This window comes from Brevibacillus daliensis, from assembly GCF_021245735.1.
In the GTDB taxonomy this organism is placed as follows: domain Bacteria; phylum Bacillota; class Bacilli; order Brevibacillales; family Brevibacillaceae; genus Brevibacillus_B; species Brevibacillus_B daliensis.
Window position 1 is genome coordinate 1 of the sequence record NZ_JAJISB010000018.1, and the last position, 115,343, is coordinate 115,343.

A 115,343-nucleotide genomic window follows, 5' to 3' on the forward strand; every position below is an offset into this window, starting at 1 on the left:
TCAGAGGGTCGAAGGTTCGAGTCCTTCATGGCTCACCATTTCTTTTCTTAGCATTAATTTTATGCTATAATATAACCAATGCGGACGTAGCTCAATTGGTAGAGCGTCGCCTTGCCAAGGCGAAGGTCGAGGGTTCGAGACCCTTCGTCCGCTCCATATGTGCCCTTAGCTCAGCTGGATAGAGCGTTTGACTACGAATCAAAAGGCCGGGAGTTCGAATCTCTCAGGGCACGCCATTTTTCTTTTTTATAAAGAAGATGAAAACGCTGTCTGTTAAGGCGATAAGCAGTACGGACAAATGTAAATCGGGAAGTAGCTCAGCTTGGTAGAGTACTTGGTTTGGGACCAAGGTGTCGCAGGTTCGAATCCTGTCTTCCCGACCATTTTTTCATCGCCGGGGTGGCGGAATAGGCAGACGCAACAGACTTAAAATCTGTCGGGGTTTACCCCGTACCGGTTCAAGTCCGGTCCTCGGCACCATCATTTGCGGGTGTAGTTCAATGGTAGAACTCCAGCCTTCCAAGCTGGTCGCGTGGGTTCGATTCCCATCACCCGCTCCATAATGTATACAGGGATGCTATGTAGCATTCTTTTTTTATTTGTCCATGTTAAAGGTAATGGTAATTAAATGGTAAAGAAAAAGACCTTTAAAATGGAAGGTCTTATCTCATATCATTCTGTTAATACCAAATGAGCTAATTCAGCTCTTTCAAGCTCTTTATGACTGAGTGAACAGTCATTCTATGAAATGTGATCAATTGCCCTTTATAAACGGCACTAAAAATACCATAAGGAGTTGGTGAGAGTCTCATCAATTCCTCTCTTCCTTTCATATCAATAATATCTACGTTGATCCCCAGTTTTGTAGCACCCTCAACGATATTTTCTGTTGCAATCTGTACATAAGGGCATTGAAAAGTCCGTATTATAGTTAAGTTGTTATAATGAGCTAAACGTTCTTCCCAATCAATAGGAAAGTAAGGGTCAGGTTTATCGTCGAATTTATATACAAGTAATTCAAAACCATAAGGTGCTTTGTCTACAACAGAAAAGTTTCTTTTCAAAAAGATTTCTTTGCTTGCAGCCCAAGAAGTATCTGAATTAGAGACGACTACAACACCATGTTTATTAAGCCTTTTAGCATCTTCAAGACATTTCGTAATGAGCTTTGTTCCATATCCTTTACCTGTTGAACTAACCCATAAGCAATGTATAACCAGATAGTTGTTAGCATGTACTACTCTGGAGGAAAACTCTGCTTCTATGTATTCAATGAAACCCACTGTTTTCTTGTTCTCAAGCAATTTTACATACGTTAGCCCTTCTTCAAAACTATTATGTAACCATTTATTTTTATTGATATATCCTTTCGATGTTTGTTTACTTCTGAGGCAAAAGCTACCCATTCCTTCCAAAAGCTCATGGTTTACTTCAACTAATTGTATCGTTTCCATAAATTACCTCCTGTTTCCTAATTCCTTTTTCGACTTATTTATAGACTCCACCTTTTTGAAAAGGTTTGTTCTACTTTACAAAATGAATAATAAGTACAAGCCTTCTCGAAAAAATCGAAAAGGCTTGTCTAATAATGAAATGTCCATGTACTACCTTCATAGTGCTTCTTCCCTATACAATTGCAATGATCGGTTAGGGAAGGAGGGGAGCTTATTTGCAAGGAGGACGAATGATCTAAGTTTCTTCTTATTGAGTAATCGGATGGTTATAGGGCAATTGAATAATAAACCGAGTACGCTCACGATTCGATTCACAAATAATTTGACCATTATGTTTATCGATCAAGTTTTTACAAATGGAGAGACCAATACCTACGCCTTCATTTTTTGTAGAGAAAAAAGGCTGAAACATGATATCCACCAGATCCTCAGGTATTTCTTCCCCGTTATTTTCAACAATTATCGTGAGGGAGTCTAAATGATTATAGCTAGAGATTTGAACAAATTTGTGTGTATTGGTGCTGACAGCATCGATTGCATTATTTAATAGGTGAATAATAACTTGAAGTAAACCTTCTTTATAACAGTAGAAATAACAGGGCTCCATTCGAATGCTTAACGTCACGTTCTCAGCATGAAGTCTGGGGATCACTAAAAGTTCCACTTCTTGAAGTAAGTCAACCATAGATATTTCTTTGTATACTTCATCAAGTATTGGTTTTTTGCAAAAGCTGAGAAAGCCAGTGATGAGTCGGTGGAATCCGTCAAATTCATGAAACACAACATTTACATAACCCTCAAGCTCTGAATTTCCAGAAGCATTTTCTCTAATCAGTTTAAGGAATCCTTCAATCGCACATAACGGGTTTCGTAGTTCATGCGCCATGTTTGCAGCAATCTTGTCAAGAACATCTAATTTGTCATGATGTAGAAACGAGATAGCTTCTTCTTTTTTGTTAAGTTCAAGCTGTACTAAATCTTCGTATTTTTGTACTGCTTGATAGAGAGTATTATCTATCACTTCTTTAAATTTCTTTGAAACATCCGAAAAATTTTCTGGTGATAAATATACATTCTTTAGCTGGGTATCAAAAACATCTGAATAGACTTGATCAAGTGTATGATAGGTTTTTAATAACAAAGACAGTGGAAGTTTCTGGGACCAGAACCAAATCCCCATTTCATGAGAGGATTGAGAAACTTGACATTTATAATCATCATGTAGCAAGAAAAATGATAACAGATAACAGGTAGTATCAGATATTTCCTGAGGGAGTCTCTCTGGGTAGGAATAGTAGAGGCTGTCGAGCTCCTGTAACCATTTATCCTTAATCGTTGGTACCAACGTAGCGATAATATTTGTGAGTTGCTCATAGGTTAGTAAAGGCATGTGAACCATTTTTAACTATCACCCTCCTCGTCCTAATCAAGATTACTACGATTTTCCAACAAAAAACACCCTTTTTGTTGGAAAATCGTAAGTCAAATTCCGACAAAAATAACGAAGAAAGGCTTACACTTTATTCCAATTAAGTGACACTTCATTCACAATAAAAAGATTTAAAAGTGGTAGAATTTATTTTGAGATAAAATGTAATGAATTAAGTGGAGGAGCCTGAAGTACAAATGGAAACAGAAATAGTAATCGCTTTATTAAACATCTTGGTGATCGACCTAGTATTAAGTGGTGATAATGCTGTAGTAATCGGGATGGCATGTCAAGGCTTAGCACCAGCTGATAGGAAAAAGGCCATTATGTTTGGTACATTAGGGGCAGTCGTATTACGCGTATTACTGACTCTAGTTGCTGCATTTTTATTAACTATCCTTATGGTTAAAGCTGTTGGTGGTATCATGTTGGTCGGTATTGCTCTGAAGCTTCTGAGTGATAAGAGTGATGGCGGAGAAGAGATTGGTCAACAAAAAAGTATGAGCACTGCGATAAAAACGATTATCATGGCAGACTTGGTGATGAGTCTGGATAATGTATTAGCAGTCGGTGGGGCTGCTCATGGTAACTTTTTACTTGTATTGTTTGGACTAGCTGTAAGTATACCATTACTCATGGTTGGTAGTAATATGATTGCAACCTTGTTAAATAAATACCCATCTCTTATGTACGTGGGTGTAGTAATCCTGGCACATACTGCTATCACCATGTTTTTATCTGATCCGATTGTTGATCGATTCATGCCAGGTTTGATTATGAACAATGTTCAACTGACCTCAATAATTCTGTCAGGACTTATTCTTGCCTACGGAATCTGGAGAAAAAAAGCTGCGACTACAAAAGAATGGTCCGGGCAAACTGCTAAACAGGAAACAAAAATGGAAAGAATTTAGTTATGAATATAGAAAAGTAACCGAATAGAATAACCTATTCAAGTAAAATGGATCGTATAATTTTTCCCCTTGTTACTCAAGTATTGTAAGAGGGAAACTTACATCGATCCATTTTTTTACTGTTAGAGATTGTATTAACCTCATATAGCTCTTCGATTTGACTTCGATAGAAGCTTTTCTTACTTTTCCTCTGGCCACTCTACTACATGTACTACAATATGATCCAAAAGGACATCCTCAACATAGAAATCGAGTCTCCACAATCCGGCATGTGGGATGGAGAGATTAGATATTGTCTCATAGAAGTGGGGAGTATTGACATTAGGAGAAAGCTGCAAAATCCCCGTTACTGCCTCTACTTCAATTCCGGAGTGAGAGGGACCACTCGTTGCCTTGACTGTGAAAGGAACCTGATGCTTCCCTTCTTTATTAACCCAAACAATCCATTTGAGTTTGTTCCTTGAATCGGTATAGATTTTACCAGAGAGTAGCCCCAGACTATTCTTCTTGCCGATAAAATCTTGTGATCCGTATTCGAAGTATGTGCTGGTAATCCAAGAGTGATTTACTGAGGATGATGAGGAAGCTGGCTGGCTTGTCGTTGCTGATGTGGACTGACTAAGAGTGCTTTCTATTACCTCTGGCTTCGTAATGCGTTCCTTTAGACATCCTGATAACAACAAGCTGCATATGACAAGAGATATCCAAATACGATTCATAGGAAGTCCTCCTTTGTAGTTCCTTTATAACGACACCACAGCACTGTCAAAATATACGTCATTTACATATACATCCAGTCGCCACAAGCCTTTATCAGGAAAGGAAATACTGCCAACGGAATAACCAGGCTTGGCATAGACGTTAATCGGGAATCCAAGATGTTCAAAATCATCATCGAAACGTATGGTAACGGGATTTGTAGAGGAGGAGCCCTTTTCAGGTACGGCAACTATTTTTATTTTTGATTGCTTATTTTGAAAGGGCTTGGTCCAGAGAAATAAAGTAAAGCGATGATACCCCATTGATGCTTGTAGGGGATACCAAAAGTGAAATCCCATTCTTCCCTCGGTTCCGTGAAGTTTATCGGAGCCATAAACAAAGGTATTGCTTACTTTCCACATAACTTGTTCAGGAGATAACTCTGAAGCATTCTCAGAGACTTTTCCCTCGTTCCACGCATCTTTTACCTCTACGACGATACTCGCATAGTACTTGTTATCCAGATAAGTATCTAGTCTCCAAAGCCCGGCATAGGGAAGCGAGATCAGGGACGGAGAATGGGCATCTGCGTCTGCAAGAGGTCCTCCTAGTTCAATTTCCCAGATCTTACTTCGTGAATTGTTACTATCAACTCTGTCTAACGCAGGAAATTGCTCTCCTGTCTCCTTATGAATGGCAACTACTTTTAATTTTGCGCCCAGAAGGTGATCCCGGTCTCCCCAGACATGCCACATCATTTTATTACTGCGGCCAGAGAAAAAAAAAGGAGTATCCATGATTGCGATTTTGCCAGGGACTCCCCTCATTTGATAGGTTCCTGATGTAAATACCTGACTCAGTTCCCAAGGATAGTCCTCAGCTGGTGAAGGAGTAATTTCATCAGTCTGTAAGGAAGGTGAGGGAAGTTTTGGTCCAAATACAGGTAAAGCTTCTGGGGTAGAATAATTTGGAGGTGCAGAGGCATTTTCGCTCGTCAGACAACCTGATAAAAGTAGACTTGCAATAATTGTAAGCATTAATACTTGTTTCATCCTTTTTCACATCCTTATTCATTGATTACAAAATGGATATGTCTATTCAGCAATTAGACGAAAATAACAGTAGTTGCTTACAGTAATTTGGAAAAATCAAAAAAAACATCTGACATAGAAGCTAATTACGATGAACAGAATAACTAGGTCATATGATTTTTACATAGGAGCAAAAGGGGAGAACGCGAGTGAAAGGACTCATACTAGTACTGTGGGGAATATGGGATGTTTGCTATCACTACTGCAGACGGTTGAGATACATACAGAAAGAGAAAAATATTTTCCGATATCTAATCGTGAAATATAACGGGGAGACATTACGTTCAAATAATGGAGCTATGATCAAGCAAGGAGATTTAATTGTTCAACTCCATATTCATAATTACATTTTGGCTAAACGTTGTCGTTATATGAATAGTGAAATACAAATGGGTCTAGTCTTGAGAAACGAAATTAAGCGATCACTGCCTATGCTGGCAGAGGTGCTTTCCAATCATGCAAAAGAGAAGCAGATAGCTGGAATTGTGGGGACAACACTTTTAAATAAAGGGGGTACCCAGCTTGGTTTCTCGTTAGCGCCAGTTCCAAAAACGGCATGGTTTCGCTTTAAAAGCATGTATCTGCGTTGGCTAAAATACCTCATGCAGCCTTCAAGCATGCGTGTGAGGAAATCAGTTAACCGATCAACTAAATGGAAAGTTTTTTCAAAAAACGGTGACCAGAAGAAAAGTGGGTCACTTCAACGGGTATTTATGACGAAACAGGAGCTATACAACATGTTTTTGCTAAGGGGAAACAACACAACCAGCTAATTATTCCCATGCATGACTCCGTTGGATTCTACACATAGTATAGCTACATTCAAAGGACAACTAGTTTACCGGCAAATAAATATACATAGCACCTTGTTGACAGCAATGAGGACGTGAGGGAACGTAGAACGTAAACCTAACATTCTGATTGCTGTCAACAAAATAATTGACAGCAAAAACACTACGACTGGAGTGAACAGGTTATGGCAAACAACGGTTCTAGCAACAACCTAGTGGTTCCTCAAGCAAACCAAGCTTTGGATCAATTGAAATATGAGATTGCTACCGAATTCGGAGTACATCTTGGACCAGACACAACTTCTCGCCAAAACGGATCTGTTGGTGGAGAAATCACTAAGCGTTTGGTAAGCTTCGCAGAACAACAATTGTCTGGTCGCTAATTGAATATGTGGATGAGAAAAGGTGCCCTCTAAGGCACCTTTTTCTTTTGTTATCCGAATTTGGAAATATTTATACATTGAGCTATTCTGAAAGCTTGTTAAAATGGAACATAGACCTTATCAGCATAAGGAACGAAAACATCTAGGAGGTTGATGTATGAGACGAAAGATGCTGATTACTGTGCTGACATGTCTATTTAGCATGCAGCTCACAGTTACACAAGCAAGTGATATAAAAGCAGAACCGCTTACTGACGTCCAGGGTCATTGGGCGGAACAGAAAATTAATGCATTACAAAAGGCTGGAGTGATCTCTGGCAACGAAGGCAACTTTATGCCAAATAAGTCAATCACCATGTCTGAACTCGTCGTTATGATCTTGAAGGCTTCTGACATTGAACCAACAAAAGCTGCGAAGTCGAGTTTTGCTGATGTATCCCTAGACAGTTGGATGTCTCCCTATATGGAAACGGCATACCGATTAGGCATTATTCATGGCTCAGTAGAAAACGGGAGAAGAACCCTGGATGCTACATCACCAATCAAACGCCAAGAACTGATTGCGATAATGAATCGGGCCAAAGGAGATAGTGGGAAAGTAAACAATGTAAAATGGTCAGATACCTACAATACATTGAAAAATTATCCCGATCATCAGCAAGTCCCAACCTGGAGCCAACGAGAGTACGTGTACGCTATCAAAAACTGGGATTTAGGGGAAATCATAGCAGGTACAGGTGACCAGCTAGACCCAACAAAAAGCGTAACTCGAGCTGAGGCCGCCAACTTTGTGTATAATTTGTTATACCAACCTGCAACGGAAGAACAGAAACAAATGAAGACAGGGTCAGTTAGCTTTCCCTACACAAAAAAGATAAATGTAAAAACAACTGCTTATGATTTTACCAATGGACCAACAAAGGGATATTTAGGATGGGATTTGCGAGAGGGTATTGTTGCCGTAGATCCTGCAATCATTCCTCTTGGTACTCATCTTTATATTGAGGGCTACGGATATGCGGTAGCAGGAGATATAGGCTCTGCTGTTAAGAAGAACCACATTGACTTGTTTATGAAGTCTAACAAGCAGTCTGAGGCTCATGGTATTAAGCAAGCTAACGTATATATTTTAGATTAACAGTTGGACATATTTGGCTCTCTTTTCGCTCATAATACTGGGTGAAAGGGGGCTTTTTTTTGTATGTTCTCGTCAGTATCGGCATAATTTTGGCTGTGCTAATCCTTTTACTAATGATTACTCCAGTTACTATTGAATTGTCATACAGTCGTCAAAGTGAGGACGACGAATTACAAATACATATCCGTATCTGGCATGGTCTTATTCGTTTTCGTTATGAGTTACCTTTTATTGATTTTGAACGCGATGGAGATGGATTTAAAATCTCAGCAGAAGTGAAGCGAGATGGCAATAAACTTCCCTATGAAGAGTTTAAAAAGGCTCTTCATAAAAGACAAATCGCCAATTATTTCCACAGGGTTCAGAGAATTATTGAACATGTTCAGGATTTTTATCCAATTATCCGTGGTGTATTGCAACATATTTCTTGTCAAAAACTAGAATGGATAACGGCAATAGGTGTAGGGGATGCTGCAGCTACAGGGACATTGATTGGCCTAGTTACCGGAGTAAAAAATATGCTGGTCGGAATGCTTTCCTATTACATTTCTTTGCAGGAGATGCCGAGTATTAGGGTGGAACCAATGTGGAATGATAACATCATCCGAACCCAGTTCCATTGTGTTCTTTTCTTTCGGGTAGGACACGCTATTGTTGCGGCAGTTCGAATCGTAATCAAATTAAGGAAAGGAAGTGCGAGTAGATGGCAGAGCACCCCATCCAAGGCTTAATGAAAACAACCATGGAAAATCTAAAGCACATGGTGGATGTAAATACGATAATTGGTGACCCGGTGGAGACACCGGATGGAAGTGTTATTTTACCTATATCAAAAGTTGGATTTGGTTTCGCTTCAGGGGGGAGTGAATTCAAAATATCTGGCGATCTCCATCCAGACCATACCCATCCATTTGGAGGAGGTAGCGGTGGAGGTGTTTCTATTACTCCTGTAGCTTTTTTAGTGGTAGGGAAACAGGGAGTGCGTTCAGTTCCACTTGAAAATCAAACCCATCTGTATGATCGTATCCTTGATTCAGTACCGGTGATTGTAGATAAATTTCAGAGCATGATGACGGAGAAAAAAGACCAGCAACAGCAACAACAGCACAATCCTCAAGGTAACGAATGCTGTGATCATACACACGTGTATACGGACCCAGTATATAAGCCGTCAAGCCGTGATGAGTTGGATGATTTGCTGGAAGACTAAAAGCTTAGCAAAACAAAAATAAAAAGCTGTTGAGGAAAAAATCACCTCAACAGCTTTTTTAACATTCCAGGAGTATTAACTCCTATTCCAGTTCAATTAACAAATCGCCAACTTCTACACTTTCGCCTTCCTTCACATAAATGGCTTTAATTGTACCATCTGTAGGAGCTTGAATAGTGGTTTCCATCTTCATCGCTTCGCTGACAATCAAATGTTGACCACGGAAAATGGTATCGTCTGGGTTAACCAATACCTTTAATACTTTTCCAGGCATAGATGCCCCAATGTGGTTTGGATTCTTATGATCAGCTTTCTGACGAACAGCAGCCGTTATTTGAGCGGAAAGGTCACGAACCGTGATGTAACGAGTTTGTCCATTTAGATCAAAGCTTACTTTTCGTGTACCATCTGGCAAAATGCTACCCACACTGTTCAGCTTGATAATTAGGGTTTTACCTTGTTCGATTGTTACCGACACTTCTTCACCAGGACGCAATCCATAGAAGAAGGCAGCGGTGCACAAATTGGATAGATCACCATACAATTTGACTGTTTGATCGTATTGAAGGAATACTTGTGGATACATGATATAAGAAAGGACTTCCAAATCGGATACTTCCCGTTCCACTTTTTCTTCCAATTCTTCTTTTAGGGTCTCAAAGTTAATCTGTGAAAGCAACTCGCCAGGACGGCATGTAAAAGCTTTCTTTCCTTTAAGAATAATTTGTTGCAATTTTTCTGGGAAACCACCAGGCGGTTGCCCTAAATATCCTTGGAAGAACTGAATAACGCTATCAGGGAAATCAATGCGTTCACCCTTCTCATAAATGTTCTCTTCCGTCAGGTCGTTCTGAACCATGAATAAAGCCATGTCGCCTACGACCTTAGAAGAAGGCGTTACTTTTACGATATCACCAAACATCTGGTTAACGGATGCATACATCTTCTTAACTTCTTCCCAGCGTCCTTCAAGACCAACTGCTTTGGCCTGTTGTTCCAGATTGGAGTATTGACCTCCTGGCATTTCGTGCATATATACTTCCGCACTGGTTGATGTCATATCACTCGCGAAACCTTGGTACATGGGGCGAACATCTTCCCAGTAGTCGGACAGCTTGTTGAATTGGTCCAGATCTAATTGAGTAGAACGATCACTTCCGTTCAGAGCAGCAATCAATCCATTTAGACTTGGTTGAGAGGTGAGTCCAGACATAGAACTGATGCTTGCATCAACAATATCTACCCCAGCTTCAATTGCTTTTAGTAACGTTGCACCGCCATTTCCTGACGAATCGTGAGTATGCAAGTGAATAGGGATACCAATCTCTTGTTTCAAGGCATGGACAAGCTGGTATGCCGCATATGGTTTTAATAAGCCAGCCATATCTTTGATGGCCAAAATGTTTGCTCCTGCTTTCTCTAGATCTTTCGCAAGAGAAATGTAGTAATTCAGGTTATATTTATCCCGGTTTGGATTGAGAATGTCACCTGTGTAGCAAATCGAAGCTTCCGCGATCTTACCAGACTCACGTACAGAATTAATGGCTACTTCCATACCTGGCAACCAGTTCAAACTATCGAAAATACGGAATACATCAATACCATTTTCAGCAGATGCCTTGATGAATGCCTGTACAGCATTATCTGGATAGTTGGCGTATCCAACTGCATTAGCTCCACGTAATAGCATTTGGAACAACACATTCGGGATTTTTTCGCGTAACAGCTGCAGGCGTTCCCAAGGAGATTCACTTAAGAATCGCATGCTCGTATCGAATGTAGCGCCGCCCCACATTTCTAGAGAGAATAAATCTCCTCCAATTTTTCCAGTTGCCTCGGCAATTGCCAACATGTCATAGGTACGAACACGAGTGGCAAACAAGGATTGGTGGGCATCACGGAAAGTTGTATCCGTTACCAAGACTTTATTCTGATTTTGAATCCACTTAATCAGTCCATCTACACCTTCTAGTTCCAGAATTTGCTTGGTTCCAGCAGGATAAGGCTGATCAAATGGTGTTTTTGGGATACGTGGCGTTACGAATAGTGGTTTTGGCTCATCCTTAGGAAGGCCAGGATAACCGTTCACCGCAATATTACCAATGTAGTTTAACAATCGAGTACCACGGTCCTGTATGCCTGGGAACTTAAATAGCTCCGGTTTGGTATCAATGAACGATGTATTGTACTGGCCTGACAAGAAATCAGGATGGGTTACTACATTTTTCAAAAACGGCAGATTTGTCTTTACGCCACGAATTCGGAATTCGCGAAGACTACGTAGCATTTTGCGAGATGCTTGCTCAAAAGTATTGGCAAAGGTACAAATTTTGACAAGCAAGGAATCATAATAAGGGGTGATAACAGCACCAGGATAACCATTATTACCATCTAAACGTACTCCAAAACCTTCACCCGAGCGGAAAGCAAGCAACTTACCTGCGTCTGGGATAAAACCATTTTCCGGGTCCTCAGTAGTTACACGACACTGGATGGCGAATCCGCTCATTTTGATTTCCTCTTGTGAAGAAATGCCAATTTGCGGGTCGCTTAAATGGTATCCTTCTGCCACACGAATTTGGGCTTGAACGATATCAATTCCTGTAATCAGTTCTGTAATCGTATGCTCTACCTGAATACGAGGGTTTACTTCTATGAAATAAAACTTATTGTCAGGTGTTAACAAGAATTCAACAGTACCCGCATTCGAGTATCCTGCGGCTTTCATCAGTTGAAGAGCAGATCCACAAATTTCCTGACGCAATTCTTCTGTCAGAGTGGTACTAGGTGCAACCTCTACCACTTTTTGATGGCGACGCTGGATGGAACAATCCCGTTCAAATAAATGAACGATGTTTCCATAGTTGTCACCCACAATTTGTACTTCGATATGCTTCGGCTCCTCCAGGTAGCGCTCCAGATATACTTCAGCGTTACCAAAAGAAGACTTCGCTTCCGAACGTGCACGATCAAGCGCTTCCTGAAGCTCTTCAGGTCCTCGGACAATTCGCATACCGCGTCCGCCGCCACCTGAAACACCTTTGATAATAATCGGATAACCGTTTACTCTGGCAAACTGCATCGCTTCATCCAATGAATCGATTGGATGTTCTGTTCCGGGTATTACCGGAATACCTGCGGAGATAGCCAGTTTACGGGCTTCAACCTTATCACCGAATTTTTGAATTAACTCTGAGGATGGACCAATAAAAATAATTCCTTCTTCGGCACAACGAGTTGCAAATTCAGTGTTTTCAGCAAGAAAACCATATCCGGGATGAATTGCATCGATGTTGTGTCGCTTGGCAATCTCAATGATTCCCTCTACATCGAGATATGCTTCAATAGGTCCTTTTCCTTCGCCTATCAGATAGGACTCATCCGCTTTAAAGCGATGAAGAGAAATATTGTCCTGTTCCGAATAAATAGCGACAGTACGAATGGACAACTCTGTAGCTGCACGGAAGATACGGATAGCGATCTCACCACGATTGGCTACAAGCAGTCTTTTAATTTTTTTCAGCTCCATGACTCTCTCCCCTGTTCGAAATATAAGTGAGTTGACTCCTATCAAGTAGTTTCTTTTACTATACAGAAAAGAAGAACTGATTACATCCCTTTTTTGGTGAAAAAATTAACACAATAGTATTACTATTACCCAAAATTATCTTTGTTGATCAAGGAAAATAATAGAATTATTCTTTTGCAGGCCTTATATTTGAAGTTTTACCTAATGTTGATCATTCATATACCTATGAAGAAAGGCTAGATGAAAATTGGGTGCTACCTCTTTCGTTCCTGAAAGAATGAAACCTTGTTTTTCATAGAGGCGAATGGCAGGAATGTTTTTGGCACCAGTATGGACTTTTATTTCATGATAGGCGGAGAAATGGTCCAGGATATAGTGAAGTAGAGTATGAGCTACACCCTTCCGAAAATGATCAGGATGAACAACCATACGGCAGATGGTCATCATGTTCTTCTCGGCGGTTGATTCACTCTCACTTTTTTCTACAGAACATACAGCGATAAGTTCATTCTCTTCATAACATCCATAAAAAATCTCGGTTGATTGTTGAATGGATGATGCGGTATCAAGTAATGCTGGGATGCCTGAAAATTCAATAATAGAAGCTTCAATTTGATAGGCTGGCAGTTGAATATGCAGGATTTGTTCGGCAATTTCCTGCTTATGATGTGACAGTTGTTTAACCAGAAAAGACATGACTACCCCCCTTAATACGGAATGTTGCTTTCCTTCCGCTACAATAAAGTATAAAATGGGTTATCGTTAAATGGGAAGAAAAAGAGATTATGATATGGAAGATAACAGGTTTATATATGAATAGGGGAGTACATAATCGTCAACAACTCATGACTAAAGTCACGAGCTTGTAACTACCCAATAGTCAGAACGTCTTTCGACTCCTATCTTTTATCGCTTTTGCAAGCGTGGTGTTACATCATGGCAGGCTGACAGCTACCCAACAAAAGAAGCTATGCTCCAGTTGTTACTTCAACGACGTACTCAATTCCTTTTCGTTGAAGGTTCATTGCGCCAATGCGATCATCGTTTGATGTGTACTGACATGTTTTACAGCAGAATACATGTATTTTCTTGTTTCGATTAGATTTTTCCGTGTGACCGCACTTTGGACAGGTTTGGGATGTGTATCGTGGATCAACTGCGATTACTTTAGATTGTTGCAAAGTAGCTTTGTATTCCAGCATGTGACGTAATTGGTAGAATGCCCAAGAAACTGTCTCATATCGATCTTTAACACGCACACGTTCAGTGGCTTGGCGAACACCTGCCAAGTCTTCAACAACGAAGAGTGTATTTGCTCCATACCGATCTACGAGTGCCTTACTAACAGTGTGGTTAACATCTGTCATCCAACGGTTTTCTCGTTGACCGATTTTCTTTAAACGTCTACGTGAAGAAGCAGTTTGCTTCATTTGCAGTTGTTTACGTAAATATTTATACTTCGCTCGCTTATGCTTAACATGTTTTCCGTTAAAGAAGGTTGTTTTTTCTTTTGAATCATAGGCTGCAGCAATAAAGTTAATACCCATATCAATCCCAACCACTTGCTTTATGTTGTGGGAATCTGGTTCAGAAACTTCCTTTGTCATTGGAATATGCAGAGAAAACTTTCCATATTTATGGACGATCTTGGCTGTACCAAAAGACCAAGAGCCATCAAAGTATTGTTCCATCGCTTTTGACTCGTAAGGCACTTTAATTCTACCTTGTAGAGTATTCACTGAAAATAATCCTTGGACGAGCGAATAGTCACGATTCCATACAAGATCATATTCTGCTTTCTTGAACACAATCTTCGGCCATGCATGTTTGTTACTTTTTGTAGATTTGTAACGTGCAATTACCGTCTTCATAACCGACTGTGCCATTTGTGAACGTAGTAGGTATTCCGTTCGCAGTGCATCGTAAGTCATTTTATGTAGCTTGAGTTGTGACAATTGTTTGGTTTCAAAGATTACAGAAGAAACATAGTTACAGCCAGAACGATAGGCACGTAATGTTTGCTTCAATAATGCTACTTGCTCTATAGTAGGCTTTATTTTGATTTTAGCTGTGAGTGTTATTTGCATACTGATTCACCTCACTTTCACTAATAAAAGTTTATTGTCGGCAATAGTGAAAGTAAATAGGTAATTGAAAGGAGGTTCAGTGGAGTGTTTCGTTTCATTTAACGTGGCTATAAGCCACGCCTGAAACGACTCAGTTTCCTCACACGACTAAAGTTGCGTGTCTCCACTGAGATATCATGAAATTAATCATCGTGGTGATTGTTACCATGTTGATTAGCTGCGTAGAGACCGTCTCCTATGCAGCGCGTTTATCCGGGGCGCGCACGGGTAAGATTGGAGCATCTACCTCGCTTTTCAACATTCTGGTTTTGTTTGCTCGATTTGCGGTTATGAGTCAATCGGTTCTGCTAGCATCAATGCTGGAAGCTGTTACACAATATAACGGAAAAATACCTGAGATGAGCTATCAGGAGCTCATGGATGGATTATTATTAAATTTTCGAGTGGTTTTATTAGCGATGAGTGCCGGAATTGTGCTGGGCATGTTTTTATTGCCGACAGTGGCACGTATTTTGGCTATCGGTACAAAGAAGCTGGATGAGCATGGAAGTGTACCTAAAATAATTATGAGTGAAGGTATTTTACGTATTCTTTGGCGTGTACCTTCCCAATTTTGGATACCTTCCTTTCGAAATAACCTACGCGAATTACGCTCAACGAAGATCGGTGCTACTTTTTTCTGGATGAACGCAGTCATTTTTTCTTTTTACTCGATTGCTATACTTTCCTCGCTTTTTGCAGGGGTTATCGTCCCTGATAATCGAACGGTAGCTAACCAGATGGCAACGGTAATCAATGGAATAGGAACCATCCTGTTAGTAATTTTCGTCGATCCAGTCTCATCTAAAATGCTGGATGATGTTGTATGCGACAAGAGACAAGAGCGTGATTTAAAAGTGATGGTAACTCACTTGGGAGCAGGTCGACTCTTAGGAACATTTGCCGCCCAACTCTTGTTATACCCTTTCGCATATCTCATTTCACTAATCGCCCCTTATATCTAGTAGATAATAAGGGTGAGACAGTAGAATAGACACCTTGATCCCTCCCTCTGCCAGTAAGCTAGCAGAGAGGCAATCAAGGTGTTTTTTTGTAGTTAATCATTAAAATACCCCAGAGCTGATCCTAACAATTATTTACCCAAAACTCGTTCCGAAGAAGAAGCAGCTGTTTCGTCAAGCGCCTTTATCATCCTACCAAGCGTAGCAGTGAACAGCGGGGATCAAAAAGTGCAACCTATGAATCACTACCGTGTATCTGCTACTTTTTGCACTTTCCCCGCTGTACACTGCGAAGCGAACACTACTGCTTCTTAGCTGGATGATAACCAGCGCACGGACGAAACAGCTGCTTCTTCTTCGACCACATTTCGTCGATGATAAAATAAAAGCAAGATTGCTTACAACTAAATATTTCTGACGAGAATAAAGGGAGGAGGAGATACTATGGACCTGACAAGTAAAGAACCTGCTGATATCTGGCGCTTACTTATACCCCGAAAACAATGGCTTTTTTCAGAGGACGTTGATCCAAGAGAACTAATTTTTAGCTATCGAGATAAGGTTTTTGTAGTGAGTGAAGACGGTTCTGTAGTCTCACTCCCTAAGCCACAACACCTAAAAAAAATGAATGTCATACAATTGCTTGATTTGCTTGCTGATGAATGGGGTACATTTGATTATGATGACCATGGCATCTTTGATGTAGGTGGAGTATTAAAAGAAATGGGCTATATTGCGCCGACTGGCAGAAATAAAGAAGATTACAGGATTGAGATCAGTAACACGCTCGACCCGGGGATGATGATAACTACCTATGAATTAAAAGGGGTAAGCTTTCGCTTTGCTCTATATCATGGGGTTCTTTTTTGCCATGAATTGAATCAGAAAAGCGATGGCTTGTATGAGTATGAGGTAAAGCAAATCATCAAGCTTGGGGAAGAGCAGGTCGAAACTTTTCAATACCTACATTAAGTGCATTTTGATAGTGATAAGTTTAAAAATATCATGTATGATAGTCCTGATAGGTGTGCTACATAGTTATATATTATGAGGAGGGTTACCCATGTCCGCAATTGAACGCCAAGGTATTGTAACTTTTAAAAACAATCCAGTAACGCTACAGGGCCCAGAAATTAAAGTAGGAGATACTGCTCCTGATTTTAAAGTACTAGCTAATGACCTTAGCGAGGTTACGCTTGCTGATTCTAAAGGAACGGTAAGAATCATTTCCGTAGTTCCTTCTCTAGATACAGGTGTATGCGATCAACAAACTCGCCGTTTCAATGAAGAAGCTGCAAGTCTTGACGGAGTAACAATCCTAACAGTTTCCGTAGACTTGCCTTTCGCACAAAGCCGTTGGTGCGGAGCTGCTGGAATCGATAAAGTAAAAACTGTTTCTGACCACCGTGACCTTTCTTTTGGACTAGCTTATGGTGTAGCAATTAAGGAGCTTCGTTTATTGTCCCGTGCAGTATTCGTAGTTGATTCTAACGATAAGGTTGTGCATGCTGAATATGTTCCTGCTGTAGGTCAACACCCTAATTATGAAGCAGCAATTGAAGCGGCAAGTGCAGCGAAGTAAATAACTAATAGTTTAAATGTAAATCACTAATGGCAGCCTTTTCTTAGGAAAGGGCTGTTTTTTTGATATAAGGATGCAGAAATCTGGAAAAGAGAAGTGTTGTTTTCTGGTAGACATAACGGTTTTTTTGCTGTATTTAATGGAGAATCTTCTACATAAAATGATACTAAATGAAGCGAATTCGTACTCATATCCTCGTTAAACATTTAATAAATCTCTATTATTATCAATAATATCACTAGAAACAATTGGCAAAAATGTTGACTTTAGGTATTAAAGCATACATAATATGTATAATTGTATTTTTTGAAAATTAAATTTATTGCGCAATTTTCTTTTCTATTTTATTTTTCCAGTAAAGCAGGTGAAGCATGCACACACAAAAGAAAGAAGCTTTATTAGAGATTTCTGAACTAGAAGCTGGATTTATGATCAACAAGCAGTTTTACAATGCGGTTGATAAAGTCTCGTTCAAGGTTAACCCGGGAAAAGTGATTTGCGTCGTAGGTGAATCGGGTTGCGGTAAAAGCGTAATGTCTCTGTCAATTATGGGCCTTCTACCGAAACAGGTAGGCAAGGTAGCTAGAGGTACGATTCGCTTCCAAGGCAGAAATCTTACTGAGATTACCAATGATGAGTACAACAAAATCAGAGGTAAAGAAATTGGTATGATCTTTCAGGAGCCTATGACTGCACTTAATCCTGTATTTACGATTGGATACCAGCTAGAAGAAGTATTGTTTAATCATCTGAAAATTTCAAAAAAAGAAGCAAGGCAACGTTCTATTGAATTACTCTCCCACGTAGGCATTCCCAGACCGGAAAAAATCGTAGATCAATTCCCTCACCAATTATCCGGTGGAATGAGACAACGCGTTATGATTGCCATGGCAATTTCCTGCCAACCTAAACTGCTTATAGCAGACGAACCCACCACTGCATTAGATGTTACCATCCAGGCACAAATCCTGGAATTGCTCCGTGATATTCAAGAGAAGAGCGGCATGGCAGTTATGCTCATCACCCACGATCTTGGTGTCGTTGCAGAAATGGCTGATGAAGTAATGGTCATGTATGCCGGAAAAATTGTTGAGCAAGGAACTGCAGATCAAATATTTAACGACCCCAAACATCCCTACTTACAACTACTACTTGAAGCCATTCCTAGATTAGACGAAGAAAAAGATCGACTTTATTCCATAAAAGGGATTGTACCATCTATTGTGAATATGCCAAAAACGGGGTGCCGTTTCGTTTCCCGATGTCCTAAAGCGATGCCTGATTGCTCCGAGGTCAGTCCGGATATGGGAGATGTCGGTTTCGAGCACAAAGTTCGCTGCCTGCTCTATCCGGAAAGCTATCCCAAGGAAGTAACGGAGGCGTCGCGATGAACCAATCAAACACACTACGTATAAACACTTCTACCCTTACAAAATCAACTGAAACGAACTTGTTGGAAGTAAAAAATTTAAAGAAATATTATCCAATAACCAGTGGCTTATTGCGAAAGGAAATTGGCCAAGTAAAAGCGGTCGATGATATCTCATTTACCCTAAAGGATGGAGAAACACTTGGTCTAGTTGGTGAGTCTGGCTGTGGGAAATCAACAGCTGGTCGAACCATTCTAAGGTTGATGGACCCTACATCTGGATCTATCCACTTTCAAGGCAAAGATATTACAAAAATATCGGGAGGAACCCTTCGTAAAGTAAGACAAGATATGCAGATGGTATTTCAGGACCCCTATGCTTCTCTTAACCCGAAAATGATGGTGGGACATCTGGTTTCTGAACCTATTCGTAACTATTACCCAAATCGTAAGGAAAATGAAACGCGGTCTGAGGTAATGGAATTGTTAAATCGAGTAGGTCTGTCTGAAGAGGCCTATTACAAATATCCGCACGAGTTTTCAGGAGGACAGCGACAACGTATCGGTATTGCCCGTGCCTTGGCATTGCGTCCCAAATTGATTCTTGCTGATGAGCCTGTTTCTGCACTTGATGTATCCGTACAGTCACAGGTGCTTAATCTCATGCAGGATTTGCAACAAGAGTTTAAATTATCCTATCTCTTTATCGCCCACAATCTGAGTGTTGTTAAGCATATCAGCGATCGGATTGGTGTCATGTATCTAGGCAGATTGGTAGAGATTACTGACAAAAAAAGTTTGTACAGAGAACCTCTACATCCATATACACAAGCATTATTGTCTACGATTCCGGTTCCAGACCCACAAGCTCGCTTCAAAAAGGAAAGGATTATTCTGCAGGGGGATGTACCATCACCAGAGAATCCACCGCTTGGATGCGCTTTTCACCTGCGCTGTCCCTATGTAAAGCCAGTATGTGAACAAATCAAACCTCCATTGAAGGAGGTGAGTTCCGGACACCAGGTAGCGTGCCATTTATATGGGTAGATTACATGAATCAGAAATGGAAGAAGATAACAGGGGGAGTTTATGATGAAGAAAAATAGTGGAATCGTAATGTCAGCTTTCATGGCTTTGTCTATGGCGGTTGTAGGTTGCAGCCAGCCTAGCGCATCGCCAACACCAGCACCAGCTCCAGCGCCAACTACACCGGAAGTACAGCCGGACAACAACACACCAAAACCAGGTGGAACAGTAACATTTGCTTATCGTTCTCCGTTTAAAGGACTTCTTGAGCGTGCCTATTATGAGGGGGATGACGACGATCGTATCTTACGTTTTACGACTGAAGCTTTAATAGGTACAGGCGATGATTTAAAACCATTTCCATACATGGTAGATTGGACTGTATCAGATGACAAGAAAACCTTTACTTTTACGATGAAAAATAAAGATATTAAATGGCATAATGGCGATCCATTAACAATGGAAGACTGGAAATATGCATTAGAAATCATTGCTCATAAAGATTATGAGGGATCTCGTTATTCGAACGTAGAGATGATTGTAGGGGCAGATGAGTATCAAAAAGGAACAGCTAAAGAAATCAGCGGTATCAAAATTACTGATCCGTATACGATGAGCATTACTATTAAACAACCGACAGCTAACTTCATAGCAAACGTTTGGTCTTATCCAGCACCGAAGAAATATTATGAGGGAATTGCAATAAAGGATCTGGTAAACCACCCGAAAGTACGTCAAAATCCAATTGGTACCGGACCTTTTAAAGTTAAGAAAATTCAGCCAGGTGAGTTTGTCGAAATGGAGCGTTTTGATGATTACTGGCAAGGCAAACCACTTCTTGATGGCGTTGTATATAAAGTAATTGACGGGAAAATGGCAGCAAGTCTGTTAAAAAATGGCGAGATTGATATGTATACCATCCAAAACTCACTATATGATGACGTTGCAAAGATCGATAATATCGATTTGATTGAAGTGGATGAGCTGGCATACACCTATATTGGCTTTAAAATGGGCCACTGGGATGCAGAGAAAAAGTTGAACATTATGGACCGACCAAAATATAGTGACAAACGTCTCCGCCAAGCAATGGCATATGCGATTGATCGTAAAGCCCTGGCAAAAGCATTTGAAAAGAACAAGGCTGAACCAATTCATGCGCCAATGCCTCCTGTGAGCTGGGCAAAAGCACCTGATAGTGAACTGAATACGTATGATTATAATCCTGAGAAAGCAAAACAACTGCTTGATGAAGCAGGATTTAAGGATGTCACAGGTGATGGATTGCGTGAAGATCCGCAAGGTAAAAAATTCACCATTAACTATGATGCTATGTCCGGTACAGAAGTAGCTGAACCGCGTGCTCAAGCTATTCTGCAATTCTGGAAAGAAGTAGGTCTTGACGCCAAATTAAATGGTGGGGCGTTGAAAGAATTTAATGCCTTCTATGACATGGTAGAAAAAGATGAGCCATCTGTTGAGGTATTCTCAGCAGCATGGGGATTGTCAGCTGATCCAGATCCAGCTGGTCTATTCAAGGCAACTGACTTGTGGAACTATTCTCGTTGGGTAAGTGAAGAGTCAGATAAACTGATTGCTGAGGGTGTCAGTGAAAAAGCAATGGATGAGGCTGTTCGTAAGGATATATATGTGAAATGGCAAAAACTAGTGAATGAAGAATTACCATCTATCTTTTTGCACTCCCGCAAAGAGATTACTGCCAAGAACAAACGTGTGCAAGGAACGCATGTCAACTCTGCATCACCAATCAATGATACTCACAAATGGTGGGTAACGAAATAACTCAACATCAGTGATCAGAGAGGAGCGTCTGCATGGTTTCCTTTGCAATACGTAGATTTCTTGCGATGATTCCTATTTTGATCTTACTTTCCGTAACGGTGTTTTCCCTGGCGAAATTAATGCCAGGGGACGCCCTTACCGGGAAAATTGATCCGAATAATGCCAATCCGGAATACATTGCAAAGATGCGGGAACAGTTGGGATATAATGACCCAGTTCCTGTTCAGTATGTGAAGTGGGTGACTGGTTTCTTTCAAGGAGACATGGGTGATTCATTCGTTCACAAGATGCCTGTTACCCAGTTAATCGGAGAAAGAATTGAAAATACGGTGATGCTAGCATTAGCCTCCCTGTTAATTACGTATGTGGTAGCCTTCATTCTTGGGATGATCGCTGGCAGATGGCCATATCGCTGGTCCGATCATTTGATTCTGACCTTTAACTATATTGGATATGCTGTACCTTCATTTTTTGCTGCTATTGTTTGTATCTATATTTTTTCAATCCAACTGGGGTGGTTCCCTGCAAGTGGTTCTATCAGTGTAGGAGCACAAGAGGGCACGCTGTATTATTATTTGGAAAGAATTAAACATACGATTCTACCTGCTATTGTACTAGGTCTATTTAATACAGCTGCTTATACACAATTTTTGCGTAATGACGTTATTGAAAATGCTAGTAAAGATTATGTTCGTACAGCAATGGCAAAAGGAACAAAAACTTCTGCCATTTACAACAAACATATTTTACGCAATTCATTGATTCCGATGGTAACCTTTATTGGATTAGATATCGGTACCCTGTTAAGTGGAGCCGTCATTACGGAGACAATTTTTACGTACCCTGGATTGGGACAACTCTTTATCGACTCTGTCAGTAGCCGTGATTACTCTGTCGTAATGGCTATTTCCATGCTTTTAGCCATTATGTCGCTGGTTGGTAACCTGATTGCCGACTTGCTTTACAGTGTAGTAGATCCACGGATACGTTTGAGATAGGAGGAGAAGGAATGTCACAAACCACAACTCCACAACTGCCGCCAACGGTTTCTGAATCAAAGGTAAAGGGTACATCGCCGTGGGCAATTGGGATGCGTAAATTCTTTAAAAACAAATTAGCCGTTACGAGCTTGCTATTTTTGATCATTATGTTTGCTGTTAGTTTCAGTGCTGATTTGCTTGATACACACGATCCAACAAAGGTTGACATCATGTCAATTAATGAGGCGCCTTCTAAAGACCATTATCTGGGAACAGATGAAGGGGGACGGGATGTATATACACGACTCCTACATGGTGGACAAGTGTCGTTAACCATCGGTTTATCCATCACGGTTCTGGTTATCATAACCGGAACGATTTTTGGTTCAATCGCCGGTTATTTTGGAGGCTGGGTTGATAGCTTGGTAATGCGCTTTACTGATTATGTACTTACTCTGCCTTTCCTTGTATTTGTAATCGTGGTGAAAGCAATTTTTGTAGATACAGGGGTTCTCACCCTCATTTTTGTTGTAAGTCTCCTTAGTTGGGGGGGAACAGCAAGGATGGTCCGTGGAAAAATCCTGTCTGAGAAAGAAAATGAGTACGTATTAAGTGCGATCTCCATCGGATGTAAACCGAGTAAGGTCATTTTTAAACACCTGCTTCCCAATGTTATTTCAACAATTATTGTTCAGTCCGTCTATCTGTTAGCAGCCATGATTGTAATAGAGACTGCTCTAAGCTTCCTGGGCTTTGGGGTTCCTGCTAATATCCCATCATGGGGAAATATCATGTCAACTGCTTCTACACCAGAAGTAATTGAACAACAATGGTGGATTTGGGTACCAGCAGGGTTGTGCATTACATCAACCATTTTAGCTATCAACTTTGTAGGTGAAGGGCTAAAGGATGCATTTAATCCAAAATCTTTACGGTAATGAACGTAAATCTCTCGTTTCATCGTTTCTTGATTAGAGAACGAAAGAACGAGGGGTTTTTCTACTTTTTGTGCTATACTACCTCTAGCATTCTTCTTACTACATAGCGAAAGAGGATAAACGGATGAAAGATGTTTTGTTACGTTTTACGATTAAGAAAGAGCAGGCTGGTCGTAAACTACGTGATGTACTACAACAAGACTTTGAAATCTCCCGGAAACTGTTGATTCGAGCCAAATATAAAGGAGAGATTCTGGTAAACGGTGAGTATAGCTATGTTTCCCGAGAAATGATCGAAGGAGATCAAATCCAAATATTGTTAGATGAGGAAGAATCAGAGAATTTGATTCCTCAACCGATGGATTTGGATATTCGCTTAGAAGATGAGGACATCATGATTATCGCAAAGAAAGCGGGAATCGTCGTTCATCCTTCAGGTATGCATGTAGATGGTACGCTAGCGAACGGGGTTGTACATTACTGGCAGCAAAAAGGAGAGCAACGTAAGTTCCGTCCAGTTAGTCGTCTGGATAAAGATACATCTGGTTTAATTATCGTAGCTAAGAATCAATGGGCACATGAGCGTTTTTCCCGTATGCAAAAGGATAAGACACTTAAACGACGGTATGTAGCTATTGTTCATGGAAGATTGGCTTATGATGAGGGAGTAATCGAATCACCCATTGGAAGAAAAGAAGGCTCAATCATTGAACGTGAAGTGAGGGCGGATGGGCAACAAGCTATTACTAGATACCAGGTTGTAGCCCGATCAGATGATATGTCCTTGGTCAAATTGGAATTACAGACAGGAAGAACACATCAAATCCGCGTGCATATGAGCTATTCTGGTCATCCTCTTATAGGGGATGAATTATACGGAGGAAGTAGAGAGTTATTGGACAGACAAGCTCTCCATGCATATGAATTACAATTTATTCATCCAAGATCCAAAGAAGAGATACGCATAGAGCAATCCATTCCTGATGATATGCAAAAAATAATTGAAATGTATAAATTATCTGAATGACACTGTTCAAATAAAGGCGTTTGCATTATGATGGATAAGGGGGAAGAATTTATGGAAAATCAAACTCCTGCACCTCGTTATGCAGCAGATAAGTATGTTCTTGCCACTGGTTTTGCCCAGTTGCCAAAAGGAACACCCTTAACTGATACACAGAAAATGTTTGCCTGTTCCCTCGTCATAGATAGTACCACTGATGGGGTAGTGGATGCTTCGTTCAGTTTTATCATGGGATTAAATGAAGAGTTTTTACGTGGTCTGGTTATTGGGACAACGTTACCCCGAGACTTTGACCTGTTGCAAAAACGTGTCAAAGAACGGGCGCTCGTTCCGACACAAGGAACTATTTTACAAGCATTGCGTTCTACTTTGGATCGCTATTTAGAAAGAACAACGAAACAATAATAATGGAACTGGTTGTCTATGGGGGAGAAGTCCTTCAAAAAGATTTTTTCTCAGACGAGTAGACAAAGCCCAGTTGTTCATATGGCTATACGAAAAAATGGAGGCTTTCCTTGTCTTCCTATTTTCTTTCGTGTGGTGCTATGGACAACTGGGCTTTTTATATCTAAAAAATATTGCTAGCCATAGCCAAGAGGTGACCTAAGTGAGACTGATTAGTTACAAGCATAAGAACAATGATCATGAGTGGCGCACGGGGATTGTGCAGCACGATCAGATTGTTGATCTGGCTTCTGCCGTACAAGACGCACCAAGTGACATGCAGCAGTTATTACATGACTGGGCAGCTTGGTATCCACGATTGCAACAAGAAATAGAAAAAGCGAATACCTTACAAAGAATAGAGTTTCATGATGTAGTAATCGGACCGCCAATACCAAGACCAGCCAGCTTCCGTGATTTTTATGCCTTTGAAGAGCATGTAAAAACAGCACGTGGTAGACGAGGGCTTGAAATGATTCCAGAGTGGTATGCATTCCCTGTCTTTTATTTTTCCAACGCTGCTGCCTTTTTAGGGGATCAAATGCCGCTTATTCATCCAAAGACGACGCAAAGATTGGACTTTGAATTGGAGATTGCTTGTGTGATTGGAAAAGCTGGGATGGATATTCCAGTTGAAGAAGCTGACTCATATATTGCAGGCTTTGCGATCTTAAATGACTGGAGTGCCCGTGATTTGCAGATGGAGGAAGTAAAAGTAGGACTTGGACCAGCAAAAGGAAAAGATTTCGCAACATCTATGGGTCCGTGGCTAGTAACACCAGATGAACTGGAAGAACGAAGAACCGTAACTGAACAAGGATACCGCTATGATCTAGGGATGGTTGCCCGGGTTAATGGCGAAGAATATTCCCGAGGTAACGTAAGAGATATCTACTATACATTCGCGCAAATGATTGCAAGGGCTTCGCAGGATTGTAAGCTGTATCCGGGAGATGTAATTGGCTCAGGAACAGTGGGAACAGGTTGTATTTTGGAATTAGGCAGTGAGAATCGTCCGTGGCTTACAGCAGGAGATAAGGTTGAATTAGAAGTTGAGAAGTTAGGTGTATTACGTACAACCATTTTGGAAAATAAGTAGGAGGTTGAGATTATGCCATTTTATGTTCGAATGGGAGAAATTCCGCACAAACGGCACACGACGTTTTATAAGGAAGATGGTACATTATTTCGTGAGCAGGTAATGGGAACAAAAGGTTTTTCGGGGATTCAGTCCATCTTGTATCACCATAATCCACCCACCCAAGTAAGCGAAGTAAAAAAATTCGCTAGCCTGGATTTGGAATATGTGGAACGAGAAGAGTTGCGTCATCAGCATTTTTACTCATTTGACTTGCCAGAAGGTGGAGACCCGATTCTGGGGCGAAAATTTCTCTTAGGCAATGACGATGTGATAATGGGCGTTTGCACACCAACGGAAGAAATGAATTATTTTTACCGTAACTCAGAAGGTGACGAAGTACTGTTTGTTCACGAAGGGGATGGGGAACTACAGACGATCTTTGGTACTTTAACGTATCGTCAAGGTGATTATCTCGTTATTCCAATTGGTACTACGTATCGCATCCAACCTAGCTGCAAGTCGAAGTTTCTCGTAATTGAATCACAAAATGAAATTGTTTCGCCAAAAAGGTATCGCAATGCACAAGGTCAACTGTTGGAACATTCCCCGTATTGCGAACGTGATATTAGGCTGCCTGAGCGTCTCGATACGCATGATCAGGCAGGGAAATATGAGGTACGGGTAAAACAAAACAATAGCTTGTACAGCTATACCTTTGATTTTCATCCATTTGATGTAGTGGGATGGGATGGTTATCTGTTCCCATATGCCCTCAGTATTCATGATTTCGAGCCAATTACCGGACGTGTCCATCAGCCGCCGCCTGTTCATCAGACATTTGCAGGGCAAAACTTTGTGATTTGTTCTTTTGTGCCGAGAATGTATGATTATCATCCTCAGGCTATTCCTGCGCCTTACTATCACAGTAATGTAGAGAGCGATGAGGTGCTCTACTATGTCGATGGCAATTTTATGAGTAGAAAAGGGGTGAAGGAAGGCTCCATTACGCTGCATCCAATGGGGATTCCACACGGACCACACCCTGGGAAGATAGAAGCAAGTATTGGCAAAACTGAAACAAAAGAGCTTGCTGTCATGCTGGATACCTTCCGACCTTTAAAAGCTACGAAGCATGCGCTGAGTGTGGAGGATAAACATTATATGTTCAGCTGGCTCCCAAGCAAAGAATAAGAATAGAAAATAGGAGGCGATTCAGGTGGAAATTACAACTAGTGAACTTGAACGACAGCAAAAATATAAATTATTGATTGGAGGGATTGTGCCCCGTCCAATCGCCTGGGTAACCTCAGTAAATCAAGATGGTGTTGTAAATGTTGCTCCATTTAGTTATTTTAACGTGGCATGCATCGATCCCATGATGATCTCTATTGCAGTGGCGAGAAAACCGGGGCAAGTGATGAAGGATACGGCTCATAATATACAATTTGCCAAAGAATTCGTGGTTAATATGGTTGATGTAAATAATGTAGTGGAGGTAAATGAATCCTCTGCGGATTTTCCATCGGATGTGAGTGAGGTAGAGGCATTACAATTGGAGCTCCAACCAGCAAAAATTGTGAAGACTCCTCGACTTGCCTGCTCTCGTGTACATTTTGAATGTAAATTGAATCAAATCATCACGCTGGGAGATCCGGCTGCATCTGATTTGATCATTGGAGAAGTGGTTCATGTACATGTAGATGATAAGTTATATTTCGATGGGAAAATTAATGCAAAAGAATGGCAACCTGTTAGTCGATTGGCAGGTCATACATATGCGAAGCTAGGGGAAATGTTTGATCATCCTCGACCTGTATATGACCCTGCGAAATACCCTGGGAATAAATCATAAACAAAAGGCATGCTCCTATAGGGGCATGCCTTTTGTGCGCTATGACTATAGCTCAATACCTTCTAACCACTTGTTTACCTTGTCTTCATTTTCTTTAATCCACTGCACTGCAGCATCATCAGGTGAAACACCATTCTGGATATTTACCATGACGCTTTCCATATCGGCAGGTGTCCAATGGAACTGATCAAGCATTTGATAGGCATCAGGCATATCTTCTTTTAATCCCTTACGAGCAATCGTATGAATTTGTTCGTCTTTTCCAAAAGAACCTTTACTATCTTCCAGGTATTTCAGTTTCATATTGGCGAACATCCAATGAGGAGTCCAGCCAGTGACCAGAATTGGCTCTTTTGCATCGTAAGCCTTCTGTAATGTAGTTGTCATTGCAGCTGAAGAACTTTCAATCAATTTGTACTTGGATAATCCGTAATCTTTGATTGCCTGATCCGTAGCGATCATCAGACCTGCACCTGGTTCAATACCTACGATTTGATTTTTTAGCTGTGCTGCTACTTGTGGATTTTTTAAATCCTCGATTTTGGAAATATTCATGTACGCAGGAACAACTAACCCAAGTTTTGTACCTTCCAAATTCGGACCTAGATCCTCTACAGCATTTTTATGTTTTTCATAGTAGCTCGCATGCGTTCGCGGTAACCATGTCGCTACCATCGCATCTGTAGAACCATCTGCGACACCTGACCACATCGGACCTGCATCTACTTGTAACATGTTTACATGGTAGCCTAATTTTTCTTGCAGCACATGTTTTACGACATGCGTACTGGCAATTTCTGAATCCCAAGCTACATAAGAAAGAGTGATTTGTTTTTGGTTTTCTCCTGTACCCATCATTCCGTTTACTACGCTTACGATAAGAAGAATCGCTGCAGCTCCCAATATTAACGGTTTTTTATAACGGGATGTAGCAACAGGCTGTCTCGTTTGTCTGCTGTTAATAAGCGATTGAGTAAAGCGATCGAGAAGGATAGCCAGAATAACAACAGCAATTCCCGCTTCGAAACCTACGCCTGTTTTGGTTTGCGTAACGGCACGATACACGTCTGCCCCAAGACCTTGTGCTCCAATCATGGACGAAATAACAACCATGGAGAGGGAGAGCATAATGGTCTGATTAATCCCCGCCATAATAGATGGAATGGCTAAAGGAAGTTGAAGTTTAAACAATTTCTGTGTGGAGGTAGAACCAAAGGCATCTGCAGCTTCCACTAGATCGGCTGGAACCTGACGAATCCCCAGGTTAGTTAGACGAATGGTAGGAGGGATTGCAAATATTACGGAAGCAATAACCCCAGGAACAACTCCTAGTGAAAAGAATGAAACGGCTGGTAAGAGATACACAAAGGCAGGCATTGTCTGCATGAAATCAAGGATAGGCGTGAGTATGTTTTTAGCCGTATTGCTTCCCGCACTCCAAATTCCTAGAGGAACACCAAGAATAATTGAGATCATCGCAGCAGTAACCACCTGAGCGAGAGTCATCATGGTTTGCGGCCAATATCCGAGATTCACAATCAATAGGAGACCAAGTAAAGCAAACAAGGCCATTTTCCAACGTGCAACTAAATAGATAATAAACGAGAAAAGAACGATAAAGAGCAAGGCAGGGATATTCATAAAGAGCCACTCAAAACCGCTTACTAACCCACCAATAATTGCACTTACAATTGCAAAGAACGGTGCGAATGAGGATTCCAGCCATGCTTCGCCAGCTTCCACCCATTCAGCCAAAGGTATTTTCATCATATCCATTAGTTCGTGTCACCGCCTTCGTCACCAGTGTTACCAGATAGCGCAGCAAGTACAGAACCGCGGATAATAATGCCTTGCAGACGATTCTGATCATCTACAACTGCCACTGGAACACGTGTTGAGCTAACTATATCAAAAAGTTCATTTAGTACAGTATCTGGCGAAACGGTAGGCACTTCATCCGTAATCAGGATATCAGCTAATTTTTTACCAGTACGCACTGCTTGAACCGCATCATCAGCTGTAATAGCACCTAGAAGATGTTTAGCGGTGTCTACAACATATAAGGTAGAGACTCCGCGTTCTTGCATAAATTGAAGGGCAACACGAGGTCCACGCTCCAATGTAATGGTTTCAGGTCGCTTCATAACATGGGTAGCTGTGAGAACTTTAGATAAATCAACATCTTCGACAAAACGTTCTACATATTTATTAGCCGGATTGGTCAAGATTTCTTCTGGTGTACCAATCTGGACGATATTTCCATCTTTCATTAAGGCAATACGATCACCAATCCGCAAAGCCTCATCCAAGTCATGTGTAATAAAGATAATTGTTTTTTTCATTTTGGACTGTAGTTCCAGTAATTCATCCTGCATTTCCTTACGAATCAAGGGATCTAGAGCACTGAAAGCTTCGTCCATTAACAGCACATCGGGATCGTTCGCCAGTCCGCGTGCCAATCCAACACGTTGCTGCATACCACCGCTCAACTGATCTGGTTTTGAGTTTTCCCATCCTTTTAATCCAACGAGTTCTAGGCTGACCATCGCTTTATTACGACGCTCCTCCTTGGCAATTCCTTGTACTTCCAAACCATATTCAACATTTTCTAAGACAGTACGATGCGGAAAAAGTGCGAATTTCTGAAAGACCATCGTGATATTTTTGCGACGAACATCGCGAAGTTGCTCCTGATTTAGCGAAACGATGTCCTTTCCATTAATGAAAACATGTCCGGCAGTAGGTTCAATCAAGCGATTTAATAAACGAACAAGTGTAGACTTACCGCTTCCCGATAAACCCATAATCACGAATATTTCACTAGGTTCGATGGAAAATGATGCTTGATTAACCCCAACAGTCATTTTTGTTTCTTTAAAAATCTTTTCTTTCGTCCAGCCTTCTTTCAGTAAGGGAATTACTTTTTTGGGGTCCTTACCGAATACTTTTGTTAAGTTTTTTACCTCGATAATTGGCATGAAGGCACTCCTTTCATCTGGTTTTCTATGCTTTTTAAAAGTTTGTGTGACAACTCATAAAAAACAAGTAAGGCGAACAGGAAGAAGAATGTGTTCATACTTGTTCAACCATACTTTTTTTGTGTAAAGAATGAACATGAAATAAAGAACATACAGAAAAAACTTTACACTCAATTAATACATTATACCTTTTTTATCCGAAAAGGTCACCTTATCCCATTTCTTTACTGTGAATAAAACGGATTGGGAGCTTGTTTCCGCGTATAAACACGCTATAATGATATCTGTAAATTAGGATAGCTGAGTCGATACGAGGAGGTAAAAACGTATGGACCAATTTGAAAAACTCCCCGAAGAGATTCAGATTGCCATTCAAAAGGCGCGTCATCGCATGATAGAAACGATGGGAAATAATATGGACCTTTATGGTATCACGCAATCAATCGGTCATTTATATGGCATGATGTATTTCTCTTACGCTCCTGTCACTCTAGATGAGATGGGCGAAAAAATGGGAATGAGCAAAACCAGCATGAGCACTGGGATGCGTACCTTGATTGATTTGAAAATGGTGAATAAGGTATGGAACAAAGGGTCTCGCAAAGATTTATATACAACCGAACCCGATTGGTACCAAAATCTAAGTGATTATTTTTCCCTACGCTGGCGCAAATCTATGGAAAGCAATGTTTCCCAGATCCATAAAGCTGTTAGCGAACTGACCCATATTATGGAGCAGTATAAAGATGATCAGGATGCTGTAGCAATTATTGAAGCTGATTTGAAAAAAATGAAGCATGCCTTGTCCTATTACAAGTGGCTCGATACTTTCATTCGGTCATTTGAGACAGATGAGATCTTTAAATATTTCCCGAAAGATGACGAAACCAATTAAATACCTACATTCACTAAACATTTAGGAGAAAGGTATTACATGTACAAATGTATGTATAACTTCTATATCCTCATATGAAAGAGGTAACATACATGTAACCCAATTGTTAAATAACGTTTTGATGATAATGTTACTTAAAAGAGTGAGACAATTAACATGTAGTATGCTTTAGCGATATATATCGTAGTCGGATATGCTATCTGGTCTGATATATTGCCCATACGCAGAGCCACTTCCCATATTTACAGGTGTTCCATATGGTGTGTAGTTCTGTTCATCCGTTGCTGTTTGTGGATCACTTTGTAAAAAGTACAACTGACGGTTCGTTTGCTTCGATTGACTAATATTGGTTGTAGCACAGCCAGTAGTGAATAGTAGAGCAAGAGCAATAGCTGGAAGTAATTTTGTCGCATGCTGGATCAACATCTTTTTCACCTCATTTGTAGAGTGAACAACCGTTGCTTTTTTATTCAGACCCTCCTCAGTCTTTAGACGGAGAAAAAATCCCACTGTAGCCAGTTTTGGACGAGACTAATATGAGGTATCCTAAAACTACCAAGAATGATAGTACAGGAAAGGGGTACAAAAAATGAAAAAATTATACCGTTCCCGTTCGGATAAAATGCTCTTCGGTGTATGTGGAGGGGTCTCGCAGTATTTAGGTGTTGATTCTACTCTGATACGTCTGATTGTGGGTCTATCCTTCATAGCCGGAGCTCCAATCTTAATTTATATTTTGGCAGCAATTGTCATACCAAAAGAACCATACTGGGATACACACACTCCTTATGGACGTCGTCCCCATGATGAATTTGAGGGTAATGGGTTTCATAACTATTCTGGAATGAATGATAACCGTCGTAATGCATACGATACTCAGCTAGATGAAGAGATGGATCAACTGGAAAAAGATGCCATGCGTGATGAAATCAGACGTTTACGTGATGAATTGTCAAAACGTGATTCAAAAATGTAAAAAAAATCAGGAAACAAAATCGTTCCTTTGCATATCATGTAAGGTGGTTCAAGGATCTCTTTACATAAGGAGGGAACAGCAGTGTATCTAGGTGTGTTTGATATGAAAGACCGTTTGGAGCAGACTCGAAAAGTTTTGCGGGAGAAACAGCATCTCTTAAAGCTACTTGAGGATGACGTCAGAGAGCTTGAAGATGATGTGCAAGCATTAGAAGGCATGTTAATGGCTACTCCTACAAAAATGAATGCATAATAGATGAGTAGAAGAGGCGTTTACAACGTCTCTTTCTACTCATCTATGCGCCAAGGTTGATTCCTTGACAGTTTTGATAGATAATAGAGGGTATACTGTATGATGAGGTGGAAGTAATGTCTACGACTGAACTAATGTTAAAGACGAATTTTGAAGGACGCGTACTGCGTACAATCCAGTCATATTTTCGCCGCAATAATGATGTTCTCTTGAAAGAGAGTCTACTTGCAACCAGTCTGGAAAAAGAAGACGTTGACCATATCATGGACATGATTTACAAAAAGCACACTGCCAGTGAAATCATGGATTTCCTACGTAAAAAAGACGTTTTTGCTATTGATCAGAAGGCAGAATAGTAATGATGAAAAACCGACACTCTTTTGATGGGTGTCGGTTTTTTGCTGTCTCCAGAGCATTACAGTGTACCAAAAGTGTGGATAAAAAGTTCTATCGTGCAACCATTGATACCTATGGACGTATTACTTGTAGGCAAGTTTATATTGAATAGATAAGCGTATATGCGCGGAGCACGGTAGAAAAGGGTGATTTGGCTTTTATGGAAGATTTTGTCGTTCAATTCGGCAGTTATGTTTCTACCTATGGTTATGCTGCCTTGTTTGGTTTATTTTTGTTCGGTTTAATGGGGTTGTTGCCTGTTCCAGAGGAAACTCTTCTTGTATTCGCAGGGTTCTTGGTTTCAACTGGGGAGCTTACATATCTATCAACATTGCTTGTATGTTATTTCGGATCGATTGCTGGTATGACAGCTGCTTATTGGATTGGCTACAAGCTAGGGCATCCATTTATTGAAAAACGGCTGAAACGTTTCGAAAAAGGGTATCGGGTGTATAAAAAGACAGAGGAATGGTTTCAACGATTCGGAAAATGGGCCATCCCGATTGGTTATTTTATTCCCGGTGTCAGACAGTATACGGCATACTTTGCAGGGATAACGGAGCTTCCATTTCGAATCTATGCAATATTGGCTTATCTTGGCGGACTTTTTTGGACAACCCTATTCGTCACACTAGGAATGGTACTTGGCGATAATTGGGCAAAATTATTTGAAATGGCAATAAAGAAGATTACAGTTGTTATTATAATAGTGTTCGTCGTAGGAGTATCTATTGCTTATCTAGTACATCGTTTTCGGAAACGAAAGGCAGGAGAAAATATAAATCATGGATAAACATGTAGATAGATCATTTACTCAAACGGAACAAGAATCATCTCAGGAAATTATGGAGTTATCGAAGAGCCATCAACGATATTATGATAAGCTTAGAGAAAGAGTGGAATCTTTTATCAAGGAAAAGGGAATTTCAGATCAAATCGCTCATTATGTATTGCTTGCTCCTGATCTGTTTGTATTACTTGCCCGCTTACTAGTAGACAAGCGGGTTTCGACTAGTTCCAAAGCTACGGCGGCCTTTGCGGTAGCCTATTTTATCTCTCCGGTTGACTTGATTCCTGAAGTAATAACGGGTCCAATAGGATATTTGGATGATATCGTGCTTGCTGTCTATGCGCTACGCAAAATTTTAATTGATACGGATCAGGTTATTGTGCTGGAACATTGGAATGGAAAAGATGACCTGTTACAGGTAATTACGAATACGATTCAGAAGGCTGATGATCTAGTTGGTTCCAATATCTTGAAAAAAATTGAGTCTCTCTTATTCAACAAAACAAAGGGGAAATAAAGCATGAAGGGTTTGGCAGATTATGTGGAGGGAGACCGCGTAATTGCTTTTTGTCTCGTCAAACAAAGAGAAACTGGGGTTGCCAGCAACCAGAGTGAGTATATGAATCTGGAAGTGGGAGACCGAACCGGAACGCTGTCAGCTAAGATCTGGGATGTTAATGATGAGCTTAAAGAGATAATTCAGGTAAAAGCAGTGATTAAAGTAGATGCACAGGTTCAGGTGTACCGCGGGAAAAAACAGTTGGTTATTCAACGTGTCCGCTTGGCTACACCTGCTGATGAAGTGCAGATGGAATCACTCGTTCCTACCTCCAAATATACGCAAGAAGAAATGTGGGCGAAGCTGGAGGAATATCTGACGGAGATAAAAAGTCCTGTGTTGCAAAACATTCTTACGTATATCCTGAAAAACGATGAGGTCCGAGAGCGTATGGTAGCTTATCCGGCTGGGGTAAGAATGCACCATCATTATTATTCAGGTTTGTTGGAGCATGTCGTATCTTTGCTTAGTTTGGGAAAACATCTATTACCGCTATACCCTCATGTGGATCGTGATGTGTTATTTGCCACCTGCATATTGCATGACATTGGTAAACTGTATGAGCTATCCGATCCGATTGCTCCTGATTACACAACACCAGGTCAATTGATTGGACATTTGGTAATGGGAACAGAAATGGTAACGGATGCATGTATCAAGCAGAACATTTCACCAACTGACAGTGAAGTACTGCATCTCAAGCACTGTATTTTAAGCCACCACGGTGATCTGGAAATGGGCTGGGGAAGTGCAGTCTCTGGTAAAACGCCGACCGCTGTTCTCTTTCATTACTTAGACCAGATTGATAGTAAAATGAATGCCTTAGGCAACACATTGGCAGAGATGCCAGAAGAAGAAGAGTGGCATTATGCCCCTGTACTTCGACGGAAAATTTGGCGCGGATATTAAAACTTGATTATGATAGTAATAAGAAAGACTAGAGAATCCTGAATTTACAAAGGATTCTCTGGTCCTTTTTTCATAACAAAAGGTAAATCAAAAAATCAAAGAAATAGTAACATTTTTTATTTAACATAATTTTTAAAATATTTAAAAATAATCATTTACGACATATTTTTTGTATGTTATTATTTTCTTAATCAGCAAATGGAAATATTAATATTTATTTACAAAAAATAACAAAACAAAAGTAAACAGTATGATATAAAAGCAATTTGTTTTTCTTCTCAAATTTTCCTTCCCTCGAACTATAGCTGCTACTCCCTTCAAAAAAACTAAAAGACTCAGTGGTTCAGATTCTAGTCAGCATGAAAGTCATGACGGCTCAGATTTGGTACTGGGAATGATAGATTCTCCGAAAATAGTATCATCAACGTTGATTAACCCAATTTATCATTACTTTGGAATTCCCTATATACAAGCACGTTTTTTCCCCCATTCCTTCAAAAAGTGTAAAAAGCTAGATAATGAACCTGTTGCGATAGAAGAATTGGTCGCTATTTTCAAACGAAAGCAATGAATGAGCTCATTACCTGTTCAGTAATTGATTGTGGTCAGTATATGGAAAGGAGGTGAGACCTATGAAAATTAAAATCCGTAAAACTGAAGTTCTAACTCCAACACAAATCGGACCAAGTGTGTAAGTAAGGTGAATGTAAATTTATGAGGAGGTGAAACGTATGAAAATCAAAGTTTCTAAAGTTGAAAAAGTAGCTGTAACAGCTCAGGCTGGTGGCACAGCATAAGATTTCACCTACCAAAACTATAAATTAATCACTGTGAGGAGGTAAGACGTATGAAAATCAAAATCTCTAAAGTTGAGCAATTAAATCCAACAATTTTATCTGATCTAATAACAGGTACAATATAAGTCGGTTGTCTGTAAGAAATTGATTTCGTTACAGTACATAGCATGTACTCCTCTCGGGATTCTGTAACGAAAGGAACAGGTGCAAATGTAACATGTATACAAGTTTAGACAGCATCGATCAGAACAGGTGTCATATGAAAAGACCGTGTACGAATAAAAGTACTAGCCTAATATTCGACACGGTCTTTTCATTAAATTACAAAGCATGAGTAAGGTATGTTTTATATTTCTACTATACCAGCGTAGGAAGGTGAAGATGTATGAGACCCAAAATAAAAGAGTCTATCTTGCCTTATGTAGTACACGATGGAAAGATCCATATTGGTTTTAATGATCAATCAATAACTATAGAGGATGAGGATGGTAAGATCGATCTGTTTTTAAAGCAAATGAATGGAGCCTATACGTTAGAAGAATTGGCTTCTATAACCAATACTTCCATTGATGATGCGGTTGATGCGTTAGATATGTTAAATGAATATGGATTGGTTGAAGATAACGATAGTTTGAATTTGTTGAATGAAGAAGAAACAGCCCGATATAAAAGTAATCTTAATTTTTTTACCAATTTTTCTTCTTTGGAGGAAAGTAAATATTCATTCCAGCAAAAATTGAAAGATTCAAAAGTGGTTCTCTTAGGGATAGGTGGTTCTAATTTAGTAGCGAGCTGTCTAGCAGGCATGGGGATTGGTCACTTGGTTGTTCTAGATTTTGATACGGTGGAAACAAGTAATCTAACCAGACAGTTTCTATTTACTGAAGATGATGTGGGAAGATATAAGACTGAGGTTGCTCGGGAGCGATTACTAAAAATAAATGGTAACATGAAAATAGATATCTACAATAGAGAAGTCACAGGAATTGATTCGCTGATAGATATCCTTCAGGGTGCTGATTTAGTCATTGCAATGATTGACTCTCCTACCATATTGACGTCCAGATGGGTAAATTCTGTTTGCTATCATTATGGTATCCCGTTTGTACAAGGACGTTTAGGACCGATGAGGATGTTTTTGCAAAAATTCCACCCTGGGAATGGAGCATGCTTCGATTGCTCGATTATAGAGTCTTTGCGAATTGACCCGATGTATGAGGAACGACTTCGCATGTGGTATAACAGAGAATTCCGTCCGAATAATCCTTCCTTTGCTCCCAACGTTTCGGTTCTATGTGGAATGATTGCTTCAGAGGTTGCGAATACACTATTAGGAGTAATGAAACCATTAGAGCAAGGGACAACGGTTACTTTTTTCCCAGGCAACTACGAGAGCTTCCAAATGCATGCGTGGCAAAGAGTAAAAGAGTGCCCGACATGTGGAGGGCGTTCTGATAAGAATCGATTGGAAGAACCGGTAGATATTGAAGAAATCATTACTATCGCTAAACAAGGAATGACCGTCTTATGAGTGAAAACCTACAACAACAGGCAGTCCAGATACATATGCAATCAAGAGTAGATATGTCTCACTTGTCTATTCAGCCGGATGGTGACGAATATACAGTTGGCGATCCCAATCTAAGGGAATTTATCCGTGTACCTGAAGAGGCGGTCATGGTCATCCGACTCATGGATGGATCGAAAACGGTTGAAGAAGTGCAAGCAAAGCTGCTTACGGAGCATGGTGTAGAAGTGGATGTGCTTGACTTTGCTGAGGCACTTTTGGAGATGAACCTGATCCGAAGCGTAGATGATCAGATTCTGATCGAGCATACACAGATAGAGGCGAAGGAATGGATGAGAAAGCTGGGACAATTTTTTTACGGAAAGGTTGGTGTCACACTTTATAGCATCTGTGCTGCTGCCGTGGTTGCCATTTACTTAGTAAGAACTGATCTTTTTCCTACTTTTCAAGATGCCTTCGTTCTATCTTCCATTGGTTTAAATACCTTGTTAATTTTCGTAGTTTCATGGTTTTTACTACTGATTCATGAAATAGGCCATCTCTTGGCAGCAGCCAGATTAGGAATATCTGCTCGTTTACGGCTTAGCTTGCGTTTATATTGGCTCGTCGTAGAAACCGATATGACCGGGATGTGGTCACAGCCAAAACAACAGCGATATGTGCCTTATTTAGCCGGAATGCTGTGGGATAGTGTATTACTGTTAGGTGCGCTATTCGTTCAGCTCATGCTTTCGACAGAATCATTCTGGTTTGGCTTTTCAAAAATGGTAGCGCTCGTTCTTTTATTCCGTCTCACATGGCAATTCCTCGTCTTTATACGTACGGATATGTATTTCGTAATGATTAACAGTACAAACACCTCCAATTTAATGATGAATACCCAGACCTTCTTGAAATCTCTAGTCAGAATAAAGCTGAAGGAAGAGGAAGCGCGTGAGTGGGACAACCTTTCCGCTCAGGAGAAAACCGTATCGAAAAGATATTCCTTGTTTTATGTTCTTGGATGTGGAATTGCCCTCTGGTTGCTAGTGGCTCTTCAAATTCCAATCGTTTACCAAACATTAATGATTGCAGGGCAAAATATGCTACAAAATCCTCTAACTACAATTCAATTCTGGGATGGCTCCATAGTGGCAATCCTGTTCGTGCTGGAAGTTGTATTGTGGTTAATTGGAGCAAGTAATGCCTATAAGACACGTAGAAATAATAGAGTTCAGGCGACTGCGTAAGTTAGCATAGCGGGGTAATATAAAACAGCAAAGTAGATGAGGCGAGAAGATAATCCTATCGCTCATCAACTTTGCTGTTTTTAGTTATGTACGATTTGTCCTTGTTCCAGTCGAATAATAGTACTGCCTAATTTACGAGCTTCTTCCTCATCATGCGTAACCATGATGAAGGGAATATGCCATAATTGATGTAATCGCAGTAATTCATCTTGGCATTGAGCACGAGTGGTTGAATCGAGAGCCGATAATGGTTCATCTAAAAGAAGTAAGTTTGGCTTGGTAGCGAGAGCCCGTGCCAGAGAGACCCTTTGTTTTTCTCCACCGGAAATTTGCCAAGGATAGGAGCCCCATAAATGACGGATGCCAAGCGTCTCACTTACCTGATCAAGAAATAGCTGATCTGGTTCCTGTTTTTGAGATCTGATTCCATATAAGATGTTTTTTTCAACTGTCATATGTGGAAAAAGGGTATCGTCTTGAAATACATAGCCAATCTTACGTTGTTGAACAGACAAAATGAAAGTAGCATCTGAACTGTACATGGTCTGATCGTTGAGCCGTATGAGCCCACTGTCGGGGATGACAAGCCCGGCAATACACTCCAGAATCGTGGTTTTTCCAGAACCAGATGGACCAAGAAGCATGAGTATTTCGTTATCTGCCGTAAAATCAGCTTGCAAGGTAAAGTGTGCTCGTTTTTTCGTAATATGTACATGTAGCATGAAGCAGCTCCTTTACTCTTTTTGTTGCGCGAAACGACGCATAGTATGCTTGCTCCACCAATTGAGCCAGAGTATGGTGCTAAAACTGATAGCAACAATAATAATTACCCAAAAAGCAGCTAGATCCATTTTTCCGGCTTCTACAGCAAAATAGATAGCAATGGGAAGGGTCTCTGTTTTCCCAGGAATATTACCTGCTAACATTAGGGTAGCCCCAAACTCACCAAGAGCTCTGGCAAACGAGAGGACTAACCCGGCAAGTAAGCCTGGCCAGCAAAGTGGAAGGATAACCGTCCAAAACACTCTCCAGGATGAGGCTCCCAGTGTAATGGCAGCCTGTTCATATCGTTTGTTTACTTGTTGAAACGCAGCTGAGGCAGCCTGGTACATCAAGGGAAAGGAAACCACTGCGGAAGCAATAACAGCACCTATCCAGGTAAAGACGATCTGAATGTTAAATGATTCTTGCAAAAATTGACCAAGCCATCCATTTTTCCCGAACAGAAGCAATAGACCAAATCCAACTACAGTTGGCGGTAGTACAAGAGGAAGAAGAAAAAGTGCTTCCAGAATACTTTTACCAAAAAAATCACGGCGGGATAGCCAGTAAGCAAGCGTAAGACCACTTATAAAGACAACCAATGTAGATATCCCAGCGATTTTTAGAGAGAGTAGAAGCGGTGAATAAGACACATCCGGCACAGTACTAGTAACCTCCTATTTATTTCTGGATGACGAGTAGTTCAAGCTATTAGTGAGAGTTAACAGGTAAGAAACCATGTTCTAGAAAAATTGCTTTTGCTTTATCTGTAGACAAGAACGTGAGGAATTCCTTAGCCGCAGTTTGATTCTTGCTACTAGTAACAACAGCAGCAGGGTAGTTGATTGGCGAATACCATTCTTGTTTTGCAGTAGCCAATATTTTTACTTTTGACGAGGTTAGTGCGTCGCTTTTGTAAACTACTCCTAATTCTGCATTTGATGATTCCACATAAGTAAGAACCTGACGTACGTCTTTAGCATAAACCATAGCTTGTTTCATGTTCTCCCACAAGCCAAGAGTACTAAGTGTCTCCTCAGTATATCGTCCGACTGGAACGGAAGAGGGTTCTCCGATAGCAAACTGCTTGACTAACTCTGGTGATAGTGATTCAAACGAGTTAATAGAAATGGTACTATCCAAAGGAGCGATCAGAACAAGTTCATTGCTTGCGATATCTGTAATGGTATCAGGTAGGACATGTTTATTATCTTGTAATCGTTTCATATCTTTTGAACTAGCAGATAAAAAAAGATCAGCAGGAGCACCTTGTTCAATCTGTTGAGCTAATTTACCTGAACCGCCAAACTGGAAGGTTAGTGAAATGTCGGAATGTTCTTGTTCGAATTCTTTTTTCACTTTCTCTAAAACATCTGTCAGACTTGCTGCAGCCGATATAAGCAGTTCTGCTTTTATCTCCTGATTGCCAGATGAGGAAGGAGTGGGAGCTGCTGTAGTCGAACAGCCAGTAATAGCTACTAATAGCAGGGAAATAAGGAATGGTAGTGCAAAGAGTTTTTTCATTGTGTTCTCCTTTTCTTGGTATAATTAAATATAACTACTTATAACTACTTATAATTAAATTTATTCTATTATAACTTGATAAAGAGAGTAAGTCATTCGAAATATTGTTACTATTATCAACAAGGAGGATACCGGAATGGAGCAACAACCCTCTTATACAATAGAAGAGATTGCAGGTAAACTGCGTGTATCTAAATTAACTGTGTATGATCTGATTAAAAAGGGAGAATTGTCTGCCTATCGAGTAGGAAGACAAATGAGGGTAGATGCTGATGATTTGAATCGTTATAAAAAGCGGACTAAGGTAGAACAAATTTCTAAGGAAAATGATTATGAAAAGCGCGGGGAAACAACAACAGTAGAGTTGAAGAATCATGAAGAAAAAAACGTAATGCCAACGAATGACATGCTAGAAAGTAAGAGTGATCAAGCTGGTATGTCTTATTATGCCGGGAAGCAGCAGTTCATCGTTAGTGGACAAGATATCGTGCTTGATCTGCTTGCTACTAGAGTAGAAAAAGAAATACCTGGTGTTCGTACTCTCCGTTCTCATCAAGGAAGTTTGAATGGGCTTGTTTCCCTGTATCGAGGCGAAGTAGATTTGGCAAGCACACACTTATTTGATGGCGATAGTGGGACGTATAATTTGCCATATATTAAGAAATTATTGACAGGACGCCCCTTTCTGGTGGTACATGTGATGAAGCGACAGGCAGGTTTTTATGTGGCAAAGGGGAACCCTTATCATATACAAAAATGGTCTGATTTGATACAGCCTGCTCTTCGGTTCGTGAATCGGGAGGCGGGATCTGGAATAAGGGTTCTGGTGGACGAGCAGATGCGTCTTGCTACTATCTCACCATCCATGTTGCAAGGCTACCATACTTGTGTTGAAAACAGTCATGTTGCTGTAGCCACTGCTATAGCTGCTGGCAAGGCAGATGTAGGAGTGGGGATTGAGAAGGCAGCGAAACTCTTGGAAGTTGAGTTTATTCCACTTATGACGGAACAGTATGATCTTGTAATGATGGATACACATGAAAATCGTCAATTGATTGAAACGATCCTGACATTGCTGCAAGGTGAAGAGTTCAGGAGAGAAATATCTTCCATTGGTGGCTATGATGTGAGTATGTGTGGGGAAGTGCTGGACCGAGGATTTTGGTAGGGTGAAGTGTTTTCTGGTAAGAGGAATGTGACACACTAATAGAAGAGTGCAGAACAGCTCGTCAATAGGGACGGGCTGTTTTTGTTTTATCAGTATGTATATCGGAAAATGTTAGCCTATCTAGCTACCCTAATGATTGTCCCAGTATTATTTGGATACCCTAGCACTATCAGTTTTGAAAGAGAGGCATTCATGTGGATAATCAAGCATTAGTGGCGATTGCAATCTTTCTGGTTACCTATGCGTTCATCATTACGGAGAAAATTCAGCGCACTATCGTTGCGATGGCCGGCGGTTTGCTTATGATCCTGACAGGGATTATTACACAGGAGGAAGGGATTCATCATATTGATTTTAATACCTTGGGCCTGTTGATTGGGATGATGATCATAGTCAGCATCACAGCTCAGACCGGTATTTTTACTTTTGTTGCAATGAGAGCGGCGAAACGAGTAAAAGCAGACCCGATTAAAATTCTGATCGTCCTTAGCATGATTACAGCTGTGGGGTCTGCGATGCTAGATAATGTAACAACCGTACTGTTGATGGTCCCAATTACATTCAGCATTACTAGACAGCTCGATATTAATCCGGTACCTTATCTCATTTGTGAAATCATCTGTTCCAATGTAGGGGGAGCAGCCACGTTAATTGGTGATCCGCCTAATATCATGATAGGGAGTGCCGTACCAGAGCTTACGTTTATATCATTTTTAGTAAATATGGCTCCAGCAATTGCTGTTATGCTTGTTGTAACGATTTTATATTTGCTTTTGGTGTATCGCAACTCGCTTAAAACAACGTCACAAGCAAAGGAAAAATTAATGAAGGTGAATGAGAAGGCTGAGTTAACCAACCCCGTGCTTCTGAAAAAATCATTATTTGTATTAGCTGCTACTATCATCGGCTTTGGTTTTCATGGGGTACTTCATCTAGAGTCTGCAACGGTTGCTCTTACAGGTGCATTTGTTCTTCTCTTGGTAACAGGGGAACACTATCTAGAAGAAGCTTTGGATAAAGTGGAATGGAACACGATATTCTTCTTCGTAGGATTGTTTGTTCTTGTAGCTGGTTTGGTTCATACAGGTGTAATTGGTGCTCTAGCAGAAAAAGCAATAGAGTACACACAAGGTGATCCACTAAACACCTCCTTGATCATTCTTTGGTTAAGTGGCTTGGCTTCTGCTTTTGTGGATAATATTCCTTTTGTAGCTACGATGATTCCGATGATAAAAGAGATGGGGGCACTTGGAATTACCGATTTGGAACCGCTTTGGTGGAGTCTGGCATTCGGGGCATGCTTGGGTGGTAATGGAACGATTATTGGCGCCAGTGCCAACGTGATTGTTGTTGGGATGGCTGCAAGATCACAACATCCAATTAATTTTATGACCTATTTTAAAGTTGCTTTTCCTCTGACGATTATTACGCTATTTATGTCGCATGTATATATCTATTTGCGTTATTTTGTCTGGGGATAGGATGGAGTTTGTCTTAGAGCTAGATGTGATACGACAGTCCTGATTTTTTGGTTGTCCTACAATTCGGTAAACCGACGCCAATACAGGCGTCGGCACATGGTGGCACATATTAAAAAATCTTTTTTGTGTTTCTATCTTCCTTAAGTATCTCCACTGCTTCCTGAAAGCGCAAGGAATGTACAATCTCTCGCTCCCGAAGAAATTTGAGGCTATCTTGTAGATCTACGTCATCTGTCATGTCAATTAGCCATTGATACGTTGCCCGAGCCTTTTCCTCTGCGGCGATATCTTCATATAAATCAGCAATGGGATCTCCCTTAGCCTGTATGTAGGCGGCGGTCCATGGCACTCCAGCCGCATTGCTATAGAACAAGGCTTTGTCGTGTGATACATAATGAGCGTCAAGCCCGGCATCCTGCAACTGCTCTACCGTCGCATCCTTTGTCAGTTTGTAGATCATTGTGGCAATCATCTCAAGGTGGGCAAATTCTTCCGTGCCGATATCAGTTAATAAACCAATTACTTTATCTGGAATGGTATACCGTTGATTCAAGTAGCGAAGAGCTGCCGCTAGTTCTCCATCTGCACCGCCATATTGTTCCAGTAGCAACTTTGCCATATGTGGATCGCACTTGCTTACTCTGACAGGGTACTGTAGCTTCTTTTCATACACCCACAATGAAAATCCACCTCTTTTCCTCAGATACCAACTAAATGAAACTCACTTTCAAAGCTTATTCCGATTCAAGAGTTATACCTGCCAAGGCCATGGTGTTTCTACCCAAGTAAAAGGTACCCCTGAGAAGGAGTGCCCGTAATTAAGCAGCGGACCGTACTTTTCCTGGAACTGATTAGCAAATTTCATGCGTTCATATGCAAAATGATTAAACTGATTAATCGCCTGGGTATCGCCTGGGTGGGTATCCAGATACAAATTCAGCTCTAGACAGACAAAATCAAGCTCCTGTAACTGTCTAAGCATGTGATGGTATTCGGGAGTTTGGAAGGGATGGACTTGGTTCATGACATTTCCCCCTTTTGCCCCCATCTGGAATGATACGGACTGTACAGGAGAGGCCACAGGGTTCCTATACAGAGTGCTTGAGAGGGTGAGAATTGAGGCAAATTGGGAGGCTGAAACCTAATATACTGATTCGGCGGTACAACATATGACCTTACGGGACGAGGTGGGCACGGATCGCATAGACCAGTGAATGTGACATAAAAACGCTCTTGAGATGGGGGCATGTAAATAGGACAAGTATCAGGAGCCATGGGGCCAGCGTTATGTCCTGCATACATATCCATTTCATCAGACTCATTTGCATTACAATGCGAACCCTCTTGATCAATCATCGGTATTCCTCCTAGTTGAAGAGTCAAGAGTAAGTCGTGTTTCTGTATATTCGTATGACTTGTCGAGAATGTCCTATTCCTCATTGCACTGGCTGTAAAAAAGTAAAAGGTTGACCCAAAGTCATTTTGACCTTTGAAACAACCCTTTCAGATGCTAGGAAATAGATGGACTTTGATCTTATAAACCAGTGTAACGCACTTCGACCTCTAGCATATGGTGCCAGGGTATCAAACTTTTCTTTTGCGACCGCTGCGTGGTGGTTGTTTTTTCAATAGGTTACTTGCCATCGTTTCATAAAGAGTAATCCCTTCATCGATCAGATAGTTGCCTTGTTTCCATGATGGAAGGAATCTGTTAACGAGCCAAGCAACACCAGCACCTAGTAGCATACCGACAATAACATCTGTGAGATAATGGACACCAACAAAAACACGAGAAATGGCAACTGCTATTGCTAATGCTATCCAGAATTTTTTTGCTTGTGCCTTTAGACAGAACCAATAAGTCGTGGCAATCGCTAATGCTGCTGTTGCGTGATCGCTTGGAAAAGAGGCATCTGCATCATGCTCTACTAAAGGAACGAAGCTTCCCCCTACAAAAGGGCGATCTCGATAAAAAAATTGACCACAAATCCAACTAATCAGCATGGCTATAGTGACAACAATCGTGGTTTGAATAATCATTCGTTTATTTTTGCGATTTCCAATAAACCAATATAGCGGAATACTTAAGTAAAACAGAAATTCTGCATAGCTTGCGAAAAAAATCATGATCCATCCTAATGGAGCAAAGGAATTAGCCATATAGTGTGCGGCATGTACAATCATCGTATCCAGCGTTTATTCCTCCCAAATTCTACTTGTAAGCAACATATCCCAGAGTAATGTCTAATTCCCTAGTTGCGCTTACTATCATATCAGAATGTATAATCAATAGAGCGTAGCCTTAGTAAACTGATTGGGTAAAAACAATTCTAACGAGCAACGTGTTTGAAGGGACTTCCATGAAAATAGGTTGCTGACAGGTTGTCCAAGTTTTTCTTCACATAGAGAATTACGTCAAAGGTGGCAAGACTGTTACATTTTCCACAGTTAATCTTGAAAAAAGCTATACAATTGTAGGATTTATTCGTTTGATGTAGAATAATTACTTATTCCGTCTTTTGGAAAGTCTTTGCAAAATATAAGGAGAATGTTCATGAAGAGGCCTACATATACCATCGGTAGTTGCATCAAGAAGGTTTTTCGGCCAGGGGAGCGTTCACTTCCAAGAACTGAAATCATCATGCGGCTGGAGCAGTTGTCCAGCTATCTTCCTGCCTCTAAGAGTGCGGAAGAATCCCTGAACGAAGCCTTACAGTTACCTGATTCCCCTGTTCAAGCAGGTAGATCAGAAGCGATTGTTGAGCTAACCTATCAACCGCATCAATTGGTTGATAAAGCATTTCAGTTTGTGAGAAGAGCTCATTCTCCTAAAAACATGGATCAGATTATGCGCGAACTGCGTAAACATACCAATTTTTCCTGGAATCAGATCACAAGACTGCTTACCTTAGACAAGGATCCACGTTTTGTTCAATACGAAGGGGATGAACGCTGGTACTTGGCTGAATGGAATTTAGCTAATGACAAGATTTTTGAGTATCTAGTAAAGAATGGAAAAGACAAACTCTCCATTCGTTCTCTGTTCCACTTAGTAGAACAAGAAATTAAACTCTCCGAAAAAGAGAGCATCTTTGCCCCAGAATTGGATGATCGCTTCATTGTTCAAGGTGAAAATATCTACGTAAATGTAGCCAGCAATAAGCATTCGGAACAACCTGAGAAAGAAATCAGCACGGCTATAGCGGAAGTCGCCAGCACAGAAGCTGTTGTTGAAGCGAAGCAAGAAGTAAAAGAACATCAAACAGAACAGTTTATACATGTCCAGGAGGAAAAAATAATGAATTCAACAGTATCAGTAAATAAACCTGTATTAAAAGAAGTGGAACAACTATTAGGACAAGCGGTGTCTCTATTAGATCAACGCAACGAACATATGTCTGGGGAAGTAATTTCTCATTTCCAAGAAAGCAATATGGATGCAATTGAAACCTTAATGAACGAGAAGCACAAGAACGAACAACTTGTTGAGGCTATCAAGAACATCGTTTCTTCTGTAGATGCAGAATAATGAATAGAGAAGAGCCCATTTGCATTGAAATGAGATTTGACTTGATCCGTAAGATCATTTCTGATTATCAGGCTCTTTTAAAGCATATGGAAACGGAGGTGGTGGAATTATTCGCCACCAACCAACTGGAAGCTATTTCAATTTGTCTAGAAGAGAAAAAGCGCGTAGAGGTGGTAATTATTAAACTTCAGCACTTTGTAGACAAGTGGGAAGCACGCTCCGAAATGGGAATTGATTACTAGACATTCGGGCAGAATACTTGAAATAGATTCGGGAAATGCGATATAACTAGAAGGATTGTGGCAATTCCCAGCCGATACGTTCGCTGGGACGAAAGGAGAAACTACCCCCTATGTCAGTCGGTAGAAATCAGCTTTGTCCATGTGGAAGTGGCAAAAAATATAAAAAATGCTGTGGCGTTGTTACCAATATTGCAGACGTTCGTATTGCAAAGGAACAAAAACTGCGCAAGGATTTTGCAGCTTGGACGGAACGCTTGACGAAATTTGTGATCCAGCAGGTGAACGATGAAGAAATTAGCCGTGCTCGTGATCGTTTCGCAACGCAAACAGGCCTTCCTTTGCAAGAATTATTTCAGCCACTGTGGACAGATCATTTTATGAATTGGTACGTTCTCGATGTGAAGCACGAGGGTGTTACCATTTTAGAGAAATTTATTGGCCAGTACGGAAGAAGAATGGAACAGGAAATCAAGGATGGAATGTCCCATTTACAATTCCGACTATATGAGATTACTTTCGTTAAAGAAGATACAACAACTGTTATCGATGTACTAACAGGGGAAGAACACCAGGTTACGACTGCTCAAGCCGTAACATTTACACCAGGGCAACTCTTCTTAGGACGTTTGCTGTCACTCGGTTATCGTTCCTCTATCTTTTCAGGCAGTCTGATGATTGGGGCTTCTCTAAAAGAGAGCATTACCCGGATTATGCAGGCTTTTGATAAAGAACAGGAAGAAGAATTGATTCTTGCTGTTTATCGCCGCCTGAATGAACAAGGTATTGGATATGAAGAGGAAACAGATGAAGAACAAGAGAACTTAATGCGTTATGTATATCGTAACTTCGATGCGAAGGCATTGGAACATGCATTAAAGTCTAATGTATGTTTCGAATCTAAAAAGCAGGATGCAACTACTGAAGTTTGGGTATATGCAGCGCACAAGGAAGAGTTTTTAATTCGATCCCTTGATAATACCTTATTAGAACTTCATAATGTGGCAGCTGAGATTATTGTGAACAAGGATTTATTGTTCATAGAGGGGCTACTTCCAAGCATTGAAAAGGTAGTAGAGATTCTTCAGTTGGGAGAACCTACAGAGGAAAACAGCATCCAAGCGCTTACTTCTACAGGAACGAAGCTAGCAGAAGGGACATTATTTATCACGAGTGCTCCGATGCTACCTCCACGTATTTTACAGTGGGCGATTCAGAGTTATTTTACGGAGCAGTGGTTGCAAAACCCGCAACAGGAGTTACACGACTTGCCTCCATTGTTGATTGCAGCTTCCGATAAAGCTGAGTTGAAAGCAGAATTAGCTCAGACATTGGACAAGCTGGATAAAGAAATGCAAATGGGACAAGGTGTGGCTCGCTTCCTGCATGTGGAGGAGATGAAGGCACAGCTTTGTTATCCAAACAAGAGCTTACACATCTCTAACCTGTTGCAACGTCCTCTGATAGAAGGATTACCTGAGAGCATTTTTACCGTTGGTCGAGAAGTGTTGGAAGACATTGCAATATTCGTGAATGAAATGACGACAGGTAAGTCGGAGTTAACTGTTAAAAAGTATGATGAATCAATGAATTTATTGCGTACATTCGTACGAAATTCGTTTGGACCATCTTTTACTTGGAGTGATTTGAAGAAGGAGTATGTTGCCTACTTCCTTGCTCACGACATTCTGAAAAGAGTGGACAGTCCATCTAAAACGTTGGCGACTAATATTCTTTCTGTTTTGTCCGCTTTCTTCAAATGGCTGGATAAAAAGTACGATACAGGCTTGGTCGCAGAAATACAGCCGCTACTTGGTGAACTAAAAGAAAGTCTGCCAGAAGCATACCGGATGCGCATGGTCTTGCAGAAGGAAGCTTATAGCAATCTGCAACTATCTTCTATTCAACCACGAGATGTAGTAGAAGAAGTATTACTGGTTGTTGGTAAAGATGGGCAAGGTTATCAGGTACAACGTAGAAATGGCGATACCCTTACTTTTATCACCGAGCAAGAATTGGTACTGGATGCTAACTGGAGCTTGCGAGCAATTTTGGGTGAAGCAAGTGAAGGAACATGGCGTCTCTACAACTCCCCAGAATGTTATCCACCTGCTGTAACTCAATTATTATCCGAGACCGAATTGGTTGAGGCGTAAAATAAAAGAATAGTACAAGAATCACTTTCGCACCCGGTCTTGATTGACTGGGAGGAGAGTGATTTTTTTATTTGTATCAAAATCCAGTCTATTCCATAGTTTAATAGGGATAGATCGATTTTAATTTTATGGATTCCCAGAATACATTCCAACGTTTGTACGACATATTACTACAAAATTCCACTACTGTGTGATAAGATAGTATGTAGTTTTTGGCAGTACGAAGATTTTACTTGCATTTGTCTAAACTATAAAAAATGACAAAATCTGAGAAATCTTTGAGATGAGTAGAAACCTTTTGACTGTTCACTCTGTCTTATTAGTACATGAGAAGGAAATAAAATATCCTAGAGTTAACGACAACTGCATACGAGAATAAGTTATATTCTTTGGAAGACGTAAGATAAATGAGACAAGTTACTTGTCCAACGAGGAGAATGATTACATATGAATGAAACGGTGGCGACAAATCGAAAACAGCGCACCGCTCCCAAAGGAAAGAAAACTAAGAAAAAAAATAAAAAACTACGAATTATTTTACTTACATTCTTTGCTCTTTTATTAATGGGTGGAGGAACCTATGCGTACTACGTGGTCCAAAGTATTAATGGCGCATTAGAAAAAGCAACAAAGAATCCGTATCAGGATGTTAAAGGTCCAGCTGTAGCCGATGAAGGATACAGTAGTGACAAGCCAATTTCAGTTGTCCTACTTGGGCGAGATTCACGTGTTGAGACAGGGTCTCTAAACACAGATGTTATGATTGTAGGAGTAATTGATCCAGCAACGAAAAAAATTACAACGATGTCAATTCCACGTGATACGCGCGTGAAAATCCCAGGCTATAAAGGATATAATAAAATTAATGCAGTTTTTGCCAATGGTGAGATAGAGCGAAGACAGGCACAGAAAAAAGGGGAAACACCAACTGAAAATGGTGTTACGTTAACAAAGAAGACGTTAGAAGAAGTGCTGGGTATCCCAATCAATCATTATGTTGAGTTAGACTTTAACGGATTTAAAGCAATTGTGGATGCAATTGGTGGTGTTGAGGTCAATGTAGACAGAAGACTAGTCTATGATGACCCAACCGATAATACACATATTAATCTTCAACCAGGAATCCAGACATTAAATGGTGAAAAAGCATTAGGATATGTACGTCATCGTCATGATAATCGTGGTACCCAGTACTACTCCAGCGATTTCGATCGAAACAAACGACAGCAAGAAGTTATTAAGTCTATCCTTAACAAAATGTTAACGATTGAAGGTATTGCAAAACTACCTGATGTCATTAAGACTGCAGGAGAGCATGTAAACAGTGATTTCTCTAAACAGCAAATACTAGGTCTGGCTAATGATTTCAAAAATTATAGCAATGCCGATTTTATTGTGCTAGAAACAGAAGCTTACTGGAATTCAAGCACATTTTATACAATGCTTCCAACCGATAAACGTGATGAAATACGTACAGCACTACAGACTGCGATGAAGATGGACTCCAGCGAAATTGCTGCGATTGATCTAAATGACTCTCCGTTTGATGGTTCTGCTGAGTATGTGAATAACTCTAAACCTAAGAAGAAATCGACTACTAACGAAAAAACGGTTTCACCTAAAAAGGAAACGGAGAGGGAATCTGCTTCAGAATCAAAGGAAAACTCCGAACAGAATTCACAACCGCCTGTAACTGAAACGAATCCAGGAACGGATAACAGTGGTGGTAATACGCAGCCAGGTCACGACCCTAACCAACCGCCTGCGGATGTAATTGGTGCTCCTAATTTCCAAGAGAATCAGCCAGTATCAGAGCAAAATCTGGTACCGATTCCAGAATCGACACCACCACCTGTGAGCATTATGCCGCCTCCTGTAAATAATGTACCATTACAGCCTGCTTCCTAAAAAAGAGAAAAATTAAAGTGAAATTCTACCATAAGCACCCCCCTTTGGACATAGTTATCTATGGTAAAGGGGGGTATTTTCATATAGATGAAATTAATCATACTTTCACAACATTATCAGAAAATTAACGCCATTATCATTTTCTATTAACAATTGGCAAGTAAACTATAAATAACAAGTAGATAGCAAGAAGGTTGGAGCCTTGGAGAAACCTTTGTATAGCATATCCATAAACATTTATTTAGTTATGTTTATCGATTCTGTCTATAAAAGGTTTTTTGTCTTTTTAGGGAGGGAGCACATGAAAAGATCTGAGTTTTATCAAAGACTAAAAACGCATCAAATCATTGCATCCGTGAAAGAGCCTAAGTCACTTGAACGGGCACTTCATGCTCCTATTAGTGCAGTCGTGCTGTCGATTGGCAATCTGGGGACGATGAAGAGATATGTGGATTTGTTCGTTTCTCACCAGATTCCTGTCTTTCTACATCTGGAGAGAATGGGTGGCATCAGTTTTGACAGAGAAGGTATGGCTTATATCGGTAATATTGTGAAGCCTACCGGAATTGTGACCACTCGTAATTCTTTGATTAAGCTGGCGAAAAAGCATGATTTATTAACGATTCAACGACTGTTTCTGGTAGATAGTGATTCCGTAAGTATGGGGCTTCAATCTGTCAAAGAAACGCTGCCTGATGCCTTAGAAATTATGCCTGCACTTCTCCCCGAGCAGATAAAGGAATACAGTGATGCGTTGTCCATACCGATTATCGCTGGAGGTCTAATCAGAAACATCCAGCAAATCGAAACAGCACTCTCACATAACGCCATAGCTGTATCAACAGGGACATCTGAGTTATGGCATGCCTATTCTGTCTCTAAGACAGAAAGAAAAGAAGAAGCCTACACGTACGTAACAAGGGGGTAGAAAGATGGCTCAAGTTGTACTGAAATCCTTGGTTAAGGATTATAACAAACAGAATGTTGTAAAAGGTATTGATATTGTAATTCCCGACGGTTCTTTTAGCGTACTTGTAGGACCATCAGGTTGCGGTAAATCCACGACCTTACGAATGATTGCGGGATTAGAGAAAGTTACAAAAGGAGAAATATGGATCGGCAATCAGCTTGTAAATGATCTTGCACCTGGGAAAAGAGATTTGGCGATGGTGTTTCAAAATTATGCCCTGTATCCTACGATGAATGTTTTTGACAATATTGCCTTTGGCCTTCGTAATAGAGGGGTTTCTAAGAAAGAATGTAAGGTGCTTGTTGAGGAGATTTCGGAGATTGTTGGGTTGACGGAGTATTTGACTCGTATGCCTTCACAGTTATCAGGAGGTCAACGTCAGCGGGTTGCATTAGCACGTGCCATGGTAAAAAAACCGAAAGTATTTCTAATGGATGAACCGCTATCCAATCTGGATGCTAAATTGCGCAATCAAATGAGGGTTGAGTTAACCGGTTTGCACAAACGTCTTGGAACCACCTTTATCTATGTAACGCATGATCAGGTAGAAGCTATGACAATGGGAGATCAAATCATCGTGATGGATCAGGGAACAGTCCAACAGGCTGCCAGTCCCATTCAATTATATAAGGAACCGGATAATCAGTTTGTGGCACAGTTTATTGGTTCACCAGCTATGAATATTCTATCGGGTTTTCAACAAAGATTACTAGTCGGCTTTAGACCAGAGTCTGCAAAAATCGCTGGAGTAAACCAGGAAGCTCCTCTAAGTGATAGAGCCCAATTCATGAAAAGAGGAAACATACTATCTCGAGAAATTCTCGGTTCAGATGTCCTTTATTATGTAGAGTCTGGCCAGGAAAAGCTCGTGGTTAAAGATGACCTTCGTTACCTCTTGCAGGAGGGACAAGAGGTGATCGTGTCCGTGAACGAGGAGGACTTGTACCTGTTTGATCAGGAATCTGGCATCCGATTACGTCAGGGAATTAACCTGAAGGAGAAGCAAAAACTAGCAGGGGGGATGACCTGATGCAACCAACAATGGGCACACAGCAGTCTTCCCTGGTGAAAGAGAAAGTGACGATGAAAAAAAGGTCCTTATCTCGGTGGACTGAAACGGTGAGACCGTATGCCTATATTATGCCAGCATTACTTTTCTTTTGTTTATTTTTTTTCTTTCCCATTGGCTACATGATTTACCTTAGCTTTCATGATTGGTCGCTCCTTGATCTAAGTGCAATGGAGTGGGTAGGATTAGCTAATTTTCAAGAGATTATGCTAGATAGTGACTTTCATCTTGTGGTGATAAACACGATCATTTATACCTTTGGAACGGTTGCAATCAGTTTAGTTCTCTCGTTCTTCCTGGCATTATGGTTGAACAGACAGGCGAAAATTTATGGGATTATGCAAGCGGCTGTTTTTAGTCCTCATATTATCTCACTCGTATCCGTATCGATGTTGTGGATGTGGCTTATGGACCCACAATATGGGCTCTTAAATGCGATTCTAGAGTTTTTCGGATTTCCTGCTTACACCTGGCTAGCTGATACGAGTAGCGCATTGCTATCGCTAATTCTGGTCAGTGTGTGGAAAGGCGTAGGCTATAACACGATTGTTTTTATCGCTGGGTTACAAAGCATTCCCAAAGATATCTATGAAGCGGCATCGCTTGATCGAGCTGGTAAATTGCGCACCTTGGCAAAAATTACCCTTCCTATGTTATCACCCACTCTTTTCTTTTTAACGATAATTAATCTGATTTCATCCTTTCAGGTGTTTGACACCATCTATATCATGACACAGGGTGGTCCTGTTAACAGTACGAATATGCTCGTTTTTTATATCTATGAACAAGGTATGGACTTTTACAATGGAGGGATTGCTTCGGCTGCCTCTGTAGTACTGCTAGGTCTGATTGGTGTGATGACCTTCCTTCACTTCTGGTTTGCAGAGAGACGGGTTCATTATCGCTAGAATGACTAGAAAGGAGTGAGCAATGTGAAAATCATGGGACGTATAGCTCTAAAAACAGGAGAAGCAGTTATGCTGATTGCTGTTTCACTTATCTTCGTCTTTCCGTTTATTTGGATGGCTTTGACTGCGTTTAAAACGTTACCAGAAGTATACCAGTTCCCGCCAACCTTGTTACCTGAATCATGGCAGATTCAAAACATTGTAAAGGCATGGGAATCTGGACCATTTCCCACTTATTTATTAAACAGTACTCTGGTAGCATTTGGCGTATTATTCTTACAGATTTTGACTGGTGTGCCAGCCGCTTATGCTTTTGCAAGGTATAAGTTCCGCGGTAGAAATTTGCTGTTTGCATTAACGTTGATTGCTTTAATGATCCCTCCACAAGTCATTTTCTTACCGATTTACGTGGAGATGAGTAACTGGGGGTTGGTAGATACGCTATGGTCGCTAATCCTTCCCTATGGGGCAAGTGCATTCGGAATATTTTTGCTAAGACAGGTGTTTATGCAGGTTCCTGATGAAGTAATTGAAGCAGCCAGACTGGATCAGGCATCCGAGTGGAAAATTATGTGGCGCATCATGGCCCCAATGGCAAAGCATGTTCTTGTAACGTTTGGACTGTTCAGTTTTATCTATCATTGGAATGATTATTTCTGGCCACTTATTATGACCAATAGCAATGAGGTGCGTACCTTACCGATTGGCATCTCCATGCTAAAAGCGTCTGATGGTGGAAGTGAATGGAACATTGCAATGGCAGGTAACATGATTCTGGTTGTGCCTATCCTTTTGATCTTTTTCTTTGCCCAGCGTCATATTATTCAGGCTTTCACCTATCAATCCAAATAAAAAATGCTTACTAATATAAGGGAGGATTTTAACATGCGTAAACAAAAACTTGGAGTTTTTCTAGGAACAATTGGACTTGCTGCTGTAACAGGTATTACAGGGTGTGCATCTTCCAATCAAGCAGCACCTTCTGAACCAGCTACAACAGATGCAGGTGCAAGTGCAGAAGTAAAACAATCGTCCAATGCACCAGTTCAAATTGATTTCTGGTACTCAGTGGGCGGTGCCAATGGTGAAATGATCGAAAAGCTGGTCAAGGAATATAATGAATCCCAGAAAAATATTGTGGTTAAGCCTGCTTATCAAGGAAATTATTATGAGAACCATACCAAAGTTCTTTCTTCCGTTACAGCAGGAAATCAGCCTGATGTTACGATGGTAGAAATCGCATCAGTCGGTGCTTTTGCTGATGCGAAGGTATTGGAAGACTTAGGTTCATATGCCGCCGGGAGTGAAAAGAAATACATAGAAGGTCTGATGGGGAACTCCTACTGGGAAGACAAACTGTATGCAATTCCGTTTAATCGCTCCACTCCACTTTTATATATAAACCGCGATATGTTAAAAGCGGCAGGCTTAGATCCAAACGGTCCAAAAACCTGGGATGAGATGCGCAGCTTTGCTGAGAAGATGACCAAGAAAGATGGGGGGAAAACATCTGTTTTCGGTTATTCCTCTCCGATTGATATCTGGTTTTATGAGGCAATGGTGTTTCAAAGCGGTGGCGAAATTTTAAGTGATGATGGCAAAAAGCTAATGATTAACAGTGAGGCGGGTAAAGCTCCACTACAATACTGGACGGACATGATGAAAGAAGGAACAATGAAAGCACCTCCAGGTGAAAAGTACAATGCGTGGGATGTAGCGAGTCAAGATTTTCTTAACCAACAGGTAGCTATGATCTTTACAACGACTGGTGAATTGAAAAATATGCGTGAAAAAGCGAAGTTTGATGTAGGAACCGCATTCCTACCAGCTAATAAAAGCTATGGTACTCCTACAGGGGGAGCAAATTTGGTTGTGTTGAAAAAATCTCCTGAAGAAGAGAAAAAAGCAGCCTTCGATTTCATCTCATGGATGACAGATACTGCCCAAACCACCAGATGGTCAGCAGCAACCGGATATATGCCAGTAACCAATGATGCCCTCGAAGCAGCAGAGATGAAAGCAGTATTTGATAAAGATCCTAATTTCAAAGTGGCAGTCGATCAATTGCAATATGGTAAGCCGCGTCCAATGGTTCCTGGTTACAAGGAGCTTCAAGAGGTAATCATGACGGAGATTCAAAAGGTTGTCTTGGGTCAAAGTACGATAGATGATGCTTTGAAACAGGCAGAAACAAAATCGGAGAAACTTTTGAAAAAGTAGGAGAACTCTGGCGAAAAACGGAGAATGAACCGGTTAAGTAAGAGTTACGTGGATAATCACTGATAAAAATCGGTTTTTAATGGATGGAGGAGAGTAACATGGGCGATTGCATGGCACACCGTGGATGGTCTGGAAAAGCACCCGAAAACACCGTAGCTGCCTTTCAACTGGTTTGGGATTCACCTGAGATTGTATCGTTCGAATTGGATGTACAACTTAGTAAAGACGGCATCCCCGTGGTCATTCACGATTTCACCTTGGAGAGAACCACAAACGGTAGTGGTTGGGTGAAGGATTATACCTTTGAAGAACTTCAGCAACTAGATGCAGGAAAATGGTTCGATGAATCATTTGCAAACGAACGTATTCCTTCACTCGATCAGATTCTAAAGCTGAACCCGGCAGGTTGTAAGATCAATATTGAGTTGAAAACAGCTGGGAACATGTATAAAGGCTTAGCGGAAAAAGTAGTAGGATTAGTGAAGGGATATGGGATGGAGAGAGATGTATACATTACCTCTTTTGACCATGAAGTAATCAGAGAGGTAAATACTCTGGATTCGTCTTTAGAAACAGGGCTCATCCTGATAGGAAAACCAACACTACTCAAAGAGCAATTAGAAGAGACAGGAGCAATCATCTTGTCTATGTCATACCCATATCTGACAAAGGTGTTTGTCGATGAGATGTATGCAAAGGGCTACAAAGTGATTGCATGGACAGTAGATGAAAAAAATGCGATTAAAGAGATGATGAAATGGCACCCAGAATTGACGATCTGCACGAATCATCCTGATCTCATGATTCAGGAAATTTCTCATCACATATAAAAATCGGAATAAAATAAGGGCTCCCATAGCAGTAGAAATGCTGTCTAGGGGGCCCTTATCATGTAAGTGGAAAAGGGGATCACATGTATTAGCGGAATGTACCATATTCCATAATGGTAACTTTAATCTTACAATCAAAGACCACCTTTGGATATTCTTCACGCCAATTCATTTTTTTCCATTGACTGTAGCTCATGCTGTTTCTTACATGTTTACCAATGCCAAGACTATCTGCCTTATACTTTTGCATATGTGCTACCATTCGTTTGGCTTCAGCTCTTACGTGATCACCAATTTTTTTCTCCAGTTCATGTCGCTCAGCATCAATTGATAGATTCAAAGGGCCCGTGTAATCCACGACTGTGCCCTTAAGTGTTAAATCATATAAAATATGTGGAGTACCCGTTTGATCGTGAGTAACTTGTACTTTTTTGGTGCTGTTAAGATAATTTAGTACGACAAGCTCTTTCTTCTTCAACTTTTCACTTAGATACATGTTCCAGTTACCTTTCCGAAAGGTTCCGGTAAGAAAGGCGAACAGGATCGTATCTTTTGGGGGAAGTTTGGTCACATATTTGTCATCCTGAAATAATGCTAATCCAAAGGTTTCAAGAGTATCTCCATTATCCTTTATAGTAGGTGCAATGGGATCAATTCCATCATCATAATAATCTCGACTAAAGCTAAAGAGTGTAATACGATACGACGCAAAATTCTTCGCTTGTTTATCAAGTAGTAGATCAATATATTTACCTGGTTTGGGATGTTCCTTATAATCCTTCTTTAGAATATCACCAGCGTTCCCGGATGCTATTGTTATCTTAGCTAGTGGGGATACAACCGGATCCCGATTTAGAGCATTCAGATGGTTCCATAATCCTTGTTTGGCTAGTGCGGTACCAAATAAGACATTACGCATTTGGCCATTTACCAAGTTAAAGTGAGTTTGTCTGCCCATTATGATAGTGGCATCCTTATAACTGTCTGATACTGCTGTCAAGGTTTCTTGATGCGCTTCTGAATTTTTATCGGCCTTGGGTAGGGTTAGGGTAAAAGCGGTTTTCCCATTTGGTAACAAATCGTAGGCTACTGTGTGTGTAAATCCCAATTTTTCCATTATGCGTTGATCGCGACAACCAGAAGTCAGTGTAGCGAGCAGAAACAGAAGAATAATGATGAAGGATTTATTTGTCAATAATCCCACCTCTTTTTCTTTGGAGAAGTAAGATCATAATGAGAATGAGTGGTAATCCGACAGCAACTCCTATTTCTAGATACCCTAAGTAACGCAACCAAGTCTCGACGTCGTTTAACACCTGTGCACAAAAAGAAATGAGATAGGTTATGGCAATGATCATGATACCCAGAGTGTTTTGTTTAACTTTAGGAAATACTCGACTTAATGCTTCTTTAGCAGACCAAAAATAAAACACTAGTGTAATAATCGTTGTACATAGGAAAAAACCGTAAATGATATTCTCCATACGTTCTATAAACGGTAATTGAATACAGGCGAATAACTCAATCATTGGAAACTGTAATTCTTTTAGCAAGTGATAACCAAAAAAACCAAATGAGAAAATGCTAATGATAAGATAGACGATTGTAAGAAGGAGATTGCCTAGAAATGTGGATTTTATCAATTTGCTTTTTTTATTAACATAGGGAAATAGTAACAGACTAAATTCAAATCCCAAAAAGGCAGGATAGACATAGAAGAAGCCTTCCAGATAATCTTTATGCTCTCGGAAAATAAATGGGGTAAGTCGTACAAATTCAAATTCTTTCATTAAAAAGAGAAATAGAATAGCAGTCCAAATGACTAGCCAAAAAAATATAGAGGAAGCTTTGCTGATGGTATATATTCCTTTTGACACCAAATAGAATCCTAAAAGATCTATTAGAAGTTTGATTAACATGGTACTTGAGGTTGGGAAAGCGATCATTTGAAAGATAAGTACATACTGTTTCCCTAACAAACTGCCTAAAAGCCCCCAAAGACTAGTCAGAAAAATATATAGGGGGATCCGAATAATACTAGGCAAAGCTTCCTCAAATATTTCAAAGATCGACCTGCCATTCCCCAAACGATAAACAATACCAATTAGTAATATATTTAGTGTGACAATTGCAAAGACAACGAATAGAATAAGCCAACCATTCATTCCAAAATAATAGGCTTCAATTTGAGACAGATTGAACAGAACTACCCCAAACTGAATCATAAAGATAAGTATAGTAACATGAAATGCGGATAGGTTTTCTCTCAATATCGTTCGTCACCTTTTCATTTTGTTACTTACGTTGTTGGTAGATTTTGATTGTGAAGGTCGTGTCCTCAACATGGAAAATGGGGCGCGAATAAAAATATCCTTCCAGTCTTTTGGCTTGAGAGGAGCAATACCTGTAAGGTAAGATGAACGTAAACTGGTTAAGCCACACATGTGAATGACTACTGCAACCAACCCCAAAGCGAGTCCAAGGTTTCCATAAATTGCGGCGATTAAAATAAAGCCAAAACGTAATACACGTAAAGACGCACTCATCTCATAACTTGGAATTACAAAGGAAGCAATGGCTGATGAGGCTACGGCAATAATTAAAATCTTACTAGTCAGGCCAGCTTGTACAGCCGCTTGGCCTATTACTATACCGCCTACAATCCCGATAGTCTGACCTATCTTTGTGGGTAATTGAGCTCCAGCTTCTCTTAATAACTCGATTGTCGCTTCCATCAATAATGCTTCGATTAAGGGAGGAAAGGGCACTCTGCTTCTTGATTCTGAAAGGGTTAGTAGTAAACTCTCAGGAATCATTTCATAGTGAAAAGTTGTAATCGAAACATACAATGCAGTGAAAGAAATGGTAATAATTAGTGCGATAAAACGAAGCAATCTGGTTGAAGTTCCAATCAACCATCTCTGATAATAGTCATCGGAGGATGTGAAAAATTCAAAGAAAGTGGAGGGAGCGCAAAAAGCAGTTGGGCTTCCGGCCATTAAAACAATAACTTTTCCAGCAACCAGTTTTGATGCAATGGCATCTGGGCGTTCTGTCGTTAGATATTGCGGAAAAATCGAGGCGACATCATCTTCAACTAATTGGAGCAACATATTTGTATCAAAAACGGCATCCATTTCAATATCCATAATTCTTTGCTTCATATCTTCAACGAATTCCATTCTCACGATATCCTTGATATAGAGAACATAAACATCGTTTTTGGTAATCTCACCAACATGTAATTTAATTACTTTTAAATGGGAGCTTTGCAATCGTTTGCGGATGAGCGATAAGTTCGTACTAGCTTCCTCTGTAAATCCCTCGTGAGGTCCTGTAATAACTGGATCTGCCTGAGAAGGTGTAATAGCTCGTGAAGGTGGAGCAGCTATCTCGATCATATAAGCCTGTTCTTCGTAAAAGACAGCAGCGCCTCCAGCTAATATGCCATGGATACATTCCTTCGAATCAACTACTTTTATAAATTGGGACTGGGAGAGCGCAGTTTGAGTATCCATATTTGTATAAATAACCGCTTGAAATACGTCTCGTTCTAATTGATCCTTATCTACCAGATTTCCAAAATAAAGGATGTCGACCTTTTTTTGGGGAAATGAACGATGTGTCAGATCAGAACAATCTTCAAATTCTTGCAGGGTGTATGAAAGTGTTGGGGGAAGTTGCCCCTCTTGAATTTTTTCTTTTTGGATTAGCTCAGAAATACTTTGGGGCTGATTGTTTTTTTTTAACATCCATAGAAGCCTTTTTTTGAAAATGCTCACGTTTATCACCAGAATTTCGCTGTTTTCGTTTGATATGTATAATTTAACCAGTTTTCAAGAAAGTATGTATTCGTTTATGACATCAGGAAATTGGTCTGATTTTAGTGAAATTAGTTACACTTTTGTTGATAAAAAATCACATTATTGGGTCTCATAAGTAGTTACCAAGTGGAAAAAACATGGTAAAATAAATAAAAGACAGATACTTCTGACTTATTGTCAAAGAATCTTCTTTTGATGCTGTAGGCAAAGGAAGGGGAGGATCTCATGACATTATTATTGGTAAACACGGGACTTGTTCTTTTATTCTTGTATTTTATCAGTCGTCAGAATGAAGAAGAAATGGTTTATGACGAAGATTATTTCCTCGCTCACCCTTCTGCATTAGAGGAATACCAGCAGATGCCACTTGAGTTCCAAAACGCATTCTTTCGTAAACATAAAGAGGTGCTAAAGGAAAAGTACATGCATGGCGATAGCTATTTGCTAGGTTATTGTCCAAATAAAGATGTTAGACGTCTCTGGTTATCTGAATTTCTCGAAAGAAAGAATCTAGAGGCATAACAGTTATCTCATACACGTATTATGAGCTTACAACCGCCTTCATATTTGAAAGCGGTTTCTTTTTGCGGATAGGGACACTCTTCTTTACGCTGTCAACTCCTTTCAGTATGATAGGAGGAGTGAGCAACAGGAGGGTAATAACATGTTAGATCATTTAGTATCAAAAATTGATGAAGTACTTACACCTGTGGGTATCATTACAGATGTAATTCTGCGGACAGATCGCTCTATACTGGAAGGAGAAGAGAGCCATGAAATTGAGATTGGCTTGATCCAGGATGAAACGATAGGACAAACAACGTTTGCTACTATTCATTTATATCCATTAGAAGAGACGAATCAGTGTGAAGTGGAGGTAGAGGTAACCTATCCAGTTGGAAATCGGAGTATGACTTCCTTCATGAGTCTTGTAGAAGAGATTGTTCCAGTGAGTGCCGTTACAGAAAAAATACGCAGGCTAACAGGGAAACCTGAAGCTATGGAAACGTATTGGATCGTAGATTTCAATTTTATTGTGAATGCAGATCAGATAGAAACAATAGAAGATAATTTGTTTGCTGATATGGCAGACAAAATTAATCGATTAATTCGATTGTAGGATAAGAAACAGGCAGTGGAAGAGGCGAAACGTATGAGGTTTCGAAGAGTCCACTGCCTGTATTTTTTTGTTTTCTAAGCTGGACACGTACCATTCCAATGTTTTAGTCCTCAAAATCAATATATTTTTGTGCCTGTAAAATTCCAAAGGCATTTGCATTTCGCTCAAATTCTAATTCGGAAATTGATTTTGCAATATCTGAACGCAGAGGAATTAATGCAGATAAGCTTACTTTTGCCATCGAATCATTCTTTTCTATTTTTTGCCGGAGACGATAATGTTGTTTTTCTCTTCATACAATTTAAACAAAGCAGCAATATCTTCAGTTGGATATTTTTCATTAGCCTGTTGATACATTTGCTCGGCGAGGCTGTTAACAGGCATTTCGACATCATAAGCTTTGGCGAGTTCTCCAGCAATTCGCATATCCTTGTACAGCAACTTGTTGCTAAAACGAGCATCGAAATCACGTTCGTGAACGAGCGGTACAATTCGATGCAACATTTTACTATCACCCGTGCTTGCTTCCAGAACTTTATAAAGCTCTGCTGTATCGACACCGGCTTTGGTTGCCAGGACAAATGTTTCCGCTAATGCGGCTGTATGTACACCAATAATATAATTATTCATTAGTTTCGCAATACTGCCATTTCCGATAGCACCCATGTAGAAAAGATTGGTACCCATTGCTTCAAGGGCTGGTTTGGCACGTTCAAAATCTTGTTTATCCCCACCGCACATGATTGCCAATGTACCTGCGATTGCTCCCATCGGTCCACCACTGATTGGGGCATCCATAAAGGAACCGCCTTTTTCTTGAATGGCGCTTGCTGCTTTTTCGTTAAGCATCGGGCTTACCGTAGAATGATCAAGAACCAGTTTGCCTGTAAGATCAGCACTTGTAATTCCGTTTTCTCCAAAGTAAACCTCTTCAATTGTAGCCGGAAGGGGTAGGCATGTTAAGAGAATGTCTACCTTTTCAGCCAGATCACGCGGATTATTCGCTTCAATCGCACCTAAAGATACTGCGTTTTCGATAGGCCCGCGACTGCGAGAGACAACATGTACAGTAAATCCTTTTGCTAGCAGGTTCTTCACCATAGGTAATCCCATCGTACCTAATCCTATAAAGCCAATAGTCTCTCTCATATGTTTCTCCTCCGTAAATGACAGCTTATTATTGCTTAGTGTACTGGGTCACATTTTACATTGCAAGAATTGATGTAAAAAAGGATTTTTATAACTGTAAAGAGAAATGAATGAATATTCATTCAAATACGGAAGATAGGTGATTAAATTGTTGAAACACGTATTTCATCCAATTAAAATTAATGAATTGATTCTACCAAACCGAATTATGATGGGTTCTATGCATGTAGGGCTAGAAGCGCTTGATCATGGGATGGAAAGACTAGCAGCTTTTTATGCAGAGCGTGCTAAAGGCGGGGTTGGTCTTATCGTCACAGGTGGCGCGGCTGTTTGTCCTGAAGGTGGAGCGGGTGAGGGGTTTACCAATGTATATGCGGACGAACATATAGAGAAGCTACGTCTGCTGCCTGAAGCCGTTCATCGGGAAGGTGGGCGAATTGCCTTACAGTTATTTCATTCAGGCAGGTATGCTTATAAACATAAAACAGGACTTGATCCGGTAGCACCTTCACCACTTCAAGCAACGATTAATCGTGATGCTCCAATAGAAATGGATGCGGAATTAATTGAGAGAACCATTGAAGCGTATGTTCAAGCGGCTCGGCGGACCAAAACGGCTGGTTTTGACGCTATAGAAATTATGGGCTCGGAAGGTTATCTGATTAATCAGTTCCTCTCTCCGGTGACAAATAAGCGGACGGATGAGTGGGGAGGAGATTTTGAGCGTCGTGCGAGGTTCGGAGTCGAGATAATGAAGCGGGTGCGAAAGGAAGTCGGGTGTGAATATCCGGTCATTTTTCGCATGTCTGGAATTGATCTAATGCCAGATACTACAACGTTGGAAGAGACGATTTCCTTTGCCAAGCTATTGGAGGATGCAGGAGCAGATCTATTAAATATCGGCATTGGCTGGCATGAATCTCAGGTCCCTACTATTTCCATGATGGTGCCACGAGCTTCTTATGTCTGGGTTGCAAAAATGATTAAGGATGCTGTATCCCTGCCAGTAGTAGCTAGTAATCGTATTAATGATGTGAGATTAGCAGATAAGGTGTTGGCAGAAGGTCAAAGCGATATGGTTTCTATGGCACGTCCATTTCTGGCAGATCCATATATTTTAACAAAAAGCGGGTTTGGTCAGTTTGATCGGGTGAATACCTGTATTGCTTGTAATCAGGCATGCCTCGATCATATCTTCGAAGATAAGCCAGCTTCCTGTCTGGTAAATCCATTAGCAGGTAGAGAGTATGATCTATCGATCGAGAAGACGGATCAGCCCAAAAAAGTGGCGGTAGTCGGTGCTGGACCAGCCGGTCTAGAGGCTGCAAGAGTTTTGGCAGAGCGAGGTCATCAAGTGTGGTTGTATGAAAAAAACGATAAACTAGGCGGGCAGCTTACCTTTGCCTGTCAGGTTCCTGGAAAGATTGAATTTTTAGAAACCATTCGTTACTATGAAACGGAGCTACGTCGTCTCTGTGTTACTATTCGACTCGGAGAGAGTATCTGTGAAGAGGAATTACAGTCCGTAGGAATTGATGAAGTAGTTATTGCGGCTGGAGTAACACCACGTGTGCCAAGCATTCCAGGTATTGATCTGCCTCACGTGGTACGCTATACCGACGTATTTACAGGTAAAGTAAAGGTGGGAGAGCGAGTAGCGGTAATTGGTGCAGGTGGAATTGCTTGTGATCTTTCCCATTTACTTTTGACGAATACCAGTTTATCTGCTGATACGGGGCAGTATTTAGGACAGTATGGGATTTTAGCACCACAGATGTTTGCTACTTTTCAACAGAGCAAGCGCTCCATTACGTTATTGCGACGTGGTAAGCATGTGGGGACAGGTTTAGGTAAAACAACACGCTGGGCACTACTTTCCCTATTGAAAAAACATGGTGTCGTAATGAAAACACGAATTGATTACAGTCGCATCACTGAAGAAGGTGTCGTTTATATCGAAAATGGAGAAGAACATCTTCTTCCAGCTGATACGATCATCATTGCCGCAGGTAGTACTTCGAATCAGGAGTGGAGAAATATCTTGTCTGCTGAGCGTATCGTTCATCTGATTGGCGGTGCAAAAGAGGCAGGCGAGCTGGATGCGAAGAGAGCGATCCGTGAAGGAATGGAAGTGGCACTTTCTATTTAAATATCGACAGTTTAAAGGTAGTATCGGGTATGTAGCAAGGAGCATAGCAGCAAGAGCGGGGGAGCAGAAGCATGAAAAGATGGAATATTCTTATTACCGGATTTGGAAATGTAGGGTTACAGGTAGCTGAAATGCTGGCAAAACGGCAGGCAACCTATAGAGAAAAGTATCAAGCAGATGTCAGATTGATTGGTGTTAGTCGATCTACAGGGGGGCTCTACCATGAGGAAGGGCTTTCTCTAGAGGATTGGAGGGCTTTTGCCAAGTCTGCGGGCCTAGGGCAGGCTGATGTTAATCAGCTTTCTTCCTTTTCTCCATCCCATACAGGTCCTGATTTTATTACCAACAGCAATGCTCAGATTATTATCGAAACGAGTCCCACTAATTTTCAGACAGGTGAACCTGGTTTAGGGTATATCTCGACTGCTTTACAAAGTGGAAAGCATGCCATCGCCATATCAAAAGGGGCATTGGTGCTCAACTATCCAGAATTAGCACAGCTTGCTCAAGAATCGGGTGTTACGTTAAAAATTAGTGGCGCGACAGCTGCGGCGCTTCCCACCATTGATTTACTACAAGTAAATACAGCTGGATGCACGCACCTTGAGATGACCGGTATTGTGACAGGGACGACGAACTACATGTTAACGGCCATGTTTGAAGAAGGTTATAGCTATGAACAAGCCCTGCTACAGGCACAACAATTAGGTATCGCAGAACCTGATCCTACCTTTGACACAGATGGTTGGGATTCTGCTTGTAAGATGGTGATTTTGGCTAACGCAGGTTTTGGAGCAAAAATAACGTTAGCTGATGTGAAACGTTCTGGAATAAGAGAAATAGATGTAAGCCAAATACTTGCGTGGAAAGAAGCAGGACTGGTTCCGAAGCTAGTAGGAAAAATTACACGCAAGACCAACCAGTCAGATCATGAAATAGAAGTGACAGTTTCCCTGGAATTGTTCCCGAAAGACCACCCATTTGCACAGGTAAAAGGCACAACCAAGGCTGTGAAATTGACAACGGACGACATGGGAGAGCTGATGGTGATAGGCGGAGGCTCTGATCCCAAAGCAACTGCTGCCGCTGCTTTAAAAGACTTCGAGCATATTTTGGGAGCTGAATAAATGCTTGGGTGAAACAGATAGTGTCTTTCCTATCCCTTTCACCTCTTAGCAATCTACCGTACCTTCTGTTGTATTGATAATTCCTGAGTAATAACATATAATGTGCTTTGGTAAATTGCAGTCAGAATTGTTAGTTGATAGGGAAGGTGAAGGGTTGAGAAAAAATCGTATTGATCAAATTGGATTACCTCGTTTTCGCATTGCCATTCACACGTTAGTCTGGTTAGCCCAAAGTAATTGTTTACGATCAAGTGCAGTAATCGCTTCACGTGTTCAATCCCACGCCACCTTTCTGCGCAGAGTTTTAGCTGATCTATATAAAGCAGGCATTGTGGAGGCAAAAGAGGGTAGAGATGGTGGATACTTTTTGAAGGTAGCACCAGAAGAGTTAACCTTGGCTGAAATATATACAGCAATTAAGGATGAAGAAAAAATATGTAATCCTAGTGAGACGATAAAATGCGGTGATGTTGGAAGACAATTAGATTTGGCATTAGAAAATATCATTGATGATGCAGAAGTGTTGCTTATTGAACACCTGAAAAAATTCACAATTTTAGATGTGATGGAAGGAATAGATTTTAGTAAGTGTAATGAAAAGGAAAAATGACTTGCATAATAGATTCTAAGTCTATATAATGCAATTGAATTGATTGCAGTTAATATTATATCTGCAATTTTATTTTAAGTAATAATGTGCTTAGAATAGTTGCAGTTTAGTTGTTGATCGGCAATTCTATCATCTAAACTGTGCTTTTAAAAATAGCTTTTAAAAGCTACAAACATACTACACGATTTTCAGGAGGTAACAGCTAACAATGGCAAACACTCTATTCATCAAGGCTAATGATCGCAGTTCAGAACAAGCAATCAGCGTACAAATGTATGAGGCATTTTTGAAGAACTATAAAGAAAGCAATCCAGGAGAACAAGTTACTGAAGTAGACCTATATAAAGAAGAACTTCCTTACTACGGTAATGATGCGATCAATGGTCTGTATAAAAAAAGCAATGGCTTTGATTTGACAGAAAAAGAGGCTCAATTGGTAAAAGTAATTGAGGCATATCAAGAGCAATTTATGGCTGCAGATAAGATTGTCTTCGCCTTTCCATTATGGAATTTCACTGTACCAGCACCACTAATTACCTACATTTCTTACCTGTCACAGGCAGGTAAAACTTTTAGATACACACCTGAAGGAATTATTGGTTTAGTTCCTGATAAAAAAGTTGCTTTGTTATCTGCAAGCGGTGGAGTATTCTCTGAAGGTCCAATGGCTTCCATGGAAATGGCAGTTAAATATATTAAAACAGCTATTTCTCTTTGGGGAATTACCAATCCTGTACAAGTAGTAATCGAAGGACATAATCAATATCCGGATCGTGCAAAAGAAATTATTGCAGACGGCTTGAATAAGACTGCTGAACTAGCTGCGAAATTTTAATTAGAAAATAGCTAAATTGGCAGCAAAAAACATTCACAAAAATACCTGGAATAACCGAATATTACTTGTTTCACGACCTCACTAACGTGGAAAGTATGAAGTGAGGGACAGCCTTTTGATTTTTCAATGGTTGTCTCTCGTTTATACTTATCTACGTTTTTCTCTTATTTGCATGCTTCAAGGTAACTAAGGCTTCACATCTAAAACTACATCACCATAGTTTTCGCCATTCAGGGCTACCTCAAATCTCCAGAGACCACTTAGAGGCAACTCGAACCTAGTGGTAAATCGATTCAAACTTGGATAGCCAGAACTTTGTTCAGTTATTTTTGTTGGGGGTAATGCTGTTATTTTCTTTCCAGATTCTTTGTGATAAGCATTAATCGTTAACTCTTTGTCTTTATACGTTTCAAATGGTTCCATAAAGCTAATCATATAACCATAAGGTTTCCCAGAGGAAAGTTCTGGGTCTGGATATACTCTGAAAAGTACATCGCCATTCTTTGTGTAATCGTGTCGGATTTGCCAAGTTGCAGTGGTTTCGGTTGTACTTTTTTCTTTTTTGTTATTGGTTTCTATCTCTGTTGAACAACCAGGTAAAAAAAATGCTGTTAATAATAGAAAGCTAAATACAAGTCGAGTACATTTTTTCATTATAAAAGACCTCCTTTTTGTTAACTGTTCTATATGAAATATAAAATTTCTGTATTTGCAAGTAATCTTACCATTAATTTACTGAATTATAAGAAAAATACATACTTTTAGTGGTAGGTGCCAGAAATCTAGGAATGAGATTAGTACCTTAATGGCTGAGTTCAACAGTTGAAGGTTTTATATGCGGTAAAGGGTGCTTAGCAGGCACCCTTTTTCTATATGGAAACAAACGATTCGCCCCAAATGTGTGCATTTTAATTGGAAAATCAGCCACTTTCATGTCAAAAAAGATTATAAAATGTATAGACATGAATTAATTCAGAGATCTGTACCTGTTATCACAGAATCAGTTCACATTTATCATCCAAGAAAGGCGGGAATACGATGAAATATATGAGCCTGTTCAAAGAGATGCGTCTCTTAAAACGACCAGACACACTAACAGTTGAAGAAATTTCCCGCGTACAAACTAATCGGCTTCACAATTTACTTGCCTATGTACGCAAAAAAAGTCCCTATTTTCAAGAACTATATAAAGATCTTCCAGATACGCCAACTCTGACTGACATACCCGTAACCACCAAGCAAGAGATGATGACTCATTTTGATGATTGGATTACAGATAAAGAGATTACGCTCAAAAAAATAAATCGATTTATGGAAAACAAGGATAACATCGGCAGAAAACTACATAATGCCTACATGGTTTTTACTACGGCAGGTTCTACAGATACACCAGTAGTTGTTCTCCACGACCATCATTCAATCAAAATCATGACTACCTTGAATCTGTTCCGCGCCCTAGCTCATAAGGAAGATATGAGAAAATTAATTGGACGAGGAGGTAAATCGGCAGCTGTATATGCCAAAGGAGGATTTAATCTTAGCTATAGCAGGATTCGCAGTAGACAGTTGGCTTTTCCGTGGAAAAGGAAACGTCTTGAAGTGATCGATGTTCTTACTCCTCTTCCTGAAATAGTGAAACAGTTAAATAATTTTCAACCTGCTTTGCTAGGGGGATATCCCACAGCACTAGAGCTATTGCTTCCCGAACAGAGAGCAGGTAGATTACATATCTCTCCTGTCACTATTAACACAGGAGGCGAACATTTGAGTGCAGAGCTGAAGCAAGAGTTATCAGAAGTCTTCCAATGTACCGTTCAAACCAATTATGCCAATACAGAGGGTGGGATGATTGCCTTCGAATGTAGTCACGGACACCTGCATGTTAATACGGATTGGGTAATTGTAGAGCCTGTTGATGAAAATTATCAACCTGTCCCTGATGGAGTTCTTTCTCATTCCCTTCTCTTAACCAATTTGTCGAATTACATTCAACCTATCATCCGCTATGAGATAACTGACCGAATTATATTGCATAGCAAAACATGTTCATGTGGCAATAAGTTTCCCTACATTGAAGTTGAGGGTAGAACGGATGACATCTTAGCATTTCATGGTGAGAAAAAGAATGTGACAACGGATCACGAAGTGTTGGTGAAAATTGCTCCAATAGCATTCTATGCGGTATTAAAAGAGGTAAAGGGAATCAATCGCTTTCAGCTCGTTCAAAAGAGTATGAATCAATTGGTACTCCGGATTACCTGTGATAATGAGAGAGAGCGATCACGCGTATTTGAGATAGCGAAAAAATCATTAACTGCATTCTTGGAGAGTAATGGCATATATGATGTGGAAATCCACCTTTCTAAACTATCACCGCGTTCTCATCCATTAAGTGGGAAGTTTAATCATGTGTATAAGGATATAATAAATATTTAGAAAGTCGTTTTTGTTAAGGAAACTACATAACTTCTAGCAATTACCATTCTTCATTCATGTATACTAAAGTAATGTCTCATGCAATGAAATAAAATACAACTAGGAGTGAACACAGATGAAAAAGAGTTTCCTGGCATTATCGCTTGCAACGACTTTATTTGCAGGAACTGTCTTTTCTGGACAAGCGTATGCGGCTGATAAAGCTGTCCCCTTTACACGTGGGGAATACATGCATGCGATTGTACAACAATTAGAAGCAACACCTAAAGATAAGAACAGTGCCTTGCCAAAAGACGTATCTGCCGAGTCGCCGTATGCTGAAACTGTACGTGTGATGAAGGAGAAAAAAATCGTTTTTGGTTATGAAGATGGCACTTTTAAGCTTGATCAACCTGTATCTGTAACGGAAGCTGAAATGATCCTGAGCAGAGTGCTAGGGATTGCTGGCGTGGAAGCATCAGATATCCTAAGCAAGCAGTTTGGTGTATCTTTTGGCAGTGATGCCATTGTAACAAAAGAAGAGGCTCTTGGAGTTATTAAAGATGCACTCGTTATTGATCCAGCTATTCTGGATTTAGTTAATAAATCTTCTGTTCAATCCATGAAACAACAATCTTTCAGCATGGATATGAGTCAGGACATTACGAACACATTGAATCAAAAAATGCCTGAATTGAACAATGTGGACCGATTCTCTCAATCATCTGACATCAGCATGGAATATATAAAAGATAAGGGTTTGCATATGAGCATGACAGCAACAATGCCTGAAATTCTTGGTGAAGCAATTCCTTCCATTAAAATGGAGCAATACTATGTTCCAGAAGGTATCTTCATGATGATGACTAATCCAGAAACGAATAAAGATGAATGGATCAACATGACAGACGTTTTCCCAATGAGTTTTGAACAACTGATGGCGATCCAAAAAGATAGTATTGAACTAAATAATAAGCTACTAGATAAATCATTTTTCTACCGTGATTTGGGAAATGTAGAAGTTGAGGGTAAAAAGTTGAAACAAGTGGGCTTCTATGGTCAAATCTCTTCGATGGATGAGATTATGGAATTGTTCCAAGGAACTATGAACAATCAGGAGATTGCCATACCATCCATAGAAGAGACAGGTTTAGCAGGAATGTCCATGTATGGAACCATGTTAATTGATGAAACAACTAAATTGCCAATGAGTGCTGAATATAACATTTCTATTTCTTTCACTCCATCAACTGAGCTTCCATTCAAAGAAATGAAAATGGAAATGGACGCTGATTTCAAAGAATACAATCAAGTGAAAGCGATCGTTCTGCCTGAAGCTGCAAAAAATGCAAAAAAGATTGATCTAACTATCGATCCTTCTACAGAAGTAACACCTGATAAAAAAGCAGAATAAGCTACAGCTGTTAAATCATTGAACCAGTATGAAAAAAGAGACTGTCCTTACAAGTAGATTGAAAACTTGTGAGGCAGTCTCTTTTTTTAGCTTGGAACCACGTCAGTAGCTTGTTAAACCAAAGATTTTCAGGATGGAACTGTATCAAAACACACTTTTCCTTCACTTCTCCCTGAAAAACATTCGCAAAAAAGGATAAAATAGTATGTAAAAGAAAAACATCAATCGGCTAACCCAATCATGTTAGAAGGAGTGAAGAGGATGTCAAACTACCAGCTCGCCACTTTCGCAGGTGGATGCTTTTGGTGCATGGTTAAACCGTTTCATAAAATGCCAGGAATTATTCAGGTTGTCTCTGGCTACACAGGAGGACATAAAGTAGATCCGACGTATCAGGAAGTATGCTCAGAAACAACCGGACATTATGAAGCTGTACAGATTACATTTGACCCAGCTGTTTTTCCGTATATCAAGCTTCTGGATATCTTCTGGCAACAAATTGATCCGACTGATGAAGGCGGACAATTTCATGATCGGGGAAATTCTTACAAAACGGCGATTTTTTATCATAACGAAGAGCAAAAAGAACAGGCGGAGGCTTCCAAACAGTCATTGGAAGTTAGTGGCCGCTTTACGAAGCCAATTGCTACAATGATCATCCCGGCAGCCCCTTTTTATGAGGCAGAAGAATATCATCAGGATTATTATAAGAAAAATTCGATTCGGTATAAGTTATACCGTGCGGGCTCAGGTAGGGATGCGTTTATTAAGGCCTATTGGAAAAATAAAGAGAAAGACTCATCTCTTCGTGAAAAGTTGACACCTATACAGTATGAAGTAACGCAGAATAGTGGGACAGAGCCAGCCTTTCGCAATGAGTTTTGGAACCATACAGAAGAAGGAATCTATGTTGATATCGTCTCTGGTGAACCTTTGTTCAGCTCGTTGGATAAATTTGATTCGGGTTGTGGCTGGCCTAGCTTTACTAGACCGCTTATCGAGGAACAGATAAAAGAAGAGGTAGATATCAGTCATAACATGGTGCGAACTGAGGTAAGAAGTGCAGAAGCAGATTCTCATTTGGGCCATGTGTTTGAAGATGGTCCTATGCCAACCGGATTACGCTTTTGCATTAACTCAGCAGCTCTTCGATTTGTTCCAAAGAAAGATTTAGAAAAAGAAGGCTACGGAGAGTATATCAAGTTGTTTCCATAAAAAATTTTAGAAAACAAAGCATAGTGTCCCTACATGCCTTGTCTATTTCGTTGAACCAAGAGAGGAGTCACATTATGGATCAATACGCTCAGAAATTGACCAATTATCTAATCGATAATCAACTAACGGCCGTACACCTTCCCTTGGAGAGATCCTGCCATTCCGTTCAGGAAGCGGCAGAAGCAGTTCAAGCTTCTCCCGAGGATCTCGTAAAAAACATTTGCATGATAGATCATACAGACCGACTGATCGTAGTCATTGTAAAAGGAGAGGATCGAGCCAGCACGACACGAGTTGCGAAAGCTTTGGATATGGAAAAACCTCGTCTGGCAACGGAGGAAGAGATTTTAGAGAGAACAGGTTATCCAGCTGGTGGAGTTCCGTCTCTAGGATTTATGGCCACTTTTCTAGTAGATCCCAGAGTAACAGAAAAAAAGTATGTGTATACAGGTGGAGGATCTCCTAACGCACTCACTAAAATATCAGTAGAGGAACTACTTCAAACAAATAAAGGAATGGTTATTCGGGTACGAAAATAGCAAAGGAAATAGAAACAAACGGTAGGGAGGATAATATTTTACCGTTTTTTTTTGACAGATAAAAATTCTGATGGACTTCACATGACTACTGTAGCGGGTAAGCAGAAGAAGCACATTTTTTGTCTGCGAACTGTTAAGGTCCCGCAAGGAAGCGAGGGCTGTCCGCTACACAGTGAAGAGTGCGGAAAGTGCAAAATGATGTGAGATGCTACGTAGTAACTCATGGGTTGCACTTTGTAATCCGCACTCTTCACTGTGTATCTGGGTGGGACCTTAAAGGTTCTGGACAAAAAATGTGCTTCTTCTGCTAACAGCTTCAGGAGATTAATAAGATTTAAATGAAAAGCCAAAACATGAAAAACTAGCTTCTCTTTTCACACAGAGCGACTTGGCAAAGCCCTACTCAGCGGAGCATTATTCATCGGGAAAAAGAAGCGAACCCCAGCAAGTCTTACAGTGAATACATCGTTGAGAGCTTCCCCGATGAATAGTGTGGAACGGACAGTCCAACCCCTTGCGGGGCGAAGACCTTTAGCGAAGAGTGAAAAGAGAAGCTGGTTTTCTCCACTGAAGCAGGAAGATGACAATCCTTAAAAATCCTAGCAAGGAATATCCTTGTTGTAATGAGAGAGTTACATATATAGAAACAAATGATAAAAAATTTCATTTATTGCCATCATTCATAAGAATTCACTAATTATACATTGGTTAATATAGATCAGGTAGTTATAATGGTAGATCATTAATATAGGGAATAAATAAGGCAAGTATCTCAAATATTTATTGATATATAGTGATGTTTACATATGAATTGGAAAAACTGTATAAGAAGAAGTGAAGAAGGAGGGCTTATGATGCATTGGCACAATAAAAGTACAGATGAAGTTGTAGAAAAGCTGTCAACCCGTGTTGATACGGGGTTATCTTCTGAACAAATTAATGAAAGAATAAAGCAGTATGGCGAAAACAAGCTTAAGGCTAAGAAGAAGAAGACAAATCTACAACGCTTTATTGAACAATTCAAAGACGCAATGGTTCTCATACTTATTTTTGCAGCAGCTATTTCTTTTATCGTTGCATTAAATGGCCATGATAAATCGGAGTTCCTTGAACCTGCCATTATTTTGTTAATTGTTATATTGAATGCGACGATGGGTGTTGTTCAGGAAAGCAAAGCTGAGAAAGCGCTGGATGCTTTACAAAATATGTCAGCCCCACATGCACGCGTTTTGCGCAATGGAAGAGAAGAAGTAATTGAGGCAACTCAGGTTGTGCCAGGGGATATCATTTTCCTGGAAGCAGGAGATTTTGTACCAGCGGATGCCCGAATCCTTCAATCTGCTAGCCTAAAAAGCGAAGAATCCGCGTTAACGGGGGAGTCTGTACCTGTAGAAAAAAACGCTGATACCGAGATTGCTGAAGATGCTCCATTAGGCGATCGGGTTAATATGGTGTATTCAGGTAGCAGTATTTCTTATGGACGTGCAAAAGCAGTTGTTACCACAACTGGTATGAATACAGAGATGGGTAAAATTGCAAAGCTCCTCGACAATGAAAAAAATACCCAGACACCATTGCAACTCAAATTAGCCAAGTTAGGTAAAAATCTGGGTTTCATGGCAATCGGAGTTTGTATTATCATTTTCATCATTGGTTATATGGCTGGCATGCCAATCATGGATATTTTTATGACGTCCGTCTCCTTGGCAGTTGCCGCAATTCCAGAAGGATTACCTGCCATTGTTACGATCGTATTAGCGATGGGTGTACAAAGGATGGTAAAAAGGAATGCAATTATTCGTAGCCTACCTGCCGTAGAAACACTAGGTAGTGCATCTGTTATCTGTTCAGATAAAACGGGTACGTTGACCCAAAATCGCATGACCTTAGTAAAAGCATGGGATGAAAACGGACAAACTGAAATCGACACGAATGTTCCTGATCATACCAAGCACCTTCTTTTACTCGCAACATTATGTTGTGATGCATCCGTAATCGTAGACGAAGAAGGTGGCGAAAAACATATTGGTGATCCAACAGAAACAGCAATTGTTCTGGCAGCCTATAAGAACGGAATTATAAAGGATGAGATCAACGCCAAATATCCGCGACTAGCAGAGATTCCTTTTGACTCCGATCGCAAGCTGATGACGACAGTTAATAAGATAGATGGCAAAAACGTAGTCATTGTAAAAGGTGCTTTTGATGTCTTGGCAGCAAGATGTACGACTGGCGATGTTGTAGAGGCAAAGAGAATTACGGAGGAAATGAGCGAAGATGCGCTCAGAGTCTTGGCTGTCGCTTATAAAAATATTGATGAGGTTCCAGCTAACCCGACAAGTGAGGAACTGGAAAACGGATTAACATTGTACGGCTTGGTTGGGATGATTGATCCACCTAGACCGGAAGCTGCAGAGGCAGTCAAAATTTGTAGAGCAGCAGGCATTAAGCCTGTCATGATTACTGGCGACCATGTTGTAACAGCGTCTGCAATAGCGAAAAGTCTAGGGATTTTGCAAGAAGGTGATGGTGCCATTACAGGGTCTGAGCTAGCCAAGTTATCTGAAGTGGAGTTAGAAAAACGGGTAAGAGAGATTTCTGTCTATGCAAGGGTATCCCCAGAGGATAAGATTCGAATCGTAAAGGCATGGCAGAAACAGGATGAAGTCGTAGCAATGACAGGCGATGGTGTAAATGATGCCCCTGCGCTTAAAGCGGCAGATATTGGTTGTGCGATGGGGATTACAGGTACGGATGTTGCTAAAGGTGCTGCTGATATGACTTTGACTGACGATAACTTCGCTACCATTGTAGATGCGGTCAAGGAAGGAAGAGGGATCTATGATAATATCAAAAAATCCGTCGTTTTCCTGCTTGGTACCAACATTGGTGAAGTGCTTGCGGTATTCTTCTCCATGCTAATCTGGCAAAAGGCACCTTTTCTCTCCATTCAGCTTTTATGGATCAACTTGGTGACGGATAGCTTGCCTGCATTGGCTCTTGGAATGGAACCAGTAGAAAAAGAAATCATGTCCAGAAAGCCTAAGCCAAAGGAAGAAAGTATGTTTGCCCATGGTGTAGGCGCAAGAATTTTTCTTCAGGGTGTCTTGTTTGCCATTCTATCAATGGCAGGGTTCTACATCGGTTGGAACACAACGGGAGAGATAGCGGGAGGACAAACCATGGCATTTATCATCATGGCGACCTCTCAAATCTTACATGCTTTTAATGTACGTTCAACGTATTCGATTTTTAAAATCGGATTGCTGTCTAATAAATATATGAACGGTGCATTTTTGATTTCGCTCGTACTGATTCTGTTGATTGTATTTGTTCCGCCAGCGGCTTATGTATTTGGTCTGATCCAATTACCAGCTAATTTGTATCTCATGGCACTAGGGTTTGCATTTGTGCCGAATATCGTTCTGGAGATTGCAAAGGCGATGGGAATGCTTAAACATCATAGCTAATAGAAATGATGTAAGATCTTTCGCAGTCAACTAATATAAAATAGGATGAAGGAGTATCTTTACTTATCTCGAAACTTGTTAGATATAAGCAAAAAACGAGACAAGAGAAGTACTCCTTGTTTTTTACTGGTATTCTAATTAACTTGAAGGATTTGTTAGGTGAGAGGCAACTATGAAAAAAGGACTTGAATTTATTTTTAGCAGAATGGTACTTGTAGGGTTACTTGTACTTATACAAGCCATTATTTTAATGGGGGCTATCTGGAAGCTAAGCGAATATTTTGTGTATTTTTACGGTTTGTTTGCTGTAATTAGTCTTCTTGTTGTCCTTTATATTGTTAACAAAAGGGATAATCCGTCATATAAATTGGCGTGGACGATTCCAATTCTGCTTTTCCCTGTTTTTGGCGGACTCCTTTATCTTCTTTTTGGTCTTCAAACTACAACCAAACGATTTAAAAAAATGCTGAGTGATATCTTTACTAAAACGCAGCCATTACTTAAGCAGGATGATGCTATTATTGACGAACTGCAACGTCTCAACAAAGATGCTGCTAACCAATCAAACTATCTCATTAATAACGCAGGCTATCCCGTTTATAAAAATACTACGGTCGAATACCTGACCCCTGGTGAGATGAAATTTGAACGTTTAAAAGAAGAATTACAAAAAGCAGAAAGATATATCTTTCTGGAATACTTTATTATCCAAGAGGGGATTATGTGGGATTCCATCCTGGAGATACTCGTAGAAAAAGCAGAACAGGGAGTAGATGTCCGTCTGTTGTATGATGATATGGGCTGCTTAAATACGTTGCCTTATCAATATGATAAGAAATTACGCAAATTAGGGATACAGTGTAAGGTATTTAATCCGTTTGTTCCCGCCTTACTTAAAATGCATAATAACCGAGATCATAGAAAAATCGTAGTTATTGATGGACATACAGCTTTTACAGGCGGAATAAATCTGGCAGATGAGTATATTAATGCCATTAACAGATTTGGTCATTGGAAGGATGCCTCAATCATGCTCAAGGGAGAGGCAGTTTGGAGCTTCACGATCATGTTTTTGCAGATGTGGGGCTTTAATAGTAAAACAGAAGATGATTACGAGAAATTTAAACCACATGTTCATCATCAGACAACTTTTGAAAGTGATGGATTTGTTCAACCGTATGGAGATAGTCCTATGGATAAGGAAATTGTTGGTGAGTTGGTCTATATTAACATGATCATTAAAGCAAAAGAGTATGTATATATCAATACACCATACTTGATTGTAGATAATGAAATGGTAACTGTGCTTACCCTAGCGGCAAAAAGTGGTGTGGATGTAAGGATTATTACTCCGTTCCAACCGGATAAATGGTATGTGCATACGATTACTCGCGCCTACTATCCAGAACTGATTGAAGCAGGAGTGAAAATCTATGAGTATACGCCTGGATTCATCCACTCCAAAACATTTGTTTCCGATGATGAAATGGCCGTAGTAGGTACAATTAATCTGGACTACCGAAGTCTCTATCTTCATTTTGAATGTGGGGTATGGATGTATAAAAACAAAGCCTGCCTTGAAGTAAAGGAAGATTTTCTCCAAACCTTGCAGGTATGTAAACAAATTACGTTGGAAGACACCAAAAATGTACATTGGGTCGTTCGTGCTACTCGATCAGTATTAAGGTTGTTTGCCCCACTTATGTAAATAAACAAGAGAGAAGCCGCCTTTATTCCGAGCATGGTTCGGTCTGGCGGCTTCTTATATAGTGAGTTATATTAAGTAGAACGTTCTTGTTGCTGTTGTTGCGGTTTCATCTGACCCAATCGTTTACGCCCCTTGTCAATTATACCCATAACCTTGGCAAAGAGTAAGGAAACCATAAAGGTCACGGCATAAATGGTTAAGAGGTAAGCGATGGTATACCAAGTATTCTGGAAAATCCAGGAGATGTCTCCATATTGTGCAATCAAATACTTGTTAGACAAGATCATAACAGCGGAGTGCGTCAGATAGATGAAGAAGGTAAGACCTTTTTGGAATTTTAGCTTAAATTGATCAGCCCAGTTTATCAGGAAGAATAGCACAATTAAAAGAGTGCAGAGCGTCGCAATAACAAAACGCAGATGAACGGCTACATAAATAGTTTCTGACAAGACGAACATGATGGCACTTCCAACAGAAAATGCTGTCAGACCGATGACAACAGACAAGTGTTTTTTCATGAATCCGATAATTACATCTTGATACCAATAGATGATGTGACCCAGATAGAATGTAAAAATCCAGCTTGGTAAGATGTGACGAGTTGTTAGACCCAACCATGGCTGATGGAGATAGTTAATATAGACATATTGAATCACCATGAAGGGCAAAATGAGATACAAAATATTCTTTTTGGTAATCACATTGCGGAACAGATACGCGAAAACATAGTATTGGAACAGCATAAAAATAAAGTACAGCTGACTACCTGTTTTTCCGAGCAAAATATTTGCGAAATCAGTGGCGGTAGCAGGCATTTCCAGGTTTAGTAAATAGTGATAGAGTACTCCGCAAAGGATAAAGGGAATAAAGATGTAAATGATTTTACCAGAGAAAAAGTTCCATCCATTCAGGTTCTTTCTATCTAATACCCTTACGGTAAAATAACCAGTTATAATGGCAAGGATGACTGTGCCGTATCGACTAAGCTGATTTAATGCAGCGACCCAGAATGAATCATTATAATTTAGTACTAAAGCGGTGTAATGTCCAGCAAATACGAGAAAAGATGAGAAAAGCTGCAGGACAAACAGGGACTTTAACATTCTTGAATCCATATACCTGCTCCTATCCGTGTTAGTCTTATATAATTACAATCTTATTTACTTTATCATATAAATTCGGAATAAATGAGAAAAACGTCATAATTGTTATAGGTAAAACAAGGAACGTTGTTTTTTTACGAGCTACTTACTCCCGTTTTTTTGTTTTTTTACCTTTTTCCCCGATAAGCTACGTGGGTGAAACAGGTAAAGTGTAAAATAAGAGAATAGATACAAAGAAAGATTTACTGAAGAGAGAACTCATGATAGATATAAGGATGGATACAACTAAATTAGAGTAATAGGAAGGGGGTGTGGAATGATGAAAACAATCGGAATGATTGGCGGAATGAGTTGGGAGTCATCTGCACTGTATTATCAGTGGTGCAATCAAATCGTAAATCAAGAATTGGGTGGGATTCATTCAGCAAAAATCCTGATGTACTCTGTTGATTTTGAGGAGATAAAAAGGCTCCAGTTTCAGAATAAATGGGATGAAGCAACCCTACAGATGGTGGAGGCAGCCAAAAGGCTAGAGGCTGGTGGTGCTGATTTTATCATGATTTGCACGAATACTATGCATAAAATGGCAAGGGAAGTGGAGGCTTCCGTTTCCATTCCGTTCCTACATATTGCAGATGCTACAGCGAAAAGAATTGTAGAGGATGGTTGCAGCAAGGTTGCCCTCTTAGGGACTGCCTTTACGATGGAACAGGATTTCTATAAAGGAAGACTAACTGATCAGTTTGGGCTTGAAGTCCTTATTCCAGATGAGGAAGATAGAAATACCGTTCATGAAATTATTTATCAGGAGCTTTGTGCGGGGAGCATAAGAGAAGAATCGAAACAAAAGTACATTCAGATTATTAAAAAATTGGAGGCTCAAGGGGCAGAAGCGGTGATTCTTGGTTGTACAGAAATTACCATGTTGATTCAGGCAGAAGATTGTACAATTCCTGTCTATGATACTACTAGAATTCATGCTGAGAGTGCCGTTTCTTTTGCTCTTATTGAATAAATGATCTTGTCTAGTTTTACTGAGTCTTTTGTCTTGCAGGTACAAGCTAGCTGGCCCTAGCATATATACCCATCCCCATCTGAGCAAAGGAGGAGCTACTTATGTCTAACAAAGAAATAAAGTGGCTAAAGTGGGCAAAAGAGATACAGGCTATAGCCCAGACCGGACTAACCTATTCAAAAGATGTATATGACCTAGAACGATATGAGTCATTAAGACAAATCAGTATAGACATTCTTGCCAACTACACGTCAATTGATGAGCAAATCATAAAGCTAACCTTCGCAAATGAAACAGGCTATGCGACCCCCAAGGTAGATATTCGGGGTGTTGTTTTTTGGGATAATAAAATTTTGATGGTCCGCGAAAAAGCAGATGGAGCTTGGGCATTGCCCGGAGGATGGGCAGATATTGGCTTGTCACCCTCAGAAATTGCCGTCAAGGAAATAAAAGAAGAGTCTGGTTATGATGTGAAACCATTGCGGCTATTAGCAGTACTAGACAAAAAATATCATGACCATCCCCCTGAACCTTACCATGTCTATAAATTATTTATTGAATGCGCCATAGTTGGTGGGCAAGGGCAGGGTGGAGTAGAAACAAGCGAGGTAGGATTTTTTGAGGAGAATGAACTGCCAATGCTATCGGTAGAGCGAAATACTGAAAAGCAGATAAAAAGCATGTTTGCCTCTCACCGAGATCCTTCTAGTATGGTGATGTGTGACTAGAAGTAGATTTTACGAAAACGACTAATTATTACTAATGGATATGGTTCAAAAAGAGGTAATCTCTCTGGCGTAAGAGTGATGTACCTCTTTTTTAATTTTTAGCTAACCAACTGTTTTTATGAAATGAAGGGAGATCGAGGTACCTTCGCCAGGGGTGCTTTTTACTGTAATCTCTCCTCCATGTGCCAGTACCAGCTCTTTCGTGATGGCCATCCCAAGACCCGTTGAGATTCTCTAGTGTTTTTTTGCTGGCAGGATGTCCCTAGAGCTTGGTTTTCCGGTAAAGGGAAAAGAGCCGATTCGAGGTGAGTATGTTCAGCCAGTAAAAAAATAATTTACACGGATGGGGTGCTGTTCCATTTCCGAGAATTGTGCTATTAATTAGGAAGGAACGGGGGGAACGGCATGCAATCCATGATGATTAACAAAATAGAAAATCAGATGGAGCGATTAACCAAAGCGGAGAAAAAAGTGGCACAGTATGTACTGAATCATGCTGAATTGGTGCCAACCATGACAATACGAGAGTTGTCTAGTCATGCTGGAGCGAGTGAAGCAAGTGTGGTTCGGTTTTGCAAATCGATTGGGATGAGTAATTTTCAATCTCTTAAGCTGGCACTCGTACGCGATATTACTCGTTCTGATATGAATATCAGTGATTTTTCGGTAATTAAACAACAGGATGCCCCGTATGAGCTGTTTCAAAAAGTACAGTATCACAACAAAACGGCGATCGAGGAAATGTCTCATTCTCTGGATAAAAAGGAATTGGAGAAAGCGGTTGAAGCAATTCTTATGACACGCAATGTTATCTTTTACGGGTTGGGTGGTTCCTCAGTCGTTGCTTTGGATGCCTGCCATAAATTCCGTAAGATTGGCTATCATTCCGAGAGTACTACCGATTTTCATATGATGCTTCCCGTTGTTTCTAATATGAAGCCTGGCGAAGTTCTTGTGGCTATTTCTGTTACAGGCAGTACGAAAGAGCTGGTGGAGATTGTTCGTTTTGCCAAAAAGAAACAGGCGATCATCATCGCGATTACCAACGGAGCCAAATCTCCGCTATATAAAGAAGCAGACATCCGGTTGTGTACTCCTGATATTGAACAGGATTTTCGTGTAGGAAGCATTGCATCACGAATTATGCATCTTACTATTATCGATGCCTTGTATGTTTCGATCTTTAATCGGATTGGAGAATCTGTTCTTGACCGATTTACGGAGATCAGGCAGGAGGTTCTCAAGTATAGTAGATAAACAACCAAACATAACAATACTAAATCCCTTTATATCGTGAGAAACAATAATAGGGATACTTGTATTGAAATGAAGGTTATTTTACCATTGTGGTTGTACATGATTTATTTATGAAAATTGTTAATCAGATTGGTGGGTTTCTAATTATTCAAAACCAGGCGTTACGAGATCGATTAAAAGAGGTATCATGGGGTGCATAGAGTGAAGAGCCTTAACCATTTAAGCATCAAACTCGTAATATCTGGTAACTGTGGAAAGTTACGATAGTATGAAACTTGTTTACTTTAACCTCCAATAAACAAATATTGAGAAGGTATGACTTTTATCTACTGTGAAAAAGTCATGCCTCTTTTTTTCTGAATGGGATCATCAACAGTCGAATGGACTTCGGTAGATTTATTCCTATGAACCTATCAATAGAAAACGTGTAACTATCTAGACAATTGGTTTACTTGCTAGCATATTCAGTATAGTAGGATAGGAAGGACGGTTTGTAGTAAACTATCTGTAACTAGTAGATAAATGAATGGACGAAAGAAAGAGAGATGCGTACATATGAAGTATATTGAACAAATAAATCATTTCATTCCCGAACATGAACAAGATGCTAATGATAAACGATTAATTCTGGATTACATCAAACAGTTTCCCCATAATATTCTGCTAAGGGAAAATGAGCTTGCCCATATTACGAGCTCTGGTTTAATTGTAAACGAACAATTTGATAAAGTTCTGATGGTTCACCACAATATTTACAACACGTGGGCTTGGACAGGTGGACATGCCGATGGGGACACTGACTTACTATATGTGGCAGTAAAAGAGGCTAAGGAAGAAACGGGAGTAGAAGAAGTAAGGGCGCTAAGTGAAGATATTATTTCGATAGATATCTTGCCCGTTTTGGGTCACATGAAAAGAGGAAAGTATGTAAGCGCACATTTGCACCTGAATGTTTCCTACCTGTTACTTGCTGATGAATCAAGTACGCTTACCATAAACGAGGCAGAAAACAGTGGTGTAAAGTGGCTGGAAATCGATAAGCTGAATCAGTATTCAAATGAGCCTTATATGGTAGCGGTTTACGAGAAAATTATTGAACGAGGAAGAAGACTGTACAGATAGTATAAGCAGGCGTGGTATTAAATTTTTGTCTCCCCAAGATAAATCAGTAAAAAAACGGATTGGGTTAGAAATGGAAGGACAGGAAACATATTTATACCCCCTAAAATCTTTGGTTTTTCCAAAAACACGACTTTTGCAGCAGTCTCAGTTAATTAAACGAGAAACGAGCCTTAGAAGCGATTCTAGAGGCTCGTTTTTCGTTGACTGTTTTATTGTTCTGAAAAAAGTGGACTTTTGCAATGCTCTCTAAATAGCTTTAGGGGCTCTTTTAAAAAGGAGTGTCACCTTGATGATTTCTGGTTTCATTCAAGTAAGTTTCTTTATAGACCATGTTAGAACAACTTGAGTTCTTTATAGCTGTTTCTAACTCCTCTTGTGTTTTTTTCTTTTTACTTATGCGATCATACAGGTATCCAAACAAGAGAAAACCCCCAACTATAATTAATACAAATATTCCTAAAGTCATGAACTACCCTCCTTGTCGAATTCTTTTTTTATACCTTTATTTTACATAATATACAAATTGATGCTTATGATGTAGTAAAAGGTTAGTACCCATTTCTTACGACAAAAAAATATCAACCACTCTTCTGGGGCTTCTATTGTTCTTATAGCCATTTGGTTAGAAGGGAGACTAGATGACTTTATTTGAAGAATGCATCGAGTGTGAGTGGAACCGATAGACTTATATATGTATCAGCGAGCGGACAATCTACAGCATCATAAAAAACGGTGATGATTTTCCCAGAAGAAGCTCGGAAGACTTATAATCATAATTTGAAATAATATTTCATATTATGATTTAAAAATATTGACGATTAATTTCAAGGTGGTAAAATGGAAACGGATACAAAAAATGGCAGAAGGTGAATCCATGCTAAAAAAGTAAGTAAAGCGTGTAATGAAAATGCTGAGGTAAGTAGGTATGCAGATGTTGCGATTGAAGTAGTACCTGGACCAGAAGTACTAACAGGCTCCACACGCTTAAAAGCAGGAACTGCCCAGAAACTGGTACTTAACATGATCTCCACCTGTTCGATGATAGGCATAGGCAAGGTATTTAAAAACCTGATGGTAGACATACAGCCAACCAATGCCAAGTTGGTGGAACGATTGAAACGGATTATCATGCAAGCAACAGGAGTTTCATATGATAAATCGTCTGATTATTACGAAAAATTAAATGGTAATGTTAAGGCAGCTATCGTTATGATCTTGGCTCCATGCTCTTATCAGGAGGCTTTGGATCGGTTGCAAAAGAGTGAAGGATTTGTTCGACAAGCATTACACCTAGAAAAGTAAGCTGTTCTCTTACAGAACAAAACGGTCATGACCGTTTTGTTGGACGGCGAGCGGTCACATCCAATTTTATGAAAAACGTCGAGACGTTTTTCACAGAAAAAAGGAGGAGTTCCATGCGGGTATTATTCGTTTGTTCAGCTGGAATGTCTAGTGCCATTGTAGTAAATGCCTTAAAAAAGGAGGCGGAAAAACAGGGAGTAGCGGTTGAGGTTAAAGCAGTCAGCACTCAGGAGTTCGGTGAGGAGGTAAAAAATGGCTGGGACGTAGCAATGGTGGCTCCACAGGTACGCCATCGTTTTAATCAGTTAAAACAAGAGGCGGATGGGGCTTCCGTTCCATGTGAATTGATTCCTCCACAGGGCTATACACCGCTTGGAGGCCCCATTTTACTTAAAAAAGTGAAGGAAATGACCACCTAAGAATCCACTCCGGTCATGAATGGAGAAGTAAAGGAGGAAATTTTATGAACGGGTTTATCGATTTTTTGGATCGACGCTTATCTGGACCGATCGCTCGAATAGCTGAACAACGGCATCTGCGTGCAATTCGTGACGGTGTTATTTCAGCCTTACCTTTCATTATTGTGGGGAGCTTTTTCCTCATTATTGCCTTTCCACCTTTTCCAGAAGATTGGGCTATCTCGTTATGGGCAAAGGAGAATGTGGCAAAAATTCTAATCCCGTACCGGATGACCATGTTTATTATGTCTCTCTACATTGCCTTTGGAGTGGGGTACAATCTCGCCAAAAGCTACAAGATTGATCCGTTAGCTGGCGCGCAAATTTCTGTAATGGCGTTATTAATGACGATTGCGCCAAAAGCAATACCTGATGTTGGATTCGTTCTTCCAATGGGTAACCTGGGGGGACAGGGATTGTTTGTTACCATGTTAGTCACCATTATTGCTGTAGAAATTCTGCGTTTTTGTAAGCAACGCAATCTGACCATTCGCTTACCTGAACAGGTACCGCCCTCGTTATTACGTTCATTTGAGGCTTTGATTCCTATCGCAATTGTACTTCTCTTAATGACTCTGGTAACCGTTGTATTTAATCTTGATTTACACGCACTAATTGGTAAAGCAGTTGCTCCACTGGTAACAGCAGGTGACAGCATCTTTGGGGTTTTGATTCCGGTCTTTTTAATTACTTTTTTCTGGGCTTTTGGTATCCATGGTGTTTCGATTGTAGGTACAATTGCTCGTCCTCTTTGGGAAGTTTACCTAGGGAATAATGCGGAGGCAGTTGCATCCGGTCAGGCTACGCTTCCTCACATTGCTCCAGAAACCTTTTATCAATGGTTCATCTGGATTGGCGGATCAGGAGCAACAATGGGATTAGTGCTCTGTATGTTGTTATTTGCTAAATCGCGCTATTCCAAAACATTAGGAAAAACAGTTGTTACTCCTAGCATTTTTAATATTAATGAACCTGTTATCTTTGGTATTCCAATCGTTTTGAATCCAATCATGGTAATTCCATTTGTAATCGTACCACTGATTACAGCAACACTTTCTTACTATGTTACTGTTCTTGGGTTCGTCAACCCGACTTATATTAAAGTTCCTTGGACGCTACCTGCACCGATTGGAGCTTATCTGTCTACTGGTGGTGATTGGCGAGCAATCATACTGGTTGTGGTAAACATTCTGATTTCGTTCCTTATATATCTGCCATTCTTCAAAATGTACGATAATAGACTGGTTGAACAGGAAAATGAGGAGAACAGTGTAGAAACAACTGTATAGAAAGCAGGATTTGTGCAGGATGTGCACGGAATGAAAGTGAGCTAAAGTTTCGGGGGAACAATCGTTTCCCCCTTATTCGTTATTATTCGATTTATCTTACACATCGTTATGTTGAGGTACGCTTATGTACATTTTTTGGCGACCTTCCATTTTCACATAACTGTGTGGCGAGAATCATGAAGGATTTCCTATTAGGAGGCTTGTATATGGATACAGGAAATAAATTGCTCCGTTTTCGCTGGAAAAGCGCCATTTTCTTTTTCGGATTTGTAGTAGGACTGAACTTACTGTTGGTACCTGTTCTCTCTTGGTTTGGTTTATCTGATCAGCTTAGTCTATTTATTGTAAATAGCGTTGGTTGTGGTGTTGGGGTGAGTATTGTGATGCTTCGATTGGAAGGCAAGTACCAAAGCCGTAAACAAGCCACTCGTTATACGCTAGGGGCGTTAGCGGTCTGTACAGCTCTAAGTTATTATCTGATTTATCTATAAAATGATCTGCAGTTTTAAGGGGGTGTAATCATTTGGGTCTCTATGTTGGTTTGATGACAGGAACATCACTTGATGGGATAGATGCCGCTTTGGTAGAGATAGAGGAGGCGAATACTGGGCCGAATGTTACCATGCTTGATTTTGTCACGCTTCCTTTTTCAGAGGAAGAACGAGAGACGATCATGAAAGCTTCTTCTGTCGATACATCCGACGTCCAGCTCATTTGTAGTCTGAATTTTCACCTAGGAGAAAAGCTGGCTGAAGCAGTAGAAATCATATGTAAAAAGAACGGCATTCCAGCTGAAAAACTAACAGCGATTGGTTCACATGGACAAACAATCTATCATCAACCACAGCCAACAGGTAATTATAGAGCTTCCACACTTCAAATTGGAGAGCCAGCAGTAATCGCTTATCGAAGTAATGCTACTGTTGTTGCCAACTTTCGAGTGATGGATATGGCAGCAGGTGGTCAGGGTGCACCATTAGTGCCATACACGGAATGGAAATTATTCAGAGATCAACATAAAAATCGGCTGCTCCAAAACATCGGTGGAATTGCCAATGTAACAGTACTTCCTGCTCGGGCAAATTTACATGAGATACTTGCTTTTGATACAGGACCGGGGAACATGATTATCGATGAATTGTGCAAGCGTTTCTTCTGTCTCCCATTTGATGGGGGCGGGGAATTGGCTGCACAAGGAAAAGTAGATGAGGGTGTCCTTGATTATTGCTTACAAGATTCATATTTTAAGCAAAAACCGCCTAAATCCACAGGAAGAGAATTATTTGGTACATCCTATGTCAATCAATTAGTAGCTACATTCACAGATTTATCTGCTTATGATTGGCTAGCAACCATGACAAAGTTTACCGCCATCACTATTGCAGATAGCTACAAACGTTTTATTTTTCCAAATTGGCATGTAGATGAAATCATTATCGGGGGTGGAGGTAGTTATAATCTGACTCTACTTCGAATGCTTGCAGAGGAACTAAAGGGGAGTTGTCAGATACGGACGCAAGAAGAACTGGGTTACTCTTCAGAAGCGAAGGAAGCGGTTGCCTTTGCGCTGTTAGCTCATGAAACCTTGCAAGGTAGAGCTTCTAATATTCCATCTGCAACGGGAGCAAAAGAGTGCGTCATTCTTGGTACCATTACGTATCCACCAAGAATGAACTAGCATACGCATTCAATCTTTTCTAGTTGAAACGATTACAAAGAACGAGGGGGAAGATGAATGAATCAGTTACAGAACGAGAAAGAGATTTTTGAGATGATTGTTCATAGCGGAACGGCTCGTGGTATCGCGTTTGAAGCGTTAACAGCAGCAGAGGAATATGATTTTGCTAAAGCGGAGGAGCTAATGAAGCAGGCCCGCTATGAACTAGCTCTGGCACACCAAACACAGACAGATTTGATCCAGGCAGAATTAAACGGTGAGCCTGCGGAAAAGACGCTCCTACTCATACATGCCCAAGATCACTTCATGACCTCCATGAGCGAACAAAAATTGATTGAACACATGATTCGTATTCTTCGCAAGCTTAAGGAAGAGACAACGGATAAATAGATGGAGGAATGAGTATGCGGTACATCATTGGAGTGGATGGTGGTGGAACTAAAACAGTAGCGATTGCATATTCACTTGATGGAGAAATTGTAAGCCATGGAGAAAGTGGCTATGGTAACGTGATGATTCAGGCGGAACAGGCAATCCTTCATGTCAAGGAAGCCATACAACAATGTCTGATACCACTAGATAATCAAAAACTGGAGGCTATCAGTTTAGGACTTGCTGGAATGGCGAGTGGACAGTATCGAGATCAGTTGGAAAAGGAACTGGCGTTTTACGGAGTGCCCATCCTTTTAACCACTGATGCTAGAATTGCTCATGCAGCAGTGTTACAAGGCGAAGACGGAATACTTGTGATTGCAGGAACGGGTTCCGTCGCCATTGTCTTGGAGAGGGAAAGAATTCAACTGGCAGGTGGATGGGGGCATCTTCTAGGTGATGAAGGAAGTGGCTACTGGATAGCGATTAAGGCATTTCAACATATGATCAGAGAAGAGGAAGAGTCGCTTCTGCGTAGTGGACTCAATGAGCGTATCCTGGGTGAAATAGAATGCAAGGAAGTATCCCAAGTGAAGCGATTCGTTTATCAAGCCACCAAAGATCAGATAGCTAGATTAGCAGCAGTTGTGGCAGAAGGAGCAGAGCGAGGTTGTGAACAGGCTATGGCTATCTTGCAAGAAGCTGGACAATTACTTGCACACATGGCTGTTCGGCTATATCGGAAAACTAGTTTACCAGAGGATGTTTCTATCGGTTTAATGGGAGGTGTCCTTACTAACAACATGCTGGTGAGAAGCAGTTTTACTGAATCGATTGCTAGCTATATGCCAAGAGCGAACGTAGTTGTTAGCTGTGAATCTCCAACAAAAGGGACATTGTATCTGGCGAAGAAACAATTGGGATTATAACGTAATAAGGTCTGGAATATGGATCAGTATCGGTTATATGAATTAGCTGAGTACACTCGTACCTTTAGTCATGAGAGGTTCAAGAGAAGAAATCGGGATTAGGTTAGGAGAGCAGACATGGTTGGAAGATTTTCCAATCAGTAGTTTGTTCTTTTTTTTACAAACATTCACAAATATTTGTAAATCAATGGTAACTATTTCCTTTGTGTTTCGTCATTATGATAGAGTGGAAGACCTATAAGTTAATAAAAATGAGGTGTAAGAATGAAAAAACATATGTGGAACAGAGCCATTTTTTTGCTAACCGTATCGCTCTTGACAACAAGTGCGATCACGATAGGACCAGAGGTAATTCATGCATCAAAAGGACAAGCTAGTTTACAGACAACCGTAAAAACAGGTGAAGCCGTAACGAATGCCAAGTCAAAAGAACAAAAAACATTTCCTAAGGAATATGAAAAGACGGTTACTGACTTTTTGAAGAAATATACTCCCTTAAACGGTTATCAGATTGAAGGAACTCAGTATATGGAAAAAGATGAGCATAGGGAAGCACATTGGAGAGTTGAACTAGTAGATACTAAAACCAAGAAAAGTTATGTTGATCTAGAAATCGGGGAGAAAACAGGACAAATAGTAGGTTTATATGCAAATAATGATGAATGGGCATCTGATACATACCCCACGGAGAAACTAGCAAGAGAAAAAGCAGATGAGTTTGTAAAAATCCTTCTAGGCAAAGAAGCAGAAAATTATAAGTCGAGAGAATGGTTGGGGGGAGGATTAGCTTCTCATTCTGATGAAAATGGAAAAAAAACCTTCCCTAGGCTTAGTGTCCACTATGAACGATATGTGAATGGTATTTCTTCCGGGAGAGGAGGAATTAGCGTTTCAGTAAACCAGGCAGGAGTGGTAACCAGATACCATGTTGATGAGGATACATCAATCGATACGGCATCCTTCCCGAAACCTGATGATGTTATCAAGAAAGAAGATGCCGGTAAGAAGATATGGGATGCTGTCAAATTGACTCCCTCCTACTACACTGCTTTTAAAGTAGACAGATACCCTGTAAAGGTTTCTGATAAGATAGAATCCTTTCCTCTCTTAACATATAATCAGAATAATCATGTAGTTGTTGATGCGAAGAGTGGTAAGGTGGAAATAGAGGAATTTCCAAGCGAAATCAAAAGGGTGAGTATTTCGGGGGAAGGAAAAGAACTGGTTGTAAAAAATAGAGAAGAAGTAGAAAAGATGATACTAGGAATGGGAATGAATGTAGCTGGATGGGATTATAGAGAAGAGAAGGAGGATCCTTTTTTTGATGACCTGAATACTATTCAATATTCATGGAGTCAAGATGTGGAGGGAAAGGATTATCAAACAATAGGTGTTGAAGCTGATAAAGAAACTGGTAAGGTGCTACACTTTTATACAAATGCTCGCCCTGTTTATAACAAAGACAAAATAAAAATAACGGAGGAAGAGGCACAAAAAATAGCACTTTCCTTCCTTGATAAACATGTTACTGGCACGAAAGAGCTTATTCTAAGTGAAATAGACAAACCTGGGCTTAGCGAGTGGCAACTAAAAGGCATTACACCTGAGGAAATCAAACAAATGGAAAAAAAATCAGATAATATCTATTCAGTATATTTTTATGAAGTCTACCAAAATACCAAAGTAGTAGACCAGATCTATTTTGTGCAACTGAATGCGGAAACTGGGGAAGTTTTGCAAATGGGTGTTCCGAGTAGACCTACTGGCAATTTACCAGAATTTAAGAAAGCAGTCTCTATTGAAAAAGCCAAGGAAGCCTTCCAAAAAGAATACGAGGTTACTCTTTCTTACGAATGGTATGACGAAGAGGGTAAAAAATTAACGACCCCTCGTCTTATTTATCAGTTGGAGAAGAAAAACAGGGGCTCCTTTTTTGATGCGATAACAGGTGAGTTCAAAACAAAATAATTGAAAAGAGCGTACAGAGAGAATCAAGCCTCATCTGTACGCTCTTTCTATATCAAGATGGTACCTACTCCATTAAGATTCCCCAGAAGTACACACATTTCTTAGCGAAGCCTAGGTGTCGGGTAGTTCACCGTAATGCAGTTTTACATATTGATAGATATAGATGTGAGATATTTCCGCGATGGGTACGATCAACTTGATAGATACGATCAGCTTCATTTCTGAACCAATTAATCCTCTTGATCCAGCCGCTCCATCATCTGGATATAAGCAATCAATTCTTCCCGCAGGACCTCCAAACGGGAGATCCGTGTTTTTAATTCACTAAAAAAGCTGTTCATCTTTAGGCGCAATTCATTGGCAGAAAGACCATGCCAATCCTCGAGACGAGCATTCTGTGTAGCTACATGACGTTCATTATTACGTAACTGTCCGATTAATTGTGTAATTTCACTCAATGCTTGATATAACTCTGCTAATTCTAGGCGAATCCTGCTCATCACCTAGTTCCTCCTATCCGTTAGCGGTGGTTGACACACCGCGGTCTGCTATGATAAAGTCTGTAGATTTTTTCTCAAGATAACTTGCTATGTCAGTAGTTGTATGTACATACCAGGAGGCAGTTTGCTCCAGTTCAGCACGGATACTAGCAGCAATGGATGAGAAGCGTCGGCTCTCACTATTTGAAAGCAAGGAGTTAATGGTTCTGATAGCAACAGGGCATTCCTGCTCAAATTGTAGAGCATGTTGTTTTAATTGCTTTCCTACCTCCATCACTTCATCTGGATCGATCCGGATAGTTAGACCGGATCTCATCAGCCTGGCCCCTATTGCTCCCATTGCAAAAGCTCCGGCAGCACCAAGAGTGCTTGAGAGTGCATTGAACAACTCACCAGATTTAAATACGTCAAAGAATTCAGAAGCAGCCAGGTGCCGTTGAAAGAGAGGCGAGCCAGTCAATATTTCACCGGTGTGTCGGTTGTACAATACATTACTGAGATAGCCGTCTTTATCGAACTTGTAATTTCCTAATCCGTGATAATTGGTACCAGATACTGTATCTTTAGCACGAATAAGGTTACCCCCCAAGTAGTCATACTTTTCGTTCGCTTGATCAAAACTCTTATCACCCAGATAATAGGTCGATCCGATATGACGATCATATTCTTTGCCGAAGCCTGCTCCTATTGAATCACTAGGATGAACATAGTTTATAATCTGTTTGTCAAAAAAACCGGACTCCGCATACGCCTGCAAGTCATCAGGCAACAAATTGTACACGCTGGGTGCACTGAACGTAATGGCATTCAGATCATGCTTTGCAGCGGAATACTGCGCTAATGCGCCTCCAAGTGAGTGACCCGTTACATCAATAGAGGCATCAGGATATTTTTCTTTCAAATTTGTAATAAGCTGGTCTGCTCTGTGAAATTGATTTGTTTCGTAATCAAGTCTGTCCAAGATATAACTCTTTGTATTGAATGGATTGGCATACTCTGCGAACTGCTTCCACAAAGGGGCATTAAATGTTTCCTCCAGGTCCTTATATCGACCACCCACAACGTCCTTCGCATCTGTAATGGCATCATTAATGAATCCCACACTGTCAGGCTCCGTTCCCCGATAAGCGACGACGATTTGATTGGTCTCAGGATTTCGATATACCGTAGCATCAAATCCGGAGATAGGATCATCCAGTGTGGCACCCTTTGGTTCAACCACTTCCCAGCCAGGCATTTTCTCCGAAAGACCGGGTGGATTTTTCCCATAGGCAGCCTGAGACATTATGTGGTAATCTTTATCTGTCAGCTTACTCATTTACAATCACTCGACTTCCTCTGAATAGTTGTATTATTCTAATTATATCTGGAAATTATTATAAAGGAGATGCTTATTTTGGCAAAAAATAAAAAAGGGAATTTAGTCACATTCTTCCTGTCTTTACCCCTCCTTTTAGCAGGGAACGGATCAGGTGAACCTAGCGACCAAAGTCAGGTAGTTAACGAAGAGATCAAAGGAAAAGCCGAAATATTGGGAAAAAAGCACTTGGCTGATTCCTACAAACTGGATGTCGTATTTACGGAGGCAGAGGTTTTTCCTGCATTTATTAATACGATGGTTAATCTAAAGGGACATGTAGTAAATGATCCCGAGAAGAAAGTGGCTATTATGTATAACTATCAGACTTGGGAACTAATTGAATCCATCAGACCAGCAGAATAAGGGAGGAATAAGCACATGTACCTGCAATCTCATAATTGGAAATGGTTACCTATAGTTCTAGTTGCATGTCTATTTCTCATCGGTACTGGATGTGGCGCTTCTACATCTGAGGTATCAGATAAGGCTAGTATTGTGGAAGAGGCAAAAGATCGGGGAGTTAAGCATTTTAAGGATAAGTTTCAATTAGACGTAGTGTTTACGGAATCTGAGGTGTTAGATACCTCTATAGCAGATAATGTGAATCTGGCTGGTCATGTAAAAGGTAAGGCAGACAAAAAGGTCTCAATTATTTACAACTATAAAACCTGGGAAGTAGTAGATTCTATCAGACCAAAAGAGTAGGGTAACCGTTGCTTGGATGAATAGGATAGATAAAGCAGAACGTAATCTGTGGCTTTAAAATAAAGTTTGATAATTTAAAACAAAGTCCGATAATTTATAAAAAAGATTGATAATTTGTAATAAAGTTTGATTAAAATCCTGTATAAATACCGGATTTTAATTTAAACAGGATTTTTCATTTTATGTTTTTGCCGATGTTGTAAAACTTTAGTATATTACTCTATTAAAGGACCAGTTAATTGAACAGCACATTCAAAGAAAAATGGATATTTATTAAGCAGAATTTATTTAAAGAATGTTTATTGTAAAAATTCCCAGTATAATGAAAAGAGTAAATGAAAGGAGTGATTGAATGAGTACATTTGTCTTAGTTCATGGAGCATGGCACGGAGAATGGTGTTGGGATAAAATTGTCCCTTTGTTACAAGATGCTGGACACCGTGTATTAACCTTTGATTTACCAGGTCATGGAAAGGATAAAACACCACCTTCTGAAGTGACCTTGAAAAATTATACTGACCATCTATGTAGTATTTTAGATAATGAGTCTGAAAGGGTCATTTTGGTGGGGCATAGCATGGGTGGAATTGTCATAACTCAGACAGCTGAATATCGCCCTGAAAAAATTCAATTACTCGTTTATTTATGTGCCTTTCTTCCTGAAAATGAGCAAACTTTACTTCAAATACTTGAAAATGATAAAAAAGAATCGCCACCAGCTGTCGTATTAAGTGAAGATAAAACTAATTTAGAGCTCAAAGACGATCTGATAAAGGATGCCTTTTATGGGGAATGTTCCGAAAGTGATATTTTTGAGGCGAAAGGAAAACTTTGCGTCCAACCACTTTTACCTTTTATTACACCCGTTCGCATAACGGAAGATCATTTCGAAAAAGTTCCTCGTGTTTATATTGAAACCCTTAAAGATAATGCGATCTCCGTCATATGCCAAAGAGAAATGTACACTAAAACACCTTGCAGACAAATAATTACCCTTGATACAGACCACTCACCATTCTTTTCGCAACCGGAAGTATTATCGTCACATTTAAAAAATTTAGTAAGTGAATAGGGATTGAAAATGAGAGCTAACTAGAGGATTTTTGAAAATTATCAAAAGGAAGTTTTGATAAAATCTTGGACCCTGTTGAGTTTTATTGAACTGAGGGAGCATAATAACTAAAGATCAATTTTTGAAACTCTTTTAAATTTTTCGATATTACGCAATCGGGTGCTTTAACTGAGCAAGGATCACAAAAGTTATCAAACTTTTTTATAAAAGGATGATTCAATTGAATTTAGAAAAGCGTGTTTTGATCAATCTTTTTTTCAAAACACGCTTTTTCTATTTGCTCTTTTATATGTGGCTTTGAAATAAAGTCGCACTGTTTATAACAAAGTTAAACCGTTTTAAATAAAGTTGCACTGAAATAAGGTACTCAAAATCACAAAAACGCTGGTTTGATAGGCTTTTGAAAATATTTTGATTAAACTTTTTTATAAAAATGACAGTAATACTTGATGAAAAGGTTTCTATTTTAATCAATCTTTTTTCTAAAGACCATTATCAATACTACGTTAAATCACCTTTCAACAAATACTTTTAATCAAACTCTATTCAAAACCAACATTATAAGTTGATTTAATCAAACTTTATTCCAAGGCTACATAATCAGCTTTATCTATCCTATTTGTATTGCGTATAACCTCAATCACTACGCGAATTTTGGCATCAATTCGTCTGTTCTCAGAAATAAAAAAACGCCCGCCAATCTGCATTGTTTAGGCGGGCAAAAATTTGCGGATATCAGACTATCCAAAATTAGTTTACTGTGTGATTGAAATTTACACAAACGTAATTAATGGAATTTTTGAGAAAGATATCAAATTTCCTGTAAATTAGCCTGCGGTAACTTCCAAGAAGCAACTACTCGATTCTTGCCGTTCGTTTTGGCAAATATTTCCGCTCTGTCTGCTAGGCGTATTAATTCATCAACAGTTTTCGTTTTAGAGTAGCCTACGGAAGAGACTCCAATGCTAGCCGTAACCTGATAAGGATAACCTATGGCAAATTCCTCTTCAATCTCCGTACGAAGAGTTTCAGCCAATCTGTATGCGGTCTCTCCATTTGTCTTGGGAAGAATTAATAAAAATTCTTCACCGCCGTATCTCCCCAGAATATCGTGTTGACGCAATGTCCGTTTTATTAAATCAGCTAGCTTAACGATTACGTCGTCACCTTCTTGGTGTCCAAACTCGTTGATTCTTCGGAAATTATCAATATCAATCATAATAAGTGAGAGGTCAAGCTGATATTGCAGGGAAAGATCCAGCTCGCTTTTTAATAAATCGATAAAATAACGACGTTGGTAAAAACCTGTCAAACTGTCGAATTTCATTTCCTGATAGAGCATGGCGTTAGCTATATGCGGCTTAATAAAGGTGATCAGCTGGGAAAGTTGATCTCGAATTGTAGGTGTATCATCTGTCAGATCTAGTTGTAACACGAGCGATTCAGTTTGGTCTTGATATAGAGTAAAACGATAACTGGAACGAAGTAGTGATTTCTTACGATAATGGAGTAACTTAGCGTTCGTAATTAGTCCAGTAGGTGAATAATAAAGCCGCTCTCTGCGATCACGCAACTTACTTCGAATGATTAATTGAGATATAGGAAAATACTCATAAAGCGAATGAGAGAGTCGCTCACAGATCACCCACAGGTCAAGTGATTCGGTGACATGCTCTGTAATTTGAAATAAGCCAAGTAGGCCAAGTGATTGATTCAAAAAGTAGTTTCGCTCATCCCATATTTTCTGCAAAGATGCTTGATCGTAAGTCTGGACTTGAGATAACTCAATCCTAGGATGAAATAACGAACTTATTTCCTCAGCTAAAGGCTCTATGGCATACTCTTTTTCTATCCGACTGTATCCATTGATCGCACGCCGAATAAATAATCCTGCACGTTCCAGATTCCCTGTTTTTTTTGCCAGATTGGCAGAGAGACGATAGTAGTCTGGCCAAAAAAGCAGGTATCCATGTCGATTGATATAACTGGAGAACCTTCGCAAATACTCCTCCGCTTCTTCTGGTTTGTACTCAATTAGAAGGGGAATTAGCTCACGGTACGCCCAACCAGTTTGGACTCGATGAGGATTAGTTTGAATCGTTTGAGTAAATAAGCTTCTTGCTTCTAACAGCTTGTTTTGTTGTACAGCAGTTAAAGCCAAAATAAAGAAATCAAACGAAGAGGGATTCTCTGGACAACGAAGAGGATCAATGGTCCTCCCTCTTAAATATGTCCGATAGCGATCAAATTGCTCAAATTGCTGATAGGCTACTTCGGATAAATCCTCTTGATTAAGGCGCGATGTAAGCTCAAAAAAAGAATCATCGTCCTGCCATTCCAATGCATAAAAAAGCTGATTATAAAAAAGCTGTCTTTTTAAATCTCCCCGGTAAAGAGGATTAACTTTGTTCAATTTTTCTAAATAATAGCGGTAACCGGATACATCACCCAGATAAGATGACATCTCCATTCCATTCAGATAGCTAATTGATAGTTTAGTAGTAAATCCGTAGCGCTTGGCAACATCGGAGCATTGCTTGCTATACCGCAAGCTAGTCCGTACATCCGGATAAAATACATATATATTATATAACTCTAGCAACAAATCATGATGGGAGGTTTTCTCCAGAATGGATTCCAGCTTATTTAATAATGCGGATGTCCACTCGTGTCTTTCTGGAAAATATTCAAAGAGCATGAATGTATAGCAGAGAGTTATCTCAGCAAACATTCGTGTACAGATTTGCTGATAACAAGGAAAAAAGCGATTTACATAAAATTGATGCACACGCTCTGCCCCTACGGAAGTAAGTGGAGCAAAAGGATCAGAGTCAACAAGTAAGCAAGCAGCACGTACTTGATCATGCAAATCTATTCGGTCATCAATCAAGTATTGAAACAATTCTTGCTGCAAGGAAACAGCATCGATACGATCCGTAAACAACTCCATTCGCAGGATGCGCAAACGATCCTGATCTGCAGCTGTAATCAAATAGAGACGGCGGGCAACCTCTTCTGCCTGTTCATATAAGTGCAGTCGAATATATACTTTGTACAAATGTCGATCCCAACAAGCAATTTTGGAACGTCCTAAATCATTTCGCAGGGAGTGGATTGTCTCTAGAATCTGTTTCTTTTGTTCCATAGATAAATAAGAACGAAATTGTCTATAGTACTTAATCATGTAAAGATAGGTAAGCTTATTCTCTCCTGCCTGTTGGGATAAAGAGATCAATAGTTTCCACTTCTTCGGTGTAAAACGGTATTGAATCTGCAATGCTTCCCGATATAAGGCTGTCTGTTCTGCCACTCGCACTTCCGGGAGTAATTCTGCTGTGAAGGAAGGTGAAGTGAAGATGAAGTCTTCTCCAACGAGATGAATGACACCTGCAGCAGAAAGAGCAACGAGCTTAGTCCAAAGAGCAGAAAATGATAGTTGGTTTTCTTTTGCAAACAATCGAGTTGGTATAGGGGAAGGAAGACAGTTAAGCAAACGTAATAGATGCAGCTCTTCCTCGTTTAACAGGGCTATTTTAGCTTTGATTTCTTTCTCCAAATTAAATCCTGACAAATCAATATCACGATCATTCGAAAGTTCCCATCCATGAAGTGGAGTGGAAACAATTTGTCCTTGCTCGATCAAATAGGCTAGTAAAAATGATGAATGCCAGGCAGATATCCTCTGGTCAGATAAATATTTCTGTAAGGTTTGAAGCAAGTTTTCATTAACTTTACTTAATTGAAGTAAAAGACGTTGCCGATTCTCTTCCTGTCCATACGGTTCAATGTTGATTTGAGGGATCATCTCAGCTTCTAAGAGTTGAGGGAGATGTGAGCCACTCAGAATAAAAGAAAAGGGGACTTGGCTGTCTCTGTTTAGCTGTTTCCAAAACTGAATCATTACTTCTTGGGAATCTTCATCTAATTGATCAGTAGTTTCGAAGATCAAGAAAATTCTTGGTAAATCTGGTAATTTTTCAATCTCAGCAACGAATTGAAGTAACCAGTTAGTAAAGGCGTTAATCGTTTCTCTTCTCTCTATATGTTTATTCAACAAGTGATTCAATTTTTTTTGTAGAATAAATAGCCGCTGAGTCCAAGCAGGAAAACGTTTTTTGATAACGCGAATCAATTTTCTTATTGCTGATTTAAGAGCAGCAAAGGGAAGAGGCTGACACAAAAGCTGTACAAATAGATAATCTGAGGAAGAACGATGACAAGTGTAATACAGACTTTGAAAACGCATAGAAGCGTCCTGACTGATCAATCCAATGATTGAACTTCTATTCTGTGCTAAGAACTTTGTTAAAACCTTATCCGCTTGTAAAGAATGTCCATGTACCAGCGTGTGCAGGTATGAATAGGGAGCTATTTGAACCGTCTCTTCCAGAATTGGATCTTCCTTACGCAATGAGAAGGAGAAGGCATCTACTGTAATTGCATGAACTTCATCTGCAATTTGATATGTGCTATAAAAGGATTGTGGTTTATGTATCAGTCTGTGGGATAGCATATTTACTTGAGTTAAGGCTCGTTGTTCACGGTCATTTACAACCATCGTACAAGCAAAAAACTCTTTCATCAAAAGTCCTAATGCAAAAAAGTCAGATGTTCTGTTGAATTGCAAATCTCTTGATAGTGTTGAACGATAAAGATAATAATTGGGTGAAGCAGCTCGTATAAACCTGGAATCTTCAGCTGGTTGTGGTTGAAGATCTAATATAATATGTCTTTGTGCTCTATCATAATGTATGAGAGTAGGACAAAAAAAACCCACAAAAAACTGTCGGTTATGCAAACGAAAAAGAGAACATGCAAGTGTATGTAAAAATGCCAATTTTTCCTCTATCGACATGGTCTGTTGGAAAAGAGTATCAACAATATGATGAGACGCTGGAAGAGGTTTGACGTTTATCAGCATCTCCGAGTCGTTTATTTCCCATGACAAGAGAGGACGAAAACCTAAATCACTGGCAATCTGGTTCCATTTGGAAACGCGCTTGTGATAGCCCTTAAGGTCAACTCCATATTCTCTGTGCAAGCGTACTTTCAGTTGTTCAAAATCTTTCGAATGTTCAACCGAAACAAAGGGTGAAGGTGAAAAAGGGAGTGAGTGTGAGTAGATCATAGTTTTTCACTCCATTCCTAGAACAATTTTACTATTTATTATAGTATAAAATACCTATATTACCAATGAAATATCATTTACAAGAATATACATGAGATGTCGTATATTGATAGTTTTTGTCGAAGCACTTTTCATTATTTCGTTTTCAAGGCAAAATGGAAGTATTATTTCCATTCTTGAATGGGGAGGGTGGCGTTGGGCATGGGCGATCATCAAATATTAATTGGTATACGCCATTTTCTGACTTTCCAGAAAGATAAGGTGCGCGTAAACGACTGGAATTTTCATTTACCAAAAGGGTGCCGCTTTATTGCTGGGGGAAAGAACTGTAAGGCGATCCGTCATACTATCAGTTTATTCATTCAAAACGAAAAAATCGGACAATTCGTACTAGAAAAAAGGGATGGTCAGTACCTCATAGTTGTTGAAGCGATCTCAAGTGATTATACGATAGAAATTATGGGATTGTGTCAAACGATAGTTATACAGGAAAAATGCTAATTATGTATAATATTATAAGTAAAGCTAGAAAATACCTGGTTACGTCACGATAGCACCCGCACTTTAAGGGTGCTTTTTTCGTAGCAGTGGTAATAAGGAGGAATAGAATGAGCAAAAGCTTGCAGTCGTTACAAATCGGTGATATTACTCTTACTTGGTTAGTAGGGGGACTTACACAGCTGGACGGAGGAGCTATGTTTGGTGTAGTACCAAAACCACTATGGAGTCGTCGATATCCTTCAAATGAGCTTAATCAGGTACCACTTAGATCCGATCCTATTTTAATTCAAGCTCATGGCAAAAATCTCCTGCTTGAATCAGGAATGGGCAATAACCGATTAACGGATAAACAAAAACGCAACTATGGATTAGTGCAAGAATCACAGATCCATGAATCTTTAGCGTTACTTGGTCTTTCTGTGGAGGATATTCATCTTGTACTTATGACTCATATGCACTACGATCATTCTAACGGATTGGTTTCTATTAATGAGGATGGGGAATTATATTCTACTTTTTCACAGGCGAAAATCTATGTTAACCAGATTGAATGGGACGAAATGCGTTCGCCAAATATTCGTTCACGTAATACGTATTGGAAGGAAAATTGGCAACCTATACAACAACAAGTACTTACTTATGAGGATAGCGTGGAAGTCTTGCCAGGAATTACGTTGATACATACTGGGGGACATAGTGACGGACATGCTATACTAGTAATAGAAAGCCAGGGGAAGAAAGCCTGCCATATGGCTGACATCATGCCTACCCATGCTCATCAAAATCCATTATGGGTCATGGCATATGATGACTATCCCATGCAATCCATCTATGCGAAAGAAAAATTATTGAAAGCATTCATACAGGAAAACGTCTGGTTTACCTTTTATCACGACGCATTTTATCGAGCTATTAGATGGAACGAACAAGGGGAAGTTATCGACTCAATTCCTGTAGAACGGTAAGGAGTGATTTAGACACCATGGAAAAAAGTCGTTCAGAAGGAGCGAGGCATTGGTTGGAATTGATGCTGCTCTTTATCACTTTGTCACCTGTAATCGCGTCCGTTGGGTTCTTTTTTCAACTCCCGGATCAGTTATATACAACTGGATTAGGGACCGATCAGGCCATTTATCAAAGTAAATTATTCTTGTTGTTGTCAGTTAGCATTGTACAGATAACGACACCGATATTATTAAGAGGTTTCCTAGGTAAATACCGCTTGAGTGACAAAAATTCAACTGGAATGAAAATGTTTGGAGATCTCCTTCGCATTATTCAGATCCTCGTGTTTAGTTGTATCTTTTGTCTACTATTGCTTCAAAATCTCCTTATTCCCATAAAATTTGATACGATTCTTATGCTTTGTGTAGGTGGACTTTTGCTTATTTATGGTTACATGTTACCGTATATCCCCTATTTGCATCCGCTGGGCTTGAGAACGACGTGGACAATTAAAGGGGACACAATTTGGGTAAGTACTCATCGAAAAATGTCAGTGTTTTGGATTATAGCGGGTACAAGTTTTTTCATCTGCCCCTATCTTCCAGGCTGGCTAGCTTTAGCGCTGATCATTTTATCGTTAAGTATCATTGTGGGATTAACTCACGTCTACTCGTATATCTTTTTTCGTAAAAGCAAAAATGAAACCAGCAGACTTGATAAACTATTTATTGGCAAATAGATTAGTAATAAATGGCTGCAGTCCTTTGGGATGCAGCTTTTTTTGACTTCATTTTTTTAAGAAGCTTTTCTAAATACACTGCTGTAGTGGGCTGGCAGAAGAAGCACATTTTTTGTCTGCAAACTTGTTAAGGTCCCGCAAGGGAGCTAAAACTGTCCGCTACACAATAAAGAGTGCGGAAAGTGCAAAAGGGTGCGATGCTACGAAGTATCTCATGGGTTGCACTTTTTAATCCGCACCCTTTATTGTGTAGCTAGGTAGGACCTTAAAGAGTTCTGGACAAAAAATGTGCTTTTCTGCTAACTCAAACAAAACCAATGCCTGAAAAAACCAGCTTCTCTTTTCACGCGGAGCAAACAGTCAATTCCCATATGGGGCGAAGACTTTAAGCGAAGGTTGAAAAGAGAAGCTGGTTTTCTCCACTACAACTAGGAAGAAAACGATTTTTTTGTTTGATAGAATTATTAAGGGGATGTCATTGACTTTCTTATCTTATATTCATACAATTTAGACTTAACAAACAGATAGAGATAGGGGAGTAGCAACGATGCACAGGCTGCGGGAGTTTATCAGAGAGTATCACCCAATTGTCCATACGTTGATAATTGGAACGGTTTTTGTGCGAGCGGCGAGTTCCATGTCAATGCCTTTCTTAGCTATTTATCTATCCAATACAACGAATCTGAGCCCCGTGATGATTGGACTTATAATTGGTGCAGGACCGCTTGCCTCCACGGTTGGTGGTTTTGTCGGAGGGACATTATCAGATCAGTTTGGAAGAAGAAGGATTATGCTAATAGCCTTGTATACGTGGGTATTTGTTTTCTTAGGGTTCGCTATTGGGAAGAGTGCCCTTTTTTTTATTCTCTTGAACATATTGGCAGGACTCTGTCGATCGTTTTACGAGCCAGTTTCACAGGCGTTAATGGCAGATATATCAGAGCCTGAGAAAAGATTTAAGGTATTCTCCCTGCGCTACCTGGCAATCAATGTTGGCGTGGCTGTGGGACCGTTATTGGGAGCATGGCTGGCTTTATGGGGTGGGGCTTTCCCATTTTTCGTTACTGCCGCTATTTATTTGCTTTACACAATTATTTTACAAGGACTCCTTACACGTTTTGGAATTAAAGATATCGAAGGGCAGAAAAAGGAACAGGTTAATTTCACATTAGCCTTTCAAGTTGTAAAACAGGATGTAGCATTACGATACTATATCATGGGTGGTATCCTGGTAGCATTTGGCTATTCGCAAATGACCACGACATTACCTCAGTACGTAAATCAGACACTTGTTGATGGGGTTGTTCTCTACTCTTATCTACTCAGTCTAAATGCTATCACGGTTGTTATCCTGCAAATGCCGATATCCAAGTGGGCAGAGAATAAAACTCCTTTGTATAATTTGATAGTGGGTTGCCTCTTGTATGCGATCGGATTGATTGGATTTGGTGTTACTTCATCGTTTGTAGGGTTACTGATCGCTATGTTTATTTTTACATTAGGTGAAATAATAACCTTTCCTGCGTCCACGGTATTTATCGATAATTTGGCTCCTGAAGGTATGAGGGGAACATATTTTGGAGCGCAGAGTTTTCATAATTTAGGCCAGTCTATTGGTCCGGCTTTTGCTGGTTATATTCTTGGCTTATTTAATGGAACTGTGATGTTTATAGTAGTAGCTATTATTTCACTGGCAAGTATCTTGTTTTACATGGCAGGGGAGCGAGATTATTCGAAAAAAACAGGTAAGAAAATGGGGGCCATGAGTGCGGAAGAAAATACGTAACGTGCTTTTGGCTGGGAAATAAAAAATCTAAAACAAAAGGAAAAAGGAAGGTGAATAGTCAACCTTCCTTTTCTACATGAATAGCTGGTTTATGTTATTTATGGCAAAGCTTGCACTAATCGTTCTGCTATTTGCTGATAACCAGCTTTGTTGGGGTGAAAATGATCTGTGTATAAATATTTATTTTCTTTTTTCCAAAATAGATCATAGGTGGGAATCGTAATGATGTTTGAATACTTTTGGGCAATGAGTGCCGCCTGATTATTCCAAGCAAGGACTGCTTCGCCTGAATCCTTTTGAATTTCCGTGTCGCCAAATGGATTGTATAATTCTGTATAGATGATGGGTGCATGTGGATTCACTTCTCGTATCTTAGTCAGAATCTGATCATAATGAGTGGCGAGCTTATCCGTAGCACTTTCTACTTTTTGTAGCTCTAATCCAAAAACGCCACCGCTTTGTCTGAACAAATCATTTCCGCCGATTGTAAACATAATGAGATTGGCTTCAGACAGGAGACGTTTCACATTAGGCTGTTCGAGCTGTCGTAACAAATCTACAGATTCATATCCACTCACAGCCAAATTGCTTAGCTGGATGGGTTGATTGCGATTTGTGGCTACAGTTTGTTTAAATACTTCAATATAGCCTTTTCCCGTAGAGTCTCCAACACCTCGCGTTAGTGAATCGCCCATTGAAACTAGTTTTAGTGTACCTGTTTTCGGTAAGATAGCAGAAGGGGGTGCTAGTAAGGCATCATCCTCTAGGTCTGATGATGAAAGTCCAGGTGTATCTGAACTAGCCAGGCTCTTAGGCGCTAGTGCAAAACCGAAACCAACAGCAAGTGTTATCATTGCCAGAAGAGACAGAAGAAGCATCCATTTTGTTAAGGCATTTCGTTTTGACAATGGCAAGGGTACTTCCTCCTTTTTTCCGTTCAAAAGGTATTACTAGTAGTCTACCATCTTATAGGGGAAGATAACCATAGCTGAGTATAGGAAAACATATTGTGGTTCGTGATAGAAAGGTGCGGTGTAAGCATGTCAGAAGTGGTATTGTCTGTCTCCGGTCTTCAGAAGTCAATCGGAGGGAAACAATTAATTCACGATATATCTTTTGAGGTTATGGCTGGAGAAGTGTATGGCTTCCTGGGACCTAATGGTGCGGGGAAAACAACAACAATCCGAATGCTGGTAGGTTTAACCAGACCAAATTCCGGGGAAATTACCATTGGAGGGCATTCCCTGCAAAAACAGTTTATCGAAGCGATCCGCCATGTTGGCTCCATTGTAGAAAATCCTGAGTTGTATTCGTTCCTGACGGGGAGAGAAAATCTGGAAATGTTTGCCCGGATGAGTGGAACCGTTACAAAAGAGCGAATTGAGGAAGTCATTAAACAGGTTGAGTTGACAGAAGCGATAGATCAGAAGGTAAAAACGTATTCGTTAGGGATGCGGCAACGCTTGGGTATCGGGCAGGCCCTACTCCATTCTCCTAAACTACTGATTCTGGATGAGCCAACAAATGGCCTTGATCCGGCTGGTATTCGGGAGTTGAGGGAATTTATTCAATATCTTGCCCATGAGCAAAAAATTGGTGTATTCATCTCAAGCCACTTGTTAAGCGAGATTGAGCTAATGTGTGATCGAGTAGCAATTATCAATAAGGGTAGAGTCATTTCGGTAGGAGCTGTTCATGATATGATGGAGCAATTTGCTGATCATGCACATTGGTTTTTTACAGAGCAGTCCATCGGGAAGGCTGTAGAGGTAATGAACAATTGTGAATATGTTTATGAGCTACAAGCCTTATCAGATGGTAGAGTGAAATGTCGAATGGATACGGAGCGAATTGGTGAACTAAACAGACTGCTGGTCCATGCAGATGTGGACGTACTTAGAATAGAGTCAAAAACGGTGACATTAGAAGATCTATTCTTATCTTTGACTGCGGGAACTCCAGGAGAAGAGGGGGAGAACCATGTATGATCTGGTCTATAATGAAAGTCTGAAATTAATAAAAAGGAAACGATTTTATGTTGTTCTATTGATCTTGATCGTTTTGATCCCTTTGTTTACATACGCACAGTTCCGATCAGCTGAAGTGGCGAGAAGCCAAATCGGTACAGATGACTGGAGAACGATGCTTCAACAAAAAATCGTCGATACACAGAACAGGTTAGCTTCCAGTCGCATACCACCTGAATGGCGTGACTATTTAGAGACTCAGCTTTCCTTGCAACAATACTATCTTGATCATAATATCGATCCGTCTTCTCCCGGTGCTGTAACGTTCGCAAGAGGATTCATGGATCAGGCGATCAGTTTGTTTTTGCCTATGATGATTGTTATTCTGGCCGTGGATCTTGTTTCATCCGAATTTAGTGAGGGAACGATTAAACTTCTGTTAACCAGACCGGTGAAGAGGTGGAAGATCCTAACCAGTAAATTTATTACACTCTTTTTATTCACCTCCCTTACAATTGTGGTATCGTTATTGTTCTCATATGTTATATCAGGAATTGTGTTTGGTTATTCAGGATGGACGATGCCAGTGCTTACCGGGTTCACATTTTCAGCCGACACGCTAGATACCTCGTCAGTGTTCGTACTGGAGCAATGGAAGTACATTCTCATGCAGTATGGGTTAGGATGGTTCGTCTGTATGGTTATTGGGGCTATCTCGATGATGATTTCTGTCCTGGTAAGAAGTACGGCTGCTGGAATGGGAATTATGATGGCGGCACTCGTAAGCGGAGTCATCTTAACTCAAATGGCGGCCAACTGGGAGCAAGCAAAATATTTGTTTAATGTGAACTTACAGCTTACCAGCTATTTGGCGGGGACGTTGCCGCCCATAAAAGGGATGAGTCTTCCTTTTTCACTTAGCGTACTAAGTATCTGGGGAATCATTTCCATGATCGTGGCTTATGTGGTGTTTATTAGACAAGATGTTAGGTAAGAATTACGTCAAATGTGTAAAAGCAAAACTGATGGGAAACGATGACGTGTATAGATGGACATAGTTAATGTGACATAGTAAAGGATAGAGAATGAATGACAACGCAAAATCTTTAGGATAGACCTACTATAATTCATCTCCCACTACCCTTGGTGCTGTTGCACCTTCACGTTAAGAGGTGGGAGACTTCTTTTATACATTCTTATCTGTAAAATAACCTTTGTATTTTAATCCATATGTCCATGTACGAAGAACATACTCCACTGGTCCCTGCCTAAAATAACGCAACCAGATGTTACTAATAACAACTTGAAAATAAAAAATTCCACATACTATTAAAATATTTAAAAATATAGTTTCACTCGTATTAATGTTGAAAATGTAGTAGGTGCATAGTCCTAACAATGTTTGAAGTAAATAGTTTGATAATGCTGTCTTGCCTACATAACTAAATGGCTTCAATATTTTCTTCCATGTTTGCTGTTCTAACAATATTACAAGCGTTGAAATATAAAACAGTGACATGGGAATACTAGATAAAGCTACATAGGTAGTGTCTACCATTCCATCTATTTGTATAAATCTCCAAATAATCAGGAAAATAAAAGGGATACTGATAAAAAAGGATATGATTTGAACTTTTTTTATGAGTAGCATTTGAGGTGCTATATTTTTGAAGTACAATTTCTTGCCAACATATAGTCCTAGTAAATACATGAGAAAAACTTGAGAGGGAGCAGTACTAAAGAAAGTTAGAAAACCATACCCACCAAAAGAAGTTACATAGTCGAGAACTGGCTCTATAATGATTAGTAAGGTAGATGTATAAAATAAAGTACATAAAATTATAATTGCCCATAAAACTACTTTTGCTGATAACCAATAAAAAGGGATTAAAAATAGACCTAATTTGGAATACATTTCTAATATGTCTCCGAACCAAATAAGCTGATGCAGCATTCCAATTAGAAATAAGCCTAATAATCTCCTGATAATAATAATATATTTATACTTTACTCTACGACTTTCTAAATTTGACATAAGCACATAAAAGCTTAAGCCAAATAAAAAACTAAAAATAGGAAAGAATTTCACTTGTATAAAGATGTCCATCAGTAAGCGTACATATAAATTGACTCCATAATATTCATAATTCATAACCTCAAATGGCACGAAATCAGGTAAATTAACTAGTAGTATGCCAAATATAGCAAATCCTCTAATGACATCTATAGAATAGATGCGATTGCTTGTAGAGATGGTTTGGATTCGGTTCGCCATGATATCCTCCTATACTATATAGATAAATTATTGAAACCCCTTAGTAAGGGGTTTCGGTAATAAATTATTTTGTTACAGTAAATGTATAATAGAAATTTTGGAATGTTCCTTTTACCATTAATGTATATGTGCCTGGTGCTGTGAACCAAATGTACTGACCATCATAAGCGATATTATCAGTATTTCCTTGAAGTACATCGTAGTCATCTTCTCCAAAATTATGTTTTTCTTTCCTATGTATTATTTTACCATTCGTTCTAAGTAAACCGTTACATTTATTATATTTGCAACGGCTATTCAAATAATTATAAAATCTCCATGTATTTAGTTACTATTGTTTAGGAAGGGATAGCGTTCTAAAATAAAAACTTTGTTTTGTTCAATGCCCAGCATCACCTGTTTGGGGCTTAACGGTCATTGTTAGCACTTGATTCTCACGATGCGTTTTAAGGGAACCTTTTATCTTTCATAACTCAACTTTCGCAAACTGAATTGCCAAATATACCTTGATATAGTTTGGGGGAAGTAGAAAGACCGTAAGCTACCATCTCCTCTAACCCCTGAGAGAAGGGAACAGTTCGCGAAGAAGCATGTTTGTCGGCGATTCCATTTGAAGTCCACCTAGCTTCACAAACAAGACCAAGGAATAAAAAACGGAAAAAGAAGCCACCTCTTGCTTGGCCTCTTTTCCCGTTTTCCCTGGGCTTGTTTGTGAAGCGAACAGTGAATCATCTTCGTAGACTTCAAGAGGAAGGTAGCCGACAAACATGCTTCTTCCACCTATCCACTCACTCCATATTAATACTACCCTTCGGGCAGCATTCCATTACTATAATTACGACCATTGAATACTTTTAGCCATATCCATCAACTGTTGCAGTGACATACCTTTACCGGTGATCATGATATAAAGTGGCTGACCAGATTTTGTCGTCATAAAGTGGACGGCATGTTCGGTATTACCTTCAAACGTTACACCGATCGCTTTGTCAGGTCCAATGTTAAAAATCTGAGGTGCATTTGTAAACGTTCCTGGGATTGACAGAGCACGTTGTTCTTCGTTTCGTTGGACTTCTAATTTGACTAGCCCTGAACTTCCAGAGTAGTTAGCGTTTTGGGAGATAACATGCTTACTTGTTTCCGACTCATAATTCACGTTTAGAGTCTGGAGTTTATAATCTCCAGCTGTAATTTTGGCTATTGGCATGTCAGAAGCTTGAGAAGCAAGGGCTTCTGAAGTGAAGGCTGAAAACGTTTGTTGGGTTTCTTTTCCTGCTTCTGTATCTGGAGCGATCTTGGCTGTAGCTGTATTATTTTCTTCGATCGGAAGGGAGGTAAGCCCCAATCTATTAGATAGAGCTGCCTCCTGTTCCGAAGAAGATTGATTTGCAGTAGGTTGATCCGCTCCAGCCGCGATACTAGGGGTATCTGGAACTGTTGCTGGCTCTGTTACTGCGGTGCTCTGATTAGCAGGCAGTTGTGGACCTACAGCTACCGTAGAGTCGGTAGGATTCTTTGTTTCCGCTGATTGTTTTGGTTCTGCCGGCTGTTGTGCTTTCTTATTCTGCGCTGTATCTTTTTCTTGTAGTGCGTGTGTTTCTGACCTTTTCATGGTAGATCCAGGACTTGCTTTATCATTCTTTGCCACAGAATTTTTATCTGTATCCTGTGTCGGAAGAACAGCAATCTGGTTAGAAACAGGCGCATCTGGAGAAGCTGGTTGATCTCTATCTGCTGGTTCCGTGGTCGGAGATTGAAAAGCTGATGGAGCAGGGCTGTTATCTGCTTGTTGCAACTCCGCATTAACCTGGGAAGCACTTTTCTCTCCCCCAAACGTAAATAATCCACCGTTTAAAGCCTGTACGCCAACTAATCCTACAACAAGTAATACACCAGCAGCGCCCACTAATGGATATGCGAATAAAGAAAAACGTTTCTTGCGTTTTGTCTCGACCGTAGCTTCTTTCGCTTCTCGAGCAGCAGCAAGTGGAGTTATATCTTTATCAGAAGGAAGCGCATAAATTTGGTTCATGATATTGTTTTCTAGTTCAGCGGAAGGGTGAGGGTTCTCTTGCATAAACAATGCCTCCTCACTGTTAGCCCAAGCCTGCTCAAGCCATGCCATGCATTCCTCACATGTTTCGATATGTGAAAGAATTTCGTTGTCAGTATTATCATCCCATTGGGCTCTGAATTCATGGCAGTTCATGTACGAGTCCTCCTTCCATCTTAGTTAGTACTTTGGCAAATTCTTGCCGTGCCCGTAAATAGCGAACTCGCGCTGTTGACTCTGCTACACCTAACATAACAGCAATTTTATCGAAGGGATATTCGTTCGTACAGCGAAGTATAATTATTTCTCTATAAGAATCAGAGAGTTGCGAGAATGCTTCTGCGATGGTCTTCTTTTGTTCTTTTCGCAGAAGTGATTCCTGTGGCAACTCATCTTTAGCATTTGAAGGAACGTAGGCCAAATGCTCATCCGTCTCATGAAATTTCCGGCGCCGTAGGAAATCAATGGTACGGTTGCGGGCCAATGTATGAAGCCAAGTAGATAGCTGGCTATCACCCCGATAGGTAGAGAGCTTTTCATATGCTTTGACAAATACCTCTTGTGTTAGATCCTCTGCGTCCGATTTATTGTTAACCATTTTATAAATGAACACATAAATCATATGTTGGTATTTTTGGATGATATCTCGAAAAGCCTCGACGTCCCCTTGCAAGACCTGATGAATAATTTCGCTGTCGGTTTGCATCGAAGTGTTGCCTCCCTTCATTTCATCTGACGAGATTATTTTTAAAACGTTTCAGTAAAATTGATGTTGTTATTTTATCATTTTTTACATGCATAATGGGTTACAAAAGTAGGAAGCAATCTATAACAACTCAGAAGCTTCGACTACTTCATATCGATATCCCTGCTCTAACAGAAACATTTGCCGTTTCGAAGCAAATTCCTGCTCTCTGCTGTCACGAGTTACTAATGTATAAAAATAAGCTTGATTCGTCGCTTTCGGGCGCAATATTCGACCCAATCGCTGTGCTTCTTCCTGTCTGGAACCAAATGTTCCGGAAATTTGAATTGCGACATTTGCGTCAGGCAAATCTACTGCAAAATTAGCAACCTTGGAAATGACTAGCTTATCAATCTCCTTCTTCCGAAATTGGTCATAGTAGAACTTTCGATCTTCTTCTTTTGTTTTTCCGGTGATGAGAGGGAGATGCAGGGCTTTTGCCACTTTTTCCAGCTGGTCCACATATTGGCCAATAATGAGTACCTGATCGTGCGCATGCTTTGTTAGCAAGTTACGAATCATATCCAGCTTTACAGGATTAAGTGCAGCGATGCGATATTTTTCTCGAGAACTGGAGAATGCATAAGCCTCCCGATGTCCAGGGGGAAGAGGAAGACGTACTTCCCAACATGTTGCGCAAGCAATCCATCCTTCCGCTTCTAAAGCTTTCCATGGCATTTCATAACGCTTGGGACCAATCAGTGAAAAGACCTCGTCCTCTTTACCGTCTTCTCTGACCAGTGTTGCTGTGAGACCAAGGCGTCTTTTCGCTTGAATGCTGGAAGTCATCTTAAAGACGGGAGCAGGCAACATATGAACTTCATCGTAAATAATCAATCCCCAATTTCGCTCCGTAAACAGCTTCATATGTGGAAACTCCTCGTCTCCACCCTGGCGATTGGCCGTAATCATTTGATAGGTCGTCACCGTAACGGGTTTAACCTCTTTTTGTAGTCCTGTATATTCGCCAACCATGTCAGATGACAAACTTGTCTTATTTAAAATTTCGTTCATCCATTGATGCACGGATGTGGTGCTGGTAGTCAGAATAAGCGTGGCCGTTTGAAACTCTGCCATTGTACCAATTCCAATAATTGTTTTTCCTGCCCCGCAGGGAAGACATAGGACTCCACTGCCACCATAATCAGACCCATCCGCATAAAAAGCTGAAACAGCAGCTTCCTGATAATCTCGCAAGGAAAATGCATGCCCCTCTTTAGTTGCAGAAGCTAGTGTAATCTCGCACGGTTCCCCTGGTATATAACCAGCTAAATCTTGCACAGGATAGCCCAGTTTAATGAGCGCTTGCTTAATCATCCCGCGAGAATAGGGAGTAAGGCGATAGCGTCCAGGTGAAATCCGCTCTTCTATATAGAATGAAAGTGATTTGTACTGAAGTAGTTCATCAAGAACGAGAGGATCTTCGCTGGTGATAATCAGCCCATCTTCATGCGTGTGAAGCTGGATTAAACCATACTTGGAAAAGGCTTGTTTAATATGCTGAACAACGGATGGGGGCAGTTCGTATTTACTGTAGCTCGCAAGAACCGTAATGACGTGATCAGCTGTAAGCTGACTCGCAGCAGCATTCCATAATGACAATGGAGTTAAACGATACGTATGTATGTATTCCGGACTTTTAATCAATTCGGCAAAGCCACTAATCGCCTGGCGTGCTTCCGCAAACAAAGGATGCTCTACTTCCAGTAAGATGCTACGGTCGCTTTGGACGATCAGAGGTAGTTGGAGATTATAAGACAAAGAGACTCACCTCATCGTGATCTTCATATGCTCATCGTAGCATACTTATACTGAAAATGGAAAAAGAGAGCAAAACGTATAACGCTTAGATGAGGGCGAAACGGATACACTAGAAAAAAACATTGAGGAGGGCATTTTGTGGAAGCAGACAGCTTTGTGGTGACAAGTGCAAAATTGCTCTTTGTCATTTTTTTAGTCTTCTTAAACGGATTTTTTGTTGCGACCGAATTTGCATTGGTAAAAGTACGTGAATCACGAATCACACAGTTGATAACAGAAGGTAGTCTGAAAGCGAAGCGTGTAGACAAGCTGTTGCATCAGTTGGACGCGTATCTTTCGGCAACACAGCTTGGTATAACATTAGCCTCGCTTGGTCTTGGATGGGTGGGTGAACCTGCTCTTTCCCATTTGATTCAACCTTTTTTTGCTTATGTTGATTTACCTGATTCAGTGGTAAGTACGATTTCTATTGTTATTGGTTTTCTGATAATCACATTCTTACATATTGTACTTGGAGAATTGGCGCCCAAATCGCTTGCCATACAACGTCCTGAGCAGGTTTCTATGTTTGTCGCACGTCCCATGGAATTTTTCTATATTATTATGTATCCTTTCATTAAAGTTCTTAATGGTGCTGCTTTTAAGGTATTGGGCATATTCGGGATAGAGGCTATTTCGGAGCATGTGGCAGCTCACACAGAGGAAGAAATACGTATTTTGGTTAATGAGAGCCATAAAAGCGGTCTAATCGACCAGACTGAAATGATGTTTGTTGAAAATATCTTTGATTTTTCAGAGACAACTGCCAGAGAGATTATGGTTCCTCGTCCTGATATGATGGTACTTGATATTAGTGATGATTTTCAAAAAAATTTAGACATTGTAAGTGAAGGCACCCATACCCGTTACCCGGTTATCAATGGTGATAAGGACCATATAGTTGGAATACTGCATATCAAGGATATTCTTACATATGCCCTGCAGGCAAACAAACAGGATCGTAGCCTGGAAAGTATTGTTCGTCCTGCTCTTCTCGTGCCGGAGACCCTGTCGATTGATAACCTGTTTGGCATGATGCAAAAAAAACGTCATCAGGTTGCTGTGCTAATTGA

At 40.1% G+C, this 115,343-nt stretch carries 108 protein-coding genes, 5 tRNA genes and 1 pseudogene (1 of these 114 running past the window's edge); 79 read left to right on the plus strand and 35 right to left on the minus strand.

The annotated features are described in order from the left end of the window. The first annotated feature begins 80 nt into the window (after positions 1-80). The 5 genes from LM917_RS13990 to LM917_RS14010 all read left to right on the plus strand — a co-directional run bounded on the left by LM917_RS13990 (position 81) and on the right by LM917_RS14010 (position 560). Positions 81-156: transfer RNA gene (locus tag LM917_RS13990), tRNA-Gly, on the plus strand. 3 nt (positions 157-159) lie between these two features. Continuing rightward, positions 160-236: transfer RNA gene (locus LM917_RS13995), tRNA-Arg, on the plus strand. A 70-nt stretch (positions 237-306) separates the two neighbouring features. After that, a tRNA-Pro gene (locus LM917_RS14000) sits at positions 307-383 on the plus strand. Positions 384-393: 10 nt separating this feature from the next. Continuing rightward, positions 394-480 (plus strand) — tRNA-Leu (locus LM917_RS14005). A 6-nt stretch (positions 481-486) separates the two neighbouring features. Beyond that, positions 487-560, plus strand: a tRNA-Gly gene (locus tag LM917_RS14010). A gap of 135 nt (positions 561-695) precedes the next feature. Here the strand turns inward: LM917_RS14010 and LM917_RS14015 are convergent. Next, entirely contained in the window at positions 696-1,454 is a 759-nt protein-coding gene (locus tag LM917_RS14015) for a GNAT family N-acetyltransferase (protein WP_232698155.1), read from the minus strand. Between the two features lie 247 nt (positions 1,455-1,701). After that, positions 1,702-2,853: a sensor histidine kinase gene (locus tag LM917_RS14020; protein ID WP_232698156.1), complete on the minus strand. Its 1,152-nt coding sequence runs from the start codon at positions 2,851-2,853 to the stop codon at positions 1,702-1,704. Between the two features lie 227 nt (positions 2,854-3,080). On the opposite strand from LM917_RS14020, the gene LM917_RS14025 reads away from it, so the two are divergent. Then, positions 3,081-3,797, plus strand: coding sequence for a TerC family protein (locus LM917_RS14025; RefSeq protein ID WP_232698157.1), 717 nt, complete (start codon positions 3,081-3,083; stop codon positions 3,795-3,797). A 179-nt stretch (positions 3,798-3,976) separates the two neighbouring features. Here the strand turns inward: LM917_RS14025 and LM917_RS14030 are convergent, their stop codons facing one another. Both LM917_RS14030 and LM917_RS14035 read right to left on the minus strand, forming a co-directional pair. Further along, positions 3,977-4,516, minus strand: coding sequence for a DUF4871 domain-containing protein (locus LM917_RS14030; RefSeq protein ID WP_232698158.1), 540 nt, complete (start codon positions 4,514-4,516; stop codon positions 3,977-3,979). A 24-nt stretch (positions 4,517-4,540) separates the two neighbouring features. Continuing rightward, positions 4,541-5,548, minus strand: a complete 1,008-nt coding sequence (locus LM917_RS14035; protein WP_232698159.1) for a DUF4871 domain-containing protein — start codon at positions 5,546-5,548, stop codon at positions 4,541-4,543. A 188-nt stretch (positions 5,549-5,736) separates the two neighbouring features. Between LM917_RS14035 and LM917_RS14040 the strand changes: the two genes are divergently transcribed. The 5 genes from LM917_RS14040 (at position 5,737) to ytfJ (ending at position 9,109) form a co-directional block, all read left to right on the plus strand. After that, complete coding sequence (locus tag LM917_RS14040) at positions 5,737-6,360, plus strand: YkoP family protein (RefSeq protein WP_232698160.1); 624 nt, start codon at positions 5,737-5,739, stop codon at positions 6,358-6,360. 203 nt (positions 6,361-6,563) lie between these two features. After that, positions 6,564-6,761 (plus strand): alpha/beta-type small acid-soluble spore protein, encoded by a 198-nt coding sequence (locus LM917_RS14045; protein WP_232698161.1) that lies wholly within the window; start codon positions 6,564-6,566, stop codon positions 6,759-6,761. A 157-nt stretch (positions 6,762-6,918) separates the two neighbouring features. Next, positions 6,919-7,899 (plus strand): S-layer homology domain-containing protein, encoded by a 981-nt coding sequence (locus tag LM917_RS14050; RefSeq protein WP_232698162.1) that lies wholly within the window; start codon positions 6,919-6,921, stop codon positions 7,897-7,899. Between the two features lie 59 nt (positions 7,900-7,958). Next, entirely contained in the window at positions 7,959-8,630 is a 672-nt protein-coding gene (locus LM917_RS14055) for a DUF2953 domain-containing protein (RefSeq protein WP_232698163.1), read from the plus strand. After that, complete coding sequence (gene ytfJ / locus LM917_RS14060) at positions 8,603-9,109, plus strand: GerW family sporulation protein (protein WP_232698164.1); 507 nt, start codon at positions 8,603-8,605, stop codon at positions 9,107-9,109. Before LM917_RS14055 ends, ytfJ begins: the two co-directional genes overlap by 28 nt. Positions 9,110-9,191: 82 nt before the next feature. Here the strand turns inward: ytfJ and pyc are convergent, their stop codons facing one another. The 3 genes from pyc to LM917_RS14075 form a co-directional block, all read right to left on the minus strand. Next, the gene (gene pyc, locus LM917_RS14065) at positions 9,192-12,638 is read right to left on the minus strand and encodes a pyruvate carboxylase (protein WP_232698165.1); all 3,447 of its coding nucleotides are present in this window, start codon (positions 12,636-12,638) and stop codon (positions 9,192-9,194) included. A gap of 201 nt (positions 12,639-12,839) precedes the next feature. Next, positions 12,840-13,334, minus strand: a complete 495-nt coding sequence (locus tag LM917_RS14070; protein ID WP_232698166.1) for a GNAT family N-acetyltransferase — start codon at positions 13,332-13,334, stop codon at positions 12,840-12,842. Between the two features lie 272 nt (positions 13,335-13,606). After that, positions 13,607-14,725, minus strand: a complete 1,119-nt coding sequence (locus LM917_RS14075) for an RNA-guided endonuclease InsQ/TnpB family protein (RefSeq protein ID WP_232698167.1) — start codon at positions 14,723-14,725, stop codon at positions 13,607-13,609. Between the two features lie 176 nt (positions 14,726-14,901). On the opposite strand from LM917_RS14075, the gene LM917_RS14080 reads away from it, so the two are divergent. From LM917_RS14080 to LM917_RS14140, 13 genes are all read left to right on the plus strand, one after another. Beyond that, the gene (locus LM917_RS14080) at positions 14,902-15,729 is read left to right on the plus strand and encodes a lipid II flippase family protein (protein ID WP_232698168.1); all 828 of its coding nucleotides are present in this window, start codon (positions 14,902-14,904) and stop codon (positions 15,727-15,729) included. 441 nt (positions 15,730-16,170) lie between these two features. Next, the gene (locus tag LM917_RS14085; RefSeq protein WP_232698169.1) at positions 16,171-16,698 is read left to right on the plus strand and encodes a hypothetical protein; all 528 of its coding nucleotides are present in this window, start codon (positions 16,171-16,173) and stop codon (positions 16,696-16,698) included. Between the two features lie 91 nt (positions 16,699-16,789). Next, on the plus strand, positions 16,790-17,308 hold the full coding sequence (gene tpx / locus LM917_RS14090; RefSeq protein WP_232698170.1) for a thiol peroxidase: 519 nt from the start codon (positions 16,790-16,792) through the stop codon (positions 17,306-17,308). A gap of 371 nt (positions 17,309-17,679) precedes the next feature. Continuing rightward, positions 17,680-18,699 carry an ABC transporter ATP-binding protein gene (locus LM917_RS14095; RefSeq protein WP_232698171.1) on the plus strand — a complete coding sequence of 340 codons (1,020 nt, stop codon included), beginning with the start codon at positions 17,680-17,682 and terminating at the stop codon, positions 18,697-18,699. Further along, positions 18,696-19,724, plus strand: a complete 1,029-nt coding sequence (locus tag LM917_RS14100; protein ID WP_232698172.1) for an ABC transporter ATP-binding protein — start codon at positions 18,696-18,698, stop codon at positions 19,722-19,724. The genes LM917_RS14095 and LM917_RS14100 overlap by 4 nt, the downstream gene beginning before the upstream one ends. 42 nt (positions 19,725-19,766) lie before the next feature. Then, complete coding sequence (opp4A, locus tag LM917_RS14105) at positions 19,767-21,506, plus strand: oligopeptide ABC transporter substrate-binding protein (RefSeq protein ID WP_232698173.1); 1,740 nt, start codon at positions 19,767-19,769, stop codon at positions 21,504-21,506. Between the two features lie 32 nt (positions 21,507-21,538). Continuing rightward, positions 21,539-22,504 carry an oligopeptide ABC transporter permease gene (gene opp4B, locus LM917_RS14110; RefSeq protein ID WP_232698174.1) on the plus strand — a complete coding sequence of 322 codons (966 nt, stop codon included), beginning with the start codon at positions 21,539-21,541 and terminating at the stop codon, positions 22,502-22,504. Between the two features lie 11 nt (positions 22,505-22,515). Then, positions 22,516-23,424, plus strand: a complete 909-nt coding sequence (gene opp4C / locus LM917_RS14115) for an oligopeptide ABC transporter permease (RefSeq protein WP_232698175.1) — start codon at positions 22,516-22,518, stop codon at positions 23,422-23,424. A gap of 124 nt (positions 23,425-23,548) precedes the next feature. Beyond that, the gene (locus tag LM917_RS14120) at positions 23,549-24,451 is read left to right on the plus strand and encodes an RluA family pseudouridine synthase (RefSeq protein WP_232698176.1); all 903 of its coding nucleotides are present in this window, start codon (positions 23,549-23,551) and stop codon (positions 24,449-24,451) included. Between the two features lie 51 nt (positions 24,452-24,502). Further along, positions 24,503-24,853: a DUF3870 domain-containing protein gene (locus LM917_RS14125; RefSeq protein ID WP_232698177.1), complete on the plus strand. Its 351-nt coding sequence runs from the start codon at positions 24,503-24,505 to the stop codon at positions 24,851-24,853. A gap of 202 nt (positions 24,854-25,055) precedes the next feature. Further along, entirely contained in the window at positions 25,056-25,991 is a 936-nt protein-coding gene (locus LM917_RS14130; RefSeq protein ID WP_232698178.1) for a fumarylacetoacetate hydrolase family protein, read from the plus strand. A 12-nt stretch (positions 25,992-26,003) separates the two neighbouring features. Further along, a complete protein-coding gene (locus LM917_RS14135; RefSeq protein ID WP_232698179.1) occupies positions 26,004-27,164 on the plus strand; it encodes a homogentisate 1,2-dioxygenase in 1,161 nt (386 codons plus the stop codon). Positions 27,165-27,189: 25 nt separating this feature from the next. Then, on the plus strand, positions 27,190-27,825 hold the full coding sequence (locus tag LM917_RS14140; protein WP_232698180.1) for a flavin reductase family protein: 636 nt from the start codon (positions 27,190-27,192) through the stop codon (positions 27,823-27,825). 45 nt (positions 27,826-27,870) lie between these two features. Here the strand turns inward: LM917_RS14140 and LM917_RS14145 are convergent, their stop codons facing one another. Next, the gene (locus LM917_RS14145; protein ID WP_232698181.1) at positions 27,871-29,601 is read right to left on the minus strand and encodes an ABC transporter permease/substrate binding protein; all 1,731 of its coding nucleotides are present in this window, start codon (positions 29,599-29,601) and stop codon (positions 27,871-27,873) included. Further along, complete coding sequence (locus LM917_RS14150; RefSeq protein WP_232698182.1) at positions 29,601-30,803, minus strand: quaternary amine ABC transporter ATP-binding protein; 1,203 nt, start codon at positions 30,801-30,803, stop codon at positions 29,601-29,603. The genes LM917_RS14145 and LM917_RS14150 overlap by 1 nt, the downstream gene beginning before the upstream one ends. A 328-nt stretch (positions 30,804-31,131) precedes the next feature. Here LM917_RS14150 and LM917_RS14155 point away from each other — a divergent pair, with 328 nt between their 5' ends. Beyond that, positions 31,132-31,698: a GbsR/MarR family transcriptional regulator gene (locus tag LM917_RS14155; RefSeq protein WP_232698183.1), complete on the plus strand. Its 567-nt coding sequence runs from the start codon at positions 31,132-31,134 to the stop codon at positions 31,696-31,698. Between the two features lie 168 nt (positions 31,699-31,866). Here LM917_RS14155 and LM917_RS14160 read toward each other — a convergent pair whose 3' ends face one another. After that, the gene (locus tag LM917_RS14160; protein ID WP_232698184.1) at positions 31,867-32,124 is read right to left on the minus strand and encodes a hypothetical protein; all 258 of its coding nucleotides are present in this window, start codon (positions 32,122-32,124) and stop codon (positions 31,867-31,869) included. Positions 32,125-32,287: 163 nt separating this feature from the next. Between LM917_RS14160 and LM917_RS14165 the strand changes: the two genes are divergently transcribed. The 8 genes from LM917_RS14165 (at position 32,288) to LM917_RS14200 (ending at position 39,134) form a co-directional block, all read left to right on the plus strand. Then, the gene (locus tag LM917_RS14165) at positions 32,288-32,674 is read left to right on the plus strand and encodes a PspC domain-containing protein (RefSeq protein WP_232698185.1); all 387 of its coding nucleotides are present in this window, start codon (positions 32,288-32,290) and stop codon (positions 32,672-32,674) included. 81 nt (positions 32,675-32,755) lie between these two features. After that, positions 32,756-32,926 (plus strand): hypothetical protein, encoded by a 171-nt coding sequence (locus LM917_RS14170; protein ID WP_232698186.1) that lies wholly within the window; start codon positions 32,756-32,758, stop codon positions 32,924-32,926. Between the two features lie 116 nt (positions 32,927-33,042). Next, positions 33,043-33,282: a hypothetical protein gene (locus LM917_RS14175; RefSeq protein WP_232698187.1), complete on the plus strand. Its 240-nt coding sequence runs from the start codon at positions 33,043-33,045 to the stop codon at positions 33,280-33,282. 200 nt (positions 33,283-33,482) lie between these two features. Next, positions 33,483-34,115 (plus strand): DedA family protein, encoded by a 633-nt coding sequence (locus LM917_RS14180; RefSeq protein WP_232698188.1) that lies wholly within the window; start codon positions 33,483-33,485, stop codon positions 34,113-34,115. A 52-nt stretch (positions 34,116-34,167) separates the two neighbouring features. Then, positions 34,168-34,629, plus strand: coding sequence for a YkvA family protein (locus tag LM917_RS14185; RefSeq protein ID WP_373688791.1), 462 nt, complete (start codon positions 34,168-34,170; stop codon positions 34,627-34,629). A gap of 3 nt (positions 34,630-34,632) precedes the next feature. After that, positions 34,633-35,580, plus strand: coding sequence for a 3'-5' exoribonuclease YhaM family protein (locus tag LM917_RS14190; RefSeq protein WP_232698190.1), 948 nt, complete (start codon positions 34,633-34,635; stop codon positions 35,578-35,580). 1,182 nt (positions 35,581-36,762) lie between these two features. Then, positions 36,763-37,908: a HesA/MoeB/ThiF family protein gene (locus tag LM917_RS14195; RefSeq protein WP_232698191.1), complete on the plus strand. Its 1,146-nt coding sequence runs from the start codon at positions 36,763-36,765 to the stop codon at positions 37,906-37,908. Next, positions 37,905-39,134 (plus strand): hypothetical protein, encoded by a 1,230-nt coding sequence (locus tag LM917_RS14200; protein ID WP_232698192.1) that lies wholly within the window; start codon positions 37,905-37,907, stop codon positions 39,132-39,134. The genes LM917_RS14195 and LM917_RS14200 overlap by 4 nt, the downstream gene beginning before the upstream one ends. A gap of 80 nt (positions 39,135-39,214) precedes the next feature. Here LM917_RS14200 and LM917_RS14205 read toward each other — a convergent pair whose 3' ends face one another. From LM917_RS14205 to modA, 3 genes are read right to left on the minus strand one after another with little or no spacing between them, the layout of a single operon-like run. After that, positions 39,215-39,856 (minus strand): ATP-binding cassette domain-containing protein, encoded by a 642-nt coding sequence (locus tag LM917_RS14205; protein ID WP_232698193.1) that lies wholly within the window; start codon positions 39,854-39,856, stop codon positions 39,215-39,217. A 12-nt stretch (positions 39,857-39,868) separates the two neighbouring features. Beyond that, positions 39,869-40,558 carry a molybdate ABC transporter permease subunit gene (gene modB, locus LM917_RS14210; RefSeq protein ID WP_232698194.1) on the minus strand — a complete coding sequence of 230 codons (690 nt, stop codon included), beginning with the start codon at positions 40,556-40,558 and terminating at the stop codon, positions 39,869-39,871. A gap of 49 nt (positions 40,559-40,607) precedes the next feature. After that, on the minus strand, positions 40,608-41,420 hold the full coding sequence (gene modA / locus LM917_RS14215) for a molybdate ABC transporter substrate-binding protein (RefSeq protein ID WP_232698195.1): 813 nt from the start codon (positions 41,418-41,420) through the stop codon (positions 40,608-40,610). Between the two features lie 136 nt (positions 41,421-41,556). Between modA and LM917_RS14220 the strand changes: the two genes are divergently transcribed. Together LM917_RS14220 and LM917_RS14225 are read left to right on the plus strand one after the other, a co-directional pair. Continuing rightward, on the plus strand, positions 41,557-42,588 hold the full coding sequence (locus LM917_RS14220) for a helix-turn-helix transcriptional regulator (RefSeq protein ID WP_232698196.1): 1,032 nt from the start codon (positions 41,557-41,559) through the stop codon (positions 42,586-42,588). A 194-nt stretch (positions 42,589-42,782) separates the two neighbouring features. Further along, positions 42,783-44,069: an ArsB/NhaD family transporter gene (locus LM917_RS14225; RefSeq protein ID WP_232698197.1), complete on the plus strand. Its 1,287-nt coding sequence runs from the start codon at positions 42,783-42,785 to the stop codon at positions 44,067-44,069. 109 nt (positions 44,070-44,178) lie between these two features. Here LM917_RS14225 and LM917_RS14230 read toward each other — a convergent pair whose 3' ends face one another. The 4 genes from LM917_RS14230 to LM917_RS14245 form a co-directional block, all read right to left on the minus strand. Beyond that, complete coding sequence (locus tag LM917_RS14230; RefSeq protein WP_232698198.1) at positions 44,179-44,748, minus strand: manganese catalase family protein; 570 nt, start codon at positions 44,746-44,748, stop codon at positions 44,179-44,181. 72 nt (positions 44,749-44,820) lie between these two features. Further along, on the minus strand, positions 44,821-45,093 hold the full coding sequence (locus LM917_RS14235) for a spore coat protein CotJB (RefSeq protein ID WP_232698199.1): 273 nt from the start codon (positions 45,091-45,093) through the stop codon (positions 44,821-44,823). Beyond that, complete coding sequence (locus LM917_RS14240) at positions 45,090-45,317, minus strand: spore coat associated protein CotJA (RefSeq protein ID WP_232698263.1); 228 nt, start codon at positions 45,315-45,317, stop codon at positions 45,090-45,092. Before LM917_RS14240 ends, LM917_RS14235 begins: the two co-directional genes overlap by 4 nt. A gap of 336 nt (positions 45,318-45,653) precedes the next feature. After that, entirely contained in the window at positions 45,654-46,196 is a 543-nt protein-coding gene (locus tag LM917_RS14245; protein ID WP_232698200.1) for an undecaprenyl-diphosphatase, read from the minus strand. A 427-nt stretch (positions 46,197-46,623) separates the two neighbouring features. Here LM917_RS14245 and LM917_RS14250 point away from each other — a divergent pair, with 427 nt between their 5' ends. The 10 genes from LM917_RS14250 (at position 46,624) to LM917_RS14295 (ending at position 57,898) form a co-directional block, all read left to right on the plus strand. Beyond that, the gene (locus LM917_RS14250) at positions 46,624-47,598 is read left to right on the plus strand and encodes a hypothetical protein (RefSeq protein WP_232698201.1); all 975 of its coding nucleotides are present in this window, start codon (positions 46,624-46,626) and stop codon (positions 47,596-47,598) included. Further along, complete coding sequence (locus tag LM917_RS14255) at positions 47,598-47,840, plus strand: hypothetical protein (RefSeq protein WP_232698202.1); 243 nt, start codon at positions 47,598-47,600, stop codon at positions 47,838-47,840. The genes LM917_RS14250 and LM917_RS14255 overlap by 1 nt, the downstream gene beginning before the upstream one ends. A gap of 110 nt (positions 47,841-47,950) precedes the next feature. After that, complete coding sequence (locus LM917_RS14260; RefSeq protein WP_232698203.1) at positions 47,951-49,993, plus strand: SEC-C metal-binding domain-containing protein; 2,043 nt, start codon at positions 47,951-47,953, stop codon at positions 49,991-49,993. Positions 49,994-50,440: 447 nt separating this feature from the next. Next, on the plus strand, positions 50,441-51,901 hold the full coding sequence (locus tag LM917_RS14265) for an LCP family protein (RefSeq protein WP_232698204.1): 1,461 nt from the start codon (positions 50,441-50,443) through the stop codon (positions 51,899-51,901). Between the two features lie 301 nt (positions 51,902-52,202). Continuing rightward, positions 52,203-52,829 carry a glycerol-3-phosphate responsive antiterminator gene (locus tag LM917_RS14270; protein ID WP_232698205.1) on the plus strand — a complete coding sequence of 209 codons (627 nt, stop codon included), beginning with the start codon at positions 52,203-52,205 and terminating at the stop codon, positions 52,827-52,829. A 4-nt stretch (positions 52,830-52,833) separates the two neighbouring features. Beyond that, positions 52,834-53,901: an ABC transporter ATP-binding protein gene (locus tag LM917_RS14275; protein ID WP_232698206.1), complete on the plus strand. Its 1,068-nt coding sequence runs from the start codon at positions 52,834-52,836 to the stop codon at positions 53,899-53,901. A 53-nt stretch (positions 53,902-53,954) separates the two neighbouring features. Further along, the gene (locus tag LM917_RS14280; RefSeq protein ID WP_232698264.1) at positions 53,955-54,848 is read left to right on the plus strand and encodes a carbohydrate ABC transporter permease; all 894 of its coding nucleotides are present in this window, start codon (positions 53,955-53,957) and stop codon (positions 54,846-54,848) included. 33 nt (positions 54,849-54,881) lie between these two features. Next, positions 54,882-55,700: a carbohydrate ABC transporter permease gene (locus LM917_RS14285; RefSeq protein WP_232698265.1), complete on the plus strand. Its 819-nt coding sequence runs from the start codon at positions 54,882-54,884 to the stop codon at positions 55,698-55,700. A 33-nt stretch (positions 55,701-55,733) separates the two neighbouring features. Continuing rightward, complete coding sequence (locus tag LM917_RS14290; RefSeq protein WP_232698207.1) at positions 55,734-57,068, plus strand: ABC transporter substrate-binding protein; 1,335 nt, start codon at positions 55,734-55,736, stop codon at positions 57,066-57,068. 98 nt (positions 57,069-57,166) lie between these two features. Continuing rightward, on the plus strand, positions 57,167-57,898 hold the full coding sequence (locus tag LM917_RS14295; RefSeq protein ID WP_232698208.1) for a glycerophosphodiester phosphodiesterase: 732 nt from the start codon (positions 57,167-57,169) through the stop codon (positions 57,896-57,898). A gap of 88 nt (positions 57,899-57,986) precedes the next feature. On the opposite strand, the gene LM917_RS14300 is transcribed toward LM917_RS14295, so the two are convergent. The 3 genes from LM917_RS14300 to LM917_RS14310 are packed head-to-tail and all read right to left on the minus strand — an operon-like array spanning position 57,987 to position 61,650. Beyond that, the gene (locus LM917_RS14300; RefSeq protein WP_232698209.1) at positions 57,987-59,093 is read right to left on the minus strand and encodes a Ger(x)C family spore germination protein; all 1,107 of its coding nucleotides are present in this window, start codon (positions 59,091-59,093) and stop codon (positions 57,987-57,989) included. Beyond that, positions 59,083-60,168, minus strand: a complete 1,086-nt coding sequence (locus LM917_RS14305; protein ID WP_232698210.1) for a GerAB/ArcD/ProY family transporter — start codon at positions 60,166-60,168, stop codon at positions 59,083-59,085. Before LM917_RS14305 ends, LM917_RS14300 begins: the two co-directional genes overlap by 11 nt. A 9-nt stretch (positions 60,169-60,177) precedes the next feature. Further along, a complete protein-coding gene (locus LM917_RS14310) occupies positions 60,178-61,650 on the minus strand; it encodes a spore germination protein (protein ID WP_232698211.1) in 1,473 nt (490 codons plus the stop codon). A 297-nt stretch (positions 61,651-61,947) separates the two neighbouring features. On the opposite strand from LM917_RS14310, the gene LM917_RS14315 reads away from it, so the two are divergent. After that, a complete protein-coding gene (locus LM917_RS14315) occupies positions 61,948-62,244 on the plus strand; it encodes a hypothetical protein (RefSeq protein WP_232698212.1) in 297 nt (98 codons plus the stop codon). A 142-nt stretch (positions 62,245-62,386) separates the two neighbouring features. Beyond that, complete coding sequence (locus tag LM917_RS14320; RefSeq protein ID WP_232698213.1) at positions 62,387-62,842, plus strand: hypothetical protein; 456 nt, start codon at positions 62,387-62,389, stop codon at positions 62,840-62,842. Positions 62,843-62,945: 103 nt separating this feature from the next. Here the strand turns inward: LM917_RS14320 and LM917_RS14325 are convergent, their stop codons facing one another. Both LM917_RS14325 and LM917_RS14330 read right to left on the minus strand, forming a co-directional pair. Then, positions 62,946-63,083, minus strand: a complete 138-nt coding sequence (locus LM917_RS14325; protein WP_232698214.1) for a hypothetical protein — start codon at positions 63,081-63,083, stop codon at positions 62,946-62,948. Between the two features lie 14 nt (positions 63,084-63,097). Then, positions 63,098-63,991, minus strand: coding sequence for an NAD(P)-dependent oxidoreductase (locus LM917_RS14330; RefSeq protein WP_232698215.1), 894 nt, complete (start codon positions 63,989-63,991; stop codon positions 63,098-63,100). Positions 63,992-64,139: 148 nt separating this feature from the next. Between LM917_RS14330 and LM917_RS14335 the strand changes: the two genes are divergently transcribed. The 4 genes from LM917_RS14335 to LM917_RS14350 all read left to right on the plus strand — a co-directional run bounded on the left by LM917_RS14335 (position 64,140) and on the right by LM917_RS14350 (position 68,712). Then, entirely contained in the window at positions 64,140-66,140 is a 2,001-nt protein-coding gene (locus tag LM917_RS14335; protein ID WP_255668306.1) for an oxidoreductase, read from the plus strand. A 71-nt stretch (positions 66,141-66,211) separates the two neighbouring features. Further along, entirely contained in the window at positions 66,212-67,267 is a 1,056-nt protein-coding gene (locus LM917_RS14340; RefSeq protein WP_232698216.1) for a homoserine dehydrogenase, read from the plus strand. Positions 67,268-67,421: 154 nt separating this feature from the next. Further along, positions 67,422-67,877, plus strand: a complete 456-nt coding sequence (locus LM917_RS14345) for an RrF2 family transcriptional regulator (RefSeq protein WP_232698217.1) — start codon at positions 67,422-67,424, stop codon at positions 67,875-67,877. A gap of 208 nt (positions 67,878-68,085) precedes the next feature. After that, a complete protein-coding gene (locus LM917_RS14350) occupies positions 68,086-68,712 on the plus strand; it encodes an FMN-dependent NADH-azoreductase (RefSeq protein ID WP_232698218.1) in 627 nt (208 codons plus the stop codon). 186 nt (positions 68,713-68,898) lie between these two features. On the opposite strand, the gene LM917_RS14355 is transcribed toward LM917_RS14350, so the two are convergent. Then, positions 68,899-69,366, minus strand: a complete 468-nt coding sequence (locus LM917_RS14355; RefSeq protein WP_232698219.1) for a hypothetical protein — start codon at positions 69,364-69,366, stop codon at positions 68,899-68,901. Between the two features lie 384 nt (positions 69,367-69,750). Here LM917_RS14355 and LM917_RS14360 point away from each other — a divergent pair, with 384 nt between their 5' ends. From LM917_RS14360 to cls, 6 genes are all read left to right on the plus strand, one after another. Further along, positions 69,751-71,148, plus strand: coding sequence for a phenylacetate--CoA ligase family protein (locus LM917_RS14360; RefSeq protein ID WP_232698220.1), 1,398 nt, complete (start codon positions 69,751-69,753; stop codon positions 71,146-71,148). 115 nt (positions 71,149-71,263) lie between these two features. Further along, positions 71,264-72,541 carry an S-layer homology domain-containing protein gene (locus LM917_RS14365; RefSeq protein ID WP_232698221.1) on the plus strand — a complete coding sequence of 426 codons (1,278 nt, stop codon included), beginning with the start codon at positions 71,264-71,266 and terminating at the stop codon, positions 72,539-72,541. Positions 72,542-72,802: 261 nt separating this feature from the next. Continuing rightward, a complete protein-coding gene (msrB, locus tag LM917_RS14370) occupies positions 72,803-73,756 on the plus strand; it encodes a peptide-methionine (R)-S-oxide reductase MsrB (RefSeq protein ID WP_232698222.1) in 954 nt (317 codons plus the stop codon). A 74-nt stretch (positions 73,757-73,830) separates the two neighbouring features. Next, a complete protein-coding gene (locus LM917_RS14375; RefSeq protein WP_232698223.1) occupies positions 73,831-74,295 on the plus strand; it encodes an aminoacyl-tRNA deacylase in 465 nt (154 codons plus the stop codon). Between the two features lie 854 nt (positions 74,296-75,149). Next, positions 75,150-77,765 carry a calcium-translocating P-type ATPase, PMCA-type gene (locus LM917_RS14380; protein ID WP_232698224.1) on the plus strand — a complete coding sequence of 872 codons (2,616 nt, stop codon included), beginning with the start codon at positions 75,150-75,152 and terminating at the stop codon, positions 77,763-77,765. 172 nt (positions 77,766-77,937) lie between these two features. Then, a complete protein-coding gene (gene cls / locus LM917_RS14385) occupies positions 77,938-79,473 on the plus strand; it encodes a cardiolipin synthase (RefSeq protein ID WP_232698225.1) in 1,536 nt (511 codons plus the stop codon). 71 nt (positions 79,474-79,544) lie between these two features. On the opposite strand, the gene LM917_RS14390 is transcribed toward cls, so the two are convergent. Next, the gene (locus LM917_RS14390) at positions 79,545-80,588 is read right to left on the minus strand and encodes an acyltransferase family protein (protein WP_232698226.1); all 1,044 of its coding nucleotides are present in this window, start codon (positions 80,586-80,588) and stop codon (positions 79,545-79,547) included. Positions 80,589-80,895: 307 nt separating this feature from the next. Here LM917_RS14390 and LM917_RS14395 point away from each other — a divergent pair, with 307 nt between their 5' ends. Both LM917_RS14395 and LM917_RS14400 read left to right on the plus strand, forming a co-directional pair. Further along, positions 80,896-81,591, plus strand: coding sequence for an aspartate/glutamate racemase family protein (locus LM917_RS14395; RefSeq protein WP_232698267.1), 696 nt, complete (start codon positions 80,896-80,898; stop codon positions 81,589-81,591). Between the two features lie 101 nt (positions 81,592-81,692). Then, positions 81,693-82,319, plus strand: coding sequence for an NUDIX hydrolase (locus LM917_RS14400; protein ID WP_232698227.1), 627 nt, complete (start codon positions 81,693-81,695; stop codon positions 82,317-82,319). A gap of 102 nt (positions 82,320-82,421) precedes the next feature. On the opposite strand, the gene LM917_RS14405 is transcribed toward LM917_RS14400, so the two are convergent. Beyond that, complete coding sequence (locus LM917_RS14405) at positions 82,422-82,550, minus strand: ATP-binding protein (protein ID WP_373688792.1); 129 nt, start codon at positions 82,548-82,550, stop codon at positions 82,422-82,424. Positions 82,551-82,724: 174 nt separating this feature from the next. Between LM917_RS14405 and LM917_RS14410 the strand changes: the two genes are divergently transcribed. Together LM917_RS14410 and LM917_RS14415 are read left to right on the plus strand one after the other, a co-directional pair. Then, positions 82,725-83,576: a MurR/RpiR family transcriptional regulator gene (locus tag LM917_RS14410; protein ID WP_232698228.1), complete on the plus strand. Its 852-nt coding sequence runs from the start codon at positions 82,725-82,727 to the stop codon at positions 83,574-83,576. Between the two features lie 555 nt (positions 83,577-84,131). Beyond that, positions 84,132-84,698 (plus strand): NUDIX hydrolase, encoded by a 567-nt coding sequence (locus tag LM917_RS14415; RefSeq protein ID WP_232698229.1) that lies wholly within the window; start codon positions 84,132-84,134, stop codon positions 84,696-84,698. Between the two features lie 268 nt (positions 84,699-84,966). Here LM917_RS14415 and LM917_RS14420 read toward each other — a convergent pair whose 3' ends face one another. After that, positions 84,967-85,164 (minus strand): hypothetical protein, encoded by a 198-nt coding sequence (locus tag LM917_RS14420; RefSeq protein ID WP_232698230.1) that lies wholly within the window; start codon positions 85,162-85,164, stop codon positions 84,967-84,969. A 404-nt stretch (positions 85,165-85,568) separates the two neighbouring features. On the opposite strand from LM917_RS14420, the pseudogene LM917_RS14425 reads away from it, so the two are divergent. The 8 genes and pseudogenes from LM917_RS14425 to LM917_RS14460 form a co-directional block, all read left to right on the plus strand. Then, positions 85,569-86,000: pseudogene (locus tag LM917_RS14425) on the plus strand (N-acetylmuramic acid 6-phosphate etherase); the annotation flags it as partial. Between the two features lie 113 nt (positions 86,001-86,113). Beyond that, the gene (locus LM917_RS14430; RefSeq protein WP_232698231.1) at positions 86,114-86,419 is read left to right on the plus strand and encodes a PTS sugar transporter subunit IIB; all 306 of its coding nucleotides are present in this window, start codon (positions 86,114-86,116) and stop codon (positions 86,417-86,419) included. A gap of 44 nt (positions 86,420-86,463) precedes the next feature. Then, on the plus strand, positions 86,464-87,747 hold the full coding sequence (locus LM917_RS14435) for a PTS sugar transporter subunit IIC (RefSeq protein WP_232698232.1): 1,284 nt from the start codon (positions 86,464-86,466) through the stop codon (positions 87,745-87,747). Positions 87,748-87,953: 206 nt separating this feature from the next. Next, positions 87,954-88,238, plus strand: a complete 285-nt coding sequence (locus LM917_RS14440; RefSeq protein WP_232698233.1) for a hypothetical protein — start codon at positions 87,954-87,956, stop codon at positions 88,236-88,238. A gap of 32 nt (positions 88,239-88,270) precedes the next feature. Further along, positions 88,271-89,425, plus strand: a complete 1,155-nt coding sequence (gene anmK, locus LM917_RS14445; RefSeq protein WP_232698234.1) for an anhydro-N-acetylmuramic acid kinase AnmK — start codon at positions 88,271-88,273, stop codon at positions 89,423-89,425. 57 nt (positions 89,426-89,482) lie between these two features. Beyond that, positions 89,483-89,815, plus strand: a complete 333-nt coding sequence (locus LM917_RS14450; RefSeq protein WP_232698235.1) for a PTS lactose/cellobiose transporter subunit IIA — start codon at positions 89,483-89,485, stop codon at positions 89,813-89,815. Between the two features lie 14 nt (positions 89,816-89,829). After that, on the plus strand, positions 89,830-90,726 hold the full coding sequence (locus LM917_RS14455; RefSeq protein WP_232698236.1) for an N-acetylglucosamine kinase: 897 nt from the start codon (positions 89,830-89,832) through the stop codon (positions 90,724-90,726). 264 nt (positions 90,727-90,990) lie between these two features. Beyond that, the gene (locus LM917_RS14460) at positions 90,991-92,694 is read left to right on the plus strand and encodes a YcdB/YcdC domain-containing protein (protein WP_232698237.1); all 1,704 of its coding nucleotides are present in this window, start codon (positions 90,991-90,993) and stop codon (positions 92,692-92,694) included. 230 nt (positions 92,695-92,924) lie between these two features. Here LM917_RS14460 and LM917_RS14465 read toward each other — a convergent pair whose 3' ends face one another. Continuing rightward, positions 92,925-93,194 (minus strand): hypothetical protein, encoded by a 270-nt coding sequence (locus LM917_RS14465; RefSeq protein ID WP_232698238.1) that lies wholly within the window; start codon positions 93,192-93,194, stop codon positions 92,925-92,927. A gap of 13 nt (positions 93,195-93,207) precedes the next feature. Beyond that, entirely contained in the window at positions 93,208-94,512 is a 1,305-nt protein-coding gene (locus LM917_RS14470; protein WP_232698239.1) for a lipase family protein, read from the minus strand. Between the two features lie 78 nt (positions 94,513-94,590). Here LM917_RS14470 and LM917_RS14475 point away from each other — a divergent pair, with 78 nt between their 5' ends. The 3 genes from LM917_RS14475 (at position 94,591) to LM917_RS14485 (ending at position 96,331) form a co-directional block, all read left to right on the plus strand. Next, the gene (locus LM917_RS14475; RefSeq protein ID WP_232698240.1) at positions 94,591-94,917 is read left to right on the plus strand and encodes a hypothetical protein; all 327 of its coding nucleotides are present in this window, start codon (positions 94,591-94,593) and stop codon (positions 94,915-94,917) included. A gap of 15 nt (positions 94,918-94,932) precedes the next feature. Continuing rightward, positions 94,933-95,259, plus strand: coding sequence for a hypothetical protein (locus LM917_RS14480; protein ID WP_232698241.1), 327 nt, complete (start codon positions 94,933-94,935; stop codon positions 95,257-95,259). Positions 95,260-95,611: 352 nt separating this feature from the next. After that, on the plus strand, positions 95,612-96,331 hold the full coding sequence (locus tag LM917_RS14485; protein ID WP_232698242.1) for an alpha/beta fold hydrolase: 720 nt from the start codon (positions 95,612-95,614) through the stop codon (positions 96,329-96,331). A gap of 811 nt (positions 96,332-97,142) precedes the next feature. Here the strand turns inward: LM917_RS14485 and LM917_RS14490 are convergent. Beyond that, positions 97,143-101,459: a GGDEF domain-containing protein gene (locus LM917_RS14490; RefSeq protein ID WP_232698243.1), complete on the minus strand. Its 4,317-nt coding sequence runs from the start codon at positions 101,457-101,459 to the stop codon at positions 97,143-97,145. A gap of 201 nt (positions 101,460-101,660) precedes the next feature. Between LM917_RS14490 and LM917_RS14495 the strand changes: the two genes are divergently transcribed. The 4 genes from LM917_RS14495 (at position 101,661) to LM917_RS14510 (ending at position 105,430) form a co-directional block, all read left to right on the plus strand. Then, on the plus strand, positions 101,661-101,960 hold the full coding sequence (locus LM917_RS14495) for a hypothetical protein (protein ID WP_232698244.1): 300 nt from the start codon (positions 101,661-101,663) through the stop codon (positions 101,958-101,960). 107 nt (positions 101,961-102,067) lie between these two features. Further along, the gene (locus tag LM917_RS14500; protein WP_232698245.1) at positions 102,068-102,925 is read left to right on the plus strand and encodes a YtnP family quorum-quenching lactonase; all 858 of its coding nucleotides are present in this window, start codon (positions 102,068-102,070) and stop codon (positions 102,923-102,925) included. Positions 102,926-102,942: 17 nt separating this feature from the next. Then, the gene (locus LM917_RS14505) at positions 102,943-103,644 is read left to right on the plus strand and encodes an SdpI family protein (RefSeq protein WP_232698246.1); all 702 of its coding nucleotides are present in this window, start codon (positions 102,943-102,945) and stop codon (positions 103,642-103,644) included. A 547-nt stretch (positions 103,645-104,191) separates the two neighbouring features. Further along, positions 104,192-105,430, plus strand: coding sequence for an MDR family MFS transporter (locus LM917_RS14510; protein ID WP_232698247.1), 1,239 nt, complete (start codon positions 104,192-104,194; stop codon positions 105,428-105,430). A 98-nt stretch (positions 105,431-105,528) separates the two neighbouring features. Here LM917_RS14510 and LM917_RS14515 read toward each other — a convergent pair whose 3' ends face one another. Beyond that, positions 105,529-106,344, minus strand: a complete 816-nt coding sequence (locus LM917_RS14515) for a GDSL-type esterase/lipase family protein (RefSeq protein ID WP_232698248.1) — start codon at positions 106,342-106,344, stop codon at positions 105,529-105,531. Between the two features lie 126 nt (positions 106,345-106,470). On the opposite strand from LM917_RS14515, the gene LM917_RS14520 reads away from it, so the two are divergent. After that, on the plus strand, positions 106,471-107,418 hold the full coding sequence (locus LM917_RS14520) for an ABC transporter ATP-binding protein (RefSeq protein ID WP_232698249.1): 948 nt from the start codon (positions 106,471-106,473) through the stop codon (positions 107,416-107,418). Then, a complete protein-coding gene (locus LM917_RS14525) occupies positions 107,411-108,391 on the plus strand; it encodes an ABC transporter permease (protein WP_232698250.1) in 981 nt (326 codons plus the stop codon). Before LM917_RS14520 ends, LM917_RS14525 begins: the two co-directional genes overlap by 8 nt. Positions 108,392-108,583: 192 nt before the next feature. Here the strand turns inward: LM917_RS14525 and LM917_RS14530 are convergent, their stop codons facing one another. From LM917_RS14530 to LM917_RS14550, 5 genes are all read right to left on the minus strand, one after another. Next, positions 108,584-109,672 (minus strand): DUF418 domain-containing protein, encoded by a 1,089-nt coding sequence (locus tag LM917_RS14530; protein WP_232698251.1) that lies wholly within the window; start codon positions 109,670-109,672, stop codon positions 108,584-108,586. A gap of 553 nt (positions 109,673-110,225) precedes the next feature. Continuing rightward, complete coding sequence (locus LM917_RS14535) at positions 110,226-110,441, minus strand: hypothetical protein (protein ID WP_232698252.1); 216 nt, start codon at positions 110,439-110,441, stop codon at positions 110,226-110,228. Positions 110,442-110,507: 66 nt separating this feature from the next. Further along, positions 110,508-111,881, minus strand: a complete 1,374-nt coding sequence (locus LM917_RS14540) for a hypothetical protein (protein ID WP_232698253.1) — start codon at positions 111,879-111,881, stop codon at positions 110,508-110,510. Next, the gene (locus LM917_RS14545) at positions 111,868-112,431 is read right to left on the minus strand and encodes an RNA polymerase sigma factor (RefSeq protein WP_232698254.1); all 564 of its coding nucleotides are present in this window, start codon (positions 112,429-112,431) and stop codon (positions 111,868-111,870) included. The genes LM917_RS14540 and LM917_RS14545 overlap by 14 nt, the downstream gene beginning before the upstream one ends. Positions 112,432-112,551: 120 nt before the next feature. Further along, entirely contained in the window at positions 112,552-114,231 is a 1,680-nt protein-coding gene (locus LM917_RS14550) for a DNA repair helicase XPB (protein WP_232698255.1), read from the minus strand. A 138-nt stretch (positions 114,232-114,369) separates the two neighbouring features. Here LM917_RS14550 and LM917_RS14555 point away from each other — a divergent pair, with 138 nt between their 5' ends. Further along, positions 114,370-115,343, plus strand: the 5' portion of a protein-coding gene (locus LM917_RS14555; RefSeq protein WP_232698256.1) for a hemolysin family protein. It continues 352 nt past the right edge of the window; 974 of the gene's 1,326 nt are visible here — the first part of the coding sequence; it begins with the start codon at positions 114,370-114,372; the stop codon falls past the right edge of the window.

Coding starts and splice junctions, on each gene's coding strand:
- LM917_RS14015 (WP_232698155.1), bottom strand. CDS start 1,454: ATGGAAACGATACAATTAGTTGAAGTAAACCATGAGCTTTTGGAAGGA.
- LM917_RS14020 (WP_232698156.1), bottom strand. CDS start 2,853: ATGGTTCACATGCCTTTACTAACCTATGAGCAACTCACAAATATTATC.
- LM917_RS14025 (WP_232698157.1), top strand. CDS start 3,081: ATGGAAACAGAAATAGTAATCGCTTTATTAAACATCTTGGTGATCGAC.
- LM917_RS14030 (WP_232698158.1), bottom strand. CDS start 4,516: ATGAATCGTATTTGGATATCTCTTGTCATATGCAGCTTGTTGTTATCA.
- LM917_RS14035 (WP_232698159.1), bottom strand. CDS start 5,548: ATGAAACAAGTATTAATGCTTACAATTATTGCAAGTCTACTTTTATCA.
- LM917_RS14045 (WP_232698161.1), top strand. CDS start 6,564: ATGGCAAACAACGGTTCTAGCAACAACCTAGTGGTTCCTCAAGCAAAC.
- LM917_RS14050 (WP_232698162.1), top strand. CDS start 6,919: ATGAGACGAAAGATGCTGATTACTGTGCTGACATGTCTATTTAGCATG.
- ytfJ (WP_232698164.1), top strand. CDS start 8,603: ATGGCAGAGCACCCCATCCAAGGCTTAATGAAAACAACCATGGAAAAT.
- pyc (WP_232698165.1), bottom strand. CDS start 12,638: ATGGAGCTGAAAAAAATTAAAAGACTGCTTGTAGCCAATCGTGGTGAG.
- LM917_RS14070 (WP_232698166.1), bottom strand. CDS start 13,334: ATGTCTTTTCTGGTTAAACAACTGTCACATCATAAGCAGGAAATTGCC.
- LM917_RS14075 (WP_232698167.1), bottom strand. CDS start 14,725: ATGCAAATAACACTCACAGCTAAAATCAAAATAAAGCCTACTATAGAG.
- LM917_RS14080 (WP_232698168.1), top strand. CDS start 14,902: ATGAAATTAATCATCGTGGTGATTGTTACCATGTTGATTAGCTGCGTA.
- LM917_RS14085 (WP_232698169.1), top strand. CDS start 16,171: ATGGACCTGACAAGTAAAGAACCTGCTGATATCTGGCGCTTACTTATA.
- tpx (WP_232698170.1), top strand. CDS start 16,790: ATGTCCGCAATTGAACGCCAAGGTATTGTAACTTTTAAAAACAATCCA.
- LM917_RS14095 (WP_232698171.1), top strand. CDS start 17,680: ATGCACACACAAAAGAAAGAAGCTTTATTAGAGATTTCTGAACTAGAA.
- LM917_RS14100 (WP_232698172.1), top strand. CDS start 18,696: ATGAACCAATCAAACACACTACGTATAAACACTTCTACCCTTACAAAA.
- opp4A (WP_232698173.1), top strand. CDS start 19,767: ATGATGAAGAAAAATAGTGGAATCGTAATGTCAGCTTTCATGGCTTTG.
- opp4B (WP_232698174.1), top strand. CDS start 21,539: ATGGTTTCCTTTGCAATACGTAGATTTCTTGCGATGATTCCTATTTTG.
- opp4C (WP_232698175.1), top strand. CDS start 22,516: ATGTCACAAACCACAACTCCACAACTGCCGCCAACGGTTTCTGAATCA.
- LM917_RS14120 (WP_232698176.1), top strand. CDS start 23,549: ATGAAAGATGTTTTGTTACGTTTTACGATTAAGAAAGAGCAGGCTGGT.
- LM917_RS14125 (WP_232698177.1), top strand. CDS start 24,503: ATGGAAAATCAAACTCCTGCACCTCGTTATGCAGCAGATAAGTATGTT.
- LM917_RS14135 (WP_232698179.1), top strand. CDS start 26,004: ATGCCATTTTATGTTCGAATGGGAGAAATTCCGCACAAACGGCACACG.
- LM917_RS14145 (WP_232698181.1), bottom strand. CDS start 29,601: ATGGATATGATGAAAATACCTTTGGCTGAATGGGTGGAAGCTGGCGAA.
- LM917_RS14150 (WP_232698182.1), bottom strand. CDS start 30,803: ATGCCAATTATCGAGGTAAAAAACTTAACAAAAGTATTCGGTAAGGAC.
- LM917_RS14155 (WP_232698183.1), top strand. CDS start 31,132: ATGGACCAATTTGAAAAACTCCCCGAAGAGATTCAGATTGCCATTCAA.
- LM917_RS14160 (WP_232698184.1), bottom strand. CDS start 32,124: ATGTTGATCCAGCATGCGACAAAATTACTTCCAGCTATTGCTCTTGCT.
- LM917_RS14165 (WP_232698185.1), top strand. CDS start 32,288: ATGAAAAAATTATACCGTTCCCGTTCGGATAAAATGCTCTTCGGTGTA.
- LM917_RS14175 (WP_232698187.1), top strand. CDS start 33,043: ATGTCTACGACTGAACTAATGTTAAAGACGAATTTTGAAGGACGCGTA.
- LM917_RS14180 (WP_232698188.1), top strand. CDS start 33,483: ATGGAAGATTTTGTCGTTCAATTCGGCAGTTATGTTTCTACCTATGGT.
- LM917_RS14185 (WP_373688791.1), top strand. CDS start 34,168: ATGGAGTTATCGAAGAGCCATCAACGATATTATGATAAGCTTAGAGAA.
- LM917_RS14190 (WP_232698190.1), top strand. CDS start 34,633: ATGAAGGGTTTGGCAGATTATGTGGAGGGAGACCGCGTAATTGCTTTT.
- LM917_RS14195 (WP_232698191.1), top strand. CDS start 36,763: ATGAGACCCAAAATAAAAGAGTCTATCTTGCCTTATGTAGTACACGAT.
- LM917_RS14200 (WP_232698192.1), top strand. CDS start 37,905: ATGAGTGAAAACCTACAACAACAGGCAGTCCAGATACATATGCAATCA.
- LM917_RS14205 (WP_232698193.1), bottom strand. CDS start 39,856: ATGCTACATGTACATATTACGAAAAAACGAGCACACTTTACCTTGCAA.
- modA (WP_232698195.1), bottom strand. CDS start 41,420: ATGAAAAAACTCTTTGCACTACCATTCCTTATTTCCCTGCTATTAGTA.
- LM917_RS14220 (WP_232698196.1), top strand. CDS start 41,557: ATGGAGCAACAACCCTCTTATACAATAGAAGAGATTGCAGGTAAACTG.
- LM917_RS14235 (WP_232698199.1), bottom strand. CDS start 45,093: ATGAACCAAGTCCATCCCTTCCAAACTCCCGAATACCATCACATGCTT.
- LM917_RS14240 (WP_232698263.1), bottom strand. CDS start 45,317: ATGCCCCCATCTCAAGAGCGTTTTTATGTCACATTCACTGGTCTATGC.
- LM917_RS14245 (WP_232698200.1), bottom strand. CDS start 46,196: ATGATTTTTTTCGCAAGCTATGCAGAATTTCTGTTTTACTTAAGTATT.
- LM917_RS14250 (WP_232698201.1), top strand. CDS start 46,624: ATGAAGAGGCCTACATATACCATCGGTAGTTGCATCAAGAAGGTTTTT.
- LM917_RS14255 (WP_232698202.1), top strand. CDS start 47,598: ATGAATAGAGAAGAGCCCATTTGCATTGAAATGAGATTTGACTTGATC.
- LM917_RS14260 (WP_232698203.1), top strand. CDS start 47,951: ATGTCAGTCGGTAGAAATCAGCTTTGTCCATGTGGAAGTGGCAAAAAA.
- LM917_RS14265 (WP_232698204.1), top strand. CDS start 50,441: ATGAATGAAACGGTGGCGACAAATCGAAAACAGCGCACCGCTCCCAAA.
- LM917_RS14270 (WP_232698205.1), top strand. CDS start 52,203: ATGAAAAGATCTGAGTTTTATCAAAGACTAAAAACGCATCAAATCATT.
- LM917_RS14275 (WP_232698206.1), top strand. CDS start 52,834: ATGGCTCAAGTTGTACTGAAATCCTTGGTTAAGGATTATAACAAACAG.
- LM917_RS14280 (WP_232698264.1), top strand. CDS start 53,955: ATGAAAAAAAGGTCCTTATCTCGGTGGACTGAAACGGTGAGACCGTAT.
- LM917_RS14285 (WP_232698265.1), top strand. CDS start 54,882: ATGGGACGTATAGCTCTAAAAACAGGAGAAGCAGTTATGCTGATTGCT.
- LM917_RS14290 (WP_232698207.1), top strand. CDS start 55,734: ATGCGTAAACAAAAACTTGGAGTTTTTCTAGGAACAATTGGACTTGCT.
- LM917_RS14295 (WP_232698208.1), top strand. CDS start 57,167: ATGGGCGATTGCATGGCACACCGTGGATGGTCTGGAAAAGCACCCGAA.
- LM917_RS14310 (WP_232698211.1), bottom strand. CDS start 61,650: ATGTTAAAAAAAAACAATCAGCCCCAAAGTATTTCTGAGCTAATCCAA.
- LM917_RS14315 (WP_232698212.1), top strand. CDS start 61,948: ATGACATTATTATTGGTAAACACGGGACTTGTTCTTTTATTCTTGTAT.
- LM917_RS14320 (WP_232698213.1), top strand. CDS start 62,387: ATGTTAGATCATTTAGTATCAAAAATTGATGAAGTACTTACACCTGTG.
- LM917_RS14325 (WP_232698214.1), bottom strand. CDS start 63,083: ATGGCAAAAGTAAGCTTATCTGCATTAATTCCTCTGCGTTCAGATATT.
- LM917_RS14330 (WP_232698215.1), bottom strand. CDS start 63,991: ATGAGAGAGACTATTGGCTTTATAGGATTAGGTACGATGGGATTACCT.
- LM917_RS14340 (WP_232698216.1), top strand. CDS start 66,212: ATGAAAAGATGGAATATTCTTATTACCGGATTTGGAAATGTAGGGTTA.
- LM917_RS14350 (WP_232698218.1), top strand. CDS start 68,086: ATGGCAAACACTCTATTCATCAAGGCTAATGATCGCAGTTCAGAACAA.
- LM917_RS14355 (WP_232698219.1), bottom strand. CDS start 69,366: ATGAAAAAATGTACTCGACTTGTATTTAGCTTTCTATTATTAACAGCA.
- LM917_RS14360 (WP_232698220.1), top strand. CDS start 69,751: ATGAAATATATGAGCCTGTTCAAAGAGATGCGTCTCTTAAAACGACCA.
- LM917_RS14365 (WP_232698221.1), top strand. CDS start 71,264: ATGAAAAAGAGTTTCCTGGCATTATCGCTTGCAACGACTTTATTTGCA.
- msrB (WP_232698222.1), top strand. CDS start 72,803: ATGTCAAACTACCAGCTCGCCACTTTCGCAGGTGGATGCTTTTGGTGC.
- LM917_RS14375 (WP_232698223.1), top strand. CDS start 73,831: ATGGATCAATACGCTCAGAAATTGACCAATTATCTAATCGATAATCAA.
- LM917_RS14380 (WP_232698224.1), top strand. CDS start 75,150: ATGCATTGGCACAATAAAAGTACAGATGAAGTTGTAGAAAAGCTGTCA.
- cls (WP_232698225.1), top strand. CDS start 77,938: ATGAAAAAAGGACTTGAATTTATTTTTAGCAGAATGGTACTTGTAGGG.
- LM917_RS14390 (WP_232698226.1), bottom strand. CDS start 80,588: ATGGATTCAAGAATGTTAAAGTCCCTGTTTGTCCTGCAGCTTTTCTCA.
- LM917_RS14395 (WP_232698267.1), top strand. CDS start 80,896: ATGAAAACAATCGGAATGATTGGCGGAATGAGTTGGGAGTCATCTGCA.
- LM917_RS14400 (WP_232698227.1), top strand. CDS start 81,693: ATGTCTAACAAAGAAATAAAGTGGCTAAAGTGGGCAAAAGAGATACAG.
- LM917_RS14410 (WP_232698228.1), top strand. CDS start 82,725: ATGCAATCCATGATGATTAACAAAATAGAAAATCAGATGGAGCGATTA.
- LM917_RS14415 (WP_232698229.1), top strand. CDS start 84,132: ATGAAGTATATTGAACAAATAAATCATTTCATTCCCGAACATGAACAA.
- LM917_RS14420 (WP_232698230.1), bottom strand. CDS start 85,164: ATGACTTTAGGAATATTTGTATTAATTATAGTTGGGGGTTTTCTCTTG.
- LM917_RS14430 (WP_232698231.1), top strand. CDS start 86,114: ATGCGGGTATTATTCGTTTGTTCAGCTGGAATGTCTAGTGCCATTGTA.
- LM917_RS14435 (WP_232698232.1), top strand. CDS start 86,464: ATGAACGGGTTTATCGATTTTTTGGATCGACGCTTATCTGGACCGATC.
- LM917_RS14440 (WP_232698233.1), top strand. CDS start 87,954: ATGGATACAGGAAATAAATTGCTCCGTTTTCGCTGGAAAAGCGCCATT.
- LM917_RS14450 (WP_232698235.1), top strand. CDS start 89,483: ATGAATCAGTTACAGAACGAGAAAGAGATTTTTGAGATGATTGTTCAT.
- LM917_RS14455 (WP_232698236.1), top strand. CDS start 89,830: ATGCGGTACATCATTGGAGTGGATGGTGGTGGAACTAAAACAGTAGCG.
- LM917_RS14460 (WP_232698237.1), top strand. CDS start 90,991: ATGAAAAAACATATGTGGAACAGAGCCATTTTTTTGCTAACCGTATCG.
- LM917_RS14465 (WP_232698238.1), bottom strand. CDS start 93,194: ATGAGCAGGATTCGCCTAGAATTAGCAGAGTTATATCAAGCATTGAGT.
- LM917_RS14470 (WP_232698239.1), bottom strand. CDS start 94,512: ATGAGTAAGCTGACAGATAAAGATTACCACATAATGTCTCAGGCTGCC.
- LM917_RS14480 (WP_232698241.1), top strand. CDS start 94,933: ATGTACCTGCAATCTCATAATTGGAAATGGTTACCTATAGTTCTAGTT.
- LM917_RS14485 (WP_232698242.1), top strand. CDS start 95,612: ATGAGTACATTTGTCTTAGTTCATGGAGCATGGCACGGAGAATGGTGT.
- LM917_RS14490 (WP_232698243.1), bottom strand. CDS start 101,459: ATGATCTACTCACACTCACTCCCTTTTTCACCTTCACCCTTTGTTTCG.
- LM917_RS14495 (WP_232698244.1), top strand. CDS start 101,661: ATGGGCGATCATCAAATATTAATTGGTATACGCCATTTTCTGACTTTC.
- LM917_RS14500 (WP_232698245.1), top strand. CDS start 102,068: ATGAGCAAAAGCTTGCAGTCGTTACAAATCGGTGATATTACTCTTACT.
- LM917_RS14505 (WP_232698246.1), top strand. CDS start 102,943: ATGGAAAAAAGTCGTTCAGAAGGAGCGAGGCATTGGTTGGAATTGATG.
- LM917_RS14510 (WP_232698247.1), top strand. CDS start 104,192: ATGCACAGGCTGCGGGAGTTTATCAGAGAGTATCACCCAATTGTCCAT.
- LM917_RS14520 (WP_232698249.1), top strand. CDS start 106,471: ATGTCAGAAGTGGTATTGTCTGTCTCCGGTCTTCAGAAGTCAATCGGA.
- LM917_RS14525 (WP_232698250.1), top strand. CDS start 107,411: ATGTATGATCTGGTCTATAATGAAAGTCTGAAATTAATAAAAAGGAAA.
- LM917_RS14530 (WP_232698251.1), bottom strand. CDS start 109,672: ATGGCGAACCGAATCCAAACCATCTCTACAAGCAATCGCATCTATTCT.
- LM917_RS14535 (WP_232698252.1), bottom strand. CDS start 110,441: ATGTTTGTCGGCTACCTTCCTCTTGAAGTCTACGAAGATGATTCACTG.
- LM917_RS14540 (WP_232698253.1), bottom strand. CDS start 111,881: ATGAACTGCCATGAATTCAGAGCCCAATGGGATGATAATACTGACAAC.
- LM917_RS14545 (WP_232698254.1), bottom strand. CDS start 112,431: ATGCAAACCGACAGCGAAATTATTCATCAGGTCTTGCAAGGGGACGTC.